The following is a 115,343-nucleotide window of genomic DNA, read 5'->3' on the forward strand; positions in this document are numbered from 1 at the left end:
GCGCCGGAGCCGCCCTGCATGGACATGGTTGCCCCCACCGGAATCGAGTCGCGCAGCCCGATGGGACGCTCGGCGTTGGCCACGCACACGCGCACGTCCCCCTGGCGCCGGTACAGCTGTGCGGACTCGTGCGTCTTGTCCCGCAGGGCCGCCAGCACCGGGCCGGCGGCGGCCAGCAGGTGGTCCTCCCCGGCGGCGGAGGCGAGCTCGTTCAGGCGCGGCCCCAGAATGAACCGGCCCTGGGCGTCGCGAGCCAGCAGGCGGTGGAACTCCAGTGCCACGGCGATGCGATGCGCCGTCGGGCGGGCGAGGTGGGTGGTGGTGACCAGCTGCGCCAGCGTGGCCGGGCCCGCCTCGAGGGCGCTCATGACCAGCGCGGCCTTGTCGATGACGCCAACCCCGCTGCCGCTTTCGATGTCACCCAGAGTGTCCATAATCTGATACTGCCATTCCGAGTGGTGAGACTTCAAGTAGCGTGGAGTCAGAAAAACGGCCCGGAGTTTGCCGGTTCCGCAAATGCGGGCGGCTCCGGGCCGAACGGCCCCTTTAGGAAAGGAAGTGCAGCGATGGGAATGACCCTGGCACAGAAGGTGTGGCGCGACCACGTCGTCGCCCCCGGCACCGACGGAGCCCCGGATCTGCTCTACATTGACCTGCACCTCGTCCACGAGGTCACCAGCCCGCAGGCCTTCGAGGGACTGCGCCTGGCCGGCCGCAAGGTCCGCCGCCCCGACCTGACCCTGGCCACCGAGGACCACAACACCCCCACCCTCGACATCGACCTGCCCATCGCGGACGTCACCTCCCGCACCCAGATCGAGACCCTGCGCGCCAACTGCGCCGAGTTCGGGGTGCGGCTGCACTCCCTCGGCGATGCCGACCAGGGCATCGTCCACGCCGTCGGCCCGCAGCTGGGCCTGACCCAGCCGGGCATGACCGTCGTATGCGGCGACTCCCACACCTCCACCCACGGCGCCTTCGGGGCGCTCGCCTTCGGCATCGGCACCAGCCAGGTCGAGCACGTGCTGGCCACCCAGACCCTGCCCGTGGCCCCCTTCAAGACCATGAGCGTGCTCATCGACGGCGACCTGCCCGCAGGCAGCGGCGCCAAGGACATCATCCTGGCCATCATCGCCAAGATCGGCACCAATGGCGCCCAGGGGCACGTCATCGAGTACCGCGGCCGCGCCATCGAGCAGCTGTCGATGGAGGCCCGCATGACCATCTGCAACATGAGCATCGAGGCCGGCGCCCGCGCCGGCATGATCGCCCCCGACGAGACCACCTTCGCCTACCTGGAGGGTCGCCCGCACGCCCCCCAGGGCGAGGACTGGGATGACGCCGTCGCCTACTGGCGCTCGCTGCGCACCGACGACGACGCCGTCTTCGACACCGAGGTCGTCCTGCAGGCCGCCGACATCGAGCCCTACGTCACCTGGGGCACCAACCCGGGACAGGGCCTGCCCATCTCCGGCGCCGTCCCCAACCCCGAGGACATCGCGGACGAGACCGGCCGCCGCGCCGCCGAGCGCGCCCTGGAGTACATGGATCTCAAGCCCGGCACCCCGCTGCGCGACATCAAGGTCGACACCGTCTTCCTGGGTTCGTGCACCAACGGTCGCATCGAGGACCTGCGCGCCGCCGCCGCCGTCATCAAGGGGCGCACCAAGGCGCCCGGCCTGCGCATGCTGGTGGTGCCGGCCTCCGCCCGTATTCGGTTGCAGGCCGAGGCCGAGGGCCTGGACCAGGTGTTCAAGAACTTCGGCGCCGAGTGGCGCAACGCCGGCTGCTCCATGTGCCTGGGCATGAACCCCGACCAGCTCTCGCCCGGGGAGCGCTCCGCCTCCACCTCCAACCGCAACTTCGAGGGCCGCCAGGGCAAGGGCGGGCGCACCCACCTGGTCTCGCCTGTGGTGGCCGCCGCCACCGCCGTGCGCGGCACCCTGTCCACCCCCGCGGACCTGCCGGTGCTCGCCGCCTGAGTCGCCCGCGCCGTCCGCCGCCAGTCCGAGAAGGAAGCCACCCATGGAAAAGTTCATCCGCCACACCGGCATCGGCGCCCCGCTGCGCCGCAGCGCCGTCGACACCGACCAGATCATCCCCGCCGTCTACCTCAAGCGCATCACCCGCACCGGCTTCGAGGACGCCCTGTTCGCCTCCTGGCGGGCGAATGAGGCCGACTTCATCCTCAACCAGGACGCCTACAAGCACGCCAGCGTGCTGGTGGCCGGCCCCGACTTCGGCACCGGCTCCTCCCGCGAGCACGCGGTGTGGGCGCTGAAGGACTACGGCTTCAAGGTGGTGCTCGCCCCCCGCTTCGCCGACATCTTCCGCGGCAACGCCGGCAAGCAGGGGCTGGTGGCCGGTGTCATCAGCCAGGAGGATGCCGAGCAGCTGTGGAAGATCCTGGAGACCGAGCCCGGCACCGAGATCACCGTGGACCTGGAGCAGCGCACCGTCGAGGCGGGCTCCTTCCGCACCGTCTTCCAGATCGACGACTACGTGCGCTGGACTCTCATGGAGGGCCTGGACGACATCTCGCTGACCCTCACCCACGAGGACGCCATCAGCGCCTATGAGGACGCCCGGCCCGCCTACAAGCCGCGGACCCTGCCCGCCCGCCACGAGCCGCCCGCCACGGTCGTGCCCGCCCACTCCGCGGACATGCCCCGCCCCTGACTTCTCGGACGACGCTGGGCCCGCCTGCCGCCTCCCGCGGCGGGGCGGCCCCGTCGTCGCCGCCCCGGCCCGGTGGGAACCGGGCCGTCGGCCGGGCTCGCGCCCGTCGTCGTCGGGCCGCATACGGTCCGCCACACCGGTGAGTTGAAGGACACGTCACCGTTCGCTGTGAGCGGGCCGCGGCATCTTCCGTTCCTGCCGGGTCCGCCTATGCTGAGGTCACCCGCGTCCGGCGTGGGTGACGCCGTGTCTCCGCGGCGCCCGATCTTCACGCGAACACTCGGAGGTACGCATGGTCGACGGTCTGCTTCAGGTCGAGGGCGGGCGCCCGCTTAACGGTGAAATCACCGTCCGGGGCGCCAAGAACCTCGTCCCCAAGGCGATGGTCGCCGCCCTCCTGGGCACCACGCCGTCGGTGCTGCACAACGTGCCGCTCATCCGCGACGTCGACGTCGTCTCCGGGCTGCTGTCCCTGCACGGGGTGAGCGTCGACTACGACCAGGCCGAGGGCATCCTGCGCCTGGACCCCTCCAGCGTCGAGAGCGCCCACATGGCCGACATCGACGCCCATGCCGGCTCCTCCCGCATCCCGATCCTGTTCTGCGGGCCGCTGCTGCACCGACTCGGTGAGGCCTTCATCCCCGACCTGGGCGGCTGCCGCATCGGTGACCGCCCCATCGACTTCCACCTGGACATCCTGCGCGGCTTCGGCGCGATCGTGGACAAGCAGCCCCAGGGCATCCGTCTGACCGCCCCCGATGGGCTGCACGGCACCGTCATCGAGCTGCCCTACCCCTCCGTTGGCGCCACCGAGCAGACGCTGCTCACGGCCGTGCGCGCCGAGGGCCTGACGGAGCTGCGTGGTGCCGCCGTCGAGCCGGAGATCATGGACCTGGTTGACGTGCTGCAGAAGATGGGCGCCATCATCTCCGTGGACACCGACCGCACGATCCACGTCGAGGGCGTGGACGAGCTGGTCGGTTACAACCACCGCGCCCTGCCCGACCGCATCGAGACGGCCTCCTGGGCTGCGGCCGCCCTGGCCACCCACGGCGACGTGTTCGTCCACGGCGCCCGCCAGAGCGACATGACCACCTTCCTGAACATCTTCCGCAAGGTCGGTGGCGCCTTCGACGTGCGCGACGACGGCATCCGCTTCTACCACCCGGGCGGCGACCTGAAGAGCATCGTGGTGGAGACCAACGTTCACCCCGGCTTCATGACCGACTGGCAGCAGCCGCTCGTCGTCGCCCTGACCCAGGCGGAGGGGCTGTCCATCGTGCACGAGACCGTGTACGAGAACCGCTTCGGCTTCACCGGCGCCCTGCGCAAGATGGGCGCCACCATCCAGGTGTACCGCGAGTGCCTGGGCGGCACCGCCTGCCGCTTCGGACAGCGCAACTTCTACCACTCCGCCGTCATCTCCGGGCCCACCCCCCTGCACGGGGCCGACATCGTGGTGCCCGACCTGCGCGGTGGTTTCTCCCACTTGATCGCCGCACTCGCCGCGGAGGGCACCAGCCGCGTGGAGGGCGTGAATCTCATCGACCGCGGGTACGAGCACTTCATGAGCAAGCTCACCGCGCTCGACGCCAACGTCACCCGCCTGGCCTGACCCGGTCCGGCGCCGGTCGCCCCGCGGTGCCGGAGCGTCCCGGCGGGCCGCCCGCGGACCCGCGCCCGGCTCGGCCCGTGGTCATTTCGCGCCCGGGTCGGCCCGCGGTCATTTCGCGCCCGCGGCGCACGCCAGTGGGTAGAGTGCCGATGTGGCGACCACACGACGCATGACCCCGTTCTACCGGTTCGCGGCCAGGGGGGCGATCATTCCGTTCCTCAAGGCGGTCTCCAAGCAGCATGTGACCGGCGTGGAGAACATTCCCCGCGAGGGCGGCTTCATCGCCGTCGCCAACCACCTGTCCAACCTGGACCCGCTCACCGCCATGCGCGCGCTCGTGGATGCGGACGTGCCCATCTACTCGCTGGCAAAGTCCCAGCTGTTCGAAATCCCCATCCTCGGCCACGTCTTCAGCGCCGGTGGTCAGATCCCCGTCTACCGCGGCTCCACCCACGCCGGCGATTCCCTGGTGGAGGCCGAGCGGCGTCTGCGCGCGGGCGACCCGATCATGATCTTCCCCGAGGGCACGCTGTCCCGCGACCCGCTGCAGTGGCCTATGACCGGCAAGACCGGCGCCGCCCGCCTGGCCATGCGCACCGGCGCGCCCCTGCTGCCCATCGGCCAGTGGGGCGCACAGAACGTGCTGGGTGCCTACGGCAGCGGTTTCCGCCCCTTTCCCCGCAAGGACGTGGACGTCCTGATCGGGAAGCCCTTCGACCTGGCCGAATTCGGCACGGACACCTCCGATCACGCTGTCGTGCGCGCCGCCACCGCCGAGATCATGCGGCACATCACGGAGCTGGTGGAGCAACTGCGCGGCGAGAAGGCGCCCCGCCCCTTCGATATGAAGTACGACGGCGATCCGGGCAAGGGCAACATCGGCGTGCGTCGGCCCGACCCGTCGGCGCCGTCGGAGCACGAGCACCCCTCCGTGCCGGGCACGCCGCCCGACAACCCGGGTGACGACGAGCCCGAAACCGCCCCGGAGCAGCAGTCATGAGCCCGGCAGTCGTCGGCAAGGCCGCCGTCATCGGCGCCGGTGCCTGGGGCACCACCTTCGCTCGCCTGCTCGCCCAGGCCGGCACCCCCGCCGTCATCTGGGCGCGCCGCCCGGAGATCGCCGCCGAGATCAACGCCGGCACCAACAACCGCTACCTGCCCGGCATCACCCTGCCCGAGACCGTCACCGCCACCACGGACATCCGGGAGGCCGTCGCCGGGGCGGGGCTCGTCGTCGTGGTGGTGCCCGCCCAGACCGCACGCGGCGTGCTCGCCCCGCTGCGCGGCGCCCTCGACGACGACGCCATCGTCGTCTCCCTGATGAAGGGGGTGGAGGCCGGCACGGGCTTGCGCATGAGTCAGGTCATCGCCGAGGCGCTCGACCTGCCCGCCCGGCGCATCGCCGTGGTCTCCGGCCCGAACCTGGCCGATGAGATCGCCGCCGGCCAGCCCACCGCCACCGTGGTGGCGGCGCAGGACGAGGCGGTGGCCGCGCGCGTGGCCGCCCTGTGCGCGACCGGCACCTTCCGTCCCTACACCAACACCGATGTGCTCGGTGTGGAGCTGTGCGGCGCGGTCAAGAACGTGATCGCCCTGGCGGTCGGCATCACCGCCGGACGCGGCTTCGGGGACAACTCCAAGGCCACCATCATCACCCGCGGACTGGTGGAGATCACCCGGCTGGGGCTGGCGCTCGGGGCGAACCCCGAGACCTTCGCCGGGCTGGCCGGCATGGGTGACCTGGTGGCCACCTGCTCCTCGCCACTGTCGCGCAACCAGACCTTCGGACGGCGCCTGGGTGAGGGCATGAGCGTGGCGGAGGCCGCCGCCGCCTCGCGTGGTGTCGCCGAGGGCGCCAAGTCCGCGCGCGCCGTGCTCGACCTGGCCGCCGCGCACGGAGTGGACATGCCCATCACCGCGGGGGTGGTCGCCGTCGTCGAGGGGACCGCCACCGTGGAGGAGATCAACGACGCCCTGCTGTCCCGGCCCCGCAAGGCCGAGGGCGTTAACGCGGCACCGTTGACCTGAGCCGCCCCTCTCGCCGAGTTCGGTTGAAGTTACGTGCTGAGATCGGTCGTAATGGCGTGACCGGGTTTAGGGCTCCGTCTGCCCAGTTTCGCAAAAACATAGTTCCCGTGTCCGGGCTTGTCCGGTCGATGACGACGGTTCGTGCCTTCCGGTAGAAGCTCGCCATTTCCGACGACGGTTCGTCACCAACGACGACGGTTCGTCACTTGGCACCAACGCTTCGGCACTTCCGACGACGGTTCGTACCCCTACCCCACTGTGTTGTCTCATGACTTCTGGGACTGTTGGATCTCATGACATCTGGGAGTGTCAGAAGTCGTGAGATTCTGGGGCGGTGCGGGTGGGGTTGGGTTGGGGGATGGGTTATGCAGTTTCGCCGTTCAAGCGTCAGCGCATCATTGAGTTTGACTCGCGGGTTGCGGGTGTGAGCGTGGAGGAGTTCTGCCGGCAGGTGGGGGTCTCGAAGTCCTCGTTCTACCGGATCCGTAAGCGGGCCAAGCAGGAGGGACCGGGGGCGGCGCTGGTCGCCCGTTCCAGGGCGCCGCTGCACCCGGCGCGCCGTTGGGATGAGCGGGTTGATGAGCGTATCGCCCAGGTACGCCGGGAGCTGGTTGCCGACGGGAAGGATGCGGGTGCGTGGTCGGTGTGGTGGGTGCTGTCCGGGGCGGGGGCCAACCCGGCCCCGTCGCGGGCGACTATTGCCAGGCGCATGCGGGCCATGGGGCTGGTGGTTCCGGCGCCACGCAAGCGCCCGCGGGTGTCTTTCAAGCGGTTCACGCGTACCAGTGCTAACGAGCTGTGGCAGCTAGACGGTATCGAGTGGCGCATCCAGGGGCGTGTGGTGACCATCTACCAGGTCATCGATGACTGCTCCAGGGTGCTGGTGGCGCTCAAGGCGGCCTGGGGCGGGGAGACGCATGAGGCCACCCGCCAAATCCTGTCCGAGGCGTTCGACTGTCAAGCCCCGGGTTTTGTGGAGGCTGTTTTATCTGGCGCCGGCGGTCGCCGGCTGGGGTTGGCTGGTGGTCTGCTCGCCGACGTCCTGGGCGTCGGCGGTGTCGGTGGTATCTGGTGGTGGTGGGGTGTATGCCTGCTCGTGCTGGACGGGGCTGTGCATGTCGATGGCGGAGTGAGGCCGGACGGTGTTGAACCAGTGCACCCACTCGGCGGTAGCGAGCTCGACATCGTCGATGCCCTCCCAGGGCCCGTGGGAGTCGAGGTACTTGTGGTTGCGGATGAGCTCGGCCTTGTAGAGCGAGTTCAGGGCCTCGGCCAGCGCGTTGTCATAGGAGTCTCCCTTGGAGCCCACCGAGGCCACAGCGTCGCAGTCGGACAGGGTCTGCCCGTAGCGGATCGCCCGGTACTGCACCCCGCGGTCGGAGTGGTGGATCAGGCCGGTAAGGTCGGCTCCTTCGCGCTGGCGCTGCCAGATACCCATCTTCAGAGCGTCCAGCGCCAGATCGGTGTACAAGCTCGTTGACGTCTGCCAGCCGACGATCCGACGGGAGTACACGTCAGTGACAAAGGCCACATACACCCAGCCCGACAGGGTGCGCACGTAGGTGGGGGTACCTCCCACGTAGTGGGGGAATGTCCGCCACCCACAGCTCGTTCGGCCTGAAGGCGCTGAAGTGTCTTTTGACCAGGTCCGCCGGGCATGCGTCCTTCGGTACGGACCGGGTCGTCCTGGGCGACTTGGCGCGGCGGATGCCGTGCAGGCCCATGTCCCGCATCAGACGCTCCACGGTGCAGCGGGCCACATGCCCCAGGCCGTGCCGGGCGGATTCCTCGGGACGGCCCCGCATCGCATGCATCTTCCTTGCGCCCAGTACGCAGTAGTTGTTCTCATGCACCCGCCCGATCTCGGCCTTCAGAGCCTGGTCGCGCACCGTCCTTGCCGATGGGGGACGACTCCTGGCTGCGTAGTAGGTGCTCGGGGCGATCTTGACATCGGCGCTGGCCAGCGCCTGACAGAACCGGCACAGGCCCCGCAGCTCCTCCCTGTGGGAGTCGATGCATCTCGCAGATCAGCGGGACGGGCGGCCTGGCTCCGCCGCGAAGAAAGCCGACGCGCTCCTCAGGATCGCGTTTGCCCTGCGCAGTTCGCGGTTCTCGGCCTCCAGCTGCCTGATCCGCTGGGCGTCCTCGCTCGTGGTTCCCGGCCGGGCGCCTGCGTCAATCTCGGCCTTCTTGACCCAGGTACGCAGCGCCTCGGGGTGGACGCCCAACTCCTCGGCGATCCTGCGGATCGCCCCCTTAGACCTCTCGGGGTCCCGGCGGGCCTCCACAGCCATCCGGGTAGCCCGCTCCCGCAACTCCTCAGGGTACTTCCTCGGTGCACTCATGACAGTGATCCTTCCGTGCATTCACTGCCTCCATCAAACCCGGTGCAGTTCAGACTCCTGGGGGCGGCCCGCAGCCATCCTGACCGACAACGGCAGGGCTTTCAACACTCACCGCACCACCGGATTCGGGCGGACAGAGAGGTGGCTGGCCAGCCTGGGGATCCGTCCGATCAGCGGCGCCATCGGTCACCCACAGACCCAGGGCAAGGTCGAAAGCTCCCACAAGCCCCTCCAGCTGTGGCTGGAAGCGCACCCCTACACCACCCTGGAGGACCTCAACACCGGCCTGGAGTGTTTCACCGCCTACTACAACACCGAGCGCCAGCACCAGGGGCTGGGGATAGCCATAACCCCCATACGCGTGTGGCACCAGGTCCCCCGGGCCCTGCCCAATCCCTCCCCGATCAACCTTGACGCGCTATCCGGGCCGGTGCCGCTGAGCCTGCCGCAGGCAGCCAGCACCGACCCGGCCATCACCAGCAGACAGGCCCTGAGCAACGGGAGCGTGACCTACAAGGGCCGGATCATCTACGTCGGTTCCTTCATGGCCGGCCAGAGAATCGAGTTCCGCCAGTACCCCACCCGCCTGGACCTTTACGACCAGGCCGGAACACACTTCGCCGCGATTCCCTGGCCCCAGCCCACCCAGGCACAGACCCACAGCCGGGCCACCATCAACGCTTCCAAACCACCCAACAGAATCATCAGCAGGCCACCCCGCTCACCCCGCTCCCAACCGTCCCAAAACCCATGAGACTCAACCGTCCCAGAAGTCATGAGACTCAACCGTCCCAGAAGTGTGGAGACAGCACAGTACCCCCACCGTACGAACCGTCACAAGAAGGTGCGAATCGCTGACCAGAACATACGAACCCTGATGCGAAGATACGAACCGTCGTTCGCCGCGAACCAGGGGGAGTGGCGCCTGAACACGCTCGTGCTATATGCCCTCATTGCCGACCACGAGCCGGCCGATCGGGCCTCGCTGTTGCGGCACCTCGGCGACGCGACGGAGCCGCCGTCAGTCGTCGTTGGTGTCATCGTCGGCGACGTCGATCACCAGACGGGTGGGGTTGGTGAGCGCGAAGATCCGGTAGGTCTGCGAGTCGGTGCCGAGCACCACCTGGAACTGGTCTTCGAAGGCGAGATCCAGGTAGGCCTCCTCAATGCCCTCGTCGTCGTCGCGCCCGACGGCGTCGAAGTCGAAGCGTACCGGCTCGGTGTAGGCCACGGCCTGCTGCTCCTCGCTGATCGGCATGGTCACGCCGGTGCCGATGACTACCAGGGTGAAGTCGCCCTTCACGGTGATGGGGTCGCCCTTGCCCTGGGTGTGAGCCTGATCGGTCCACTGTACCGACCAGCCCGGCGTGCCTTCACCGGAGAACTCGACCACGAAGCGGGAGTAGTCCTCATCGTCGTGGGAGCCGATGCGCACGTCGGAGATGACCAGTGCCGAGTCGTCGGACGCCGCCTGGCCGTCGGCGCCGGTGCCCCAGGCGGGCGCCCCGGACGGGTTGGTCTCCTCCTGGGTGAGCGAGCCGGTACTGGTGGGTGCCTGCGAGGCATCGGAAGACTCTGGTGCCGAGGCGTCATCGGTGGACGCGGCGGAGGCAGTGCTGTCGGCCGACTCGGCGGATGTGGCCGGCGCAGACGCCTCCTCGGATGCGGCGCCGCCGCCGGAGCCCGAGCCGCAGGCGCCCAGTGTGAGCGTGCCGGTCAGCAGCAGGGCCAGGGCGGGGACGAGTGTGCGGGGGAGTGGGCTTGGGCGTGTCATGACGGCTCCTGACCTTGAGTGAACCATGCGTGTGACGTCAATCATACGGGGGAGGGGCTGGTGGTGCATAGGAACAGATACTTCGGTACTGGCCGACGGCGCGCCCGACGCCGAGCGGTGACTTGATACTCGATCCGCCCGGGTAGCGGTAGCGTTGCCACCATGTCGGCCCCTCATGCCTCAAACGCAGTAAGCACCGGCGCAAGCACGGATTCCAGCCTCTTCACCTCGTCGGCCCCGGCCGCCTCAACGCAGACCCCGGCCGCCACGCGGCCGCACAAGCCCAGGGTCGCTGTCGTCTTCGGGGGCCGCAGCGGCGAGCACACCATTTCCTGTGCCACCGCCGCCGGCGTGCTGGACGCCATTGACCGGGACCGCTACGACGTCGTTCCCATCGGCATCACCCGCCAGGGCCAGTGGGTGCTGGTGGACGACGATCCCGACGCCCTGCGCCTGGACGACGCCCGTCCCCCGGTGGAAATCACCACCGACGGGCTCGGTCGCGGCGAACTGGCCATGCGGCTGGGGGCGGGAATCTGACCGCGATCACCCCCGCCGGCCCCGAGGTTCTCGGCACCGTCGACGTGGTTCTGCCGCTGCTGCACGGGCCCTACGGCGAGGACGGCACCATCCAAGGGATGCTGGAGATGCTGGGCCTGCCCTACGTAGGCTGCGGCGTGCTCGCCTCCGCCGCCGGCATGGACAAGCAGGTCACCAAGGTGCTGCTGCAGGCCGCCGGCATTCCCACCGCCCCGCATGTGCTCGTCGAGCCGCACCGTTGGCGCCGTGACAAGGCCGCCATCCTCGCCCAGTGCGCCGACCTGGCCCGCCCCCTGTTCGTCAAGCCCGCCCGCGCCGGCTCCTCCCTGGGCATCAGCCGGGTCGAGGATCTTTCCCACCTGGACGCGGCCATTGAGGCTGCCCGCGAGGTGGATCCGAAGGTGCTGGTCGAGTCCGGCGTCGTCGGCCGCGAGATCGAGGTGGCGGTGCTCGCCGGACACGGCGATGACGCCCCCCGCGTGGCCGAGCCCGGCGAGATCGTCATGGACGCCGCAAACGGTGCCGGCGAGTTCTACGACTACGAGACCAAGTACCTGGCCCACGACGCCGTCGCCATGGTCTGCCCCGCCCACATCGCCCCGGCCGAACGCGATCTGCTCATGCGCCGGGCCGCGGAGGCCTTCATCGCCATCGGCGGGGAGGGCCTGACCCGCGTCGACTTCTTCCTCACCCCGGACGGCGAGGCGATCGTCAACGAGGTCAATACCATGCCCGGCTTCACGCCCTTCTCCATGTACCCCTACATGTGGCAGGTATCCGGGCTGGCCTACTGCGATCTGGTCACCGAGCTGATCGAGCTGGCGCTCGAGCGCCCCAGAGATGTCAACCGCTGAGGCCGACGACGTCGGGACGCCCCCGGCGGGCCGCGGCGCCGAAACCGTCGATTCCGATGGTGCTGCCGCCGTCGACTCCGTTGCCGGTGGTGGTGCCGCAACCACCGTCGCCGACCTGGGGGAGGAGGCGCTGCTGGCCGCCTTCACCCCGCTGCTGCCGCAGGCGGCCCGCGTGCTGGTGCCCAGTGGGGACGACAGCGCCGTGGTCGCCGCCCCGGACGGGCGTTACTGCGTGAGCACCGACGTGCTCGTCCAGGGCGAGCACTTCCGCACCGACTGGTCCACCGCCCGCGACGTCGGGGCCCGCGCCGCCGCCCAGAACCTCGCCGACATCGCCGCCATGGGGGCGCGCCCGACGGCGCTGGTGGTCAGCCTGGTGCTGCCGCGCACCACCTCGGTCGCCTGGGTGCAGGACCTGGCTCGCGGCTTCGCCGACGCATGTGCGGGCACGGACGCGGGCGTGGTCGGCGGTGATCTGAGTGTCGGGGATCGGGTGGTCATCGCCGTCACCGTCCACGGCGACCTGGATGGCCGCCGCCCGGTGCGGCGCTCGGGCGCGCGTCCCGGCGACATCGTCGTCCACTGCGGCACGCTGGGACGCTCGGCGGCCGGGCTCGCACTGCTGCAGGCCGGTCTGGATGGCCGCTCGGACGGGTGGGATGACGCCGTCGCTGGCGCCCACGCCGGTGCGCGGGGCGACGCGGGCGGAGACGGTGTGACGATCAACGACGACGGTGCCGCGGCCGCCGCGCAATGCCTGCGCATCTACCGGGCGCCGGAGCCTCCCCTGGCGGCTGGACCCGCGCTCGCTGACGCCGGAGCCACCGCCATGATGGACGTCTCCGACGGGCTGCTGCGCGACGCGGACCGGATCGCCCGGGCCAGCGGCGTCGTCGTCGAGATCGCCGACCCGGACGGCGACCCGGAGGCCGGGCTGACGCATGACCTCGCCGCGTTGGCGCCGGTCGCCGGCTTGCTTCGCCCCGACGCCGTGGCCGCGCGTGACCTGGCGCGGGCCTGGGTGTTGACCGGGGGAGAGGACCACGGCCTGCTGGCCACGCTGCCGCCGTCGGCGGTCGAACGGCTGCCGGAGGGCGCCCGGGTGATCGGAGCCGTGCGCGCCCGGCGCGTGGGCGAGTCGGCGGCCGTACTGATCGGCGGGCGCGTACCCGAGCGTCTCGGCTGGGACCACTTCAAAGAGTGATTGGCTCCCGGACCTGGATCGAGCCGCCTGCAATCAGCGGCATCGGGACCAGCAGTTCGCCGGCTTCCAGCGAATCCTCGCCCAGCAGGGTGTCAATAGCCGTGCGTCCCATCTGCTCGTGCGGAAGGGCGAAAGAGGTGAGAGGCGGAATGAACCACTGGCCCATCTGCGTACCGTCGAAGGAGACGATCGCGACATCCTCGGGAACTCGCAGGCCGAGTGCCGCCAGGGCCTGATAAACGCCTAGCGCGAGCGCATCGTTAGCGCACACTACGGCGGTGGGCGGACCATCCTGACGTAGCAGGCGCGCCATTGTGGTCCGGCCGGTGGGAGCATCCCAGAGCGGTGCGTCGAGCTCGGGCGCATGGAGACTTCCCTTTGCGGCGAGCACCCCTTGCAGTCCGGATAGGCGACGTTGAAGTGCGAGCGGACGGGTGTTCGGCCAGTTTGCGGTCGCCGAGGCGTTGCCGGGGAGACGTCCGAGGAAGACTACGTGCCCTTCGCTGCCCGCCTTGAGGATCAGTCTTCCCGCGTCGGCTCCCGCGGCGTGGTCGTCGGGAAGGATGCTCGTGGTTGTCCTGGATGGATCCTTGCAGTTGAGTAACACAACGCGCTCACCGGTGAGAGAAGGAGGAAGTGACACCTCACGACTGAACATCGTGGCATAGACGATGCCATCGGCACGACGGTCTAGGAGGTTGGTAATGAGCTGCTCCTCGAGCTCGGGCTCACCCAGAGTCTCCGCGGTGAATAGCAGCATTCCGTGTGATCGGGCTCCCTCAAGCACGCCGCGCACCATCGCGTGTGCGGCGGCCGTTGTTGTGACCAGGTCGGAGACGAGCGCGATGGTGCCGGACTCGCCTGTGCGCAGGATGTCGGCAATCTTGTTGGGACGATAGCCGAGTTCCTCAGCGGCCTGTTTCACGCGTTGCGCAGTCCGTGCGGCAACGCGCTGATCTGTGCGTCCGTTGAGGACGAACGACGCAACGGTTCGCGAGACCCCGGCACGGGCGGCAACCTGCGCCTGGGTGACACGCGCCGGGTGTGTCGCTTTCGGCTCTGTTTGGCGCGATGCGTCGTTCGACTTCGGGTGTGTTGATGCACGGGGGGATCCAGCGGTCTCCGCTGATGCTGCCGGTTTCGCCACGTTATGCCCCGATCCTGCGCCTGATCTTCGTGCCAACAGGTGTTGACATGCCTCGTTCGCCAGTCTAACGTAGAGGCTGCTAACAGCAGTTAGCTACTTCTGGCCCGCGGGCCTCTATCGCAAGGAAGCGAGAATTCATGAGTACTTGGCGTGGTCATGCCAGCAGTCCGTGGTGGGTCGCCTTCGCTGCCGGTATGGCAACCTTTGTTGACCAGGTTGCCATCGTTGGTTTCGGTACGGCGCTCGTCCTCTATCAGACGTCGGGCGCCCTCAGTCCCGAGCACGTGGGTGTGCTTACCTCTCTGTCGACGATTTCTCTGGCTGTGGGCGCCCTGAGTGGCGGGCGCCTGGGTGACCGATACGGCCGGCGCCGCGTCTTCCTCGTGACGATGGTGCTCATCGTCATCGGGACCGGGCTCTCGGCGGCCTTCACTAGTTTCCCCGTGCTGCTCGTAGCCTTCGTTCTCTTCGGCGTCGGAACCGGGGCGGATATTCCAGTCTCGCTTGCCACGATTTCGGAGTCCGCCGACGACTCGAACCGTGCCAAGCTCGTCATCTTCTCCAACCTCATGGGCACCGCGGGCATCACCACGGCCATGCTGTGCGGAATCGGCTTCGGCGGAATGGGTGTCGCCGGAGGGCGGCTGATCTTCATGGTTGCATGCGCCTCGGGTGTAGTCGGGTTCCTGCTGCGGTTGACAGTTCCGGAGTCACGGTCCTGGCAGGAGGCTCGCGCTGAGGTGGAGCAGGGGGCGGCGACTGTACGTGCGACTCGCCGCAATATCGGTGATCTGCTCACCGGTGCCTATGCCAGGCCCCTGTGGACGCTTCTGGCGTACTACACGCTCACCACCGTGGCGGTGCTCGTTTCCGGCCAGTTCGGCACCTACACGGCCGTAAACGTGGCCGGGATGACCGTGAGTTCGTACTCGGCGATCTCAATGCTGGCGCTACCGGCTGCTCTCATCGGAGGTCTGTGGTTCATGAAGGTCGCGGACACACCCAGAAGAATGCCCTACTACGTCGTCGGTGCCATTGGTGTGGTGCTCTCCTACCTCATTCCCGCCGTGTTCGGCTTCACTCCGTTCACCGTCATCCTCGCGCTCGTTGTTGTTACGATCGCGGGCGCATTCTGCTATGAGACGATGATGAAGGTGTGGACACAGGAGTCCTTCCCGGTGCTCCTGCGATCTACGGCTCAGGGCACGGTCTACGCCGTCTCCCGTGTTGCCGCGGCATTGTTGGCCGTTTTCACGCCCTCTCTCCTCGGGGTCAACCCCCGCGGCCTGTACGGTGTGCTCGGGGCTGTTGCCGCTACGGGTCTCGTTATCGGGTACCTGGGTTTCCACCGGACGAGTTCGACGGCCTTCGACGTCGAACGGGATGAGGTCTCCGAGGTGGCTCATGCATGACAACGTTTCGTTCGCTGCTGGAAGCGAACAAGAAGTGGCTCGAGACGTGGTGTTGGAGTCCGTGGAGTTTACGGGGGCGCGGGGAGTCTTGCGAGGGACCCTCTACCGCCCGGACTGCGTAGCGCTCGATGCAAAAGGGATTCCGGCGGTCCTGTTGTCGCACGGATTCGGCTCGAATCGGCTTGAGTCGGGGATTTTCGTCTCGCTGGGGCGCGCCTTAGCCTCTTCTGGAGTTGCTGCGTTCGCCGTCGACCGGACTGGTCAGGGTGAGTCCGATGGCTCGTTCTTCGACGACACTGTCGAGCGCGACGTCGATGATGTCGAGCGCGTCCTCGCAGGTGTGCGTAACCGCGAGGATGTAGATGCCGATGACGTCCACCTCGTTGGGGTAAGCCTGGGCGCCGTTGTGACGACTATTGTCGCGGCGCGGAACCCTTCCGCGATAGCGAGCATAAGCCTGCTGTCGACAGCCTGCTCATTCGCCGACGAGATCCGTTCCGGGTACCTCCAGGGCAAGCCGCTCAGCGTCATCGATGAGCAGGGTTACCTCGACTTCTACGGATGCCGGTTGGGGTCTGCAATCATAGATTCCGCCAACCGCATCGACCCCTTCGGTGCCGCCCGGGGCTACGCCGGGCCAGTGCGGATACTTCATGGCGGGCGAGATTTCATTCCCGTGGAGTATGTCCGCCGGTACGAGTCGGTATACGGGCGGCAGGCTCAATTGACGATCAGACCGACCGCCGACCACGGATGGGCGAACGTGACGGATCGTGAGTTCGCCATCGCCGAAGTCGTCCGCTTCATTGTCGAGCGCAGCAGGAGGAGCGCGTGAGCACCTGGCGTCGTTCCGTCACTGCCGAAGCCTGGTTTGATGAACGGCTCAATCCTGACTATGCCGATGCGCTGACGGCCTTTGAAGAGGGCATGCCTGATAACTACCTCGACCTCGACGCGGCATCCAGGCGTGCGATTCAGGAGCGGTCGCCCGTTCCGGAGCCAGACTGGGTGGCCAGGTATGTCAATTGGCATGAGGTATTCGTTCCTGTGGAAGGTACGGATCGGCAGGTGCGTGTGCGCGTGTATACGCCGCGAACCGGAGAGCATATGCGTCCGTGTGTGCTGTGTATACACGGTGGTGGAATGTGGGCGGGCACCCTGGACTCCGAGCACCACGTCTTCGCGAGAATCGCGGCCATCCAGGACGCGGTCTGTGTCTCGGTCGACTACCGGCTTGCGCCCGAGCATCCGTTCCCCGCGGGGCTGGATGACGTTATGGTCGCGCTGCGTTGGGCGGCGAGTTGCGAGGACTTGGGCGCAGACCGATCAAGGATCGCTTTGTATGGCGGCAGTGCCGGCGGAGGAATCGCCCTCGGTGCCGCGCTGCGTGCTCGTGATGAAGGAGGTCCGGCTTTGTGCTTCGTTCAGGCAATATACCCGATGGTCGATCCATGGTCGGATACTCCGTCGGCGTACCAGCTTGTTCGCTCTGGGTGCGGCACCTGGAACCGAGACAACAACATCGAGGGCTGGCGCTGGTACTTGGCGGGGCAGCCGCCGACGATCTACTCTGCTCCGGGCACCGCTTCTGTCGAAGAGCTTCGGGGACTGCCTCCGGTTTACATGGATGTAGGCGAACTTGACCTGTTCCGCGATGAGAATCTGGTCCTGGCGGCGCGTCTGTGTGCGGCCGGTGTGTCGACAGAGCTCCACTTGACTCCGGGGCTATTCCACGGCGCTGAAAACGTCGTTCCGGAGGCGTCTGCGAGCAGGAGGCTGTTGTCGAGTCGGGAGGCCGCAATGCGGCGACATATTCACCCTGAGCTTCGTCCGCAGTGGTGACTTGCTGCGCTGCATGCTGCGGATAGATAGTCTGAGGGCCGCCCCCTAGGGGGCGGCCCTCAACCGCCAGCGCCCTCAACTAAGGGTCGTGGGTCACGCCGACGGCAAACGAACGCGCTCAGATGTTGCGCGTCACCTTGCCGGCCTTGAGGCAGGACGTGCACACGTTGAGGCGCTTGGGGGTGCCGTTCACGAGAGCACGTACACGCTGAATGTTCGGGTTCCACCGGCGGCTGGTCCGCACATGGGAGTGCGAGACGCTCTTGCCGAAGACGGGGCCCTTGCCGCAGACGTCGCACACAGCAGCCACGGTTCCACTCCTGAATCTTCTTGGTGTAAGCGCGCGGGCCTTTTGCCCGGCGCCGGGTCTACCGCCCGGCGACACGGGTCGCGGGCAACCCCAGCACCTTATCGGAAACGGCCCGCCACCCCAAGTGGAGCGGGTATGGGCTCGCGCACACGCCGCACCGTCCGCGGCAGCACAAAACCCCGTAAACCACTAGTCTGAGGTTAAGTTCGCAGTCGCCGGTGCGCCAGCCCCGGCGGGCGGCCCGCCGACGCGATTCGGCATCGCGTGAGCACAGGCAACGAGCACAGGAAGGGAGCGGCGTGGCAGATCGCACAGACGCCCCCGGCGTCCCCGTCATCACCGCCCCGCTGCTGCACGCCTGGCTGAATGCGGCCCGGGCGGTCTCCGAGTCCACCCGCGAGCTGGTCAACTTCCTCAACGTCTTCCCGGTCCCCGACGCCGACACCGGCACCAACGTCCTGCTTACCGTCCGCTCCGCCTGCGACGCCCTGGCTCTCCTCCCTCCCGGCGCGGACCTCGCCCAGACCGCCCGTGCCGCCGCCGACGGGGCCGTCCGCGGCGCCCGCGGCAACTCCGGACTGCTCATCTCCCAGGTGTTGGCCGCCCTGGCGGACGTGTGCGCCGAGGCTCCCGACCCCACGGCGCTGCGGCCGGTCGAACTGGTCCACGCCTACGAGCGGATCGCCACCACCACCTGGGCCGCAGTCTCCCGGCCGGTTGCGGGCACCCTGCTCACCGTCGCCCAGGACGCCGCCACCGGCGCGCGCACCGCCTTCGAGGAATCCACCGCCTCCGCACCGCCGAGTGTCTCCACCGTCGCCGCCTCCGCCGCCTTCGGCGCCCAGGAGTCCGTGGTGGAGACCGCGGGGCTGGGCCATGGCGCCGTCGACGCCGGCGGGGCCGCCCTCATGCTCATGTACACCAGCCTGTCCGACACCATCGACGCCGGTCATGCAGACGCCGCCCCGGGGGCACTGCCCGCCTCCCCGAGCGCGACCGCCACGTCGATGCCGTCCACCCTGCCCTGCACGGACGTCGCGCGGCAGATGCTCGACGATCTGGTCGCCGCCGCCACCCACGGCGCCGGCGCGCGCGAGAACGCCGGACCCTTCTCCACCGGTGAGTTCGAGGTCATGTACCTGCTGGAGGCCACCGCCGCCCAGGCCGCCGCCCTGCGCCGCGATCTGGAGGCGATCGGCGACTCCGTGGGTGTGGTCGGCACCCCCGACGCGCTCGGCGTGGGCATGTTCCAGGTCCACGTCCACACCGACACCCCGCGCGCCGCCCTGCCCCGCAGCGGCCGCGCCCGCCAGGTATGCATCCACCATCTGCACCCGACGGCGCTCGCGCTCGCTCCCGCATGGGAGGCCGACGAGCCGCCGCTGCCCACCTCCGCCCCCGCCGACGGCCGCGTCGTCTCCTTTGAGCGCCTCGCCGCCCGCCGCGCCCAGCACGACTCGCAGGCCGCCCCTGCGGCCGCCGGCAACGGTTCGCACGCCGCCGCGAACTCCGCCCCCCGCCGCGTCGGCGTCATCGCCTGCACCCGCGCTCCCGGCCTGATCGAGCAGTTCGCCCGCACCGGCGCCGTCGTGGTGCTGGACCCCGAACGCGACGGCATCGTCCGCGCCGCCGGCGACCTCGGCGCCGCCCAGGCCGTCGTCCTGCCCTGTGACCCGCAGGCCGCCGCCAGCGCCCACGCGGCGGCCCGCTTCCTCGCCGCCCGTTCCGCCGTCTCCTCCGTGCGCGGCGCCGGGACCGGCGAGGCCGCGCGCACCATCCCCGAGGGGGTACGCCTGCTCGTATGCGACACCGATGACGAGGCCGGCGTCCTGGCGGCCGCCGTCGCCGTGGCCGGGCAGGGCGAGCACGCCGAACTCGGCGAGCTGGCCACCCGGGCGGGCAGTGTCGCCGCGGCCGTGCGCACCACCGCCCTGACCGGCCCGGACGCCGAAACCGACGCCGTCGCCGCCGCCCTGACCGCCGCGCTGCGCCCCGACGACGAACTCGTCACCGTCATCCTCGGCCGCGACGCCCTGCCCGACGTCGGCGCCGTCGCGGCCGCCACCGTCGCCCGCTACGCCGAGCAGCAACTCGATAGCCCCGACGCCATCGAGGTCGTCATTCACGCGGGCGCCCAGCCGACCCCCGACGTCCTGCTCGCCATCGGGTGAGCCCCCATGACCACCCCCAGTAGTGCCCGCCGCCCGCGCGGAGCCGTGCCCCTACTCGACCGGCCCCTGGACCGGCTGATCGGCAAGACCACCGCCACCCAGCTCGCCAAGCAGGGCATCACCACCCCACGCGGGCTGCTGCGCCTGTTCCCGCGTCGCTACGACACCTGGGGGGACCTGACCGACCTGCGCACCCTCAAGGACGGCGAGCAGGCCACCATCCAGGCGCAGGTGGTGCGCGCCGCCGCCCGCCGTACCCGCTCCGGCCGGCCACCGGCCCTGATGGAGGCGACCGTCACCGACGGGGCGACCACCATGGGCCTGGTGATGTTCGGCAATCCCGGCCAGATGCACCACCACGCCGAACAGCTCGCCCCCGGCACCACCGTGCTGCTGTACGGCAAGGTCGGGCTGCGCCACGGCCGCCTGCAGCTGGCCAGCACCCGCTTCCAGGTGCTCGACGAACTCGACGACGCCGAGCGCGAGGCGCTCCTGGCCCGCCCCATGCCCATCTACCCGGGCACCGAGTCCTTGCCCTCCTGGCTGGTGGGGCGAGCCGTGCGCACCATCCTGGACCAGATCGGCCCCGCGGACGTCCCCGAGCCGCTGCCAGAGCCGGTGCGCACCACCGAGCACCTGGTGGACGCCTACACCGCCTACCGGTGGGTACACACCCCCGAGGACGCTACCCAGTGGCGCGAGGCCCGCCGTCGCCTGCGTCACGAGGAGGCCTTCGTACTGCAGGCCGCCCTGGTGCAGCGGCGCGTCCAGCACGCCGCCGAGCACACCGCCGTCGCCTGGCCCATCCCCGGCGAGGAGTCCCTCCTGGCGGACCTGGACGCCGCCCTGCCGTACCCCCTCACCGCCGGGCAGGTGCGCGTGGGCGGCCAGATCGCCGACGCGCTGAACTCCACCGTCCCCATGCAGCTGCTGCTCCAAGGCGACGTCGGTTCCGGCAAGACCCTGGTCGCCCTGCGCGCCATGCTGCAGGTGGTCGATGCCGGTGGACAGGCCGCCCTGCTCGCGCCCACCGAGATCCTGGCGGCCCAGCACCGCGCCTCACTAGAGGCCCTGCTGGGTCCGCTCGCGCACGCGGGCATGCTCGGCGGCGCCCAGCGCGCCACCCGCGTGCGGCTGCTGACTGGCTCCACCCCGCCCGCGCAGCGCCGCCAACTGCTGGCCGACCTGGCCGCCGGGGAGCCGACCATCGTGGTGGGCACCCACGCCCTGCTGTCCCAGACCGTGCAGATCCCCTTCCTCGGGCTGGTCGTGGTGGACGAGCAACACCGCTTCGGCGTCGCCCAGCGCGACGCTCTGCGCGAGCGCGGTGGCGTCACCGACCCGGCCACCGGCGCCCAGCGCACCCCACACCTGCTGGTCATGACCGCCACCCCCATCCCGCGCACCATTGCCATGACCGTCTTCGGGGACCTGGACACGGCCGTGCTCGACGAGCTGCCCGGCGGTCGCCGCCCGGTCGCCACCAGCCTGGTGCCCTGGGCGCGCGAGCCCTGGGTGGAGCGCATCTGGAAGCGCGCCGCCGAGGAGGTGGCCGCCGGCGGACGTGTGTACGTGGTATGCCCGCGCATTGACGCCGATGACGCCGCCGGAGCCGATCAGGAGGAGCCGGAGCTGCCGGGCGCGCTCCTCGACGAGGGCGGGGAACTGCCCCAGGAGGCGGCCCCGACCCGGCCGCCGGCCGCCGTCGTCGACTGGGCGCAGCAGCTGGCCGCCGAGCCGGCGCTCGCGGGCGTGGGGGTCGGCACCCTGACCGGCCGGATGAGCGCCGCGGAGAAGGACGCCGCCATGGTGGACTTCATCTCCGGGCGCACCCCCGTGCTGGTGTGCACCACCGTGGTGGAGGTGGGCGTGGACGTGCCGTCCGCTTCCATGATGGTGATCCTGGACGCCGACCGCTTCGGCCTGTCCCAGCTGCATCAGCTGCGCGGACGCGTCGGGCGCGGTGAGCGGGAGTCGGTGTGCGTGGCGGTGACCGGCGTGGAGGTCGGGTCGCCCGCCTACCACCGGCTCAAGGCCTTCGGGGATATCAGCGACGGCTTTAAACTGGCGGAGGCCGACCTGGAACTGCGCAGCGAGGGCAATGTGCTCGGCGCCGCCCAGTCGGGTCGGCGCAGCGACCTGGATCTGCTGCGCGTGAGCCGTGACGGCGCGCTCATCGCCCGGGCGCGGAAGCAGGCGGAGACGGTCATTGCCGCCGACCCGACCCTGGCCGAGCACCGGGACCTGGCCGCCGCCATCGCCGACCGTCTGGATGAGGAGGCCGGCGCCTACCTGGAGCGGTCATGACGCGTCGGGCGCGCACCGATGCGGGTCGGGCGGGCCGGATCCGCCAGGCCCACGGCTCGGGAGGGCCGATTCAGTGCGCGGCGGGTTCTGCGTCGGCCGCAGCGCCGTCGTTGGAGGGCGCGCCGTCGTCGGGCTCGGCGAACCAGAGCGTGGTCTCCCCGTACTTGCGCATGGAGAACCGGCGCAGGCCCGCGGGCCAGGACGGCTCGGGGGAGCGCGAGGAGCGCTCGACCACGACCACCGCGCCCGGCGCCAGCCACGGGTCTTGGCGGCGGGGGAGCGGGGCCAGCATGGCCGCCAGGGTGGTCTCGTCGACGTCGTAGGGCGGATCGAGCATGACCAGGTCCACGGGCGCACCCGCCGGCCCGGCCAGGAAGGCTTCCACCTTCGCGGTGGCGCTGCGCACCCCGCGCAGACCGAGGGCGCGAATGTTGGCATCGCACACGCGGGTGGCGCGGCGGGAGGCGTCCACCAGGGTCACGTCGGTGGCGCCGCGGCTGGCCGCCTCCAGACCGAGTGCGCCCGAGCCCGCGCACAGGTCCAGCACGCGCGCGTCGGCGATGACGCCGTAGTGCTCGAGCCGGCCGAACAGGGCTTCACGCACCCGCTCGGAGGTGGGGCGGGTGCCGGCCGCGGGCACGTCGATCCGGCGCCCGCCGGCGCTCCCGGCCACGATCCTGGTCATGGGACGAGCCTACAGGGGCGAGGAATGTCCATCGGTGACCACTTTGGCGGAAAGGAGTGGTTAGTATCTAGAAGAAACTTCCTCAAACCCTTGCAACTACGCCAACGTCGATTCGGACAATACGCGGGTGAAGGTCAAAGTGGTCACCGATGGACACTTCTCCGCTGAAATTTGGCTGGCGAACACGGTCTTCCACTCCTGGGCCGAGGAACTGGACTGCTGGGCGGCCTCAGGTGAGTGGTGGGTGCCCCGGCCGCACTGGACCTCGTTGGCGGCCGGTAGGTGGCCTGAAGGACGTCGTGGCATGTTGCCTCCAGCAGTGGCAGGTACTCTTCTGATTCCAGTCCGTGCGTTAGTGCGTAGAAGCCGGCTTGACGGCCATCGGTACTCCGTCGATCTGATGTGGTTGAGGTTGCGGGACTCCGCATCCAGAATCAGCACCAACAGACCTGCCGTGCCAAGACAAGTCCCGACAGTCGTTGGAATCACGCGGTTGTGCTGTCGGGCCGGAGCGCCGACTCCGGTGTTTGTGCCGATTCCGGACATGCGTCGAATCGGCCCTGTCTGAATGGTGACGACCGACCTCGAAGCGTTACTGGTGCCCGCCTCGATGAGGGGCGGCGGGCAGCTACGCCACTGCATGACGCTGCCAGTAGGCTTGGCGCTACGCCAGGGAGCAACGAGTGACCGGCGGCGCGGCACCGCGGCCGCCAGCCGAGGTCGGGAGGGACACACACATGCCGAATACGTCAGCGACCACTGCCGGGGCGTCAGGAGCGCAATCAGATGCTGTGTCGGACTCACGGCCGGATGGAGCGCCTCGCGGCCCACTGCCCGGCCCCAACCCCGCGCAGAGTCGGCAGTCAACCAGTACGCGCGAACCCTCCTACGAGTGGCTGCTCCCCACCGCGCCCGGACCCGGCCGTGGGCGCCACCTGCCACCGCGCGCCTGGGTCGCCCCCGAAAACACCAGCGCCCCCAGCCTGAGCCTGAACGGCACCTGGGCCTTCCGCCTGTATCCGCAGGCGCACCCCGAAGGGCTTGATGAGCGCGGCGAACCCATTGCCCCGGTCTTCGACACCGCCGACGCCTCCCTCGGCCCCTGGGGCGAGATCGACCTGCCCGCCCACTGGGTGCTCACCGGCGACGGCCGGCGCGGCCTGCCCTGGTACACCAACGTCCAGTACCCCATCCCGGTGGACCCGCCGTACGTGCCCGACGAGAACCCCACCGCGGACCACGTGCGCACCTTCACCCTCCCGGCCGACTGGCCGCTGGACCAGGCCGGTGCCCGCCAGGTGCTGCGCCTGGACGGGGTGGAGTCCTTCGCCTCCGTGTGGGTGAACGGCACCTGGATCGGCACCACCCAGGGCTCGCGCCTGCCCTCCGAGCTGGACGTGACCGGCCTGCTGCGAGTGGGGGAGAACACCGTGGCCGTGCGCGTGTCCCAGTGGTCGCCCGGCACCTACGTGGAGGACCAGGACCAGTGGTGGCTGCCCGGTATCTTCCGTGACATCACCCTGCTGCAGCGGCCCGCCGGCCGGATCGGCGACGTGTTCGTCCGCACCGACTACGACCCCGCCACCGGCGCGGGCGCCCTCGAGGTCGACCTGGACGCACCGGCCGCCGCCTTCCCGGTGCGGGTCGAACTGCCCGAACTGGGCCTGAGCGCCGAGCTGGCCGGCCCCGGCACGGCCCGCCTGGTCGCGCCCGCGGTCGAGCCCTGGAGTGCGGAGGTGCCGCGCTTGTACGAACTCGTGGTCACCGCCAGGGAGGAGACCGTGCGCCTGCGCACCGGCTTCCGCCGCCTGGAGGTCGTCGACGGTCAGGTGCGCGTCAACGGCACCCGCCTGATCATCGCCGGCGTCAACCGCCACGAGGTCAACGCCCACCGCGGCCGCGTATTCGACGCGGACTGGGCCCGCGCCGACCTGGCCGCCATGAAGGCCCACAACGTCAATGCCATCCGCACCTCCCACTACCCACCCCACCCGCGCCTGTTGGACCTGGCCGACGAGATCGGCCTGTGGGTCATGGACGAGTGCGACCTGGAGACCCACGGCTTCGAGGCCCACGGCTGGCGGGGCAACCCCACCGAGGACCCCGCCTGGCGCGACGCCCTGGTGGATCGTGCCCGCCGCATGGTCGAGCGCGACAAGAACCACCCGGCGATCCTCTTCTGGTCCCTGGGCAACGAGTCCGGCACCGGCCGCAACCTGGCCGCCATGAGCCAGTGGATCAAGCACCGCGACCCCGGCCGCCTGATCCACTATGAGGCCGACTTCGCCGGCGCCTACACCGACGTCCACTCACGCATGTACCCGACCCTGGAGGAGGTCGAGGCCGTCGTCGGGCGCGGCGCGGAAGCCACCGCCGTCGACGGCGCTGCCGCCGCCGCTCCCGTCAGCACGCCGGTGGCGGTGCCCGGGCACGCCGCCGCCCGGCTCACCCCCGCCCAGAACGCGCATGTGCGCACCCTGCCGTTCATCATGTGCGAGTACCTGCACGCCATGGGCACCGGCCCCGGCGGCATCGAGGACTACACCGCGCAGGTCGAGCACAATCCCCGCCACCTGGGCGGATTCGTCTGGGAGTGGCGCGACCATGCCCTGGTCGACCCCCGCCCCGAGGCGGCCGGCGCCCTGCGCTACGGCGGCGACTTCGGCGAGAGCGTTCACGACGGCAACTTCGTGTGCGACGGGCTCGTCTCCGCCGACACCACCCCCAGCGCCGGCACCACCGCCTGGGCCAACGCGGTCGCCCCGGTCCTGGCCACCTGGGTCGGCGACGCCGCGAGCCCCGGCCGGGGCGACGGCACGGTGCGGGTGCGCAACCGCTTCCACACGCGCACCACCGCCGGACTCACGCTCGCCTGGCAGGTGACTCTGGAAGCCTCCACCGCCGACGGCGATACGGCCACCGCCGGGACCGACCCCGCCGCAGCCGCTGGCGCCGCTACCTCGCCCGGGATCACGCGCCTGGGTGCCGCCGACTCCGGCGAGTACCCGCTGCCCGAGCTCGCCGCGGGGGAGGAGAGCCTGCTCGACGTGCCCGGACTGGCCGACGCCGTCGCCCGCGCCCGCGCCGCCGGCCGCGCCGTCCACGTGCTCACCGCCGTGCTGGACCCGCTCATCCCCGGACTGGCCGACGCCGGCCCCCGCCAGATCAACCCGGCCGACGGCGCCCCGCTGCTGCCCCAGGTCGCCTGCGCCGACGCCTCCGGGCGCCGGGTCATGTCCACCCGGGAGGTGGCGGCTGCGGCCCCATGGGTTATGCCCACTCCGACCGGGCCGGCACTCGGGAATGCGCCTGCGGGCGGCCACGCCGAGGCCGCGAGCGCCGCGGGCCGGGAAACGGCCACTCATGGCGGGGCGCCGGTGCGCGTGCGCGGCGGCATCCAACTGGGTCCCGCCCGGCTGTACGAGCGGGGCCGGCTCGTCGACCTGGGCGGGATCCGCGTCGTCGGCCCGCTGACCACGATCTGGCGTGCCCCCACCGACAACGACGAGGGGCACGGGCCCATCGACTACTGGCACGTGCCCCCGAGCCGCGCCAACCTCGGTGCGGGCGCCGGACGTCCCGGCCCCTCCGCGGCCGACCGCTGGCGCGAGGCCCGCCTGCACCTGATGAGCGAGCGCCATGTGGCCACCGCCGTCACGGGTGATGCCGTCGTGGTGCGCACCCATTGCGGCGCGTCGGAGATGGCCTGGGCGCTGGAGACCACCACCACGCTGACCGCCGAAGCCGGCGGGCTGCGGCTGCGCACCGAGATCATCCCCACCGGGGACCTGCCCGCCGTCCTGCCCCGGCTGGGCGTACGGCTGGGACTGCCCACGGGGCTGACCCGTGCGGTCTGGGCCGGCACCGGCCCCGCCCCCGCCTACGCGGACCTGTCCGGGGCCATGCGTCACGGCGTCTTCACCGGCGACGTGCCCGCGCTGTGGCAACAGCCGGTCCGGCCCCAGGAGGGCGGTACCCGCCCCGGCCTGCGCCGGCTGCACCTCGACGGCGACGCCGGCCGTCTGAGCGTCGTGATCCCGCCCGCGGTCCCGGCGGCCTTCTCACTGAGCCCATGGAGCCTGGAGAATCTCACCGCCGCCGAGCACGTGGAGGAACTGCGCCCGGACACCCGCCTGTGGCTGCACCTGGACGCCCTGCACCACGGCATCGGCACGCGCTCCTGCGGCCCGGACGTGCGCCCGGAGGCCGCCGCCGCACCCCGGCCGGTCGTCGTGGAGGCCTGGCTGGGCGTGCAGCCCGCCTGATGTCGGTTCCCGGTCGCCGGCCGAGCGCTGCGGCGTCCCGGCTGCCGACGCTTCGGCTGCGGTCTCCGGCTGTCGGCGGCGCGCTCGTGTCGGCGTCCCGGCCGCGGCGCGCGTCCCCACCCGCCGGGGTCGTTCCGCTAGCCTCACAGCGTGACGCTCGCCGTATACCCCGGAACCTTCGACCCGATTACCCTCGGGCACGTCGACGTCGTGCGCCGCGCCGCCACCCTGTTCGACCGCGTCATCCTCGGCGTCGCCCACAACGCCGCCAAGGACTCCTCCCGCCTGTTCACCATTGACGAGCGGGTCGCGCTGGCCCGCGCCGCACTGGCGCACATCCCGGGGGCGGAGGTCGCCGTCGTCCCCGGTCTGCTCGCCGACTTCTGCGCTCAGCGGGGCGCCGACGCCATCGTCAAGGGCCTGCGCAACGGCACCGACTTTGACGCCGAGGTCCCCATGGCGCTGCTCAACCGGGAGTTGGGCGCCCCCGAGACCTTCTTCCTGGCCGCCGCCCCCACGCACGCACACGTATCCTCCTCGCTGGTCAAGGACGTCGCCCGCCACGGCGGGGACGTCTCCGCGCTCGTGCCCGCGAGCGTCGCGGCCGCGCTCGCCCGCGTCTTCGCCACCCCGGCACCCGGCACGGCGAGCGCCCCGGCCCCCGCGGCGACCACCGCGCCGGCGGCCGACCCCAGCACCGCAACCCCTTACCCGCAGAACCGAAGGACGAACCCGTGACCACCCGCGCCGACGCTGGAGACGACCTGCTACGCATCCTCGATGAGCTGGACGAACTCGTCTCCACCGCCCGTTCCCTGCCCATGAGCTCCTCCGCGATCGTGGGCCGTCAGGAGGCCCTCGACCTGATCGACCGCGCCCGCGAGGCGGTCCCCACCGCCGTGCACCGGGCCGAGGAGATCGTCGCCGACGCCGACGCCGTCCTCGCTCAGGGCCGGGAGGAGTCTCAGCGCATCCTCAACCATGCGCAGGAGGAGGCCGAGCGGCTCGTCGCCGGGGAGAACATCGTGCGCATGGCCAACGATCGCGCCGACGCCATCATCTCCACCGCCGAGGAGCGCGCCGCCCGGCTGCGCCACGGGGCCGACGACTACTCCGACCGCTCCCTGGCCGCCCTGCAGGCCGAGATCGACAAGCTCGCCGAGCAGGTGCAGGCCGGCCGCGACGCGCTGGCCGCCCGTCTGGAGACCGCTGCCAACGATGCCGCGGCCGCGGAGCGGGAGCAGCAGGAGGCCAACCGCCACTTCGCCGGCTGGTCCGTGGACCCGGCCGCCACGCGCAACTGGTCCAAGGGCGGCCGGTAGGGCCGACGGTTGAGCTCCGTACACTCCCCATGAGTGGGTGGTGGGCCCTTCTCATAGCGGCCGGGTGGGCCGGTCGCCGGGGCCGCCGCTAGGCTGAAGTGCCCGCCCGCGAGTAGATTCGCCTGCGCTGCGCCGCTTCGGGTGCGCGGCTCTGCGACTTCAGACCATCCAGGAGGAATGCCATGGCTCCCACGGCCGGACTCGTCGTCGACATCATCGACCTGCCCCAGCAGGTCGGGTCGATCAAGAACATCCATCTGGAGACCCCCGCCCCCGCCGACCTCGGCGCCGAAATGATCGGCGCCCGCGAGGGCAGCCCGCTGGTGCTGGACGCCGAGCTGACCAGTCTGGACAACGGCGTCCTGGTGCGCGGACACGCCGACGTCCACCTGACCGGCCAGTGCGTGCGCTGCCTGCGCGACCTCGAGGATGACACCACCATCTCCTTCGACGAGCTCTACTTCACCCCCGAGGCCGCCCGCGCCCAGGCCGCCGAGGGCGATGAAGAGGCCGACGAACTGTTCATCCTCGGCGAGTCCACCCTCGACCTCGAGCCCGCCCTGCGCGACGCCCTCGTGCTCGCCCTGCCATTCCAGCCGCTGTGCCGCGAGGACTGCGCGGGGCTGTGCCCGCAGTGCGGCGAGCGCCTGGACGATCTTCCCGCCGACCACCACCACGAGCAGCTCGACCCGCGCTGGTCCGCCCTGGCGAGCCTGCTGCCCGACGGCGCGGACACCGATGCGGCCGACTCCGAGGCCCCCGGATCCGCCGTCGACGACGAGGAGGCGCAGCGCTGATGAGCTCGCGGCGCAAGCACAAGCAGAAGCGTGCCGTATCCGCGGCGCGCGAGGACGTGGACACGCTCGTCTTCCGCTGGGGCGAACGCATCGACGCCGACCTGCTCGATCTGGCGCTGACCCACCGCTCCTGGGCGCACGAGCACGGCGGCCTGCCCACCAATGAGCGCCTGGAGTTCCTGGGCGACTCGGTGCTCGGCATCATCGTCACCGAGAACCTGTACCGCACCCACCCGGACCTGCCCGAGGGGCAGCTGGCCAAGATGCGTGCCGCCACCGTCTCCGAGCCGGCCCTGGCCGCCGTCGCCCGCGACTTGGGGCTGGGCGAGTTCATCAAACTCGGTCGCGGCGAGTCGCTGTACGGCGGCCGCGACAAGGACTCCATCCTGTCTGACACCGTTGAGGCCCTCATCGGCGCCACCTACCTGACCACTGGCCTGGAGCCGGTGCGCGTGGTGGTGGAGCGCCTGGTGTCCCGGTTCCTCAACGACGCCTCCATGCGCGGGGCGGGCCTGGACTGGAAGACCAGCCTGCAGGAGCTGACCGCCGTGCACGGCCTGGGCAACCCCGGCTACGAGGTGGAGGGCACGGGCCCCGACCACCAGCGCGTGTTCTCCGCGCGCGCCCACGTGGACGGCCGCGTGTACGGGGAGGGCTCCGGCTCCTCCAAGAAGATCGCCGAACACGCCGCGGCCGAGGCCGCCTACGCCGCCATCCTGGCCGAGCGCGGCGACGGCGGACTGAGCCTGCCCGGGGTCAACGACGCCCTGCGCGCCGACCTCGGCGCCGCCGCCGGTGTCCCCGGAGCGGAGGCCGCCGGGGACACCGCGGACTCCGCGGCGACCGGTTCCGCCGACGCCGCGACGAGGGCCTGAAACCTTGCCGGAACTGCCCGAGGTCGAGACCGTCCGCGCCGGCCTGGCCCGCCACCTGACCGGCCGCATGGTGGAGCGTGTGGAGATTTTCGATCCGCGGCCGCTGCGTCGGCAGGAGGGCGGCGCGGACGCCTTCGTGCAGCGGCTGACCGGCCACACCTTCACCGCCGCGGTGCGCCGCGGCAAGTTCTTGTGGCTGCCGCTCGACGACGGGGCCGCCCTGGTTGCCCACCTGGGCATGAGTGGGCAGCTGCTGGTGCACGGCACCCCCGGCGCGCTCGCCGCGCGTGAGTCCGGCGACGCCCACGCCTTTCTGGGCGACCCCGACGCGCCCCGCGTGGACCTGACCGCCACGCGCGCCCCGCTCCCGGCGGAGGACCCCGACGCCCGCCCACGGCACCTGCGCGTGCGCCTGCACCTGAGTCCCATCGCCGGTGACGCGCCCGGCGGCGCGGTCCTGGACCTGGTGGACCAGCGCATGTTCGGCGGCCTGCGCGTGACCGACATGGTGCCCACCGCCGACGGCGCCCCCGGGGGCGCCGGCAGCCTCGCGCCACTGATACCGGCCGACGTCACCCACATCGCCCGCGACCTGCTCGACCCGCACCTGGACCGTCCCGCCGTCATTGCCAAAATGCGCCACTCCAACCGGGCGGTCAAGACCCTGCTCCTGGACCAGGGCATCGTCTCCGGCGTCGGCAACATCTACGCCGACGAGGGGCTGTGGGCAGCCCGCGTCCACGGCCTGCGCCGCGGCAGTGCGCTGGGACCGCGGGTGACCGCCCGCCTGCTGGATGCCACCGGGGAGGTCATGGAGCGGGCCCTGGCCGCGGGCGGCACCAGCTTCGACGCCCTGTACGTGGACGCCGACGGCGCCGCCGGCTTCTTCGCCCGCTCCCTGGCGGTCTACGGGCGGGCCGGACAGGAGTGCCGACGCTGCGGCGCGCTCCTGCGCGCCGAGACGATCGGGGGCCGCAGTCACGTGTTTTGCCCGCGCTGCCAGACCCGGCCGCGGTCGGCGCACGCCTGAAGTCCCGACCTCGCCGTCCACTCGTAGAGCGCGATTTCCGTTGCGAGTCGATGGGGTCGGCGCCACTCGGCCGAACCCCCGACCCTTGCCAGGCGCGAGACATTCACATATTCTGAACGTGTTCAGAAGTGAACGTGTTCAGAAGTGGGTTGGAGGATCCGAGGGATGCAACGACGTATCGCCACTGAAGCCGCAGTCCGCCGCCATGCGCGGCGTCTGTTCCTCAAACAGGGGTATGCCGACACCTCGGTGCGGCAGATCGCCGCCGCCGCACGAGTCTCCGCGGGTACCGTCGTCTCAGTGGGGACTAAGGATCAGTTGTTCGTTACCTGCATGGAGGAGGTGGCGACCGAGGCGGCGCTGAGCGCGCTCGCCGCTGAACAGGATCCTCGCGCGGCGCTGCGCGCTTTCGTCGTCGCCACCCCCGGCCTGACCGCCGAGGGTACGGAGCTATCGCGCGACTATCTGCGCGCCCTCATCGCAATTGGCTCAGAGCCCGGCAATGAGGAGCGCCTGGGACGTGTCCTAGCGCTCATCACCTCACGCTGGGCGGAGCTGCTAGGCCTACCGGACGAGCATTCCCGGGTGGTCCTGTGCGCCGGAAACTTCTACATGAGCCTAATCGGCTGCGTTTACGCCGTCGCCGCGGGACAACTACGGGCGGATGATGCGGTCGAGCTTCTGCACGGCATGATCGACGGCGCCACGGCGGAGAACGCCGTGAACGCCCCGAGCGGGTGCGACCAATGAGATTCGTGCATATCGCCATCGGATCCATGGGGGATCTGCGGCCTCAGCTGACACTCGCCGCCGCCCTGAAGGAGCGGGGCGACGACGTGCTCGTGGTGGGACTGGAGGAGTACGCGGACACCGCCACCGAGGCGGATGTACCCTTCCGTGGCCTGGGCGCCCACACCATCGGACCAATACGGCCGGCGCCGCTGGGACGCCTGGTGGCGGGCAGCCAGACGGCCGGAGCGCTGCTCATACGCCGGTGGATGGCCCGATCCGCCGAACCGATCGCACGCACCCTCCTTGACGTCGTCCGGCCGGGGGACCGGATCGTGACCGGCGTGCTCGGGCTGGCCGCAAGCCGACTCCTGGCGGCGCAGCGCGGCTGCAAGACCTTCGAACTCATGCTGGCGCCCACCCTGCCCACCGCCTACGGGCAGTGCCTGGTCGGTGCCGTGCGGCCCGACCGCTCCGCACTCAACCTGTGGGCATCGACCCTGGTGCGCCGGGGCTCGGTTTCCATGGGACGCCCTATCGCCCGGGCGATGCACCGCCTGAACACGGCCTCCTCCGCCACCTGCGCGCCGTCCACGTCGGAACACGTCATTCTGGCCTGCTCATCGCGTCTGGTCCCACAGGCCCCCGACTGGCCGGAAACCGTTGCCTGTACCGGACATTTGGCGGCGGCGTCGCCGCAGTGGGAGCCTCCCGCCCGCCTGCAACGCTTCCTGGACGCCGGCGCGCCGCCGGTGTACATCGGCTTCGGCTCGGTCCCCTTGCGCGATCCCGTCGGCGCGGTCGCCATACAGGCGGAGGCGGCGCGGCGCGCCAAGGTACGCGCAGTCCTGCACCCGGCCGCGGGTTTCCAGGAATGGGACCGCGACTTCGGTCCACACGTACACCTCATACGGGACACCCCCTTCGACTGGCTGCTGCCCCGCATGGCCGCCGCGGTCCACCACGGCGGAGCCGGCACCACCCAGGCGGCCCTAGCGGCGGGCGTGCCGCAGGGCATCATCCCCTACACCCTCGATCAGCCCTACTTCGCGCGCCGCGTGGCCGCGCTCGGCCTGGGGCCGGAGGCCCTCAGCACGCGTGACCTGACGCCGCAGCGCCTGGCCCGCGTTATACGCCGGCTCACAGCGGGGGAATCCGCCGACGCGTATCGCGCCCGGGCCGCACAGCTGGCCGAGTCCTATCACGATCGTGGAGGCCTCACCGAGACCGTTGAGTTCGTCCACGGTTGGTGAGTGAGGTGTTCCCGAACGGCCGGCACCTAACTGTGACGTAGGTCCCCGCTGCTGATAGTCTCCGGTCTATGCAGAGTGCTCCCGCGCCCGAAACGGTCCGCGTCATGATCGTGGACGACCATGAGATCGTCCGCCGCGGCATCGCCGAGATCATTGAGCGCGCCGACGGGCTCGATGTGGTCGCCGAGGCCGGCTCCAAGGCGGAGGCCATCCGCCGGGCAGAGCTCATGCGCCCCGACGTGGTACTCGTAGACCTGCAGTTGCCCGACGGCACCGGTATCGAGCTCATGCAGGCACTGCGCGAGTCCGTGCCCGAGGCACTGCCGATCGTGCTGACCTCCTTCGACGACGACGAGGCACTGGCCGAGTCCCTCGACGCCGGCGCCAGGGCATACCTGCTCAAGACCGTTCACGGCGCCGAGATCAGTGACGTGGTGCGGGCGGTCGCCTCCGGGCGGGTGCTGCTGGACGAGCGCACCGTCACACGCCGTCGCGCGGATCACGACGATCCCACCGCAGACCTGACCAATGCCGAACGCAAGGTGCTCGAACTCATCGGCGACGGCCTGTCCAACCGGGAGATCGGCGAGCGGCTCGGGGTCGCTGAGAAGACCGTCAAGAACCACATCACCTCCCTGCTGGCCAAGATGGGCCTGCAGCGGCGCACCCAGGTTGCCGCCTGGGTGGCCGGCCAGCGCGCCTCCGGCTGGCGACGCTCCTGAGGCGTGGCTGTCACAGCAAGCCTGTGGCCTTGGGATATACGTCTCTTTTCGGGATGTACTCTTTCTCTAACGCTCTGGTGGCGGTTAAGTTACGGAAGTTGTGGTCAAGGCGTAACTGAAGGGAGTCACGCTGACGCAGGTAGACTACGAGGATCTGTCCCTCGCGGGAGCTACGCTGTCCAGGCAGGGCACAGAGCACCTGTCCACCATGGAGCAGTTCATTGAGCAGTGGGCGCGGATAGATTCTGCCGACTTGGGAGACCTCCTCAAAGCGCTCAAGCCGATCAACGACGCGGTGGTGGAGTTGGGCAAGCTCACCGTGCGCCAGCTGGGCGAGGCCCACGAATGGACGGGCAAGAAGCTAGACGCCACTCTGGACACCTACGTCGAGACCGACCGGCAGGTCTATGAAGAGGCCGCCCGCATCCTCCGGGAGCGCGGCCACACCGTCCCTCCTTTCACGGACCCGAGAATATATCTTCCCGGGCTGGGCACGGCGGCGCGGGCGGCAGGCCCCGACTACGGTGGGGAAAACCATCGGTCATCGAGCAGGTCTACGGTTCTGGTGAAGCCTTGCGAAGGTATGACGAGGACCAGTTCTATCGAGCCGAGAACCGTTACGCCCAGGCGAAGTCGGCCAACCGGGGGATTGAGGAGGCCCAGGACGCGAGTTCCTACCTCGTGCCGCCGGAGCCTCCTACCTCTGAGATTGACAATATGCGCTGGAGCGCTGGCGTCCTGCTCGGCTCTGTGGACTGGGTGTTTGAGCAGCTCTTCGGCTGGTCGCTGCTCAATGACCTCATCTATTAGCCGTTCGCCGGTGATTGGCGGGTCGTCGATGGCGCCTCGACCGCCTGGTCCTATGTGGACAAGGCGCTTGTTGCTATCGGCGAGAACGACTCCGCAGTGCTGCCCGCCCTCTCGGAGTGGACGGGGGATGGCTCCGAGGCCTGCAACGCCTTCATCACCGCCCTCAGTGGAGCCACGACGGCGCTCAGCTACGCGGCAGGCTACGTGAGCGGGATCGTTGGCAAGGTGGCCACGGTGGCGAAGCTCGCTGCTTGGGCGGTAGGTGAAGCGCTTAAGTTCATCAGCGAACTATTATGTGAATTAGCTCTTGATGCTACCGTCCCGGTGGCCGGCTGGATTAAGGCAGGCGCTGCGATAGCGCTAAAGCTTGACAAAGTCCTCGCGCTCGTCCGAGCAATCAACCTCGTCCTCAATCTGATATATGAGGCGATCGCCGGGGCGGTGCAGGCCAAGGCCAAGATTGTCGAGGTCTCCTACACCGTAATCAACATTGGCGAAGCTGCTGTGCGCGGGACGAGGGCGCGGGTATGAGTTATGAATTCGGCTCGGAGCCGCAGCGTCGGGCCGGGCAGGACGTCGATCTGGACGCGATCATCGGCAGGCTTCGTTCATTAGGAAAAGACTTTGAGCGCCAGCGGGAGACCGAACAGGAACGGTTCGACCAGCAGGAGGAGGAGCGTGCGCGGATGGCGCGCTCGGGCGAGCTGGGCGAGGACTGGCGCAGGATCCAGAACCGGATTGATGCCGGCCAGACGACCGTCATGGACGTCCTCTCCGGTGCCGACCGCTCCCCGGAGGCCCGCCGTCTGCGCGAACAAGCGGAACGCAACATGCGGTCCCTACGCTCCCAATGGCGCGAGCAACAGCGCTCGGGGAGAGGCGATACACCCCTTGACCAGATGGACGAGATTCGTGACAGCCAAGGAAGATAAGGAGTAAGAGTAATGAGCGACCTGGTGGTGAAGGAAGGTGTGCTGGACTGGCTGGCCCAGGATCTTTCCCGTGCGCAGGGGGAGTGGGAGTACTCCTGGAGCCAGCTCGATGGAGGCATGGGTTCGGCACAGGCCGAGTGGAGCGGCCAGGCTGCCAGTGCGGCGGACTCGACTTATCGCTCAGCGTCCCAGTCGGGGCAGGATTTGAGCTTGATGCTGATGGAGCTCATCGCCGCCGTACGCTATGCCGATGATCTCTATGCGGCGGCGGAGCGGCAGGTCGCCAGCATGTGGTCGCTGTGAGGAGCTGCGGGAGTCATCGGTGGGCTCGCTGCCTGTGATACGGGACGGCTACGCGGTCAACGGGTGGGGAGGAGTGGGCTGTGAGTTTGATTGGTAGCACGTATCCGGCTCGCCGGTTTGTTGTGGCACTGCCTGCTCGGGAGGCGGTGCGGGTGGCGGTTGATGTGCTGGGGCGGGAGGGCTTCTCCCTGGAGGCGTGGGATGTTGATCCCTTCTTGCGCGAGTACGGTCCCTGGACCGGGGCCGCGCTGCGGCGGGGGCATGCGATCAAACTCATTCTGCTCACCCCCGTCGTGTATATGGTTGCTCCACTGGCTCTGCTGTTCCCATGGGTCAGGCGGAGCCTCGGCGTGGTGAAGATGGTGGCAATGGCGCGGGATATCGGCCAGGGCAGGTCCGAGTTGCTGGTTGGAGCCTATCGCATCGAAAGCGAATGGATTAGTTCTGGAGCCGTGGCCGCTGCCAAGATGCTGATTGCGACCAGAGAGCGCATGGGCGATCTGGGCGTGCTGTTGGTGGCGGACCCGGAACAAGTTGACAGGTATGAAGGTCTTCCTGACGACCACCCGTTCCAGATGCAGCAGTGGTGGCGTATCAGGAGGGCGGCGCAGAAGGCTGCCCGGTCACGCCACTGAGCATGAAATCAGGCAGCCCGCTTCGGCTACCCCGATGGAGCGGCACCCGCCAGGTGAAGCAGGTGCCCCGCCGCTCGCCGTCGGAACGGGCCCGCGGGCCGATCACGAAGCTGCCGGCGTGGCGGCGGGCCCGCTCGGCCATGTTCGCGGTCCCCGAGCGGCGTGTCACCCGCGGGTCCACACCCACGCCGTCGTCCCGGCACACCACCTCCACCACCGGCGCGCCCCGGAAGGGCTCGGCATCCCCGGACGCCGCCCCGTCCTGCCCGGCGGGCGGCTGGGAGGTGAGCAGCCCCTCCACCTTCACGTCCACCGTCACCGAGGAGGCCTTGGCGTGGCGGGCAACATTCGACAGGCCCTCCCGCACCACGGCCACGATGTCGTCGGCCAGGTCCGGCTCCACCGCCGCGTCGATGACGCCGATCAGCTCGTCCTCCCGGTCCCGTTCCGCCTGCGCCAGGCCGTGGCCGTCGACGGTGAGGATCAGGGACGGCGCGAAGCCGAGCGAGGTGCGGGCCAGAGAGGCCTCCCGCCGCAGCCGCTCCACCAGGCTGACGTCCTCATCCCGGTCGCGCAGCGAACGCACGATCGAGCGGATCTGCCGCACCGAGTCGTCCACCGCCGCCAGGGAGGCGTCCAGCGCCTGGCAGGCCACGGACATGTCGGTGCCGGAGGCGGTGCCCTCGGCCTGCAGCCGGTCGCGGGCGGCGGACAGCTGCATCCCGGTGGCGAACAGCTGCTGGATCGCCAGGTCGTGCAGGTCGCGGCCGATGCGGGCCCGCTCATCCAGGAGCGTGGCCATCTCCTCGGCGTGCTGGGCGTCGGCCAGCTCGAAGGCCATGGTCGCCTGCCCGGCCACCAGCTCCGCGATCTCCAGATCCTGCTGGGTGAAGCGCTCCGCCCCCTGTTCACGCAGCAGCAGCATCACGCCGACGCCACGGCCGCGGTGAATCATGGGGGCGTACAGGGCCGGGCCGAACTGGGACAGCTCCTCAACCAGCAGGTCGGAGGCACCCCAGGCGTCGGCCAGCGAGTCCTCAATCAGCCCGGTGCGGCGCGCCAGCGTCTTCAGGGCGCGGCCCTCGGGCGGGAAGAACGTGCCGATCAGCTCGTCGGCGTGCTCCCCGTCCGCAATCTCGCAGATCCAGGTGTCGCCCACGCTGGGCAGCACCAGGGCGGAGGTGTCCGCGTGGGCGACCTCGCGCACGCGGCGGGCGATCAGGGTCAGCGCGTCGCCCTCGTCGGCCCCGGACAGCAGCATGGTGGTCAACTCCTGGGACACCGCCATCCACTGCTCACGGTCGCGGGCCTCCCGGTACAGGCGGGCATTCTCCAGCGCGACGGCGGCGGCCTCCGCGAGCGTGAGCACGGCGGTGACGTCCGCGTCGGTGAACCCGCCCTGCTTGTCGCACAGGAACAGCCGGCCGTAGACCTGCCCGTGCACCCGCAGCGGGGCGGACAGGATCGAGCCGCAGCGCTGCCCATCGCCGGCGGGCGTGTTGCGGACGACGACGCCGCAGTCCTCCGGTCCGGCCTCCGGCGCGCCGGCGACCATGGTGGCCAGCTCGTCGGTGGAGACGGTGGCGGTGCCGGTGGTCAGCGCGGCGGCGGTGGCGGGGTCGGCGGCCCCGGGGGCGGCGATCGTCCCCCAGGCCGCCCCGGTCAGGGCGCAGGCGGAGTCGACCAACCGGTTCAGTGCCTCCGGGACCTTCAGCGAGCTCGTCAGCCGCAGGGCGGCGCGGAACAGCCCGACGGTGCTTCCCGTCGGCGCGGAGACGGCACTGTGGCCGGGGCTGCCGGGGTAGGACGGCGTGTTAGACATGAGTCTCCTGCTCCTGCTGAAGGGACCAGCGGTAATCGGGGTCGACGGCGGTCAGGTGCGCGTGGGTGCCGCGCCGGGTCACGACGGCGGTGGTGCCGGCCGGGGAATCGTCGGTGCCGTCGAAGCCGCCCGTTTCGTCTGGGCGCGCGGCGGCGTGCGGGCGGCCCAGGATGAGTACTTCGTCGGCGTCGGCCAGGGCCGACAGGCGGTGAGTCACCAGCAGTACGCCGCGGGCCTCGGCGGCCGGGCCGGTCGCGTCAGCGTTCGAGGCTTCCGGACCGGCGGCGGGCGCGGGCGCGGTGCCGGCGTGCAACAGGTCCCCGACCAGGCGATCGGCGGTAGCGGCGTCCAAGTGCTCGCCGGGCTCGTCCAGCAGCATCAGCGGTGCGGGCGCGGCCAGGGCGCGGGCCAGCAGCAGGCGGCGCCGCTCCCCGCCGGACACGGCCGTCGCACCCGCCCCCAGGCGCGTGTCCAGTCCGTCGGGCAGTCGGGCCAGCCAGTCGCCCAGGCCGGCACGTGCCAGCAGGGCGGCGGCCCGCTCGCGGGTGAGCGCGCCGTCGGCCACGCGCAGGTTCTCCAGCACGGTGGTGTCGAAGACGTGGGCGTCCTCCGCGGTCAGGCTCACCCGCGCGGCAGTCTCCGCCCGTTCGGCCCCCCATGGCGGCGCCCCATCCAGGGTGAGTTCACCGGCGCGCGGCTCCAACAGTCCGGCCAGGGTCAGCAGCAGCGTGGTCTTGCCGATGCCGGAGGGACCCACCACGGCCAGGCGCCGCCCCGGCGCCAGGTCCAGGTCCACGCCGTCGACCAGGACCGGTCCGCCCGGCCAGCCCACCGCCAGCCCCCGGGCGCGCAACCGCGGCCCGGAGGCGCTCGCGGCCGGCAGCGGACGCGGCGTGGGCACGCGGGCGGCGGAGGCGGCGGCGTCGTCGAGCAGGTCCACGATGCGCACGGCCGCGCCGGCCGACGTGACCAGCTGGACGGAGGCCGGCCCCAGGGCGGCGGAGGCCTCGAAGGCGCTCAGCGGCACCAACACGATCACCGCCAGCCACACCGGCGCCAGGCGCCCATCCGCCACGGCCGGGGCACCCACGAGTATGTTGCCGAGTACGGCCAGTCCCATGGCGGTGGTGTCGATGACGGCGGCCAGTGCGGCGGGCCGGGCCGCCCGGTCGCGGGTGGCGGCCAGGTGCGCCTCCAAGCCCGCCAGGTCGCTCATGGCGCGCGGCATGCGGCCGGACACGCGCAGCTCGTCGGCGCCGTCGAGCAGGTTCATGACGGCGGCCGACAGGTCGGTGGCCTGCTCCTGACGGGCCAGCTCGGCGGCACGGGCCGAGCGGATCGTCACCAGCGGGCCGGCCACGCCCGAGAGCAGCAGGCAGACCGCCAGGATCACGCCGGCCGGGGGAAACACGAGGGCCACCCCCAGGCTGGTGGACAGCCCCAGCACGGCCGCCACCGCGATCGGCAGCAGTGAGCGCACCACCAGGTCGCCGACCGCATCCACGTCGGCCCCCACCCGCGCCAGGACGTCGCCGCGCCGCAGTCCGGCGACCGTGTCGGTGCGGGCGGCGGCCAGGATTTCGTACAGGCGGGTGCGCAGGGAAGTCATGCCGCGCAGCGCTGTGTCGTGGGACAGCAGACGCTCGCAGTAACGCATCACGGAGCGGGAGATGCCGAACAGGCGCACCGCGACGGGGGCCACGCCGAGTGCGGCCACCTCCGAGGCCTGGGCGGCGCGGGCGATCATCCAGGCGGCCACGGCGGACAGGCCGACCGCGCTGGCCAGTCCCAGGGAGCCGACGATCACGGAGGCGGCGAAGCGGGTGCCGTCCAGGTCGAGCAGGGTCACGGCGCGGCGCAGGGCGCGGCGTTCGGCGGTGGTAAGCGCGGCGCTCATCGGTTGTCCTCGGAGAATACGAGCGCGTCCATGGCTTCGGCGGGGCTCGCAGCGGGGGTGGCGCCGCTCGAGTCCGCCGCGGGGGTGGGGCGCGAGGCCACCTCGACGACGTCGTCCGCCAGGGCCACCAGTGCCGCCCGGTGAGCGATTACCACGACCGTGCGGCCGGCCGCGCGGAGGGCGTTCACGGCGTTCAGCACCCGCGCCTGGCTGGCCGCGTCCAGGTGGGCGGTGGGCTCGTCCAACAGCACCAGGGGCGCGTCGGTGACCAGGGCGCGGGTCAGGGCCAGGCGCTGACGCTGCCCGACCGACAGACCCACGCCGCCCTGACCCACGCGCGTGCGCCAACCGTCCGGCAGGGCGGCGACCACGGCGTCGAAGCCGGTGGCCGCCGCGGCATCCGCCAGGGCGGGCGGGACCTGGGCGGTGGCGTCGGTAGGGGTCTGGCCGATGGTGTTCTCCAGCAGCGTGCCGGGCACGATCACGGGGCGCTGCGGCACCCAGGCGATCTGCTCCCACCAGGAGGCGGGGTCGACGTCGGCCAGGTCCATTGGCGGCCCGTCGGCGGCGATGACCCGCACCCGACCCCGGTCGGGGGGTAGCAGGCCGAGCAGCAGCTGCGCGGCGGTGGTCTTGCCGGTGCCGGACGCGCCGGTCAGTGCCACCACCCGGCCCGGGCGAATCGTGGCCGTAAGGTCGGCGGGCGCCCAGGCGCCACGGGCGGACACGGACACCTGCGCGAACTCGATGCGGGCCGTGCGCAGGTCTGGGGCGGGGGCGGTACCCGGCGTCGGCGCGGGCTCCTGAAGCACCGCGAAGACGGCCTCGGCGGCGGCCACCCCGTTGGCGGAGGCGTGGAACTGGAGGCCGACCTGGCGCAGCGGCTGGTAGACCTCCGGGGTGATCATGATGACCAGCAGGCCGGTGGCCAGGTCCATGCGGCCGTACAGCAGCCGGAAGCCCACCTCGACGGCGACGATCGCCACCGACAGGGTGGTGATGAACTCCAGCACCGCCCCGGACAGGAAGGCCACTCGCAGCGTGGACATGGTCGTGGCGTTGTAGGCGCGGCCGAGCTCGCGCACCCGCCGGGCGGGGCCGGCCTGGCGTCCCAGCGCCTTGAGGGTGGGCAGGCCCGCCAGCAGGTCCAGCAGTTGACTGCCCAGGCGTTCCATGGTGCGCAGTCGGGCCTCGGAGTGGGCCTGGGTGAGGCGGCCGATCAGGATCATGAAGATCGGGATCAGCGGGATCGTGCAGGCCACCGCGATCGCGGACGGCAGGTCCTGGGTGAGCAGAACCAGACCGGTGGCGGGGGTGACGGTGGCGGCCAGCAGCAGCTGTGGCAGGTAGCGGGTGAAGTAGGGCTCGAGGTCGTCCAGGCCGCGGGTGAGCAGGGTGGCGGTGTCGGCGCCGTGGACGGCCCGCCAGCGTGGCCCCAGGGCGGCGGCGCGCTGCAGTACTTGGCGGCGCAGGTCGATGGTGACGTCGGTGGCGGCCCGGTGGGCGCGCGACTCCTGCACGTACAGCACCAGCGCCCGGGCCGTCACCACTCCGGCCAACGCCGCGATCGCGGGCCGCACGGTGCTGGGGGCGGCGCCCCCGGTGATGACCGGGGAGATGGCCCGGGAGATCAGCCAGGCCTGGGCGACGACGAGCAGCGCGGTGAGCGCGCCCGTGACCGCCGTCGTGGCGATGTAGCGCCGGGCCGCGGCTGCGTAGCGCATGAGTCGGGGGTCCAACGGCTTCACCCAAACAGCATAGTGCCGGATTGGGACCGTAGTCCCGGGAGCGGGCTCTCGGCGGGGTGGCAGGCATCCACAAGGACACCAATGGGCCGGATCAGATGAGCGGTCGACTCAATCACTTCGCTCACCTGCCGGGCCATTCCCTTGCCCTTGCGGACTTTGGCATGTCGGCCCTTAGAGGGTTATCGGCGTGAACGTGGGTTATCGGCGTGAACGTGTGTGCGTGATCGGGGCTATTCGTTGAGATAGTGGGGGAAAGTCAGGGGTTATCAGGGGTGGGCATGATTCAACGCGCCTCCCCGCGACGCGCTGGTCTAGTGCATGACGTTCGTGTCGGTAACCCGTTACGCGTGGGGTGGCGATGATGCTCACCCCACCCCGTGTATGTACTGCACGACCCCGGGCCGCGTTCCACGACCCCGGGCCGCGTTCCACGACCCTGGTGTGCGTTGCACGACCACCCCGGGGTCGTGGAATGTGCACCAAGGTCGTGCAGTGTCGCCCAGGGTCGTGCAACAACACCGCCCCCGCACGCCGCCGGGCCAAAACACACGTTCGCGCCGATAGTGCGGCCTAAAACAACGCGTTCTAGCTGCGTGCAGACACTCTCGACTTCGACATGTACGACGAGCTCATGGAGGCCCAGGAGGAGGCCACAGGGCTGCGGGCCCGCCAACGTCGGAGGGGTGAGCGCGCCTTCAGTGATCGACGGGCGCGGGCTGGGCGTTGTCGCGCACTCGCGTGGGGTGCAGCCCACCGGCGGCGGGGTCGATCCGCTCGGCGCTGATGCGCGCGGAGAAGGTCCGGTAACCCCAGATCGTGTAGAAGAGCACGACCGGCAGGAAGACGACGGCGGCAACCGTCATGATCGCCAGGGTGGCGTCGGCGGAGGTGGCCTGCGCGATGGTCAGGGAATACGCGGGATCGATCGAGGAACGCATGACGTCGGGCGTCATGGCCGTGAAGATGAGCGCCCCGACTCCGGCGATACCGGCGAAGTGCAGGCCGAAGGCGAGCCCCTGCCGGCCGCGGAACGAGGCCACCAGGGAACCGACGAGCGCCAACGCCGCCACCACCAGTGGCAACCAGACCCAGGCGGTGGCCGAGTAACTGGTCGCCCACAAGCCCCAGACGGCGGCAATCGCCGTCGAGGCGACCCCGCAGCGACGGGCGAAGGTTCCCGCCCGCACGGACAGATCGCCGGCCGTCTTCAACGCGGTGAACAGGGCCCCGTGCGTGAGGAACAGCAGGCAGGTGGCCGCGCCGCCCAGCAGCGTGAAGGGCGTAAGCAGACTGAAGAACCCTCCGGTGAGCAGGTGGGAAGCACCTACGACAAGCGCGTCTGCGGGTACTTCGGCGGCCGGCACGGGCGCGCCGCTGGCGGTGTCTACCACCTCGATCTCCATGCCCTGCACCATGTTCGCGAAGGCCGCCCCCCACAGGATCGAGGGCACCCAGGCGGCGATGGTGTGTGCCCAGTCCCACCGGTCGCGCCAGGCCTGGTCGTTGATCCGGCCACGCCACTCGATGGCGCATACGCGCACGATCAGGCACAGCAGGATGAGGAACAGCACCAGGTAGGCGCCGGAGAACAGGGTGCCGTACCACTCGGGGAAGGCGGCGAAGGTGGCGCCGCCGGCGGTCAGCAGCCACACCTCGTTGCCGTCCCAGTGGGGGCCGATGGTGCGCACCATGGCGCGCCGCTCCCGCTCGTCCCGGCCGAGGATCTTCAGCAGCATGCCCACGCCGAAGTCGAAGCCCTCCAGGGTCAGATAACCGACCCAGAGAATCGCAATGAGGATGAACCAGAGGACGGAGAGTGTCACGGCGGGCTCCACGGGCTAGTCGAGTTGGGCGGTGGTTGGTGGCAGTGTCGGCGGGCGACGGCGTCGGCCGGTGTGGGCCTCGGCGGCTGCTTCGGTGGGCATCGGGTGCGGCTAGTACTGGAAGGACAGCGGCGCCTCGGCGTCGTCACTCGGGCGCCGGGCAGCGTCGACGACGTCGGGCACCTGGGCGCGCACGCCCTCGCGGACGTAGCGGCGCAGCAGCAGGAACCACACGACGCCGAGGGCGGCGTACAGCAGCGTGAAGCCGATCAGCGACGCCAGTACGGTGCCGGAGGCGACGGTGGGGGAGACGCCGTCGGCGGTGAGCATGTAGACCTGGGAGACGGGGTCGGCGAGGTTGGGCACCACCACCCAGGGCTGGCGGCCGATCTCGGTCATGATCCAGCCGAAGGAGCAGGCCACGAAGGGCAGCCACATGCTCCACAGGGCGATCTTGCCCAGCAACGGGGAGTCGACCAGGCGGCCGCGGCGCGTCAGCCACAGGGCGACGACGCCGATGCCTATGGCGAGCATGCCCAGGCCGATCATCAGGCGGAAGGACCAGAAGGTGACCATCTCGTTGGGGGTGTAGTCCACGCCGTCGCCGTAGCGCTCCGCGTAGAGCTCTTGGGCGTCGTTCAGGCCCATGATCTCGGCGGTGGGATCGTTGGTGGCCATGAAGGAGTACACGTAGGGGACGGTGATTAGGTGCTTGGCGGTGCCGTCGGCGCAGGAGCCGAAGGCGGCCACGGTGAAGCCCGCGCCCGACTCGGTCTCGCACAGCATCTCGGCGGCCGCCATCTTGGCGGGCTGCTCCTCGGCGACAAGCTGCCCCTGGATGTGGCCGGAGCCGGCGGTGAAGATACCGGCGATGATCATCGTGACCGCGCCGAAGCGAGTCATGCGGCGCCACAGTCGGCGCGCCTCGAAGTCCTGCCCGGCGCGGGCGGCCTTGATCATCCACCACGCGGACACCCCCAGGATGAGCGTGCCCGCCACCAGGAAGGCGGAGGCGATCACGTGGGCCACGGTGACCCACAGGATCTTGTTGCCGAGCACATCGAAGAATCCGCCGACCCCGTCCAGCTCCGCCCGGCCGGTGTCCGGGTTGACGACGGCGCCGACCGGGTGCTGCATCCAGGAGTTGGCGGCGAGGATGAAGAAGGCGGAGAGGTTGGTACCCAGGGCGACCATCCAGATGCACAGGTTGTGCAACTTGGGGGACAGGCGGTCGCGCCCGAAGATCCACAGGCCCAGGAAGGTGGACTCCATGAAGAAGGCCAGCAGGGCCTCGAAGGCCAGTGGCGCCCCGAAGATGTTGCCGACGAACCGGGAGTACTCCGACCAGTTCATGCCGAACTGGAACTCCTGCACGATGCCGGTGGCGACGCCGAGCGCGAAGTTGATCAGCAGAAGGTTGCCGAAGAACCTGGTGGCCGTCCGCCACTGCTCGTTGCCGGTGCGCAGGTGAAGGGTCTCCATCAGTGCGACCAGTGGGGACAGGCCGATCGTGAGCGGTACCAGGATGAAGTGGTAGACCGTGGTGATGCCGAACTGCCATCGAGCCACGTCGAGGGAGTCGAGCGCCATGGGTGCGAGGCTCATCTGCGCCGCCTTTCGCGAGGGCCACGGGAAATATAAGAGGAACCTTATAGGGGCTCCCCGGGAGATAGGCCAAGTATAGGCGGCGGGTGACGGTGTGTCGTGAAAAGGTGTGACTTGTTATGCGGCTGTGTGGGGCTGTGGGGGCGGTTGGTTGTCAGAATTGGTGACAAACGCGCCTCCCGACGTCCCGGCTCGATTCTGAAATCGCGTGATTTCAACGTTTTGGTGATGGCAGGTTGGTGTCGCGGGCGCGTTTGTCACCATTTGTGACAGTACTGGTCGGCGGGCCGCCGGTCGGCCTGTCCGCCGTTGGCGAGACGACGGCGCCACCAGCCCGACTGCCACCCGGTGGGGCTACACCTGTGGGATACTGCCCCTGGCACCGGCGGTCCCGTACCGGCAGTCGGTGTCCGACCCTCGGCCGAGACCGCCCGGAAGAATTGCGCCGCCCAGAGCGCCGCCGCACTTCCGCAACGTGCGAGTTCCGCCGCAGGCCGGCGCCGCAAGGCGCACACGTAGGCTTTTAGCTCCCCGCCAGGGGAGCGCGACCGCGCCATGGCGCCGCGGGTACGGCGGAGCTATAGCGTCCGAAAGTGCAGATAGACCCATGTCCCCTCGTCATCGCGCTCACACGACTCCCACGCTCAGGGCTCCGAGGAGACAGGCGTCCCCAAGCGGCCTGCCCGTCGGCACCGCCGAGTCACCGCCGCTGTAACTACGCCCGAGTCCGCTCCCGACGCGCCGAGCAAGGTTCCCGACGCCGCAGACGCCGAGGCACAAGAGGCTGCGGCCCAGGCCGAGGGCATCGCCGCGCCTGACAGTGCCGCTTCCGCGGAAACGCCCGAGGAAACCGACGCCGCGGCGGTCGACGCCGCCGACGACGCTGCGCAGGCTGAAGCCTCCGATGCTGCGGAGAGCGAAGACGCCGAGGACGCAGCTGATGCGGAGACCTTGGAGGCCGAGGACGTCGAGGACGCAGAAGCCGCCGACGCCGAGGCCGGCGAGTCTGAGGCCGGTGAGCCGGAGGCTGCCGAGGCTCAAGATGGCGACGCCGAGGCCGACGCCACGGCAGACGCTGAACCCGAGCCCGAGTCAGGCGCCGACGCCGACGCCGACGCGTCCACGCCGGAGCTGGAGGAGGACCTGCCGGAGCCGGAGGAGCCGCAGCTGCCCGCCGCGTCGCTCCTGTTCCAGGCCCCCGATCCGGCGTTGGCCCGGCGGCGGCGCCGCAAGGTGAAGGTCGCCGCCACCACCCCCGCCCAGGCCCAGCCGGCCGAGTCGAGCCCCGAGTCCGCCTCACGCCGGGACCGGGATGCCCCGGCCGCCAAGCCCGATGCGGCTGTGTCCGTTGGCACCGGCTCCGGCGGTACCGACGCCTCCACCGACTCCGACGAGGCCGCTACCGGCACCCGCGGTGGTCGCCGGCGCCGTCGTCGCGCGACCGCCGCCTCCACCGCGCCCGAGCACGTGGAGGAGGCCGCCCCCGCCAAGCGCCGCGGCCGCAACGCCGCCCCGGCCCGGGACGCCGACGAGACCGCCTCCGCCCAGTCGGCCCCGACGGAGGACGCTGAGGGAGCAGAAGACGCCGAGGGCACTGAGACCAACAAGGAGGCCGCCACCGGCCGCCGCAAGCGCCGCCGCGGCGGACGCGGGCGGCGTGCCCGCTCCCGCGCCGAGGGCCGTGGCGCCACGGTCGAGAGCGCCGACGACGCCGACGAGGCCAACGAGACGCCCGCCGACGCCGCGGACAGTGTGCAGACGGACCGGACCTCCGCCGAGACGCCGGAGGAGAGCGCCGGCAGTTCTCGTCGTCGCCGTCGTCGTTCTCGCAGCCGCTCCGACGCCTCCCGGGACGAGATCACCGCGCTCAAGGGCTCCACCCGCCTGGAGGCCAAGCGCCAGCGCCGTCGCGAGGGGCGCGCCGCGGGTCGACGCCGGCCCATCATCACCGAGGCCGAGTTCCTGGCCCGCCGCGAGAGCGTCGACCGGCAGATGGTGGTGCGCGAGCAGGACGGCCTGAACCAGATCGCCGTCCTGGAGGACGGGCTGCTGGTGGAGCACTACGTCGCTCGGCACACCCAGACCTCACTGGTCGGCAACGTGTACGTCGGCCGTGTGCAGAACGTGCTGCCGTCCATGGAGGCGGCCTTCGTGGACATCGGCAAGGGACGCAACGCCGTCCTGTACGCCGGCGAGGTCAATTGGGACGCCGCCGGCATGGAGGGCAAGCCGCGCCGCATCGAGGACGCCCTGGCCAGCGGCGACACCGTGCTGGTGCAGGTCACCAAGGACCCCATCGGTCACAAGGGCGCCCGCCTGACCAGCCAGATCACCCTGGCGGGCCGCTACCTGGTGCTGGTGCCCGGCGGCACCATGACCGGCATCTCCCGCAAGCTCCCGGACACCGAGCGCAACCGGCTGAAGAAGATCCTCAAGCGGATCGTCCCCGACGACGCCGGCGTGATCGTGCGCACGGCCGCGGAGGGCGCCGGCGAGGAGCAGCTCGCCGACGACATCAAGCGGCTGGTGGCGCAGTGGGAGTCCATCGAGAAGAAGTCCTCCCAGGTGCTCAAGGGCTCCGGGAAGGCGCCAGTGCTGCTGAAGGAGGAGCCCGAGCTGGCCGTGCGCGTGGTGCGCGACGTGTTCAACGAGGACTTCCGCAAGCTCATCGTGCAGGGCCCCGACGCCTGGAAGACCATCTCCAACTACGTGTCCGACCTCAGCCCCGAGCTGACCGACCGGCTGGAGCACTGGGTCAGCCCCGAGGACGTGTTCACCGCCCACCGCATCGACGAGCAACTCGCCAAGGGCTTCGACCGCAAGGTCTGGCTGCCCAGCGGCGGCACGCTCATCATCGACCGCACCGAGGCCATGACCGTCATCGACGTCAACACCGGGCGCTTCACCGGCGGCGCGGACGGCACCCTGGAGGAGACCATCACCCGCAACAACCTCGAGGCCGCCGAGGAGATCGTCCGCCAGCTGCGGCTGCGCGACATCGGCGGCATGGTGGTGATCGACTTCGTGGACATGGTGCTGGAATCCAACCGCGACCTCGTGCTGCGCCGTCTGGTGGAGTGCCTGGGCCGCGACCGCACCCGCCACCAGGTCACGGAGGTCACCTCGCTGGGCCTGGTGCAGATGACCCGCAAGCGCGTCGGTCAGGGGCTGGTGGAGGCCTTCTCCACGCCCTGCGAGTGCTGCGGCGGGCGCGGCTTCATCGTTCACGAGCACCCGGTGGAGAACCAGGCGGTGGACATGTCTGCCTCCGCCGCGCGCAGCGCCGGCTCCGGCCGGGGTCGCCGCGGTCGCGACGATGACGGCGCCAAGGCCGAGGGGAAGTCCGCCAAGGGTTCGGGCAGGTCGGGCAAGTCCTCCGGCAGGTCCGGTCGCTCCGGCGGGCGCGGCAAGTCCGCCCAGGGGGACGAGGACCGGGACGACGCCGCCCGCTCGGCCGTGCGCGGAGCCCTGGCACAGATTGCGGCGGCCGCCGAGCACGCTCACGAGCACGCCCAGGCCGAGGAGAGCAGCACGGCCGCCCCGGCGGGCGCCGTCACCGAGGAGTAAGCGGCCCCGGCGGGCGCCACCGCCCCGACGTGGGCGCCCGCCGTCGCCCCGGAGCATCCCCTCCGAGCGGTGGGGTGCGGAAGAACACAGGTCCGGTGGGCCTTCACAGGTTGGTGTCGCCCGCCGGATCGCATAAAGTAATCCGGCGGTGCCTTCCGCACCATTGCCCAAGTAGTCGCCCGCCAGCGGTGGAGCAGCGCTCCCGGGAACGAGCGACTAGAAGATACGACAGAGATGAGCAGTCAAGTGGTCTACGCGATCGTCAAGGCCGGCGGCCGTCAGGAGAAGGTCTCCGTCGGTGACGTCGTGGTTGTCGACAAGCTTGCCGGTGAGGTCGGCGACGAGGTAACTCTCGCCCCCGTCATGCTGGTGGATGGAGACAAGGTGACCGCTTCCGCCGCGGACCTGGCCAAGTCCTCCGTCAAGGCCGAGATCGTCGGCGACGAGAAGGGCCCCAAGATCAACATCCTCAAGTTCAAGAACAAGACGGGCTACCGCAAGCGCCAGGGTCACCGCGCCAAGCTCACCGCCATCAAGGTCACCGCGATCGGCTGAGCGGGCCGCCCCGCCGCAGTATCCTTTCAGGCAACAGCGAAACAGAAAGAAGCCCCGACATGGCACACAAGAAGGGTCTTGGTTCCTCCCGCAACGGCCGCGACTCCAACGCCCAGCGCCTCGGCGTGAAGCGCTTCGGCGGCCAGTTCGTCAAGGCCGGCGAGATCATCGTCCGCCAGCGCGGCACCCACTTCCACCCCGGCAACAACGTTGGCCGCGGCAAGGACGACACACTGTTCGCCCTGACCGCCGGCAACGTCGACTTCGGCACCTTCCGCGACCGCAAGGTCGTCAACGTCGTCGCATCCGAAGGCTGACACAGCCTCCATCACCATGACGGTATCCGCGAGGGCGGGCGGCTTCGGCCGTCCGCCCTTGCGCATGCCGGCCCCCGGGGCCACCGCCCCGCAGCGCCCGAGGAGACGCCCATGCCCAGCTTCATCGACCGGGTGGTCCTGCACGTCGCCGGCGGCGACGGCGGCCACGGCTGCACGTCGATCCACCGTGAGAAGTACAAGCCGCTGGCCGGCCCCGACGGCGGCGACGGCGGCCACGGCGGCAGCGTCATCCTGACCGCCGACCCGCGCGTGACCACCCTGCTGACCTACCACCGCTCCCCGCACCGCACCGCCGGCTCCGGCGCCCCCGGTGAGGGTGGCTGGCGCCGCGGCGCCGACGGTGAGGACATGGTGCTGCCGGTGCCGCTGGGCACCGTGGTAAAGGACTCCGACGGCGGCGTGCTGGCGGACCTGACCGCAGCCGGTGAGCGCGTCGTCGTCGCCGAGGGCGGAAGCGGCGGCCGCGGCAACTTCTCCCTGGCGTCCCCCAAGCGCAAGGCCCCGGGCTTCCACCTGCTGGGCGAGCCCGGCGAAGCCCGTGACGTCACCCTGGAACTGAAGACCGTCGCCGACGTCGCCCTGGTCGGCTACCCCAGCGCCGGCAAGTCCTCCCTGATCGCCGCCATGAGCGCTGCCCGCCCCAAGATCGCCGACTACCCCTTCACCACACTCACCCCCAACCTGGGCGTGGTGGAGGCCGGGGAGACGCGCTTCACCATGGCGGACGTGCCCGGGCTGATCCCGGGGGCGAGCGAGGGCAAGGGCCTGGGCCTGGAGTTCCTGCGCCACATCGAGCGCTGCGCCGTGGTGGTGCACGTGCTGGACTGCGCCACCCTGGAGCCGGGCCGCGACCCGCTCAGCGACTTCGACACCATTGAGGCCGAGCTGGCCGCCTACGCCGACCGGCTGGGCGCCGACGAGGCCGACCCGGCGCTGACCGGGCTGGCGCCGCTGATGGAGCGCCCGCGCGTGGTGGTACTCAACAAGGTCGACGTCCCCGAGGCGGCCGAACTGGCCGAACTGGTGGAGGCGGACCTGAAGGCCCGCGGCCTGCCCACCTTCACCGTCTCCGCCGTCTCCCATGCGGGACTGTCCCGGCTGGCCTTCGCCCTGGCGGAGCTGGTGCAGCAGGCCCGCGCCCAGGCCCCGGCCCTCGCCGAGCCCGCGCGGCCCATCATCCGCCCCGCCGCCGTGGGCCGCCGCGGCGGGCAGGCGACCGCCACCGTGGCCGTCATCCAGCACCCCGCCGAGGGCACCGTCTACCAGGTGCGCGGGGACAAGCCGGAGCGCTGGGTGCGTCAGACCGACTTCTCCAACGACGAGGCGGTCGGCTACCTGGCCGACCGCCTGGCCGCCGGCGGCGTCGAGGACGAGCTGGCCAAGGCCGGCGCCCACGCGGGAGACACCGTGCTGATCGGCGATGTCAAGGGCGGCGTCATCTTCACCTGGGAGCCGGCCATGACCACCGGTGCGGAGCTGCTGGGCGCCCGCGGCACCGACGCCCGCCTGGAGGACCACCACCGCCGCACCAACGCCGAGCGGCGCGCGCAGTACCACGACTGGATGGACGCCAAGGAGGCGGCCCGCCAGCAGCTGCGCGACGAGGCCGCCGAGGGACTGTGGACCGACGCCGCCGACTGGGAGGACGCATGAGCGCCGCAGATGCCGTGGGCCTGCGCCCCGACGCCCTGCCGGAGGGGGCGCGCGTCGTGCTCAAGGTCGGCTCCTCCTCGCTGACCCGCCCCGACGGCGGACTGGACCTGAACCGCATCGACATCATCTCCGGGCTGCTGGCAGGCATGCGCCGCCGCGGCCACGACGTCGTGCTGGTCTCCTCCGGCGCGGTGGCCGCCGGCCTGGTCCCGCTGGGCCTGGAGTCGCGTCCCGGAGAGCTGCGCCTGCTGCAGGCCGCCGCCTCCGTGGGGCAGGGGCGCCTGGTCTCCCGCTGGCAGACCGCGTTGAGCGCCTACGGGGCGGTCACCGCGCAGGTGCTGCTGACCGCCCAGGACGTGGCCGTGCGCAGCCACTACCGGACCGTGCGCGCCACCTTCGACACGCTGCTGTCCATGGGGGCGGTGCCGGTGGTCAACGAGAACGACGCCGTGGCCACCACCGAGTTCAACCTGGGCGACAACGACCACCTGGCCGCCCTGGTGTCCCACCTGGTCACCGCCGATGTGCTCATCTTGTTCACCGACGTGGACGGCATGTGGACGGCCCGCCCGGGTACGCCCGGCGCCCGCCCGGTGCGCTACGTCGGCGGCACCGGCGAGCTGGCCGGGGTCCGGGTCGACGGCGACGCCGGCGCCTTGGGCACCGGTGGCATGGCCACCAAGGTGCAGGCCGCCACGATCGCCTGCGCGTCCGGCACGGCCACCATCATCGCCGACGCCGACGATGCCCCCCGGCTGCTGGGCGGGCGCACGATTCCCGCCGACCTGGGCACCTGGTTCGCCCCCACCGGGCCGCACCGCTCCAGCCGGCGGCTGTGGATGGCGCACGCCTCCATGCCGGAGGGCCGGGTACTGGTCGACGCCGGGGCGGCCCGGGCGGTCACCGAGGGCAAGAAGTCGCTGCTGCTGCCCGGCGTGGTCGGCGTGGACGGGGACTTCGAGTCCGGCTCCGTGGTGGAGATCGTGGGGCCGCAGCGGGTGCTGGCCCGCGGCATCTGCCGCTATGCGGCCGCCGAGATCGAGGAGGTGCTGGAGGCCCGCGGCCGCGGCGCCCCCGCCCCCGGAGACCACGTGGCCCCGGTGGTGCACCGCGACGACCTGGCCGAGCTGCCCCGCACCGCCGGCGACTGACGCCTACCCCTCCTCGCGCTCCGCTTAACGAGACCGAGGGGAGACCAGCACCCGCGTGGGAGTGACGCCGAGTACCGCATCACGCCTACCCGCACGGCGCGGCGGGGACTACAGTCTGGTGTCATGACGACTTCACCCGTAGATGCCGCCAACGATTCCGTCAACGATGCCGAAGCCCTGGTCGCCACCACCGCCGGAGCCGCCCGCCAGGCCCAGCGCGCCCTGGCCGGCGTCAACCGGGAGCGCAAGGACGCCGCCCTGCACGCCCTGGCCGACGCCCTGACCGCCCGCGCCGAGTTCATTCTCGCCGCCAATGCCCGGGACCTCGAACGCGCCCGCGCCGCCGGCATGAAGCCGGGACTGATAGACCGCCTCGCCCTGGACGGCGACCGCATCGCCGCCATTGCCGACTCACTGCGCGAGATCGCCGCCCTGCCCGACCCGGTGGGTCAGATCGTCGACGGGCAGACCCTGCCCAACGGGCTGCGGGTGCGGCGCGTGCGCGTGCCGCTCGGCGTGGTCGGCATGATCTACGAGGCCCGCCCCAACGTCACCGTGGACGTGGCCGCCCTGACCCTGAAATCCGGTAACGCCGTCGTACTGCGTGGCGGCAGCGCGGCCGCGGACACCAACGCCGCCATCATCACCGTGCTGCGCGACGCCCTGACGGCGGCGGGCCTGCCCGCCGACCTGGTCACCACCATCGACCCGGCCGGCCGCGCCGGAGCCACCGCCCTCATGCATGCGCGCGGCCTGATCGACGTGCTCGTGCCGCGCGGCGGGGCGGGATTGATCCGCACCGTGGTGGAGGAGTCGAGCGTGCCCGTGATCGAGACCGGCTCGGGCAACTGCCACGTGTACGTGGATGCCGCCGCCGACCTGGCCGCCGCCGTCGACATCATCGTCAACGCCAAGACCCAGCGGGTCGGGGTGTGCAACGCCGCCGAGACGCTGCTCGTGCACCGCTCCGCCGCCTCCGCCTACCTGCCGGCCGCCGCGGACGCCCTGTGGGAGCGCGGCGTCACCCTCCACGCCGACGCCGCCGCCCGCGCCTGCGTGGAGGAGCAGGCCTCCGCCCAGGGCCGTGCGGAGCTGCTGGTGGACGCCACCGAGGCGGACTGGGAGACCGAATACGGTAGCCTGGACCTGGCGGTGCGAGTGGTCGACACCATCGACGACGCGATCGCCCACATCACCGCATACTCGACCGGACACACCGAGGCGATCCTGACGCAGGACGTGGCCGCCATGAACCAGTTCGTCAGCCAGGTCGACTCGGCGGCCATCATGGTTAACGCCTCCACCCGCTTCACCGACGGCGGGCAACTGGGACTGGGCGCTGAACTGGGCATCTCCACCCAGAAGCTCCACGCCCGCGGCCCCATGGGCCTGGCGGCGCTGACCACCACCAAGTGGGTCGTCGAGGGGGCGGGGCACGTGCGCCCCTGACCCGATATTCACCCCGCCGCTTCCCGGCGCCGGGGGGCAAGCACCAGGAGGCAATAGCCATGAACCCCGACCGAGGCAGACCGCTGGCGGTGCTCGTCGCCGCCGCGGCCACCGTTCTGCTCGTATGCGTGGCCATCCTGATTCTGCGTCGTCCCGCCGGCCTCGACGACGAACCCGGCATCGCCATGACCCCGGCAGCCACCACGACCGCCCAGGTCGGCCGCAGCGCCGGACCCCTGATGACGCCGCCTCCGGACTCCGACGACGACGCCAATGACAGCGGCTCGGACGGCGTTGACGATGGCACCCCCGAGGTGGTGCAGCAGGCGCCGCCCCAGAACGTCTCGCCCCAGGGAGGCTCCGGATCTGGCTACGGCACTGGCACCACGAGCAACAGCGGCAGCTCGAACAGCAGCTCTGACACCGACTCCGACGACGATGACAGAGACGACGATGACGGCGACGAGGACGACGACTGACCGGTCGGCCTCCGATCGCGCCTACTGCCGGGGCGGGGCGGCGGCCCGACGCAGGGCCGCGGGCTTCAGGTGAGCCGGTAGCCGACGCCGCGCACTGTCTCCAGCCGGCCCTTACCGAGCTTGCCGCGCAGGTAGGAGACGTACACGTCCACCACGTTGGAGCCCGGATCGAAATCCAATCCCCACACATTCGCCAGCAGTTGCTCCCGGCTGAGCACCTGCCCGGGGTGCCGCATGAACATCTCGGCGAGCGCGAACTCCCGGGCCGACAGGTCCACCCACTCCCCGTCCACCCGCACCCGGCGCGTGTGAATGTCCAGTGCCAGGTCCTTGTGCTCCAGCACCCCCCGCTCGGTCGGTGCCGCCTCGCGGGGGCGCAGCCGCAGCCGGATCCGGGCGACGAGCTCGTCGAAGGAGAAGGGCTTGGGCAGGTAGTCGTCGGCGCCGCCCTCGAGCCCGGCCACCCGGTCGGCCACGGAGGAGCGGGCGGTGAGCATGATGACCGGAGTGGTCACTCCCTGGCCGCGCAGCTGCTCGAGCACCTCGAAGCCGTCGATGTCCGGAAGACCCACATCCAACAGGATTATGTCCACGTCGCCCAGCAGAGCCATCTCGACGGCGTCCGCACCGTTGTTGACGGCTTTGGGGACGAAGCCGGCGGCCTTGAGCCCCTTGGTCAGGAACGAGGTGATGCGCTCCTCGTCCTCCACAATCAGTACAGTGGCCATGTCTTAATCCGACTCCTTCTGCTGCGCCGACCGTGTCTCGCCAACGGTTGTCAGGGGAATGCGCAGCGTAAACACAGATCCTCTCCCAACCTCGGAGGAGATTGCGAGTCGGCCGTCGTGCGCGTCAACGATGCTCTCCACGATGCTCAGGCCGAGGCCGGCCCCGGAGGCGTGGCGCGTGGCCTCAGCGGTCCGGGCGAACCTGAGCCGGATGCGCTCCACATCCTCCGGGGCTATCCCGATGCCCTCGTCCTCGACCCAAAGGAACAGCTCACTCCCATTGATCTCCGAGCCGATGGCGACCCGCGAATCCTCCTCGGAGTACTTCACCGCATTCGCCGCGAGCTGCAACCAGGCCTGGGTGATGCGCGCCGGGTCGAGCACGGCCGTCCCGGAGGCACACCCTCCCAGCTGCCAATCCCGGTCTCCCAGAGCGCAGGCCTTGTCGAATACTTGCAGCGTCAGTGCCTCGATGTCGGTGGGCTCGGGGGTGACGAAGTCGCTCTGCGAACTGCGTGCCAGATCCAGTAGATCGTCGATCAGCGTGCCCATCCGGTCCAGCTCGTCCAGGGCCAGCTCGGAGGTCTGCCGCACGTCATCCGGATCGTCGGGGTCGATGAGTTCAAGGTGACCGCGCACCACCGTTATCGGGGTGCGCAGTTCATGGCCGACGTCGTCGAGCAGCTCCCGCTGGGCCTCCACCGCGCGCTGCACCCGGTCCAGCATGCGGTTGACCGCGGCCGCCAGCGCCGACAGGTCGTCATGACCGCGCACCCGCACCCGGGTGGTCAGATCGCGTTCGTCGATCGACTCGGTGGCGTTGCGCAGCTCCCAGATGGGACGCAGCAGCCGTCCGATGCCCAACCAAGCCAGCGCCGCCACCAGCATCATGGTCACGGCCGCCGCGGAGGCGTACATGCGCATGGTGCGCCACAGGCCGGCCTCCGCGGCGTTCAGGTCGACGACGCGTGCCAGGACGGCCGTTGTGTTTCCGTCCGTCACCGGCACGGTGAGCACCTGGTAGCGTCCGTCGGCGGTCTCGATGGTGAAGATTGAGGAGACGTCCGCGTCCGCTCCGGCCAGTAGCCGATCCACCAGTTCGGGATCGTCCTCCGGGCGCAGCCGGACGCCCTCGGCCGACACCCACTGCACGGCGCCGTCGACAATGCCGAGCTGCCCCTCCCCGGAGCCCAGGACGGAGCGCTCCATGTAGACGCGCAGCGTCTGGGCCGGGTCGCTCAGCGGCTCCCCGCTGGTCGGGTCGATGCCATCATCCGCCAGGCGTCGCAGTTCCTGGCGGGTGAGCACGAGCCGGTCGTCGATGTCCGCATGGGTGGAGCGCAGATCCAGCATCCACACGGCGGCGCCGGAGGTCGCCAGAGCGACCGAGGCGACCAGGATGATCGTCCAGATGATCCGGGTGCGTATGGTCGCCCGGGAGAACGGGGCGGTGACCTTCACGCGTCCATTGTGCCCGCCGCGGCCCTGTTCGCGCTCCTCGTTCGGCTCCCGCCCATGCTCTGCGCCGCCGGTGTGGCCGCGCCCGCCGTCGGCGAACGGGGCATACATTCATCCTCCCGGGGTGCGGGCCGCCCAGGCCCGGTCGGGTGCGGCGGCCAGGCACAGGGACTCGCGCGTCCAGGCAGGCAGCCACGACTGTGCGCCGGGGCGGAAGGCGTGTACGAAGCTCAACCGCAGTCGCGAAGCCAGGTAGTAGACCGACAGCCTGGATGCAGATGCGAGGTCTCGCCCCAGGTGTTCCAGGAGCCGACGGATGTGCGTGTGCGCCACCGTGCCGAGGCGCCCCTGGGCGCGGGCGAGGTCCACGTGCGCGGCCAGGTTTCCCAGGTCGAGGGCGGGTTCCGCCAGAGCGGCGGTGTCCAGGTCGAGCAGTGACAGGGTGGTACCGTCCCACAGCAGCTGACCGTCGTGCAAGTCCCGGTGGGAGGCGGCCGGCGGGTCTCCCGGCTGCCGCAGCAGGGCGGAGATCCGGTCGACAGCCGCGCCGACTCCATCAGGGGCTCCGATGACGTCGATCACGCCCAGGTTGCGCGCGTGGCGGTGCCAGCGTTGCAGCACCGCCGCCTCATCGGTTCCGGTGTGCTCCGGCAGCGTCTCGGGACGGATGACCCCGGGCCACAGCTGTGCCAGCCGCTCCCACCCGGGCGACCCGGCGTCTGCCAAGTCATGGAGGGAACGGCCAGGCAACAGTTCCAGGTCCACGCTGGAGGCGGAGCGGTCCAGAACTTCGGCGGTGCGCAGGCCGGCCCGCAGGAACGGACGCGCGGAACGCGGGTCGGCCAGTCTCGCGGCCTTCCCGGCGCGCACCAGTTTGTGCACCCGGTCAGCGCCCATGACGACGGCGCGGCGCCCCGCACGGTGGACCACCAGGCGCCCTTCGGCGTGCGGGGCCACCAGCAGTGGGGACAGGCTTGGCAGGGCCGGATCCTGGGCGTAGGCGAGTGTCTCCACTTCTCCGGTCACATGGATCCTTCCGGCCCGCAAACGCCCCGAGGAGTCCCGGCATTCGAAAACCAGGCCCCGGTCCTTGTCCGGCCAGGCGCGCTCCCACCCGGCGAGCCCGCGGAGCGCGGCAATGGCGGGCTGCGGGTTCTCCTGGGCGGGTGTGGTACGGGTTTCCCCACCGGTGCTCATGATGCCTCCTGCGATTGCCGGCAGTGCAGGTTCTTCCCGAACCCCCACCCGGCGCGACCGGGCGACGCGTCGAGCAGAGCCTCGATACGGTCGATTTCTGCGGCGATTCGGCGGCGCCAGTGGGGGTCGCCATGGCGCAGCGGATCCTGGAGGCGCTCCAACCGGGCTCGGGCGACGGCCTGCCGCAGCTGGTCGTCGCCAGGGACCCGGCCGCCGGCGTCGGCGTAGCCCTCAAGCAGGGCGAGGGCGGTGGAGGAGTCGGCCATGGCCAGGTAGGAGCCCAGGTCGACGACGGCCGGCGCCAGCCGGGCCCGGTCGAAGTCGGTGAGCCAGATCCGGCCGGTGCTCCGGTCCAGGAGCACCTGATCGGGAGAGGCATCCCCATGGATGAACACCGGTTCTTCCCACGGCTGCCGGGGCATGACCTCGCCCAGGCGGTGTACCCGGGCGGCGAGCGTCGGGTCCAGGTGGTTCAGTATGCGGGTATGCACCAGCGCCGGGTTCTCGGCGTCCGGGACCAGACTCTCCAGGTTCCGCCGCAGTGCCTCGGGTAGCGCGGTGGTGGCCGCGTGCAAGGCGGCTAGGGCGGCGCCGGCGCGGGCGGTGGCCGTCTGATCGTGGTGGCGGCTCAGGTCGGTATCGCCGACGAAGCGTTGAATACTCACGTGCCCGGTGCCCGGTGGATCCGGGACGGGCAACTGCGGGGGGACCGGCACATGCCGGGACGCGAAGTCCTGCAGGGCGTTGACCCGTCGCTGGGAGGCCGCGGTGACCCGCACCACCCCACCGGGTGTGCGGACCACCAGGCGGCGCAGCGGGTTGTAACGCAGCAGATTCCCCTCCAGGGCTCCCAGGAGATCGGCGTCGCGGGCCGCGGCGGTGTGCTTCACCAGTGCCGGGTCGGCGGCCACTTCTCCGCTTTGGAACAGCAGGCCGTCGCCGGTGTCCCGCTGCGTTGTGCGCATTCCCAGCCGGTCGGCGCGGCGGGCGGCCTTGGCCGCCTTCACCCGGCTGCCCGGCCACAGCAGTCGGGCCCAGCCCGCGCTGCGCCCGGTGTCGGCCCGAAGCAGGGACACCGTCACCGATACTCCCGGTTTAATGCGCATTCGTGCGGCCCGTACCGGTGCTCCGACGAGCTCGCTGAGCCGGTCAGGGGCGAGCACCATGTCGACGGCGCTGCGCGTGCTACTGACGTACATGAGTCCTCCCGTTCAGGTCGTCGGCCCGGTTGTTGTCCCGGGCTGTTTCCCGTTTGACGCTGGTGAGCAGTTCCTGCTGGGCGGCGCCGGCGGCGGCCCACGCCTTGAATAGCGGCGACTCGTCGAGCAGCTGCTGCGGGGTGCCGTCGAGCCGGACCCGGCCGTCCTCGATCCAAATGACCCGGTCGGAGCGCATGGCCACCTCGGTCTCGTGGGTGACCGCCAACAGGGTGCGGCCGCGGGAGAGCCGGTCGACGGCGTCCAGTACGGCCGCCGATGACGTCGGGTCCAGGCCGGTGGTCGCCTCGTCCAGGATCACGACGGGCGCGTCGCGCAGCAGCGCCCGCACGATGGCGACGCGTTGGCGCTGGCCGCCGGATAGCGTGCCGCCGCGTTCGCCGACGATGGTGTCGTAGCCGTCGGGCAGGGAGGTGATGAACTCGTGCGCCCCGGCCGCCACCGCGGCGGCCTCCACCTCGACGTCGGTGGCCTCGGGACGGCCCATGCGGATGTTCTCCCGGATGGTGTCGGCGAACAGGACCGCCTCCTGATGCAGCACCGATATATGCGAGCGCAGCTCGGTCAGGTCCAGACTGGTCAGGTCGTGTCCGTCCAGGCGCACTCTGCCGTTCACCGGGTCGATCGCTCGTACAACCAGGGAGGTCAGGGTGGACTTGCCGGAGCCGGACGGACCGATGATGGCCACATGTTCGCCCGCCTTGATCTGCAGGTTGATGCCGTGCAGGATCTCGTGGCCGTCGTACTCGGTGACCACGTCCTCAAAGGTCAAGGAGCCGCGCACGTGCCCGAGCGGCACCGGGTCAATCGGGGAGACGATGTCCGGGCTCACGTCCATGAGGTTGGCCACCCGCTCCCCGGAGGCAGCGGCGCGGGCGATGCGGCCGGTGTACTTGGCCATGTCGCGCAGCGGCTTCATGGTGGTGCGCAGGTAGGTGTTGAACAGGACCAGGTCGCCGGGGGTCATTGCCCCGGCCAGCACCCGCAGACCACCGCCCACCAGCACCACTGCGGAGGCCAGGCCCACGATCACGTCGGTGGTCCGCTCCAGGCGCGCCGCCAGGCGCAGTGAGCGCACACCGGCGTGCAGGGAGGTCTGGTTGGCGTTGACGAAGCGGTCCTCCACGATCGGCTCCAGGCCATATGCCTGCACCACCTTGATGGTGCTCAGCGCCTCCTGGGCGGTGTTGGCCAGGTGCCCCTCGGACTTGCGGGTGCGGCGGGCCGCGGAGGTGATCTTCTTCGAACTGCCCGAGGAGGTCAGGAAGAACAGGACGATCGCGCCCACCACCACCAGCGACAGCAGCGGGTCCAGCCACACCATCACCCCCAGCATGACCGTCAGGGTGAGCACGTTGGCGGCCAGCGGCAGCCCCGCAGTCACCGCCACGTCCTGCATGCGGGCCACGTCCGAGACGAGGCGCTGCACCGTGTCCGCGGAGCGATTGCGGGAGTGGAACTGCTGGGAGAGGGTCTGCACGTGGTGGAAGGCGCGGCGTCGCAGCGCGATCGCGGTGCGGGAGCCGGCCAGTGCGAAGGAGACGGTGGCCAGGTAGTTGCACAGCGCCCGCATGGCGACGATCGCGATGAGCGCCGCCCCCAGCCCGAGCAGGCGGGCGAGGTTGGCGGGCGCATAGCCGGTTTCGGCACCCAGCGAGGACAGCACCGAGTCGATGACGATCTTCATGGGCCACGGCTCGGCCACCCGGAAGACCACCTCGGCCAGCAGCGCCACCGTGCCGCCGGCCACCAGCCGGACCTGCGGGCGCAGGTCCGGGGCGACCAGGCGCAGGGTGCGGCTCAGCGCGGAGCGGGAGATCTGGGGTTCAGACATGCTGCACCTCCGCCTGGTTGAGGATCTGGGCGACGACGGCGTCCCAGCCGTGGTGCTTCTCCGCCCGGCGCCGTCCCAGCTCGCCGCGGCGGGCACGCAGCTGCGGGGTGATCGCGAGCGCGTCCAGGGCGGCGGCCAGGGCGGCCGGGTCCGACGGCGGCACCAGGACGCCGATGCCGTCGAGCAGCCGCGGCAGCTGGCCGACGGCGGAGGCGACCACCGGCAGTCCGGCCGCCAGGTACTCCAGCACCTTCAGTGGGGAGAAGTACTGCTCATCCTCCCCGCCCAGGTCCGGGTAGGGGGCCACGCCGATGGCGCTGCCCGCCAGTGCCGCGGGTACGTCGTCCGGCGCCAGCGCCCCCCGGAAGTCAACCTCCAGGCCGAGTTCCTCCGCCTGGGCGTGCAGGGCCTCGCGCTCGGGGCCGTCCCCGATGATGCGCAGACGCCAGTCCTCCCGGGCCAGGGCGGCGGCCCGCAGCAGGTCCGCCACGCCGTGCCACGGTTTGAGCGTGCCCACGAAGGTGACGATCACGGCGTCCGGGTCCTCCGGGGAGGGGCGCAGCCGGTTCAGGTTGACGCCGTTGGGAATGGTGACGGCGCGCGGGGCGTCCACGAGCCCGCACACCCAGCGGCGCACCGGTTCCGAGACGCATACGGTGGTGCGGGCGGCACGCACCTGGGCGCGCAGGGCGGACCGGGCCCGCGCCTCATCCACCAGGGTGCGGTGGTGGCGCTGTTCGTCGATCAGTGGTGAGTTGACCTCCAGGACTCCGGGAATGCCGTCGCCGGCCAGGTCGGCCAGGGCGGTGGAGAACAGGGAGTAGCGCTCGTAGACCAGGTCCGCGCCGTCCTCGCGCACCTGCTGGGCGAGCAGGGCGGCGGCCTCGGCCTGGGCGCGCTCGCGGGCGGCGGCGTCGGCCGCATCGATCCGGACGATGCGCACGGGCAGGTCGGCCAGCTCAGCGGGCACCAGGTTGCCGCGGCGCACCGCGTAGACGGTCACCTCGTGGCCGGCGCGGCGCAGGGCGCGCACCACCTCCTGAATGTGGACGGAGGCGCCCTTGGCGCCGAAGATCGGCACGCCCGGGTCGGTGCAGATGTAGGCGATACGCATCAGTGAACCTCCTGAAGTTCGGGGGTGGACTCCCAGGCGGACAGCACGGCCGCCTGGGCGCGGGAGTCGAAGTCCCGCTCGATCAGGGCGCGGGCATTGCGGGCCAGCGGGGCGGCGTCGACGGTGCCCTCGGCCAACTCGCGCAGAGCCCGGGCGAGTGCTTGCGGGTCGCTGTGCGGCAGCAGGATTCCGGTGTCGCCGTCGCGGATGACCTCTGGTAGGCCGGTGACGTCGGTGGCGATCACGGGCGTGCCGCAGGCCATCGCCTCCAGCACCACCGTGGGCAGGCCGTCGATGTTGCCGTCCTCGGCGGGCTTGCTCGGCGCGGCAAACACCTGGGCGCGGCCCAGCAGGGCGCGCACCTCCGCCTGGGTGAGCGGCCCGAGCAGGTTGACTCGGTCTTCCAGCCCCAGAGCGGTGATTTGCCCGGCCAGGCAGTCGCGTTCCTCGCCCTCGCCGGCGATGTCAGCCACGACCGGAATGCCGGCCTTGGTGAGGATGCCGACGGCGTCGATGAGGTCGTCGAAGCCCTTCTTGGCCACCAGCCGGCCGACCGCTACGACGTGCAGCGGGCCGTCGGCGGGGGCGGGCGGGCGGAATGGGAAGCGATCTAGTTCGAGGGCGTTGTAGCGCAACTCGATGCGCGCCCCGGTGCCGGCGAGCACCGAGTACAGGTAGCGCTCGTTGTAGCGGCTGATGGCGATCACCCGGTCGGCGTCGGCGCAGATGCGGCGCAGCCACAGCGGGTCCACCGACTCGTGGTAGATGTCCTTGGCGTGGGTGGTGACCGTGTAGGGGATGCCGCTCAGCTGGGAGGCGATCCAGGCGGTGCGGCCAGCCAGGGAGGCGAAGTGGGCGTGCAGGTGGGTGATGCCGGCGTCGCGGGCGGCGCGGGCCAGGGCCGCCCCCTGCGCGACCTCGTCGCCCGGCAGGTCGGCCACGGCGGGCAGGATCTCCGCCAGGTGCGTGCGCATGTCCGGCTCGTTCACCGAGTTCGCGAGCAGCTCCCACATGTCGATGGCTCGACGTGGGCGCGGCACCCAGTTGACTTGGGCGCGGATGCGGGCGATCTCCGGGTGGAAGCGGGAGTCGGTGGTGGGGCGCAGGGCGTAGATGGTCAGGTCGTCGCCCAGCGCCTCGCGGGCGAGCATTTCGGTGACCACGAAGGTCTCCGAGAAGCGGGGGTAGACCTTGAGCACGTATCCGATGCGAGTCATGAGGCTATCTCCTGTAGTGCGTGGGTGGTGGCCAGTTGTGCGCGCAGCAGGGCGGCGGCGCGGCGGGCGGTGGCGGGCAGCCCGTCGGTGTTCAAGTCGGTGCGGGGCATGCGCCGGGTGACGGCCCCGGCGGCCCAGGCGGTGAGTCCCTCGGGGGTGAGCTCGGTGGTACGCATGACGTCCACGGCGTCGACCGCCTGGAGGGCGCGGGCGCGGATGAGCTGCTCCAGGCGCGGTTGCTCACGCGGGACGATCAGGGCCGGGGTGGAGGTGGCCAGGATCTCGCAGGCGGTGTTGTAGCCGCCCATGGCGATCACCGCCGCGGCCCGTTCGATCCACCGGGTCAGCCCGGGTAGGGAGCGGTGCACCTCGGTGGTCGGGCCGGCGGCCGCCTGCACGGCGTCGAAACCGGCGTCATCCAACTGTGGGCCGGTGACCAGTACGTGCCGGTGGCCGGTGGGCGGGGTCATACGGACGGCGCTGCGCAGCAGCTCGAGGCCGTCGGAGCCGCCGCCGACCGTGGTCAGGACGAACGGGTCCTCCGGCGCCCGGACGCCCCGCTCCAGCAGGCTGCGGCCCTTGGCCAGGTAGCCGGTGAACACGGCGCGGTCGCGCAGGCACATGGGGACCTCGCCGGTGGTGACGGGGTTGTGCACGGTGGGGTCGCCGTACACCCAGACCTCGTCGATCAGGCGCCGCAGGTTGGCGGGGGTGTCCAGATTGCGCCATTCGGCTGCGGCGACCTCGGGGGCGTCCAGCACCTCGCGCAGGCCCAGCACGATCCGGGTCTGGGGTGAGGTGGCGCGCAGGTGCTTCAGTGGTGCGCGCAACTCCTTGCGCACCCCGTAGATGTGGCGGTCGACGATCACCAGGTGCGGGGCGAAGCGCTGGAGTGTGCTGGCGACGAGCCCGGAGCGGAGCGTGGCCAGGGAATCGGGGGTGCCGCGCAGGCCGCGGGGGCGGTATCCGTTGCCACCCTTGGTGAAGCCCGGCAGCACCAGCCAGTCGAAGCCGGCGGGCAGGGGGAAGCCGGGGGAGGGAGACACTCCGGCCACCAGCAGGCCGGTGACCGACGCGCCGGTGAGCGCGGGCAGCTCGTTGGCGAGTTGGTGGGCGAGTGCGAGGTTGCGGCGAAGGTGACCCAGGCCTTGGGCGTCGTGGCTGTAGAGCACGACACGGATGTTGCGGGGCACCGACCGGCGGGCCAGGGCCCGTGTAGAAGTGGGGATGGCCGGGCTCGGCGGCTCCGGGGCCGGCCGTGGTGGCGGCACCGTCAGGGTCGGGGTCAGATGCTGTGGGCGGATCATGGGAGTATTCCTTCCGGTCGCCCGATGGCGACTTCATAAAGAAGACTCCCGCCCGCCCAGAAGGCGACGGTGAGACAACGATGAGAGTTTTCTAAGGTGGCCTTGCGTGCTCTGTGACCCGCGGCCTGCTCCGCGGCCGAAGGCCCGGTGAGGTGCGGGTTGCGGCAGGCGTGGGGCGGCCGGCGGCTAATCGTCTAGGCTGTACGCAACCCGCAGGCCAGTGCGCCGCCGGCCGCGGCACTCGTGGATGCGAAGGACGCGCATGAGCGACTTGGTTAGTACGGCTCGCAAGACGCTGTGGCACGCCCGCCACGGCGGAATCACCGGGGTCAAGGAGTTCCGGCGCCGCCAGCGTGTAGCAGCACAAGCACGTGCCGGTAAACGGTCTCGTGTACGGGCGGACGAGAACAACTTCCCGGCGTGGAACGTGCAACGCGTAGACGCTACCGGGCTCGCACCGGGCATGCCACGGATTGACGCCCGCGGGTGAGCACCCTCTCAGAGCGCGGCGGTCGCGGGAGCAGACAACGTGTCGGAATGTGACAGACTCTCCGGTGAACAGCCACCGCGGAAGGGGACCACATATGCCCGCAGGCACGCTCAACGTCGCCGCCTATGACACCACCCTGCGCGACGGGGCCCAGCAGCAGTCCATCGCCTTCACCGTCGCCGACAAGCTGGCCGTCGCCCGGCTGCTGGACAACCTCGGGGTGGCATACATCGAAGCCGGCTGGCCCGGCGCCATCCCCAAGGACACCGAGTTCTTCGCCCGCGCCCGCACCGAACTGGAGTTGCAGAACGCCCGGCTGGTCGCCTTCGGCTCCACCTGCAAGGCGGGCGTCTCCGCGGCCGACGACCCGCAGGTGCAGGCCCTGTTGGACTCCGGCGCGCCCGTGGTCACGGTGGTCGCCAAGTCCGATCCGGTGCACGTCGAGCGGGCCCTGCGCACCAGCCTGGGGGAGAACCTGCGCATGGTGCGGGACACGGTCACGGTCCTGGCCGCGGCCGGCCGCGAGGTCATGGTCGATCTGGAGCACTTCTTCGACGGCATCGACCACGCCGAGGCGGGCGCGGCCGGTTCCACCGCCGCGTCCTCCGCGACCGGTCCGGCGGAAGGTGCCGTGGGCGGCGAGGCCACGGGCGTCGTCGGCGACCCGGAACTGCCCTACCCGATCGCCGTCGCCCTCGCCGCGGCGCGCTCCGGCGCCACCGCCGTCATCCCCTGCGACACCAACGGTGGCACCCTGCCCAATCGCGTCGGCGAGCGGGTGACCCGCCTGCGGGCGGCACTGCGCCGGGCCGGGTACGCCGACTGCACCATCGGTATCCACACCCACGACGACGCCGGCGTGGCCGTCGCCGGAGCGCTGGCCGCCGTCGAGGCCGGCGCCCGCCAGGTGCAGGGCTGCGTGAACGGGCTGGGCGAGCGCACCGGCAACGCCAACCTGCTCACTCTCATCGCCGATCTGGAGCTGAAGACCGACTTTGCGGTACTGCCCGGCGACCCCGCCGAGCGCGCCCGCCGCCTGGCCGAACTGTCCGCCGTCTCCCGGCACGTCGGTGAGATCGTCAACCGGCCGCCGTCGAGCCGCCTGCCGTATGTGGGCACGAAGGCCTTCGCCCACAAGGCCGGGCTGCACGCCTCCGCGATCCGTGTGGATCCGAACCTGTACCAGCACATTGATCCCGAGCGCGTGGGCAACACCATGACCATGCTGGTCTCGGAGATGGCCGGGCGCGCCTCGATCGAACTCAAGGCCCGCGAGTTCGGCATCGACACCGCCGGCGACCGGGAACTGCTCACCCGGGTGACAGAGACCGTCAAGGCGCGCGAGGCCGCCGGCTACACCTACGACGCCGCCGACGGCTCCTTCGAACTGCTGCTGCGCACCGCCCGCGGCGACCTGCCGGAGTACTTCCGGGTGGAGTCCTGGCGCGCCTCCATCCAGGCCCGCCCCCTGCCCGGGCAGCGGCTGCTGTCCACCGAGGGCGACACGGTCACCGAGACCGAGGCCACCGTGCGCCTGTGGGCCGGCGGGCGGCGCTTCGCGGTCCTGGGGGAGGGCAACGGGCCCGTCAACGCCCTGGACCACGCGCTGTGCGCGGCACTGGAGCAGGTCTACCCCGAGACCGCCGACTTCGAGCTGACCGACTACAAGGTGCGCATCCTGGACACCGAGCGCGGTACCCGCTCGGTGGTGCGCGTGCTCATCGACATCACCGATGGGGAGGAGACCTGGTCAACCGTCGGCGTGGGCACGGACGTGGTCGAGGCCTCTTGGGAGGCGTTGACCGACGGGCACATCGTGGGCCTGCTGCGCCGCGGCGTTGAACCGCGGTAGGTGCAGCGTCGGCTCACAGGCCGCCTTCGGCTCACAGCCCGCCCAGGAACTGGGCGATGAAGATCTTCACGATCATGGCCACCGGATAGACCATCGCGTAGCCGAGCGCCACGCGCGGGTCGGAGCCGGTGCGCTCGTTGGCGAAGGCCAGCACCGCGGGCTGCGTCTGCAGGCCGCCGAGCAGGCCGGACAGGCGCGTACCGCCCATCTTCACGATCCAGCGCATGGACGCGTACATTCCGAAGCCCACGATCGTGGTGATCACGAAGCCGGTGATCAGGATCTTCCACCAGTCGCCGCCGGTGAAGGCATTGGCGATCTGGCCGCCTGCGCGCGTACCGGCCTGCGCCAGGAAGATCAACAGGCCCAGCTCGGAGAGCACCGCCGTCGCCGTGAACGGCATGGCCGTGACGAAGCTCTTGATGCGGCCGATGCGGCCGAAGATCAGGCCGATGATGAGCGTGCCCGCGGCGGAGCCGATGGAGAAGGTGGAGCCGCCCGGTAGCGGGATCGCCCACTCACCGATGATGATGCCGACGGCCATGCCCAGCCCCATCGCCACCGGGTTGATGGAGGAAAGGCCGTGGGCGGAGTCGCCGAAGAACTTGGACAGCTCGGCCATGCGGCCGGTCGGCGCTACGACGCGCACGCGGTCGCCCTGCTGGAGCACCAGGTCGGGGGTGCCCACCATGTCCACGTCGCCGCGGCGCACGCGGGAGATGGTGGCGCCGAACTTGTGGTCGATGTCGAGGTCGCTCAGGGCGTGCCCGGCAAGCTTCGGGTCGGAGACGGTAATACGGCGGAAGTCGAGGTAGCGGCGGTCCTCGATCAGGGAGTGGGAGGAGGAGTGGCCGATCTCCGCGATGACCTGGTTGACGGCGTCCTGTGTGCCGACGACGGTGATCAGGTCGTCCTTGTAGATCCGGTCGGTGGGGGTCGGCCGGGTGATGGGGCCGGTCTCGCCGCGGCGCAGGCGGGAGAACTTCATCTCCCCGCTCACGCGTTCGGCAATGTCACCCAGCTGCGGGGCGTCGTCGCGCTCCACGCGCACCGTGCGGTTGATCAGGGGGGAGGGGGCGTCCTTGTCGGAGCGGCGGTAGCGCAGCGCGAGCAGGCAGAAGAACAGCATGCCGATGACGCCGTACAGGTAGGCGACGGCGTAGCCGACCGTGGCGATCGCCATGCCGTCGGCGTTGCCGGCCGCGGTGGCGGCCCCGCCGGCGGCGGCCAGGGCGGGCGTGTTGGTCAGCGCACCGGCGAAGGCGCCGGCGATCATGGCGGAGTTCATTCCCAGGGCTCGGCCCACGGCCAGGCCGGCCCCGGCGCCGACCACCAGCACCACCAGCATGATGGCCAGCGGCCCGGCGGCCGTGCGCAGCACGTGGAAGAAGTTCGGCCCGGACTGGATGCCGATCGCGAAGGTGAAGATCGCCAGCCCAAGCGTGCCGATCTGGGCGGGCACCTCAATGGTGATGCCCTCGGCGGTGCCCCAGGCGGCCAGGACGATCCCGGCGAAGAGGACGGCCGCCGCCCCCAGGCTGACGCCGCCGACCCTGATGCGTCCGACCAGCATGCCGATGCCGATAAGCAGGAATAGGACCAGAACCGGGTTCTCGGCCAAGGCATTGAGTAGTCCGGTGACCACGTGCTGATGCCGCCTTCCTCTTGCACGGGCCGACGGCGTTGCCCACACCGTGGCCGCATAGCTGCGTGTTTAACGGCAGTATTCTGGCATCCCGCTTTAGCTCATCGGGCGGACCAAAGACCGCGCCGACGCGAGACGTCTGACATATGTGGCTGAATGCAGCAATATGCGGCAGCTGCCCCACCGCAGGCTGCCCGCTGCCCCGTCGTCGCCCGGCAGTCTGCGAGCCCACATCCGCGGTCCGTGATTCCAATATGTGAGACAACGGACGGTGAAATCGACGTTGCGGCGCGCGGCATCATACGGTTCCACCTGAGTCGGCCCCGGCCGACCAGGCAAGTAACTCAAGCACGCTGAGCTCACGGATAGGAGGGCGGACGATGGTTCGTGACAGTGGTTCCCCGGACCAGAACCAACAGATGACAGGTGCCCAGGCGCTCGTGCGTTCCCTGGAGGAGATCGGCGTTACCGACATCTTCGGCATGCCCGGCGGCGCGATCCTGCCCTTCTACGATCCGCTGCTGGCCAGCGAGAAGATCCGCCACGTGCTGGTACGACACGAGCAGGGCGCCGGTCACGCCGCCGAGGGCTACGCCATGGCCACCGGGAGGGTCGGCGTATGCGTGGCCACCTCCGGCCCCGGCGCCACCAACCTGGTCACCGCCATCGGCGACGCCCACATGGACTCCGTGCCCATGGTCGCCATCACCGGCCAGGTCGGCTCCACCGCGATCGGTACCGACGCCTTCCAGGAGGCGGACATCGTCGGCTCCACCATGCCGTTCGTCAAGCACTCCTTCCTGGTCACCTCCCCCGACGAGGTCCCCAGCCGCGTCGCCGAGGCCTTCCACCTGGCCTCCACCGGCCGCCCCGGCCCGGTGCTCATCGACTTCACCAAGGACGCCCAGGTCGGCGAGACCGAGTTCCACTGGCCGCCGCGCATGGACCTGCCCGGTTACAGCCTGCCCGGCAAGCCCAACCAGCGGCGCATCGCCCAGGCCGCCGAGGCCATCGCCTCTGCCGAGCGCCCCGTCTTCTACCTCGGCGGCGGCCTGAGCCGCGCCGGCGTGCCGGTCGAGCAGCTGAACGAGCTGGTCCAGCTGGTCGGCGCCCCCTTCACGACGACGCTGACCGCCCTGGACGTGCTGCCCACCGACCACCCGCTTAACCTGGGCATGCCCGGTATGCACGGCACCGTCGCCGCCGTCGGCGCCCTGCAGCGCGCCGACCTGATCATCACGCTGGGGGCCCGCTTCGACGACCGCGTCACCGGCAAGCCGGACACCTTCGCCCGCCACGCCGCCGTCATCCACGTGGACATCGACCCCGCCGAGATCTCCAAGATCCGCACCGCCGACATCCCCATCGTGGGCGACCTGAAGGACGTGGTGCCGGCCCTGACCGCGGCCTGCCGCGAACAGTTCGCGGCCGAGCCGCGCACCGAGATCGACCAGTGGCTCACCGAGGTCGCTCACATCCGAGCCACCTACCCCACCGACTGGACCGACACCGACGACGGCCTGCTCCAGCCCCAGGAGGTCATCACCCACCTGGACAAGGCGGCGCCCGAGGACACCATCTGGGTGACCGGCGTCGGCCAGCACCAGATGTGGGCGGCCCACTATCTGCACTTCAACCAGCCCCGCTCCTGGCTCACCTCCGCCGGCGCCGGCACCATGGGCTACGGCATTCCGGCGGCCATGGGCGCGAAGGAGGCCTGCCCGGACCGGCCGGTCTGGCTGATCGACGGCGACGGCTGCTTCCAGATGACCAATCAGGAGCTTGCCACCTGCTCGCTGAACAACATCCCCATCAAGGTCGCCATCATCAACAACTCCTCCCTGGGGATGGTGCGTCAGTGGCAGACCCTGTTCTACGGGGAGCGATACTCCAACACCGACCTGCACACCGGTGCCGGCACCGAGCGCATCCCCGACTTCGCCAAGCTGGCCGAGGCCTACGGAGCGGTCGGACTGCGCTGCGAGCGGCTTGAGGACGTTGACGACGTCATTGCGCAGGCAAACGCCATCAACGACCGGCCCGTCGTCATCGACTTTATCGTGTCCGCCGATGCCCAGGTGTGGCCCATGGTCGCCGCGGGCGTGTCCAACGACGAGATCCAGCACGCGCGGGGCATGAGCCCGGCGTGGGAGGAGGACTGAGACCATGAGTGAGAAGCACACGCTGTCCGTCCTGGTGGAGAACAAGCCCGGCGTGCTCACACGCGTGTCGGCCCTGTTCACCCGCCGCGGCTTCAACATCCATTCCCTGGCTGTCGGCCCCACCGAGCACGAGGACGTCTCGCGCATCACGGTGATCGCCGACGCCGAGGGGCCCGCCATGGAGCAGGTGACCAAGCAGCTGAACAAGCTGGTCAACGTCATCAAGATCGTCGAACTGGATCCGGACACCTCGGTGGGCCGCGAGCTGTACCTCATTAAGGTCCGTGCCGACGACTCCAACCGGACCGCCGTACTCCAGATCGTCGACCTGTTCCGGGCGCACGTCGTGGACGTGTCCCCGACCTCGGTCGTCATCGAGTCCGTAGGCTCGGAGTCCAAGGTCAAGGCCCTTCTGGACGCCCTGGCCCCCCACGGGGTCAAGGAGATCGTCCAATCCGGTGCGGTCGCGATTTCGCGCGGTCCCCGTTCCATCACCGATCAACTCAAGGAGAAGTGAGAACTCACCATGGCAGCTGAGAAGTTCTACGACGACGCCGCCGACCTGTCGGTCATCCAGTCCAAGAAGGTGGCCGTCATCGGCTACGGCTCGCAGGGCCACGCCCACGCGCTGAACCTGCGCGACTCCGGCGTGGAGGTCGTCGTCGGCCTGCGCGAGGGGTCCAGCTCCGTCGCCAAGGCGCAGGAGGCCGGGCTGACCGTCGAGCCGATCGCCGAGGCCGTCGCCTGGGCCGACGTCACCGTCGTGCTGGCCCCCGACCAGGTGCAGGCCGAGCTGTACAAGCAGGAGATCGAGCCCAACCTCAAGTCCGGCTCCGCCCTGCTGTTCTCCCACGGCTTCAACATCCACTTCGGCTACATCACCCCCGCCAAGGACATCGACGTGGTGATGGTCGCCCCCAAGGGGCCCGGCCACACCGTGCGCCGCGAGTTCGAGGCCGGCCGGGGCGTGCCCGTGCTGGTCTGCGTGGAGCAGGACGCCTCCGGCCAGGCCTGGCCGCTGGTGCTCTCCTACGCCAAGGCGATCGGCGGCACCCGCGCCGGCGCCATCAAGACCACCTTCCGCGAGGAGACCGAGACGGACCTGTTCGGTGAGCAGACCGTCCTGTGCGGTGGCGTCTCCAAGCTGATCGAGTACGGCTTCGAGACGCTGGTCGAGGCCGGCTACCAGCCCGAGATGGCCTACTTCGAGGTCTGCCACGAGCTCAAGCTCATCGTCGACCTGATCAACGAGGGTGGCATCTCCAAGCAGCGCTGGTCCTGCTCCGACACCGCCGAGTACGGCGACTACGTCTCCGGTCCGCGTGTGATCACCCCCGACGTCAAGGAGCACATGAAGGAGGTCCTCGCGGACATCCAGGACGGTTCCTTCGCCAAGCGCTTCATGGACGACCAGGCGGCCGGCGCCCCGGAGTTCAAGCGGCTGCGCGCCGAGGGCGAGGCCCATCCGATCGAGGCCGTTGGCCGTGAGGTGCGCTCCATGTTCGCCTGGCGCGCCGATCGCGACAAAGACTACACCGAGGGCTCGGCCGCGCGCTGACCCGGTGGTAGGCCGCATCCGTCCGGAAGAGAATGTGCGGGCATAGTGCTCGACCGTTTATAACGGATTTTGCGGTGCTAATACATCCCGGTGGGGGTGGCGGGCTTCGGTCCGTCGCCCCCACGCATTTTCCGGATTTAATCGTTACAGAACGCGGTCAATGTCGCGTTTTGAGCACGTTGGTGCTTTCTCGTGTATTGGTACTTACCTGAGGATAAACTGAGAGGCGTATCGACGGGAGGCGAGGGGGGCAGAGGCGTGCTTACTCGTTTTGAGGTAACGGGATTCAAGAACCTCGTTGACGTGAGGGTGGACTTCGGGCTATTCACCTGCATCGCCGGCCCCAACGCGGTGGGAAAATCCAACCTGTTCAATGCCATCGAGTTCCTGTCCCTGCTCAGCTCCAACTCATTCCACGACGCCTGCCTCCAGGTGCGCCCGACCGCTCAGCAGCATCTCGACGTCGCCTCCCTGCTGTCCGCCGGCGTGCTGGACGGCGCTGCCAACTTGGGATTCGCCGCGGAGATGATCCTGCCGCCGCGGGCGGAGGATGAATTCGGGCAGACGGTGGCGCCGTCGTGCGGTTACGTGCGCTACGAGGTGGAGATTGCCGTGCAGCAGGATCCGACCGTCCCGGGAGGTCTGCGCCTGCGGTTGGCGCGGGAGCAACTGCGCGCACTGGACGATGCCGCCGGCGGCCTGCGTTTCCCGGAGGCGGAGGCGTGTCGGCGGTTCATCGCCTGCGGGCCCTCAGATTCGGAGGGCCGTTTCCTCGACTATCAGGCTTCTCACGGTCAAGGTGCGGTGATTGTTCACCGGGAAGCCAACGGCAGGCCGCGGCGGGTGCTCGCCGATGGTGCCCAGCGCACCGTGCTTTCCGCCGTCGCCAGTGCCGAATACCCGACTATTCTGGCGGCGCGCACAGAAATGTCGTCGTGGAGATTCTTGGCCCTGGAGCCCTGCGCCATGCGTGCCCCCGATGATTTAATGGAGCGGAGCACCATTTCCGCTTCCGGGGCGCATGTGCCGGCGGCGCTTTACCGGCAGAACCTGGCCGCCGGGCGTGACGGCGCGGTGCTGCACCGCGTGTGCGACGCCGTCGCCCCGTTGGTCGACGTGCGCAGTCTGACGATCACGGAGGACCCGGTGCGTCAGGCCCTGGAGTTGCGGGCCCAGGTCGGGGACGCCCCGGAGCTGCCGGCGCGGGCGCTGTCGGACGGGACGCTGCGCCTGCTCACGCTGGCCGCGATCGGGGTGGCGGAGGACTACTCGGGGATGCTGTGCCTGGAGGAGCCCGAGAACGGGATTCACCCCGCCAAGCTCCCGGAGCTGTACCGGCTGCTGCACGGCCTGTCGGCGCCGGCCTCCCAGCACCTGCGACAGGTCGTCGTCAACACGCACTCGCCCAACCTGTTCCAGTGCGCCGAGGACGCCGAAGTGCTGTGCGCCGTCGGGCGCAAGACGCGCAGTGGGGACGGCACGCGCGGCGAGGCGGTGGACTTCCACCCGCTGGCCGGCACCTGGCGTGCCCGGGGCTGGGGCGGCCAGGGCATGCGGCCGGTTCCCCGCAGCACCGTGCAGGCCTATCTGGGCGGCTCCGCAGCGGCCGCGGACTGAGCCGGCGCGGAGGTGCCCGGCTCTTGCCAGTGTTGGAGCGGCACGGCTGTTAGCCTGGTCGGGGACTTGTGCAAACGCTGCGGGAAGGAGTCGAGGCCGTGCTGACCAGGATCGAGGTCTCGGGGTTCAAGAACCTCCGGGACGTCGCCGTTGACTTCGGCCCGATGACGGTGATCGCCGGGCCGAATGGCGTTGGGAAGTCGAACCTGTTCGACGCGATCGAGCTGCTCAGCCTCCTCGTGCAGTACCCGTACCGCGAGGCATTCCGGCGACTGCGTTCCGATGGCGGCCAGAAGACGCCGCTGCGCGTGCTCTTCCCGCCCGAGTCGCTCGCCGACGGACACACGGTCCGGCTCGCCGCGGAGGTCACGGCCGACGTCGACGTGACGCCGCCCTGGCAGATGGCGCTGCGCGATCCTCGGTCGGGGCTGCCAGCGGCCCCCACGCGTACGGAGAGGTTTCGCTACGAGGTCGAGTTCCGCGTCAATGAACGCGATGGCGACACCGACCTCACGTTGGTTCGGGAGCACCTCGTCTCCGACACTCGCGGGACGCACATCTGGACGAGCGAAGAGTCATTGGATAGCGATGATGCGTCAAATGACGACTCTTTTGACGTTGTCTTTGTTGGCCGCGATGATGTTGAGCCTCCACCAGGATATGGCCAGCAAGCTCTGCCGCTGCTTTCGGTCGAAGACAGTGTAAGTACCCTGCTCGGCCATCCGGCCGGTGCGGGCTCCTCACGAGCCGTCGCCGCCGTCGCTGCGCAGATGCGCTCGTGGCGCTTCCTGTCCCTTGAGCCCTCCGCTTTGCGGCGCTCGGATGACCGTGACGAGGAGGCGGACATCACGGCGTCGGGAGAGCACTTAGCCTCGACTCTCTACCGACGTGCCGCTCGGGACGGCGACCAGGTCTACGAGGACATCATCGATGCTCTGGCCCCGTTCCTTGAGATGCGCACGCTGCGAGTGGTCCCCAACGGCGACTACCTGGAGCTGCGCGCCAGGATCGGGGACGGGCCCGAGCTGTCCGCGCGCAGCCTCTCCGACGGCACCCTGCGTCTCATCGCACTCGCCGCTCTCGCGGTGCTGAATTCCGGCCCGAGCCTCGTCGCAATCGAGGAGCCGGAGAACGGCCTCCACCCCGCCAAGATCGCTGACATACTCGAACTGCTGCGCTCCATGACCGAAGCCCGTGACGGCCACGCCGGGCAGGTCCTCGTCAACACGCACTCGCCCTACTTGGTCCAGGACGCCATGCAAGACCACGCCGACGACGTGCTGTGCGCGGTGCCATGGCGACGCCGGGACGCCGACGGCCGCATCACGGAGTCCGTGACCTTCAATCCGTTGCCGGGCACTTGGCGGTCGGAGCAGTGGGAGCGCTCGGATGACCGCCCGCGGAGCTCGGCGCCGGTGTCGCGCTCTAAGCTCTTCGCATTCCTGTACAACCCCTCGGAGCCGGAGGAGACCGATGAGTGAGTACTGGCGGTGCGCCTTCATCGGTGAGGGAACCTCCGACAACAGGCTCGCTAAGGTACTCGAGCGGCTGCTCATGAGCATGCGTCCCGGTGCCGACGTGAACCTCGAACCCGAACCGCACGAGTGGAATGGGAAGCGTCCGAACAACGTTGAGGAGAAGATCAAGGCGCTGGCAGAAGAGCCGTATGACCTGATCTTCGTGCACCGCGACGCCGACAACGCAGGCATAGAGGCTCGGATCAAGGAGTGCCGCGAGCCGGGCGACGACCGCGTCGTGCCGGTGATCCCGGTGACGATGACCGAGGCCTGGGTGCTGGCGGACCTGTGGTCTAACGAGAAGGAGAAGGAGACCTTCCGAGCCTGGGCGTCGGGAAAGGGGCTCAGTCGTAAAGTGATCGAGGGGCTGGCCGACCCCAAGCGAACGCTGGAGGAGTACCTCAACCGGGATCGTTCTAGCTTCATGAAGGCGACCGCGTTTGCTCGAAAGCGCTCGCAACTCGTCGGCCAAATCCAGATAGGCGGTGACGTCAATCATCTGGAGGCCTGGAAGAGGCTCGAAGACGAGCTCAATGCCGCTCTGATCAGGGTGAGGCCATACCTGCGTAACGAGTAACGCGGGTGCCCCGGTTCGCGGTGGCTGCGTCTTCGCGTTGCACGACCTTGGTGCGCGTTCCACGACCACCCCGGGGTCGTGCAACACGCACAAAGGTCGTGGAACATCGCCCGGGGTCGTGCAACTACGCCGTGGTGACGGCGCGCAATGTCTGGGCGGTGCCGGGAAGTCGGCAGGTGGTGGGCAGGAGCGGCACAGTGCCTGCTGGCGGGTCCCGGGTCCGCCAACCGCCCGCCGGTATCTGAGATGCCCGCCCGGAGCGACAGCCGATCCGCTTAGGGTCGCCGCATGACGCAGACCATCAAGCTTGCAGTGATCCCCGGCGACGGCATCGGCAAGGAGGTGGTGCCCGAGGGCCTGAAGGTACTTGAGGCGGCCCTTGAAGGCAGCGGCGTCACCCTGGAGACCACCGACTTCGACCTGGGCGCCGAGCGCTGGCACCGCACCGGCGAGACCATCACGGACGCCGAGCTGGAGGACATCAAGACCCACGACGCCATCCTGCTGGGCGCCGTCGGCGACCCGTCGGTCCCCTCCGGCGTGCTCGAACGCGGCCTGCTGCTGCGCCTGCGCTTCGCCCTGGACCACTACGTCAACCTGCGCCCCTCCAAGTACTACCCGGGCGTGGCCACGCCCCTGGCCGACCCCGGGGACATCGACTTCGTGGTGGTGCGCGAGGGCACCGAGGGCCTGTACTGCGGCAACGGCGGCACCGTGCGCACTGGCACCCCGCAGGAGATCGCCACCGAGGTCAGCGTCAACACCGCCTACGGGGTCGAGCGCGTGGTGCGCTACGCCTTCGAGACCGCCCAGGCCCGCCCCGCCCACCACCTCACCCTGGTGCACAAGCACAATGTGCTCGTAAACGCCGGCCACCTGTGGCGCCGCGTGGTCGAGGAGGTCGGCACCGAGTACCCGGAGGTGAAGGTGGACTACTCCCACGTGGACGCCGCCACCATCTACCTGGTCACCGACCCGGGCCGCTTCGACGTGATCGTCACCGACAACCTCTTCGGCGACATCCTCACCGACGAGGCCGGCGCCATCACCGGCGGCATCGGCCTGTCGGCCTCGGGCAACCTCAACCCGGTCGGCGAGTTCCCCTCCATGTTCGAGCCGGTCCACGGCTCCGCCCCGGACATCGCAGGCCAGGGCAAGGCCGACCCGGTGGCCACCATCTCCGCCGTCGCCATGATGCTCAGCCACCTGGGTCTGGGCACCGCCGCCGCCCGCGTCCAGGCCGCCGTCGACGCCGACATGGCGGCCCGGGCCGCGGCCGAGGCTGTCGGCGCTCCGCTGGTGCGCACCACCAGCGAGATCGGGGATGCCATCACCGCCGCCGTGCGCGGCTGACACCGACGCGGACCCCGGCCCGGAGGCGGGCGCTGGAGGGTCCACGTGGGCGACGCCGTCGGCTCGCTTCGCCAGGGCATGCGCGCCCGGGCGAGGTCGACGGCGCGGATGGAGTCAGTATGTGAGAGACGCCCGTCCGCTGCGTGAAGCGGCGGTACAGTGCCGGTATGTCTGCCCCAGCCGTCGCACCCACACCCGATTCACTCGACACGCCCCTGGCCCGCGCCGCCGCCGTCCCGGTCCCTCCCGCCGACGCGCTCGCCGGGCGCTTCCCCCTGTCCGCCAATCCGCACCCGGCCACCGACGCCGAGCGCGCCCAGGCGCTGACGGACCTGCACTTCGGCCGGGTGTTCACCGACCACATGGCTCACGCCCGCTGGACGCGCGCGGACGGCTGGGGCGACTACGGCATCGTCCCCTTCGACGACCTGACGCTGTCGCCCGCCGCTGCCGTCCTGCACTACGCGCAGGAGATCTTCGAGGGCATCAAGGCCTATCGGCACGACGACGGCTCGATCTGGACCTTCCGGCCCCGCTACAACGCGGCCCGGCTCAACCTGTCCGCTCGGCGTATGGCCATCCCCGAACTGCCGGAGGACGACTTCATCGCCTCCCTGGTGGACCTGGTGCGCACCGACGCCGACTGGGTGCCCTCCGGTGAGGGGGAGTCCCTGTACCTGCGCCCCTTCGCCTTCGCATCCGAGGCCTTCCTGGGCGTGCACGCCGCCAGCACCATCGACTACTACGTGATCGCCTCCCCGTCGGGCGCCTACTTCACCCACGGCCTGCAGCCCATCTCCATCTGGGTCGCCCAGGACTACCACCGGGCCGGCCGCGGCGGCACCGGCTTCGCCAAGACCGGCGGCAACTACGCCTCGTCCCTGCTGCCGCAGGAGGAGGCCGACGCTCGGGGCTGCGACCAGGTGTGCTTCCTCGACGACGTCACCGAGAAGAACCTCGAGGAGCTCGGCGGCATGAACGTGATGGTGGTGGACGCCGACGGCACCGTGCGCACCCCGCGGCTGACCGGCACCATCCTGGAGGGCAACACGCGCAGCGCCATCATTCGCCTGCTGCAGGACTCCGGCCGGCGCGTCGTGGAGGAGACCATTCCACTGGAGGGCCTGCTGGAGGACATCTCCTCCGGCAAGGTCCGCGAGGTGTTCGCCTGCGGTACCGCCGCCGTCGTCGTACCGCTGGGGCGGCTGAAGGGCGAGGGCTTCGACGTGTCCATCGAGGGCAGTGAGGTCACCCACGAGATCTACGAGCGGCTCACCGGCATCCAGTACGGGCGCTTGGAGGACCCTTACAACTGGATGTACCGCCTGGCGTGACGTCGCAATCGGCTTGTGATCGGAACCCTGCGTCGGCGCGGTTTCTCGCGTCGGCGCGGTGTGATCAGATTGAACCATGAGCGATGACGAGCAGCGCGCGGGCGATGGCGCCTCCGGCAACTTCAGCGACGACGTGCTGGGCGGTGTCGGTCGGCCCGAAACCGGGCGCAGGCGGCGGCGCAGGCAACGCAGTGGGAGGCGCTGGCGCATAGCACTGGTGTCCGTGCTCGCCGTCGTGCTGGTGATTGTGGCCGGCACGGCGGTCGGCGGACTGTGGCTGCGCAACCACCTGTCGGGCAATATCGAGACCATCGGCGACCCCTTCGCCGCGATCGACTCCGCCGACCGTGCCCCCGAGCAGGACGCCGAGGATCCGGCGACGAACATCCTCGTGCTCGGCTCCGACTCGCGTATCAGTGCCGGTGACCCCAACCAGTGGGAGGCCGGCGCGCAGCGCACCGACGCGATCATGGTGGTGCAGATCAGTGGTGACCGCGAGGACGTCTCCGTCATGTCCATCCCGCGCGACTCCTGGGTGGACATCCCCGGCTACGGGCAGAACAAGATCAACGCCGCCTTCTCCTACGGTGGGCCGAGCCTGACGATCCAGACCGTCGAGCAGCTCACGGGCGTGCGCATCGACCACTTCGTGGTGGCGGATTTCGAGTCCTTCAGCAAGATCACCGACGCGATCGGTGGGGTCACCATCAACCTCAAGAGTGACCAGACACTCGCCGGCACCGACTTCAACGCCGGCGCGCAGTTGCTCAACGGCGAGCAGGCCCTCGCCTACGCGCGCGAGCGCAAGAGCCTGCCGGGCGGCGACTTCGACCGGGTCAACCGCCAGCAGGCCTGGATGCGGGCCATGGTCGGAGCCGTGCTGAATAACGGCATCCTGACCAGCCCGACGAAGCTGTACTCCTTCCTCACCACGCTCACCGAGACCCTGGCGGTGGACGAAGACTTCACCATCGGCGAGATGCAGTCCCTGGCGACCGCTCTGCGCGGCATCCACTCCACGGACATCAACTTCATGACCGTGCCGACGACCGGTACCGGCACCAGCGCCGATGGACAGTCGATCGTCCTGCTGGACGGCGATGCGGATGCGCCGCTGTTCGAGGCCTTCCAGAACGACGCCGTGGGGGACTACCTGGAGGACAACCCCGACGCCATCGAGTTGCTGCCCGCGACCGTGAATTGACGCTCACCGCGGGGCAGCCTGCGCTCGGCCGCTGACCGTCGTCTCGTACACGAGTTCCCCGCAAAGACACGCGTTTTAGAGGTTTGCGGGCGCAGGGTACGTGCAAAGCTCTAAAACTCGTGTTCCTGACGCAAACTCGTGTTCCCGGCGCAGGGGCATCGGTGACTGGGCGAGGTTGACGGTTCGCGTGTTCCGGTGGCGGTTCGTCAACGCAAGGGGCGCTACCCCGCTCCCGTCTGCGGCCTACTCGGCGACCTCGACCTCGACGACGGCGGGCTGCTCGGAGGTGGCCTTGGAGGAGCCCAGCTTGCTGCGCACGGCGCTGATCAGCATCGGCAGCACCGATACGAACACGATGGCCAGGATCATCACGTCTATGTTCTTCTGGATCCAGGTGATGGACCCCAGGAAGTATCCGAGCCAGGTGATGGCGAAGGCCCAGAAGGTGGCACCGAGCATGTTGAAGCCGAGGAAGTGGGTGTAGCGCATCCGGCCGACGCCGGCCATAACCGGGGTGAAGGTGCGCACGATCGGCACGAACTGGGCCAGCGTGATCGCCTTGCCGCCGTGCTTCTCGAAGAAGGCGGAGGTGCGCTCGACGTACTCCTGCTTGAACAGGCGCGAGTCCTCCCGGTTGAAGATCGCCGGGCCCGCCTTGCGTCCGATGAGGTAGCCGGTCTGGTTGCCGACGATTGCGGCGACCCATAGCAGGGGTGCGGCCACCCAGATGGGCACGCCCACGGCACCGGTGGCCACGAACATTCCCAGGGTGAACAGCAGCGAGTCGCCGGGCAGGAAGAAGCCGACCAGCAGCCCGGTCTCGGCGAAGATGACGAGCATGACGCCCACGATCGCCCAGGGGCCGAACCACTCGACGATCTTGGTGATGATGTTGGCGGCGTCGAGCCATTCCGGGCCGAGCGCGGGTGCGGGCATGGCGGGCAGGGCCGACAGCGCCCCGGAGGACAATGCGGTTACCGGGATCAATGCAGTCACGTTTACAGGGTAGGAATAAACCCTGGATGGTCGCCGAGACGGGCATCGCATCTGGCCTGTGGAATTGGGCACGCCGGTGTGAGCCGTGCGGCTTGCGGTCCCGACGGGCGGCCGGCTCAGCGGTCGCGGGAGGCGGCGTCGCCGGTGAACACCACGTAGTGGTAGAAGAGGAAACGGAAGGCGGTCCCCAGGGCGAAGCCCACGAAGTATGCGGCGATGTTGTCCGCCAGGGGGCCGCTCAGGCCCAGGATGTGGTGGGTGAACAGAAGACAGAACTGGGTGATCAGGATCCCGCCGGCGTTGGCGAAGGCGAACAGGAACGCCTCCCGGGCGGTGTTCTCCTGGGTGCGACCGCGGTAGGTCCAGGAGCGGTTGGCCACCCAGGAGAAACAGGTGGCTACGCAGGCGGAGATCACGTTGGCGGTGTTCGGGTGCCCGGCGAGCACGCCCAGCGGACCGTGCTGGAGCAGGTTGAACAGGCCGGAGTCGATGACGAAGGCGAGTGCGCCGACCAGCCCGAACTGGGTCAGCTCCTGCAACCAGGCCAGCAGTCGTGCCCCCAGGGCCGTGGGGGGCTCGGCAGTTGCGGCCACGGCGTCGTCGGAGAATGCCGCGGGGCTATCGGGTGCGGTGCTCGCGGCCTTGACGCGAGGGGGCACCGGGTCGGCAGCGGTGGTTCTGGCCAACGCCTCGGGTCTCGCTTTCGTCACGGACACGATCATAGGAGCGTGCGATGTGCGCGCGCTGAGAACGTGTTCGGCGTCACCCATGGGGTGACGTGCTACGGCACCCAGGTGATGGCGCCGAAGCCGTCCCACACCCAACTGACCCAAAACACCTGTCCCACCATCCCGAGGGCGAGCAGAGTCGCCCGCACGCGCGGCGTCGTCCGGGCGGCCAGCGCCCACCCGGCCGGAGCGAGCGGCAGCAGCAGGCGCAGCACCGACGTGGTCGGGTCGAAGAAGACCAGCAGGTACAGGCAGTAGCCCACGCACCACAGCCACGCCGGCCTGCCCAGCCGCCGCAGCGATGGCGCCGACAACGCCAGGGCACCGACCATCACGAACCCGGCCAGCAGCAGTGGACCCAGATGGTCGCCCACCCACCAGCCACTTCGCGTCAGCCAGGGCAGCAGGGGCGTCAGCTCGCCGCCACGCCAGGACGTCTCCGTGGCGGTGTAGGCGTCGGCACGGCCGGTAACCGCCCAGGCGAGCAGCGGCCAGGCCAGGGCGCTCGCGGCCGCCACGCCGCTCAGGGCCAGCAGTCCTCGGCGCGCGCTGGGTCCCAGCGGCGCGTTCCCGGCTCCGCTGAGCTCCAGGGCGCCCCCGACCGACGGCGTCGTGGTGGACCGTCGCGCACACGCCGTCTCCCACAGCCACCACAGTCCCAACGCCGCCGTCAGTGGCACCCCGAGCGGCCGCGCGAAGGCCGCCGCGACCACGGCCGGCGCCGCCGCTAGGAAGCGACCCCGCTCGGCCAGGAGCAGTGCCAGCGCCACTGCCAGCAGGCCGAGCGACTCCGCGTACGGCAGTTGCAGTACCACGGCGCAGGGAGAACCCCACACCAGCGCCACCGCCCACAGGGAGGCGGCTGCCCCCACGCGGGGCGCCAGCCAGCGGTCCATCACCTGCGCCGCCAGCGCCGACGCCACCAGCGACACGATGGTGGCGCAGGCGTAGAAGGACCAGCCCGTCCAGGCCAGGGCCCGGGCCAGCAGGGGCAGCAGGGGCATGAAGGCCCACGCGTTCTGCTGCACCGTGCCGTTCGCGTCGGTCGGCAGCTGCGTCGGATAGCCCTCGCGCACGATGCGCTCGTACCAGCCGGAGTCCCAGAAGGAGGCGTGCTGCATCCACGACGGGCTCGCCGGGGCCCACACGGTGGGCCCGGTGTCCTGTGCGCCCAGCCGCAGGATCAGCAGTGAGAGCGCGCTCGTTGCCGCCCACACCCCCAGCACCGCCGCCCAGTGCGGCAGTGAAGCCAGGGAAGGCCGGGAGGTTGGGGAAGACTCCGGGGCCGGTCGGGCGCCGGGTGCGCCGCCGGCGGGGGAGCCGTTGTCGACGCGCGCGGTGAAGGCGGCCGACGCAAGCGGTTCGTTGCCGACGTGCGCGGGTGAGTTGGGCTTGGGGGAGTCCGGGGGCGTGGAATCAGACACGGCGCCAGCGTACGGGGCGCCGGCGCTAGGCTGACGCCGTGAGCGCACCCATTCTCGCCGTGATCGGCGGCGGTCAGTTGGCCCGCATGATGCAGGAGGAGGCCTCCGCCCTCGGCATCCACCTGCGCACGCTCGTGGAGACGCCGGACGGCTCGGCCGCCCAGGTGACCGTCGACGCCCCGGTGGGCCGGGCCGACGACGCCGACGCCGTGCGCGCCCTGGTGACCGGCGCCGCCGCGCTCACCTTCGAGCACGAGCACCAGGACTCGGCCCTGCTGACCCAGTTGCAGGCGGAGGGTGTGCCGGTGCGCCCGGCCCCCGAGGCGCTGCTGCTGGCGCGCGACAAGCTCGCCATGCGCCGCGCCGTCGACGCCGCCGGACTACCACAGCCGGCCTGGGCGGAGATCGCCGGGAACGCGCAGGAGATGCGCGCCCAGATCGGCGCCTTCGCCGCCGACCACGGCTGGCCGGTGGTGCTCAAGACCCCGCGCGGCGGTTACGACGGGCATGGCGTGCTCATGGTCGACTCCGCCACCGCCCTCGACGACGGCGAGGCCGCCACCTGGCTGGAGGCCACCGCGGCCGCCCGCGCCGGGCATGCCACCAACGGCACGGGCGGGGGCGGCTCCCTGGGCGGCGGCGCCGTCACCAGCCTGCTGGTGGAGGCGGCCGTCCCCTTCACCCGCGAACTGGCGGTGCTGCTCGCCCGTCGCCCCTCCGGGCAGATCGCGGTCTGGCCGGTGATTGAATCCGTACAGTCCGACGGCATTTGTGTGGAGACGGTGGCGCCGGCCCCCGGGCTCGATCCGGCCGCCGCCCGCCAGGCCGAGCACATTGGTCGCACCATCGCCGAGCGGGCCGACGTCACCGGCGTGCTGGCCGTGGAACTGTTCGCCGTCGAAGCCCCGGAGGGCACTCGCCTGTACATCAACGAGTTGGCCATGCGCCCGCACAACTCCGGGCACTGGACCCAGGACGGGGCCCTCACCAGCCAGTTCGCCCAGCACCTGCGCGCCGTCCTCGACCTCCCCCTGGGGGCGACGACGCCGACCGCCCCCACCACCGTCATGGTCAACTACCTGGGCGGGGACAGCCTCCCGCCCGCCGACGTCCTGGCCCGCGCCCTGGAGTGCGAGCCCCGGGCGCACATCCACCTGTACGGCAAGCAGTGGCGCCCCGGCCGCAAGCTCGGACACGTCAACCTGACCACCTCGGCCACCGACCCGGCGGAGATCGACGCCGTACGCGAGCGTGCCCGCGCCGTCGTCGCGATCCTGCGCGGCGAGGCCTGAGCGGGCCGCCGAGGCCCGCCCGGCGCCGGTTGGGCATAGGCTTGCTGAGCATGCTCGTGCCTTGGCGGCGCTGTTCCGATGCCGCGCCGCGGTCGGTGCGGGTGATGCGCGGCAAACGGCAGATTCGGTGAATTCAGCGTAGGAGCGCCCCGTGAGCAACCAGCAGGACCAGCAGCCAGTCGTCGGCATCGTCATGGGGTCGGATTCCGACTGGCCCACCATGCGGGCCGCCGCCGACGCCCTCGACGCCCTCGGCGTCCCCTACGAGGCCGACGTGGTCTCCGCCCATCGCATGCCCGACGAGATGCTCGCCTACGGGCGCGAGGCCGCCGGGCGCGGGCTGCGCGTGATCATCGCCGGTGCGGGCGGTGCCGCCCACCTGCCGGGGATGCTCGCCGCCGTCACCGAACTGCCCGTGATCGGCGTGCCCGTGCCGCTGAAGTACCTGGACGGCATGGATTCACTGCTGTCGATCGTGCAGATGCCCGCCGGGGTGCCGGTCGCCACCGTGTCCATCGGCGGCGCCCGCAACGCGGGCCTGCTCGCCGCCCGCATTCTGGGCGCGGGACAGGGGCCCGAGGCCGAGCGGCTGCGTGCGGCCATGCGAGCCTTCCAGGCGGAGCTGGCCGAGACCGCGCACGCCAAGGGGGAGGCGCTGCGCCGGGAAGTCGCCGCCCGCTCCTGACTCGACACTGCGGTCCGGTCCGCCGAACCGGACTTTAGATGCACGCGGGGTCACGGCGCGCCCGGTACGATTTGCCCATGAGCATCCTCGTCGCGGGAGGTGCCGGCTACATCGGCGCCCATGTTGTTCGTCTGCTGCTGGAACGTGGGGATGAGGTCGTCGTCGTAGACGACCTGTCCTACGGAACCCCCGGGCGCGTGGAGGGCGCCGAGCTGGTTGAGCTCGACGTCGCCGCCGGCAACGCCACCGAGGTCCTGACCGACCTGATGGAGCGTAAGAACGTCACGGCGGTCATCCACTTCGCCGCCCGCAAGCAGGTGGGGAGTCCGTGGCCCGCCCCGCCTGGTACTACCAGCAGAACGTGGGCGGTCTGGCCAACATGCTGGCCGCCATGGAGCAGGCCCGTGTGGAGCAGATGATCTTCTCCTCCTCCGCCGCGGTCTACGGCATGCCGCCGGTGGAGGTCGTGCCCGAGGACATCGACTGCCACCCGATCAACCCCTATGGGGAGACCAAGCTGATCGGCGAGTGGATGATGGCCGACTGCGAGCGCGCCTGGGGGCTGCGCTGGGCGGGACTGCGCTACTTCAACGTCGCCGGCGCCGGCTGGGACGACCTGGGCGACATGGCGACCCTCAACCTCATCCCCATGGTGCTGGATCGCCTGGCCCGCGGTGAGTCCCCGAAGATCTTCGGCACCGACTACCCCACCCCGGACGGCACCTGCATCCGCGACTACATCCACGTGCGCGACCTGGCCAGCGCCCACATCGCCGCGCTGGACCGCCTGGCCGGCAACGAGGAGCTGGACCAGCACGTCTTCAACGTGGGCACCGGGAAGGGCGCGTCGGTTCGTGAGGTGGTCTCCAAGGTGATCGACGCCGTCGCCGCCGCCACCGGCCAGCGGGTGGAGCCGGAGGAGCTGGGCCGTCGTGCCGGCGACCCGCCGCAGCTGATCGGCGACGCGACCCGCATCCGTGAGGTGCTCGGCTGGGAGGCCGAGCACGATCTGGACGACATCGTCTCCTCGTCCTTCTCCGCCTGGCAGGCCGACCCCGACCGGCCCCACTTCGGCTGAGGTCTACCCCCACTACCTCCAACCTGGCATTCGCCCCGCGCGGTTCCCCTTTCGGGGAGCGCGCGGGGCGCTCGTGTCGGCCTGGGAGTTGACGGTTTGCCGCAGCCCCCGATTGGCCGGCGCACCAGGTGCTCAGGACTGGTTGAAATCGCTGGTCTGCAGCGTGCCCTCGCGCAGCTTGCCGAAGAAGCCAGGGGCAGTGGTGTCCTCCAGCAGGACGGCGGCGCCGATTCCTCCCGGCTCGTAGTCCAGGCTGGCGATCGGCGGTGCCCCGGTCAGGCCGGCGTTGGAGGCGGAGCGGAAGGCCAGCAGCATTTGTCCCAGGTCGACCATGGAGGCGTCTTGATCGACCACAAGCGCCTGAGTGCCGGCGTTCACCAGCGTGTCCTGCTGCGAGAAGCTCGTCAGGGTGGAGGTGGAGACCGCCTTGGAGACCACTGCGGAGATGACCGCACGCTGCCGCAGGCCGCGCCCGATGTCACCGGTCGGGTCGGACTTGCGCATACGGGAATAGGCCAGCGCCTTCTCCCCGTCGACGTCCTGACACTCGCCCTGGGAAGTGTCCCAAACCAGGCCGGAGTCGGCGTCGTTGACGTCGTAGTCCAGGCAGACGTTGATGCCGCCGACGGCGTCCACCATGGAGGACACTCCGCCCATACTGACCTCGACGTAGTGGTCAACGGTCAGTCCGGTCAGCTGTTCGACGGTGGCTACCAGCAGGGTGGGGCCGCCGTAGGAGTAGGCGGCGTTGATCTTGTTGCCGCCGTAACCGGGGATCTCCACAAAGGTGTCGCGGGGCAGCGAGGTCAGTGAGGCCTGTCCTCCGGGCGCCTTGTGCAGCAGCATGATCGAGTCGGAGCGGGCGCCCTCGGTGTTGTCGACGACGGCGCCGTCGGCACGGGAGTCGGAGCCGACGATCAGCCAGGTCTCCCCGGGGGTGTCGTCCGCGCCGGACAGCGCTTCGACGCGCTGCAGCTTGGAGTTCACGTCGTGGGCCAGCCAGGCGACGCGCGCACCGACCAGCGCCAGCAGGAGCACCAACACCGCGGCGACCCACCGCAGCGGGTGGTGTCGCCTCTTGCGGGTGGGGGGTGACGGCGGTTCGGGCTGAGTGTGATCGTTCAGTGCGGACGTGGGCGCCAGCGTGCCCGGGCGTGCCGCGGCGGGTGGGCGGGGCACATTGCGACTGCGTTCCGAGGGGGCGGCACCGGCCGGCAGCACCCGGGTGCCCTCGGGGGCACGCGCCGAGCGGGAGCTTGTGGAACTCAGAGGTACCGCCGACGATCCGGCTCGCGCCCGACTCCTGGGGGCGGCGCCGCTGCGCCCGGTTTCACTCGCCCGGACGGGAGCGCCGCCAGACGACGACGTCGAGGCTCGTCGCTGGAGCGGGCGGCGGGGGGCGGCACCGCTGTGAGCGGCGGCGTCGCCGTCGGCACTGCGTCCGTTGGGCCGTGGCTCGAAACTGGCGGGTGTCGTGGCCGGGCGGCGGGCCTGCTGGCCGGAGGGCCGGGCCGGACGGCCAGGGTTGCTGGTCCGGCGGCTGGGCTTGCCGTTTCCGGGGGTGAATGACGGGGGAAGATCGCCGTCGTCGGTGGAACTCACCGGTGCCTGGCCTCCTGTCCCTTGGGCTCGGTTGCGGTGTCGTGGGCCTGTTTCAGTAGCACTGGGCGGCGGGGTCCTCCGGGGTGGCGTCGGCGGTGGGGGTCGTCTCATTCGCGGTGGTGCCGGACTGGTCGGAACTGGAGCTTGGCTGCGTCGCCTGGTCATCCTGCGCCGCGTCGGGGGAGGTGGCGTCAGCCGAGGAATCCGTGGGCTCCTGAGCAGCCGTATCACTCAGGGCCTCGGAGATGGGGGTGTCGGCCTTCATCGCCGCCCATACGGCGTCGGCCTCATCCGTGGGCAGTGCGCGGTTGCGATCCCAGGGCGCCTCCTCATTGGGCATGGTGATCAGGGTCACCTGGTCCATGCCGACGTCGCCGATGGACAGGGCCAGCCCGGCCAGGTTGGTCAGGGAGCCGAAGCCCGGCGAGGCCGTCAGCGAGCCCAGGGCGGCGCGGGCGAAGCTGTACAGGGCGTCGGCGTCGGTGAGGTAGTTCTTGGACTTGGCGGTTCGCAGCATCGCTGCCACCAGGTTCTGCTGGCGGGGCATGCGTTGGCGGTCCGAGCCGTCGCCGACGCCGTGGCGCACGCGCGCGTATTGCAGGGCGGTGGCGCCGTCCAGGTGCTGGCAGCCGCTTTCCAGGACCAGCTTGGTGTATTCGGTGTCGTTGATGTCCTCGTCCACGTACAGGTTGACACCGCCGAGCGCGTCGACCGTGGTGATCAGGCCGTTGAAGTCCACGACCAGGTATTCGTCGATGTACAGGCCCGTCAGCTCTTCGACGGTAGCGAGGGTGCAGGCCACCCCGGCGGCGACGGCGTCATCATCGGCGCTGGCGCCGGCTCCGTTGGCGAAGGCGGTGTTGAACGCGGTGTAGGACATGGGCTCTGTGGAGCCGCCGTCGGCGGTCTTGCAAGCGGGGATGTCCACCAGTAGATCGCGCGGGATGGAGACGAGCTCGATGCGGGAACGATCTGCAGGGAGGTGGAGGATCATGGCGGTGTCCGAGCGGGCCACCGCCACCTCCTCGCTGCCCTCGGAGCCGTCGACGTTATTGGCCCCCGCGCGTGAGTCGGTTCCCAGAATGAGGATGTTGACAGCCTGGCCCTCATAGCTGTCCGCCACCTGCCGCGTGTCGCGGTTGTCGTCCAGCAGATCGTTGATGTCGATGGTGTTCACCTGCGACTGGAGGTCGTGGTAGGCGATACCGACGCCGGAGACCACGAACAGCACCACGGCGAACCCGGCTAGCAGGAACCGGCGCGCGGTGCGTCGCGTCAGATCCTTGGCGGAATGCCTCGCGTGTGGTTTGGGCTTGGCGTGGGAGGGCACGTCCATGATCATAAGGAACCCGTCTGTGAGAAGCTGTGATTCCGCGCTCTTTACGCGGAGGAATCTCAGACGATTGTCGTCATTTCCTGTTCATTCCACCCTAAGGTATGCGGCTTCTCACGGGTGCGCACACGCGGGCGGATGCGCGTGTAGTCTCCCACGCGTGACTGACGCAACGCCTACCTCGCCCCACGCCTCGGCCGGGCCGCCGCCGGAGACGATTCGCGTGGTCACGGTCGCCTACAACCCGGGCGAGGAGCTTGAGCGCTTCCTTGAAACCCTGTGCGCCGCCACCAGGCGGACCCCGAACGTGGTCATTGCCGACAACGGCACCGAGCATGAGTACGTCAACCGTGCCGCCGAGCACTTCGGGGCGCGCGTGGTCGGCGACGGCACCAACCGCGGATACGGGGCGGGAGCCAACCTCGCGGCCCGCGATCTGACCGAGGACTGGCTGGTGGTCGCCAATCCGGACATCCAGTGGCGCCCGGGCAGCCTGGACACGCTGATCGAGGCGGGGCACGCCGAGCCTCGGGCCGGTTGCCTGGGGCCGCGGCTGCTGAACCCGGACGGGAGCGTCTACCCGTCCGGTCGGGCCCTGCCGTCCCTGGTGGGTGGGGCAGGCCACGCCATCCTGGGGAAGGTGTGGCCGGGGAACCCTTTCTCCTCCGCCTATCACGGCACGAATGAGGATGCTACGCACGCCGTCGGCTGGCTGTCCGGGGCCTGCCTGCTGTTGCCCGCTGCCGCCTGGAAACGGCTGGGCGGGTTCGACGAGGACTACTTCATGTTCTTCGAAGACGTCGACCTGGGCGCGCGCGTGGGGAGGGCCGGCTGGCTCAACCTGCAGGTGCCGGACGCCGTCGTCGTACACGCGCAGGGCGCCAGCTGGAAGAGCCGGCCCGAGCGCATGATCCGCGCTCACCACGCCTCCGCGCGCCGCTACATCAACGCCAGTCACCCGGCCGTCTGGCAGGCGCCCGTGCGCTGGGCGGTGTCCGCGGGGTTGAAGGCCCGCGAGGAGATCGCCGTGCGCGCAGCCCGCCGCGGCTGAGACTGCCCGGAAGGACGATCGTCCCCATCGCTACGACCCCGCCGAGGTCCAGGTGGCCCTCAAGGCGGTGCGCGCGGGAGACTGACTTGCCATGGCCTTCTCTGCTTTCTTGATGCGTGCGTGCTTGTTCCCAGCACACTGCGGGACGTCCTGTTAGAGATCGGGTGCACCGACGCCTTTAGACCGTTGTGGAGCAAGCAGGTAGAGGACGAAGTAGAGGCAACGGTGATGCGACTTCCCTGACGAGTTTCTGCTCGACTTGCTCGGTCTAAGTCCGAGTAGCGTGTGCCGGGCGCTTGCTGAAGTTCTTGGCAGGACGGGACGCAAGGGACCGAGATGGGACCTGGACGATCTCCTGAGGCGGTTCGAGCGTGAAAGACTCAACACGTTTGCCGATGCTGTTCGTCAGGCCTGGCCCGGGGCTGAAGGAAGTTCCGACGAGTAGGTTTCGCGATGGCGGACTCCGTCACGTGCGGCACGTCTTAGGGCCTTAGGTCCTGTTGTGTAAGTGCTTGGGTGGCGGTGTGTGGATGTTTAGCCTGTCGGTTGGACCGCTGTTCCCCGGTTGGACCGCTGTTCCCCGGTTGGACCCCTGTTCCCCCGTTGGACCGCCGTAGCCGCCGGTTACAGCGGTCCAACGGGGCGTGGGCGGTCCAACGGGGCGTGGGCGGTCCAACCGGGGCGGTGCAAGACCCACTCGCCCCCTTCGACGGGCGCACACCAAGCCCACTCAAGCTGGGGCCCCGTAGCCACCAGGTACGACGAACTCGCCGCCCGCTATCAGACCACCATCCACATCGCCAGCACCACCCCACCAGCACAAACGACTCACACAACACGACCTAGGGCAGCGAGGGCGGCGGCGGGGCGTCGTCGAGTGCGACACGCCGGGCCAGCCGGGTGATCTGCCGTTCGCGGGCGGCGTTGCGCCGGAACGAGGACAGGATCTGGAACAGGAAGGCCACGACCAGCGCATACAGCAGCAGGTCGGTGCCGCGGCCGACCCCCACCAGGTGCGCCAACCGGGTCAGCAGCGATGGCGCCACGATCGCGGCGATGGCGAAAATGACGAAGGCCAGGGTCAGGAGTCGGCGGCCGGCCTGATGGCGCGCCCCGCCCGGTGAGCGCAGCATCATCCACCCCATGGCGGCGACCGCGGCGATGAGGAAGACCTGAATGATGATCTGTGAGCTCATGACATCAAGTATGGGGGTGGGTTACGAGAACAGCAGGTCAACGAGGATGTTGATCGAGTTCCACAGTGACTGCCCCTTGCCCTTGGAGTAGTCGGTGTAGGCGATGTGTACCGGGAACTCCCGCCACGGCAGCCCGGTGGCGCCTAGCTGGCGGATGATCTCGGAGGCGTGCGCCATCCGGTTTTGGCGCAGGTCGAGCCGGGCGGCGGCGTCGCGGCGGATTACTCGCAGGCCGTTGTGCGCGTCGGTCAGGTGCATGCCGGTGGTGTGCGAGGCCGCCACCGCGGCAGTCTTCAGCACGAGTCGTTTGAGCCAGCCGACGGGGGAGGGACCCTGGAGGAACCGCGACCCCAGCACGAACGCCAGGTCCTCATCCCGGGCAGCCTGCACCATGGCGGCGGCGTCGGCCACCGAGTGTTGCCCGTCGGCGTCGAAGGTCACCACGAAGTTGGCGTCGGTACGCTCCAGCACATAGGTGATGCCGGTCTGCAGCGCCGCCCCCTGACCCAGGTTGAGCGGATGCCGGACGACGACGGCGCCGCCCGCCGCGGCCTGTGCTGCCGAGTCGTCCCGCGAGCCGTCGTCGACGGCGACGACCAGCGGGAAGACGCGCCGCGCCTCCTCAATGACGCCGCGCACCACCTGAGCCTCGTTGAACAGGGGAATCACCAGCCAGGCGTCGGTGAGCGGGACAACCGGAGCGGGTGGCGGCGACTGCTGGCCATCGGTGGACGTCACCGCCGCATTCTCGCACACGATTGTCCTAAGATGGCCACGCAGTGCCGCCCGGTTGAGGTCGGTGCTCCGATGTACGCCCAGTGCCCAGCTTCAGGCCAGTGAGGAGCCGCCATGAGCCCGGCCAGTCCCGCCCGGATCGCCCCATCCGCCGACGTCTCACCCGACGCGACCATCGGGGAGGGCTCATCCATCTGGCATCTGGCCCAGGTTCGCGAGCACGCGGTGCTCGGTGAGGGCTGCATCGTGGGCCGCGGCGCCTACATCGGCGAGGGCGTGCGCATGGGGCGCAATTGCAAGGTGCAGAACTACGCCCTGATCTACGAGCCCGCCCGGCTGGCGGACGGCGTGTTCGTCGGCCCCGCCGTCACCTTCACCAACGACCACTTCCCCCGCGCCGTCAACCCCGACGGCTCCCTGAAGTCGGCCTCTGATTGGGAACCGGTCGGCGTAACCGTGGAGGAGGGTGCCTCCATCGGGGCGCGCGCTGTGTGTGTCGCCCCCGTGCGCATCGGCGCATGGGCCACCGTCGCCGCCGGCGCCGTCGTCACCAAGGACGTGCCCGCACACGCGCTGGTGGCCGGGGTTCCCGCCCGCCGCATCGGCTGGGTGGGCCGCGCCGGCGAGCCGCTCGTCCCCGTGCAGGAAGACGCCGCGAACGCGACCTCGCGCAATGACGCCGCCCCCGCCGATGTCGCCGGCGAGCCGGCCCCCGCAGGCACGCGCCGGTGGCGCTGCCCCGCAACCGGCACCCTGTACGAAGAAACACTTGCCCCCAACAGTTCCGAAAACACGATCCGGGAGGTCACCCACTGATGTCACGCGAGTTCATTCCCGCCGCCAAGCCGATCATCGGGGACGAGGAGCGCGCCGCCGTCGACGCCGTCCTGGCCTCTGGCATGGTCGTCCAGGGGCCGCAGGTCGCCGCCTTCGAGGAGGAGTTCTCCACCCAGGTGGTCGCCGGCGCCCACTGCGTCGCCGTCAACTCCGGTACCTCCGCCCAGCACCTGGCCACCCTGGCCAGCAACCTCAAGGCCGAGGGCGGTGCCCCGGAGGTGATCGTCCCCTCCTTCACCTTCGCGGCCACCGGCAACTCCGTGGCCATCACCGGTGCCAAGCCCGTCTTCGCCGACATTGACCCGGTCACCTTCACCCTGGACCCGGCCTCGGTGGAGGCCGCCATCACCGACAACACGGTCGCCATTGAGGTGGTGCACCTGTACGGCCTGCCGGCGAACATGGACGCCATCATGGAGCTCGCCGCCCGCCACCACCTGGCGGTCTTCGAGGACTGCGCCCAGGCGCACGGCGCCGCCATCAACGGCAAGCCCGTGGGCACCTTCGGGGCATGGGGGTCCTTCTCCTTCTACCCGACCAAGAACATGACCACCCTGGAGGGCGGCATCGTCTCCACCTCCGACGCCGAACTGGCGCGCCGCGTGCGTCTGCTGCGCAACCAGGGCATGGAGAAGCAGTACGCCAACGAGCTGGTGGGCCTGAACAACCGCATGACGGACGTGGCCGCCGCCGTCGGCCGGGTGCAGCTGAAGAAGCTGGACGGCTGGACCGAGGCGCGCCGTGCCAATGCCGCCGCCCTGGACGCCGGACTCGCCGACGTCCCCGGCGTGATCACCCCGGCCGTCCCCGACGGCTACCGGCACGTCTACCACCAGTACACGATCCGCCTGGAGGGGGCCACCGCCGCCGAGCGCGACGCCGCCCAGAGCGCCCTGCGCGAGGAGTGGCAGGTCGGCTCCGGCGTCTACTACCCGATCCCCAACCACCGCCTGGACTCCCTGGCCCCCTACGCACCCGACCTCGAACTGCCGAACACCGAACTGGTCGCCCGCGAGTGCCTCTCCCTGCCGGTCCACCCCTCCCTGTCGCAGGCCGACCTGGATCGCATCGTGCAGGCCGTGGACGCCGTCGTGAAGGCGGGTGTCTGAGATGAGCGAGAACGCCACCACCGCCGCTCCGCTGCGCCTGGGCCTGATCGGCCTGGGCTCCATGGGCCGCCACCACGCCCGGGTCATCCGCGCCACCGAGGGCGTGGATCTGGTGGCCGTGGCCGACCCGGGCGGCGACCGCTTCGGCGTCGCCGGGGACCTGGAAGTGCTGCCGGATGTGCACGCCCTCATCGACGCCGGCCTGGATGCCGCCATGGTCGCCGTCCCCACCGTCTTCCACGAGGAGGTCGCCCTGGCCCTCGCGGAGGCGGGCGTTCCCACCATGGTGGAGAAGCCCATCGCCCACTCCGTCGAGGCCGGCGAGCGGGTGCGCGACGCCTTCGTGTCCCGCGGCCTGGTGGGTGCCGTCGGCTATGTGGAGCGCTGCAACCCGGCCCTGCGGGCGCTGCGGGAGCGGCTCGACGCCGGCGAGCTGGGCCAGGTCTACCAGGTGCTCACCCGCCGCCAGGGCCCCTTCCCGGCGCGCATCAGCGACGTGGGCGTGGTCAAGGACCTGGCCACCCACGACGTCGACCTGACCGCCTGGGTGGCGGGCTCGCCGTACGTGTCCATCAGCGCCCAGGTGGCCCACCGCTCCGGCCGGGAGAACGAGGACATGGTGGTCGCCTCCGGACGGTTGGCCAGCGGCGTGATCGTCTCCCACGTGGTCAACTGGCTGACCCCCTTCAAGGAGCGCGTCACCATCGTCACCGGGGAGAAAGGCGCCTTCGTGGCGGATACCCTTACCGGCGACCTGACCTTCTACGCCAACGGGACCGTCACCTCAGACTGGGACCAGGTCGCCAACTTCCGCGGTGTCACCGAGGGCGACGTCATCCGCTACGCCATCCCCAAGCGTGAGCCGCTGGCCCTGGAACAGGAGCGCTTCCGCGACGCCGTGCGCGGCGTGGGCAGTGAACACGTCACCATGGCCGAGGGCGTCAACACACTGCGGGTGGTTGAGGCGGTGCTCACCTCCGCGGCCGAGGGCCGCACCGTGCAGCTGTGAACCGCCGCCTGCTCGCCCTGGCCGCCGCGGGTGCGGGCACCGCCCTCGCGGCCGCCGCACTGCGCGCCCGCCCGCGCGGTGGCCGCCCCCGGGTGGTGCTGGCCACCCGCCTGTACGCCCCCGAACCGGCCGCCGCCGCGCTGCGACTGAGCGGACTGGCCCGCGCCCTGGCCGACGTCGGCGCGCAGGTGACCGTGCTGACCTCCACCCCGCCGGGCATGGACACGCCCGCCGACCCCGGCGTGACGGTGCGCTCCGCCCCGGCCCTGCGCGACAAGAGTGGCTACATCCGCGGCTACGCCCAGTACCTCAGCTTCGACATCCCGCTCGCGGCGCGGCTGCTGGCCGGGCCCGCGCCGAACCTGATCGTCGCCGAGCCACCGCCAACAACCGGGGCGGTGGTGCGCGTGGCCGCCGCCCTGCGCGGTGCCCCCTACGCCTACTACGCCGCCGACGTGTGGTCCGACGCCGCCGCCTCCACCGGCGCCCCCGGCTGGGTGGTCGGTGCCCTGCGGTGCGTGGAGGGCCTGGTGCTGCGTGGCGCCCGCACCGTGCTGGCCGTCAACGACGGCGTGGCCGAGCGGGTGCGGGAACTGGGCGCCCGCGCGGTGACCGTGGTGCCCAACGGCATCGACACCGACGTGTTCACCCCGGCTGGGCCGCGCGCCGCCGACGCACCAGCGGCGCCGTACTTCCTGTACGCCGGCACCGCCTCGGAGTGGCAGGGGGCGGGCGTATTCATCGAGGCGTTGCGCCTGGTGCACCGGGAGGAGCCCGAGGCCAGGCTGGTGTTCCTGGGGCAGGGCAGCGACTGGCAGGCGTTGAAGGACCTGGCGGGCGGGGACGCGCGCGTGGAGTTTCACGACCTGGTGCCGGCCGCGCAGGCCGCCACCTGGCAGCGCGGGGCGGTGGCCTCGGTGGTGTCCATTCGCCCGGGGCTTGGCTACGACTTCGCCTACCCGACCAAGATCTTCGCCGCCCTGGCCTGCGGCACGCCGGTGGTCTACGCCGGACCCGGGCCGGCGCGCACGGACCTGCCCGCCAACGCCCTGGGCTGGGCGAGCGACTACGACGTCGAGCAGGTCGCCGGCGCCATGCTGGCCGCCCTGGAAGCGGCCCGTGCGGGTGACTCGCAGCGGGCCGAGGCGGTGCAGCGCCGTCGGGAGTGGGTCATGCGGCACCGCTCCATGCAGGCCGCCCTGCGCGACGCCGCCGAGGTGTTGCTGGCCGAGGCGTCGGTGGCGGACTGACACACGACTTTGTGCTCTGATACGAGCTTTTGCACCCTGGTGTACGCCTATTTGCCGCACACCAGGGTGCAAAAGCTCGCAGTGGGCTGTGGCGTCAGATCTCGCAGACCCTTCGTGACATGTGAGAATGGCCCGGTGAAGGTCCTCCACGTCAACGACGTCGCTCGCATCGGAAGTGCCTTGGTGCGCCAGGCCCGCAGCATTGGCCTTGACTGGAGCCTGTACGACACTGCTCGGGTGGATCCGCAATGGTCTGCGCGTACCCGCACACTGCGTCGCGCCCTGCGAGGTGCCGCCTGGGAGGCCGGACTGCTTCGTCGGGCGCTACCCGCTGACCTCCTGGACGTGCACGGCGCCACCGTGACCGCACACACGCGGTGGTTGCGGCGTCCCTACGTGCTGCACCTGCACGGCACGGATATCCGTGTGCGTCGCTACGAATCGTCGTACACCGCGCTGGTTGAGCGTGCCGTGCGGGAAGCCAGAGACGTGTACTACACCACTCCGGACCTGGCCGAGCACGTCCTCGATCTCGCTCCTGCCGCCACGCTGCAGCCGGTCATCGTGGATATCCGTGAGCTTCCCGTCGTCACCGAGAAAGCTGGGAATCGGCCCCGGGTCTTGTTCCCCTCACGCTGGGACGTTGCCAAGGGTGGCGCCACGCAGCTGAACTTGCTGGCATCACTGCGCGAGGAATTTGGGGATAACGTCGAGCTGGAGGGCCTGGACTGGGGTGAGAACGCGTCAACCGCTGCGCAGGACTACGGGGTGGTGCTACGCCCCCGCATGAGCCACCGCGATTACGCGCGGTGGCTGGGCACCGGCACTCTCGCCGTGGGACAGATGACCGGGTACATGAGCATTTCCGAGCTCGAAGTGATCGCCACGGGGACGACGACGGTCATGGCATTGAACTCGCGCTGGTACGACGGCGCCCATCCGACGACGCGTGACGTGCCGGTTCTGGGCGGGCCCACAGAACCTGAACGGCTGCTAGAGACCACTGTGGAGGGCGTACGGCAGGCACTCGACGGCGCGCGCGTGAATGGAGGCCGCGAATGGGTCGCGGCCAACCATTCGCCTGCTCGCGCCGTCGAACGGCTCCAGGAGCGTTTATTAACTCGGTTAGGGGGCGGATGACAAACAAAACGGTGTTCATTTGGTCGACCAGCGTACGAAACGCTGTGGGGACTGCAGCCCCGTAGTGCAGAAAGTGGAAGTCTGTACGACACTTCTAGCGGATTGCCCCATCGTCATCGTAGATCGGGGAGATGCCGTCTGCAGTAACTGCTTTTCTGGATGGGTAGAACCAGTTTCTGTACACTCCGTCTCTAGTTCCACTGCCGCTATGGATCCCGTAGGCGCTGTTACCATAGAACCAGGGTCCGCCGCTATCGCCGTCTTTAGAGCCGGTGTGACTATCGGTCATTGCAAGCTTGCAGTATTCGCCCTCGTCGGAGTAAGTAATGCAGGCTGAAACGTAGACAACCGTAGTGCAACCCGTTCCGTTGCCGGTGGTGGCCCCGAAGCGGCAGACCTTGGTTCCAACCTTTAGTACCGGATGTGCCTTTACGGCACGGTAGGTGCCCCACTGGTAGCGGAACCTGCCGTTGACGGCCTCACGTGCGCGGTGCCATTGCATATCCCCGTTTAGATGACGCTTTTCCTTGGTAGCTGAGTAGAGCCGGTTGCCCTGATCAACAGTGAGGTCATTCTGACAGTGTCCGGCAGTCAACAGCCCGCTGTGTCCTCCAGACTTCGCGGGGAAAGCGGCAGTGCAATGGTGTGTAGTGGTATTGGTAATCGTTAGCTTATCTCCCCCGTTGACAGCCTGGTCTTCGGCCTCGAGTGTCGTGTCTACCTCGAACGAGATCTGTGGACTAGAGTTTGTCGTCGGGTCGAGAGTATCCCCTGGGGCTCCTGGGCTTGCGACTGTGTCGCGGGGCTGTGATTCCTCTACTATTCTTTGGACCTCGGACGTTGCTTCGGATTGAACGGTGTCCGATGCAGCGATGGTCGTTTCTCCACTGACGGGTGAAACCTGAACCAAGAATGCTGCGTCTTCAGGGAGGCCGTCTTCAACTGCGTCCGATATCTCCTCCATGAGCTCGTCGGCTTCGTGTGCGGTGTACACGCCGTCTTCGCTGAGCGTCACCCCCTCGACTGCGCGGATTCGTGACGCATCCTCTTCCGGAATAGGTTCGGTGAAGACTACATAGGCGGTGCCGTCGCCATTGAAGCCGGCTTCCGCGAAAATATCCTCATGCTTTAATATCACAGGGTCTACGGTCTCGTTGACAAGATCTTGAAATGCGATATCTTCGAGAATCTCGTTTTCTGACTGCTCGCTGGTCTGAGCGTCGAAAGCCGCGTCCTCAGCTGCTGCTTCAGATACTGACCCGCGGTCGCTGTTGTCGCTCGGCTGACCGAGAGCAGGTGCCCCTATCCCTATCGAAAGGGAAAGCGTCAGCAATGCGAGTGATGCTCGGCGCGAGGTGAATTGCCGTATGGGACGTGACATTGCGCTCTCCTTATCGAGGGCGTTGCAGGGTTTGTCTGTTGGGGCGTTCAGTGACACCCCGGTGTGAGGAGCGTAACTCGACTATGACAGATGTGGTCGCGATGCGACGCGAAAGTGATGCATGTCACACGTATGGGTGGTGAGTAGCCGTTCGGGCTGATCTCATGCCTCGGACATGTTTTCAGCTTTCCCTTGCAGTCCAGTTGGTCATGGGGCCGGCACTAGGTCAGCGCCCCACTGGTTGTCCAGGAACAGACGGGTCCAGATCCCCAGTGTGGTGTTGCCCGCAGCGAAGCGTCGTGCCTGTTCGATGCGCGGAATACTCGCCGAGAAGGCCTCGAACGCCATGGGATGATCCAGCATCGTGCGTACCGAGCGGCTGCGGGAGAGCAGGCGATCTCCGCCTGTGGCACGCATGGCGGACTGCAATACGCGCTTGGGCGTTGCCGGAAGGGATATGCTCGCGGCCAGGTAGAGTTCCTGGTCTTGACCCGTCATAGTCGCGTAGTGCTGGGCGATGTATCGCGCATACCAGTCGCGAGTCGCGGTCAACTCCTCTGAACCACGTAGCCAGCAGTCCCAGACCTCGGAGTCGAGCATGGGCAGCGCCCAGTCGTAGCCGAAGAACTCGTAAGACTTTGTGGAGTTGTTGATGTACTTGGCTTGACGCTCCCTGGCGTTGAACCAGCTCATCAGTCCCTGTACGCCGCGCTCGCCGGTCAGTGGAGTCTCCTTCTCGCAGCGCAGAATCTCCTCACGCAGCAGTGGCAGGTGCCGCCAGGCGGTGGAGCTGCCTTGGACTGCGGCGTGGTTGCGGGCGATCGCGGTGAGCACCTCAGACCGGGAGGGTGTGGAGGTCAACAGGTCGCGGGCTCCGCCGAACCGTCTGGGAAGTGCGTAACCGGGGCGTAGGACCGCAGCGAAGCCGGGGAGCAGCACGGCGTCGTCGGCGATAAGGGATCGTTCACGGATTGAGGTCAGGGCGTACCAGTCCTGCACGTGGGGGAGGGACGTCATCCCCCACGTGGCAGCCTGAAAAACCGCAGCCTGAGTGGTTGCCCACCGGCGTGCGACCTCCCCGGGGTCAAGATCGATGGAGAACCAGTCGATCCCCAGGGCATCGGCGACATTGCGGGAGATTCCGGTCTCGCGCGCGCCCGGCTTGCCGTAGGTGAAAGCGACGACACGTGGTGCCTTCAGCCGCTTGAGCCAGATGGCGAGCAGGCGCGAATCCAGACCACCGGACAGAGGTATTACCAGTTGGCGATCACCCGCGTACTCGAGTAAACGGCCTACCGTCCGATCCATGGCCTCGTCGTATGCGGCGGCGTAGTCGGCCTCCGAGGTGATCGGGTCGTTGCTGTAACGGTAGGAGTCCCACAGCGTGCTCTCCCAGGTTCCGTCCGGATGCAGGTGCACGGTCGATGCGGCCGGGGTGGCATGCACGCCGCGTACCAAGGTGCGGTTGCCGACGACGAAACCGGTGTGGAGGAACACATCCGCCGCCTCATCATCACGCCTCCACGAGGCTAGGTGCCGACGGAGTCGCTCAGGATCGTCGCTGACGATCCAGGTGTCGCCCGCACGCGCGAACAGCAGGTGGTGGGAGCGGGTGTGGTCGGTATCGATGCGCAGATCGTCTCCCTGTCGGGAGACAACGGTCCACTGGCCGCGCCGGTCCGCGGGCGCCGCGGTGACAAGCGCATCCACAGACGTCACATCGGCGTACCAGTTCCTCAATGGGCGCCAAAGCCACGCATCCCCAGAAGCCGCATGCGACCACCGGGTGGAGACGAGATCAAGATGGACGCCGTCCATGGGACTCCTAACGAGATTCGTGTAAAGAGACGGGGAGGGGGCGGCATGAGTACCCGGGGCCCTGCGCGTTCGCCGCCATGCGGGCCGCGTGGTTCAATACCCGTATGGTACAGCGGCTGAGGGATCGGTGGGCGTCATTGAAGGCTGGGAGCCCCGTGCTCGGCGCCATTCTGACGCTGGTCTCTGGGACGGCGACCGCTCAGGGCGTCACCTTTCTCCTGCAGATCTTCATCGCCAGGGTGTACTCGGACACGGACAAGGGTCTGTTCGGGATTTACGGCTCCATCACTGGATTCGTCATCACCTTTGCCGCCCTGCGCTTCGACCTGACCGTCATCCTTCCCAAGGATGACCGGTCGGCGAAGGTCCTGGCGCGGCTTTCGCGGCGCTGCATCGTCATCAGCTCACTGCTGACTTCCCTGGCCTGCATGATCGGGGCGAGGCTCTTGCGGGATCACTACCACCATTCCGGCCAGCTCATGTGGTGGCTGATCGCTTCCGGCATCACGGTGTTCTTCGTTGCCCAGATCGCCAACGTACAGTACTGGCTGACCCGTAAAGGACGCTTCGGGGACATTGCACGCAACCGGGTGTTCCAGTCGACGGCCGTTGCCGGCTGCCAGTTGCTGGTCGGTGTCGTGTTGCACGGGGGACTGTCCGCGATCATCATTGGCACGATCGCTGGTCAGTTGCTTACCTTGATCTCGTTGGAGCGCCGGGTGCCCGAGCTACATGGCCCGAAGGACCCGCAGGCACCGTCCATGCGCCAGATGATGCGACGCTACTGGAAGATGCCACTGCTGAACGGCCCCAACGTCTTCGTCGACTCGGTACGAAACAACGGCATTAACCTTATTATCGGTGCGGCTTCGGTGGCTGCACTCGGTCAATTCCAACTGGCCTGGAACATCATGCAGGTGCCGGTCGCCCTGATCGCCGGCTCGGTGTCCCAGGTATTCTTGAAGAAACTCTCCGATGCGCCTCCCGGAACCATGCTGCCGCTGGTGCGGTCGGTATTGTGGCGCGCCTTCTTGGCCGCGATCGTGCCCTTCGCCTTGTTGTACGTACTGGCTCCCTGGCTGTTCCCACTGCTGTTCGGAGCCACATGGGATGATGCCGGGTACTACGCTCGAGCGCTCACGCCCTGGCTGTTCATGAACGTGCTCACCTCGCCGATCTCGAACATCTTCGTGGTCACCGAGCAGCAGAGCCGCCTGCTGCTCTTCGCCGTCGTATACTGCGCCGTGCCGCTGACATGGTTGTGGCTCAGCCCACTGCCGATCATGCGGACCGTGTTCGTGCTGGGGATGCTGATGGCCTTGATGCTGGTCGGCATGCTATGTATGGCGTTGCTGACAGCCCGCCAGTACGACCGCAGCGGCCGACGCGACGATGGTCAATGATGGATCTACCGACTCGCTCTCGTGGCATATGCGAGAATGCAGCCGCGGCCCACGGTCGCACCACGCCGTCGCACGGAGAGGGAATAGCGTGAAGAAGTCGCCCGTTCCACTGGTCGTCTTCACCGACAACTACCCCTTCGACGTCGGTGAGGAGTTCTTCGAGCAGGAGATCGGCTACCTGGCTGAGTGTTTCGAAGAGATCTGGGTCGTGCCGATGCGCAGCGGTGTCGGTGTGGCGAAGACCCGCCGGATGCCCCGGAACGTTTCTGCGGTGTTGCTGCCCCTGGATGAGGAACGCCCCTGGAAACAACGCGTAGCCGGCTATCTGCCCCGGCTACTGGCGGGACCCGGACGTATCGAGCTTGGAAACACTCGCCGATCTGCCGCCTGTGTGGTGCGCGAGCTCCACTTCGCCGTGGACGTGCTGCACCGCTTCGACCGGTTTACCCGTACGCGACTGTACCGGGAACGGCTTGCGGGGCGGCCGCTGCTTGCATACGGCTACTGGCTGTACTACGGAGCCGGGCTGGCACAGCTGCTACGCGCCACTCATGACGCGCCTGTCATCGCCGTCTCCCGTGCCCACGCATACGACGTTAACGAGGCATACAAGCCTCAGGGCCATCTGCCTGGGCGCCGGCGGCTGGTCGGAGGGTTGGACGAGATCTACCCAATCTCCCGTTATGCCGCCTCGTTCCTGGCCCCCTACCATCATGAAGACAGCGCCCACATCGAGATCCGTCACTTGGGGGTGCCTGCCAGCGCTGGTGGTGAGTGTGTGCGTGAGCCTGTTCACCTCGTCAGTTGCTCGCACCTGGCCCCGTACAAGCGGATAGACCGACTCGCTGACGCTGTGGGGGTACTCAGCGGGGCGGATAGGCACGTGCGATGGACCCATATCGGCGAGCGGAACGAGGGCAGGCTCGCTGACATGCGTGAGTACGCCGCTCGCGTCGCGCCCCGGGCTCAGATCGAGTTCCTGGGCTACCAGCCCAACGATCGCACGCGCGCACTGCTCGAGACGGCCGGCTACACGATGTTGGTGAACACCTCCTCCGGGGAGGGGGTGCCGGTGTCGGTCATGGAAGCGATGGCGGCTGGACTACCGGTCGTCGCCACCGATGTGGGCGGCACCAATGAGATCGTGCACGACGGCGTCAATGGGCGGCTCGTAGCAGGTGACGCGACCGGTGCCGATGTTGCCCGTGCGATAGCCGAGGTCGCGGACGCTCCGGCCGAGGAATTCAGTCGGATGCGGGAACAGGCGCGGCGCACTTGGGACCAGGAGTTCAATGCCGACCGGCAGTACACCGGTATGGCGCAGCGACTGGTCGAGCTTGCCAGCGGGCTCGAACGGGAGACGGCCGCATGAGTGTGGATGGGCGAGGACAGTGGATGGTTTTTCATGCTCCCTACCCGCTTGACCCCGACCCGACTTCGGCGTCCCGACTGCGTCCGCTGCGCATGCGGGAAGCGTTTGCACAGATTGGCTATGAGGTTTTTGACCTCTCTGGCTCGGTACGACAGCGGGGCGGGGCGTTCGCCGCTCTGCGCAAGCGAATCGCCGCCGGTAACCGACCTGCCTTCCTGTACAGCGAGAACTCCACCCAGCCCAACGTGTTGGCCACAAGTGTACGCACCGGGTTAGCCCCACTGCTTGACTACCGAATCATGCGCACCATGCACCGTGCGGGTGTGCCCGTAGGAGTGTTCTACCGGGATGTGTACTGGCGCGTACCGACCGCTGAGACACGCACACCCTACGGCCGGATCGCGAACGCCCTCCAACGCGGTGACCTGTACGGCTACCGCCGTAATCGGGTGCACTTTTTCCTGCCGTCTGTGCCAATGTCTGAGCTGGTCGGCCTGGGGCCCGGTGACTCCTTCTCATCGCTCCCGCCTGGCGGGGAAGCCGGGCGTGCCCTCCCACTGCCGGACGCGGCAGGCGGCCTACGCCTCGTGTACGTGGGTGGCTTGGGCTCGCACTACGATCTGACGGCGTTCGTCGCTGCCGTGGCCGCAACCCCGAACGTTGGCCTTGAACTAGTGACGCGTGCCTCACAGTGGCAGGCAGCTGTGGCCCAGAACCCAGTTCTCCTGGGCGACTCGATTACTGTGCGGCATCTGTCTTCGTCGGAGCTTGAGCCGGTGTACGCCCGCTCGCACGTCGGCGTACTCGCAGTCAAGCCCTCCAAATACCGGGATATTGCGGTACCCGTCAAACTCTTCGAGTACCTTTCGTTTGGCAGACCAGTCATAGCCACGTGTGGAACCGAGGCCGGCAGGATCATTGATGCTAACGGCGCGGGGTGGGTGGTCGATTACAACCCCGATGCCTTCGCCGCACTGCTGCTCCACTTGACGCACGCACCCGAGGAAGTCGAGGAGAAAGCGGCAGCGGCCCGCGCAGTCGCGCGAGAGAGCACCTGGGCGGATCGCGCGCGGGCGGTGGCGTTGACCTTAACCGGGCAAAGCCCGGAGGTACTGACCTGATTCGGTCGCGAACACTCCCGTGGCTGTCGGAATCCCGAGAGAGAGTTATTGATGTCACTTCTTGTGCCGTGGCTACACTGTGCGGGATACGCGCTGGAACTACTCGCGCTGGTGTTCATCCCCGGCCTCGCCATGCTTAGCGTATTGGGATACCGAGGATTGCTGCCAGTCGCGGCAGCACCACCAGTGACCTTCGCCGTGGTGGCGTTATTGGGTCAGGTGTATGCCTGGATAGGGCTGCGCTACTCGCTTGGGTCTCTGTCCGTGGGACTTGTCGTCTGCCTGGTGCTTACCTGGTGTATCTCGCGTCTTGTACTGGGAAGGCTCCCGGCTCCTTTACCGAGAGAACTGTCCCGGCGACGGCGAGGCACCGTCTTCCTGTCATTCTTTGTTGCCGTCGGAGCAGGCGTCCTAATCGCGCTGCCGATCCTCAGGCAGTGGGATCCCGAGTTGCCGGCTCAGCAGATCGACTCGGTATTTCACTACAACCTGGCCTGGACGATTACGCAGACCGGCGACGCTTCATTGCTCACCGGAGCTTCCTGGTCGTTCTCGCTGCGCGCTATCCCCGCGTACTACCCACTTGTGTGGCACGCCATCGTGGCGGCTATCGCTGGCCCTGCGCGCATAGTTGCCGTGACGAACACCCTGGTGTCTTTAACTCCAATCATCTGGGTCCTCGGAATCGCGGCACTCGCGCATGAGGCGTTCCCGACCTCTAGATGGGCCCCCGCGGTCGCGTCGCTGACCGTGACGCTGTTGCCTGCCTACCCGGTCTACATGCTTGCCTACCGGCAGCTGTGGCCCAACGCACTGGGGTACGCGGTGCTGCCGGCGATGTTGGCGTTGCTGTGCCGCGCGATGCGACTGCTCAGCGTAACCGGCGTTGCGGGACGTCGCCGGGCCACGATTGCGTTAGGCGTCTTCGCTGCCGCCCTCCTGGGTGCGATTGCCACGTACCCCTCGGCAGTTTTCTCGGTTCTGCTCACGGGGCTGCCACTGCTGTACGGCATAGTGAAGGCGACTGTGGCGTTCGTGTCGCGTCGCCTTGGACGCGAGCGAACGGCGGCGTTGGTAGCGGGTACAGGCGCAGTGGTGTTGCTACTCGCGGCCGCCATGCTCGTCCTCGAGCCTGGGGTAATTGCGCGCCTGGGCCGTGACGGCTATGCGGGCTTGACGAATGTACCTCGACGCCTGCGTGCTTTGCTCACGCTTTGGCCTCTGGGTGGTGCTGGACTTGGGTACAAGACGGCACTGTCGCTCCAGCTGGTGCTGATCGTCTCGGGCCTGGTGGTTACCGTGCGTCGTCAGCAATGGCGATGGATCACCTGGGCCTGGTTACTGCCAATGATCCTGCTGACGGCGTCCTACCTGCCGTTAGGCCCACTCACAGCAGCGACGGGACTGTGGTACAACGACCCGTACCGCATCATTCCTCTTGTCATGCCGGCGATCTCGCTGCTGGCGGCGGCAAGTGTGGATTGGCTGCTGAGTGTGGTCAGGGTGTGCGCGCCTGCTTGGCATGTCCGTCCGGCTCAAGAGGCGACTGCGGCTGCCTGCGTGTTGATTCTGTTCGCGGGAGGTATTGGCGCTGACTCAGCCCGTAGCAATGCGGCCGTGTCCTCCTATGTCTCGGGAAGCATTACACCGGTGCACACGTTGGAGGTGGATGAGGTGGAGATGATCCGTTCATTGCGCGATCACACGGACGCTTCCCTCATGGTGCTTGGCGACCCCGCCGCAGGGGCGGCCTATGTAGAGGTCCTGGCCGGTCTGCGCTCGGTGTTCCCCCACTTGACCTTCCGTTCATTGGACTGGGACGCCCAGTATCTGGCCCAGCACTTCTCGGCTATTGACAAGGACCCGAAGGTCTGCGAACTCGTGCGGCACTACCGAGTGGGGTACTACTACTCGGACGACGCCGGCACGGTGGCGGGGATTGATGTGACCGAGCGCGCACCCGGGCTGTACGGGGTGGATACGTCCGGTGGGTTTGAACTAGTCGCTAGCGCGGGAACTGCCTCCGTATGGCGTATCACCGCCTGCGGAGATCTGGCACCTGCCTCCGCTCGTGATCCTTGGGGGCTCAGTACCCCTTACGAACCCCTGTATGGCCCCGACGGTGCGGCAAACACTTTCGATGAGAATGGCGAACTCATACCGGAGAATTAGACGCCTGTCATGTGGTTTTCCAAGGCCTGCACAACGTTGGCTGCGGCGTGTCCGTCGCCGTACGGGGCCGCGTCGGTATCTTGTGGCCGACGGCGCTGGGCGGCGGCCACAAGTTCCGGACCAGGTTCCACAAGTACGTTCCAACCAAGTTTCACGGTCTCGACCCATTCGGTCTGTGGGCGCACGGTGGTTGTTGGGATTCTGAGGAGGAATGCCTCCTTCTGAAGGCCGCCGGAGTCCGTAATCACGCCACGCGCGTGCATCACCGAGGCGATGAGGTCCGGATAGGCAAGTGGGCGGTGAGAACGCAGCGAGCCACGGTCGATCGAGATCCCAGCGGCCTCGCATTTTGCGACTAGCCTGGGGTGCGCGAGCAACACAACCGGATGATCAACCGCTCCCAGCGAGTCGAGTACCGTGTTGAGAATCGCTGGATCGTCGGTGTTGTCCGGACGGTGGATTGTCGCCACGGAGTACCCTCCCTCGGCCAGCCCCAACTCATCCATGATGACGCAGCCGGGCCGTGCGGCGACCTCGTCGCGCACTCGGTAGAGCACATCGGTCATGACATCTCCCACCAGCACCGCCCGGGATGCCAGCCCCTCCTCGGCAAGGTGATCCATGCCCACCTGAGTTGGGGCGAGCAGGAGATCGGATGCGTGATCGGTGAGAACTCGGTTGATCTCCTCGGGCATGCGCCGGTTGAAGGAACGCAGCCCGGCTTCAAGGTGCGCGACCGGTATGTGCATCTTGACCGCGGCAAGTGCCGCAGCGAGAGTCGAGTTGGTGTCACCGTAGACGAGCACCCAGTCGGGGTGGTCATCCTCCAGCACTCCGTCGAGGGCGGCCAGCATCGCACCGGTCTGGCGTCCGTGAGTGCCTGAGCCCACGCCCAAATGATGGTCCGGGGTCGAGATGCCCAGGTCGGAGAAGAAGACGTCGGAGAGCATCGGGTCGTAGTGCTGACCCGTGTGGACGATGACGTGCTCGATGTCAGCCGCCTTGAAGGCGCGGTCTATCGGCGCGAGTTTAACGAACTGCGGACGGGCACCAACTACGGACATGACTCGCATGGCATGATCTCCTGTGACTATTAGGCGACGGGGCTGGTGAGTTCGCGAACGATTGTATGGACGACCTGTTTCTCATGCTCGAAGCTCAGTTCTTGAGCGGCCAGGTCGGTTGCCTGCTTGTAGCGGGAAACTGCATCCGGTGTCAGAGTGCTCAGCGTAGCCACGATGTCTGACAGGTCGTTTCCTCCTGAGATTACTCCGATCCCGTAACTGTCGACCACGCGTGCCATTTCGACTGCGGGGCCGACTGCCACGGCAAGACGTGCCTGAATGAAATCAAAGATCTTGTTAGGCAGTGCCAGGCGCGCATTGGTATTGAACGGAGGGATCCAGTAGACGCCGACGTCGTACTGATTCAGGGTTGCCGGCAATTCGTTGGGGGTCACCGGCTCGTGGAAGATGACCCGGTCGCATCCTGACGCCCGTTTCTTGAGCGCGGACAGGTAAGCACCGTTGTCTCCTCCGGGAACGAGGTAAAGATCGAGAGTGAATCGATCCCCAAGCTGCTTGACGGCGTCAATCATCGCCTCGATGTTGCGGCCCGCGACGGCTCCGCCGGAGTGCACCAGCCGAAGTGAGCCGTCCGAACTCATGGGGGAGGGGGACAGGTCTGCGTAGGGCGCAGCGTTGCGCACCAGCCTAGGGCTAACGCCATAGTGCTGTTGATATAGGTCCGCGATCTCGGCACCGACGGTCGTCACGGCCGCACAGCGCGGAAGATATGTCCGGCAGATGTGGTCCATGAGAGGGGCTACGAGCAGACGCCAACTGGTCACATGGGTGCGTTCCTCGGGTGCCCATTCGTGCATGTCCGCCCAGATCGGTGCGCCGTGGGCCACGGCGAAGGCGGTGGGGATTGCGCGTGCGTCGTTGGCGACGACCATGTCGAAGCGGGCGTCGCCCAACAGTCGTATCGCCGCGCGCGCCGCGGGGGCGGCCGTTTCGGCGGAGCGCAGGCGGCGGGTGGCCAGTTTCAGCACGCCGGACGGGGTCTGTGGCAGGGAGGGCGCGGAATCTGGAATCTGCAAGTGATTGGTTACATGCGGTGGTGTGGGACCGTATCCCACACTTGTGACCTGGCCGATCTCGGCCAGCGCGCTGATTTCGCGCAGAACCCGCGCATCGCGGGCGATCGGGGAGAAGGAGATCACGAGGATAGCGGGATGGCGTCTCACAGGGGCATCCTAAATCAGCTGTCTTGCGCTTGATGGTCGATGGGCCGACGTCGATGGCCTACGATGGCGTGACCGAAGGTTTGTTGAGGAAGGAATCTGCATGCGCATCGCCGTCGTCGCCCTGGGAAAGATCGGTCTGCCCCTGGCGGTCCAGTACGCCGGAAAGGGCCACGAGGTCATCGGCGTGGACGTCAACCCCGCCACCGTAGAAGCCGTAAACGCCGCCCGCGAGCCCTTCCCCGGTGAGGCCGAGCTCGCCGACCGGCTGGCCCGGCTGGTGCCCGCCGGGGCGCTGCGCGCCACCACCGACTACGCCGAGGCCATCCCGGGCGCCGACGCCGTGGTGCTGGTGGTGCCGCTGTTCGTCAACGATGAGACCTGGGAGCCGGACTTCGAGTGGATGGACGCCGCCACGCGTTCCCTCGCCGAGCACCTGACCCCCGGCACCCTGGTCTCCTACGAGACCACCCTGCCGGTCGGCACCACCCGCGGGCGCTGGAAGCCGCTGATGGAGGAGATCAGCGGGCTGAAGGAGGGGGAGGACTTCCACCTGGTCTTCAGCCCCGAGCGTGTGCTCACCGGGCGGGTCTTCGCCGACCTGCGCCGCTACCCCAAGCTGGTGGGCGGCCTGAACCAGGCCGGCACCGAGGCCGGTATCCGCTTCTACGAGCAGGTTCTCGACTTCGATGAGCGCACCGACCTGCCCCACCCCAACGGCGTGTGGGACATGGGTACTGCCGAGGCCGCCGAGATGGCCAAGCTCGCCGAGACCACCTACCGGGACGTCAACATCGGTCTGGCCAACCAGTTCGCCGTCTACGCCGACAAGGCCGGCTTCGACATCCAGCGCGTCATCGACGCCTGCAACTCCCAGCCCTACTCCCACATCCACCGGCCCGGCATCGCCGTGGGCGGCCACTGCATCCCCGTCTACCCGCGCCTGTACCTGTCCACCGACCCGGACGCCTCGATCGTGCGCACCGCCCGCTCCTTCAACGCCACCATGCCGCAGTACGTGGTCGACCGCGCGGTGGAGGTGCTCGGCAGCCTCGAGGGGATGCGCGTGGTGGTGCTGGGCGCCTCCTACCGCGGCAAGGTGAAGGAGACCGCCTTCTCCGGCGTGTTTCCCACGGTCGAGGCGCTGCGCGCCAAGGGCGCGCAGGTGCTGGTCCACGACCCCATGTACACCGACGCCGAGCTGGCCGGCTTCGGCTGGGACGCCTACCACCTCGGCGACGCCGTCGACGTCGCCATCGTCCAGGCCGACCACCCCGAGTACGCCACCCTGGCCCCCGCGGACCTGCCCGGCGTGCGGCTGCTGCTCGACGGCCGCCGCGTCACCGACCCCGCCCTCTGGGCGGGCACCCCCCGCCTGACCATCGGCGGGGGCAAGTGACCTGGCTCCAGGCACTGCCCGCAGCCGCCTTCCTTCTAGCTTTCCTGCTCGCCCCCGGCTACCTGGTGGGGCGGGCCTTCGGCCTGGCACGACTGCAGTCCCTCGGGGCGGCCCCGGCCATGGCCGCCGCCGCCGTCGGAGCCCTGACCGTCCTGTACCGCTGGGGCGGGGTGCCCTGGCGTACGGGCACCGCTCTCGCCGGCACGCTGGCGCTGCTGGCGGCCTGCCTGGCCGGGGCCGCCGCGGCCCGCGCGTGGGCGCGCCGCCGCCACGGCCATCCGCCGGCGGCGGGTTCCGGCTGGGAGCGCCTGCGCGCCCGGCTGCGGCCACCCGCCGTGGGGCCGGGGCCGTGGTGGCCGCTGGGCGGGGCCCTGGGACTGGCTGCCGCCCTGTCCGGGCGGGCGGTGGTCACCGGCATCGGACCGGCGGATCAACCCATGCAGGCCTCCGACGGCGTCTGGCACCTGAACGCGGCCGCCTACGTGCGTGACCTCGCCGATGCCTACCCGATCGGTGCGCTCGCCCCCATGTACTGGGGGGAGGTCCACTACTACCCGACCGGTTGGCACGCCCTGAACGCGATCGTGCCCGCGCCCGTTGCGGTGTCCGCCAACCTCACCGTGCTGGTCGGGCTCGCCGTGGTCTGGCCGCTGGGCTGCGCCTCCCTGCTGTCGGCCCTGTTCAGCGCGCCCTCGCGGCGCATCCGAGACGCCCTGCCGCTGCTGACCGGCATCGTCGCCTCCACCATCGCCACCGGCCCCTTCGTGCTCATGTCGATCCTGTGGCCCTACGGGTGGGCGGTGTGCCTGCTGCCCGGGGCGGTGTCGCTGGTGATGGTGGCCCGGCCGCGCCGGGGAGAGCGCCGCGCGGCCGCCTCCCGGGTCGGTGGCTGGCTGGCCGCCGGCTTCGCCTGCCTGGGACTGGTGGCGGTGCACGGCGCCTCCGCGTTCAACCTGGCGGTCATCGGCGTGCCCGCGCTGCTGGTGGTGGGGCTGGTGGCGATCACGCAGCGCTGGCGCGCCGGAAACCGCCAGCGGATGATCATCATGGCCCTGGCCGGCCTGGTTGTGCTGGCGGTGGCCCTGGGCGTGATTGGCTTCTGGGACCAGCTGCGGATGCTGTTCACCTACCACCGGCCGAGTGCGAATGCGGTGGCGGTGCTGCGTGAGGCCTTCCACGACTCGGCCATGACCCGGGCCATCCGCGACGGCGGCTGGGGCGGGGCCAGCCTGACCGTGGTCGCGGCCGTCGGAGTGGTCGTCTCCGTGGTTCGACGCCGGCATCGCTGGGCGATCCTCACCGCTGTGCTCGCCGTGCTGCTGATGGTCGCCTCCGTGTACACGGATGGTCCGCTGCGCGTGTTCGCCTCGCCCTGGTATTTGCAGCGCGCCCGGATCATGCCGCTGTTCGAGATCGCCGTCCTGGTGCTGGCGGTGACCGCGCTGGAGGGGTTAGGGGACTCGGCGCGGGGGCGCCGCGCGGCGCTGCTCGCCTCCCCGCAGCCGAACCGTGCCGACTGGGGATTGCGCGCGGCGGCGGCGCTGCTCGCCGTGAGTACGGTCGCCCTTGGCGGCGCCGCGGTCGCCCGCTCGGGCTTTCACCACTACGTAATCGCCTTCTCCTACCAGCCGACGATCAGCCGCTGGCCGATGATGCTGTCCGAGGAGGAGATCGACTTCATCCGCGCGTCCGCGGACCTGCTACCCGAGGACGCGGTGGTGCTCGGTCAGCCCACCAATGGTTCGGCCTACTACTGGTCACTGACCGGCACCGACGTGGTTTACCCGACCCTGCGCCGCTATGCCGAAGCGGACCGCCGCATCGTGGCTCGGCACGCGGACGAGATCTTTGACGATCCGCAGGTGTGCGCCGCCCTGGACCGGCTGGGTGCCCACTACTACTACACCGACGACGACCCCACCGAGGGCGGCGCCCCCGGCGGTGCGGAGACGCCACGCTGGCCCAACCAGCTCGACGAGCTGCCGCGCGAGGCGTTGATGCGGGTGGCGACCGACGGCGACCACACACTGTGGTTGATCAGTGCCTGTGGCTGGGACCAGTAAGTCGGCGTGGCACTCGGTGCATCTGGTTTCATGGTGCCGATGTATGCGAGCTTGAGCATGACGGCGAGCGCGGCGTCCAGTTCCCCGGCCCTTCTGCCCGGGGTGGCCGTCGTCGCGCTCATCCTGCTGCTGCCCGGCTGGGTCGTGGCCCGGGCCGCCCGGCTGAATGCGTCGGCGGCCCTGGCACTCGCCCCGGCACTCGGCTGTGCGATCGCCGGGACGGCAGAGATCCTTGCCCAGGTTGTAGGCGCGCCCTGGTGCCCGTGGGGGTGGGGATTCATCGCCGCCCTGACTGCGCTGGTCGCCGTGGTGGCGCGCCTGCTCGCCGGCCGCGGTGAGGCTGTGGGCCGACGGCTTGGCGCTTCCCGGGCGGACCGCATGATCCTGGGGAGCGGCCTGGCTGTGGCCGTGGCCGTACCGGCGCTGGTATTTCTCACTACCCTGCCTGGTGCGGACTACCCGGCCCAGGCCTTCGACGCCGTCTTCCACCTGAGTGCCGTGGCCACAATTCGGGAAGGCGGCAATGCCTCCATGCTCGGCGGCCTCGCCGACCTGTATGGCGGCCGGGCGGTCTACTACCCGACGGTCTGGCACGGAGTCGTCGCCCTTGCTCCCGGCGGTGCAGTGGCCGCAACCAACGCTGCTGTTCTGGCGGTACTGTCTCTAGTCTGGCCGCTGGCTGCCTTCGGGATGCTGGCACAGCTAACTGGGCCGGGCACAGCAACTGACATCGAGGCCGGGCCCGACGGGGATTGTCTCCGGGCGGTTGCCATAGCCGTAACGGTGGCCCTGTCAGCGGGGCTGGTGGCTTTCGCGCTACTGCCCATGACCGCGCTGGCGGTGTGGCCCTATGCACTCAGCGTGCTGGGCCTGCCGGGGGTGATGGTGGTCATGGAGGTGCTGCGCATCGATACCGCCCAGTCGCCGCGCCGGCGGGCGGTGGCTTGGCTGCTGCTCGTAGGCGCCTGCGGTGGCGTGATGGCCGCACACGGCACCGGATTGTTCAATCTGATGGTGCTAGGACTTCCGTTCGCAGCGGGTGCGCTTGGCAGGCTGCGTCACCTACACGGACGGGCACGGGCGTGGTTGCTCGGCGGGGGAGCGGTCGGCGTGCTGATACTGGCGGCCGCTGCCTGGCTGCTGCGCAGTTCGCTGGCCTCCGTCATGGGCTACCGGCGCCCGGCCGGCGGGCCGGCGGGCGCTGCGGGCACGCTGTTGCAGGCGCTGGCAGACCTACCCATGTACGGCTCCTACGCCGGCGCCCTGATCCCCACGGGCGCGGTCTTCGGTGCACTCGTGATCGTGGGTGCCTGGAAGGGACGGCGCGATCGGCGGCTGCGCCCCTGGCTGGCGGCGTGGCTACTGGCGCTGGCACTCGTCGTGATGGTCGGGGGACCGCAGTGGGCGGGTCGTCAGCTCGGTTCACCCTGGTACCTGCAGAAGGCACGTATCGCCCCATTGGTGCTGCTGCCGGCACTGGTCCTGGCCAGTGGCGCGGTGCAGGCCCTGGCGGCCCGGTTGCTCCAACAGCGCACAGCGCAGTGGCGACGGGCGGGCGCGGTCGCACTGGTGCTGCTGGCGACGGTGCCGGTGTTGACGCGGATACCGTTGGAGCGTGCACTCGTCGCCTCGATCTACGATCCGAAACGCATCCAGTACGGCACCCTGGTCACCCCCGACGAGATCTCCCTGTTTGAACGGGCGACAGCGGTGCTGCCGGACGACGCCGTCGTGGTTGGCGCACCGTCATTGGGCGGCGCCTACCTGTGGTCGCTGGGAGGTGTGCACGTGGCCTACCCGATGCGGGCGGCCCCCACGAAGAACACGCCCCAAGCGGAATTGCTTGAGGCTTGGCCCGAGTTGGACCACCACACATGCGAGGTGCTTGACGAACTTGGCGCCGAGTTCTTCTTCATCAATACCGACGCGACGGCTTCCGGATCCGTGACCGGTGCGGCCCCGCTTCGCTGGGACGCCCCGCTGGCGCAGGTTCCTGACACCGGGCTCGAACTGGTGGACTCGGAGGGCGCGGCGCAGATCTGGCGCATCACCGGCTGTGAAGGTGATGCGCCAGGAAGTGATACCGCCACGTCATCGGCCTCTCGTGTCTCGTCGTTCAAAAGGTCGTGACGCGTCGTGGGAACATCCTGGACAGTGGCCGTGCTGCTCGCGGCCCTTATGTTTATCACCGTGGTGGCGCCAGGTGCTCTGCTTCTAAGAGCTGTCGGAGCACCTGGCAGGGTTGCTCTCCCGGCAGGGCCGGCAGCCACTGTGTTCATTGTTGGGACAGTGAGCACGGTAATGAAACCGTTGGGGATCCCCTGGACTCCGATCAGCGGGTGGACTGTGCTCATTGGATGTGCCGTAACCGGCTGCCTCGTCCAGTACGGACGCAGACGTCTATTGGGACGACGGCACGCGGCCGTTGATCCGTCCATCCGCAGTAGCTGGGTCCCGGCGCTGTTTGCCGTCGGTGGGATCGCCATGGCGGCAACGCTCCAGTTGATCGTGCTGACCAGCGTGTCTAGATCAGCGGATGCTCTGCTCCAAAACCACGACGCAATGTTCCATCTCAACCTCATTGAGGAGACTTACCGGAGTGGGAACGCGTCGATGTTCTCGGCGGCGAAGTCACTTAACGGTGGCCAGTACTACCCAAATACGTGGCACACATTGGCGTCGCTGCTGCGCCCGGTGGTGTCAACCCCGGCCGCTTTCAACATCATGCTGGTTCTGGTATGCGCAATGGTCGTGCCTTTCGCCCTCGTGTGCCTGACGCGCGCAGCCGGAGGCGGAGGTATTGCAACTCTAGTCGCCCCGGCACTGGGGTGTGCCAGTATTTGGCTCCCG

General features: G+C 69.6%; 90 protein-coding genes and 4 pseudogenes (2 of these 94 cut by a window edge). 63 read left to right on the forward strand and 31 right to left on the reverse strand.

What is annotated here, in order from left to right; translation table 11 throughout:
- Nucleotides 1-434, reverse strand: partial view of an IclR family transcriptional regulator gene (locus C3B71_RS04775; protein WP_073327279.1) — the 5' portion only. It extends 307 nt beyond the left edge of the window; 434 of the gene's 741 nt are visible here — the first part of the coding sequence; the start codon lies at nucleotides 432-434; the stop codon falls past the left edge of the window.
- Between the two features lie 132 nt (nucleotides 435-566).
- Here C3B71_RS04775 and leuC point away from each other — a divergent pair, with 132 nt between their 5' ends.
- The 6 genes and pseudogenes from leuC to C3B71_RS16915 all read left to right on the forward strand — a co-directional run.
- Nucleotides 567-1,982, forward strand: a complete 1,416-nt coding sequence (gene leuC, locus C3B71_RS04780; RefSeq protein ID WP_108966467.1) for a 3-isopropylmalate dehydratase large subunit — start codon at nucleotides 567-569, stop codon at nucleotides 1,980-1,982.
- A gap of 43 nt (nucleotides 1,983-2,025) precedes the next feature.
- On the forward strand, nucleotides 2,026-2,679 hold the full coding sequence (gene leuD / locus C3B71_RS04785; protein WP_073327276.1) for a 3-isopropylmalate dehydratase small subunit: 654 nt from the start codon (nucleotides 2,026-2,028) through the stop codon (nucleotides 2,677-2,679).
- Between the two features lie 292 nt (nucleotides 2,680-2,971).
- Nucleotides 2,972-4,294, forward strand: coding sequence for a UDP-N-acetylglucosamine 1-carboxyvinyltransferase (gene murA / locus C3B71_RS04790; protein WP_108966469.1), 1,323 nt, complete (start codon nucleotides 2,972-2,974; stop codon nucleotides 4,292-4,294).
- A 169-nt stretch (nucleotides 4,295-4,463) separates the two neighbouring features.
- Nucleotides 4,464-5,294, forward strand: a complete 831-nt coding sequence (locus C3B71_RS04795) for a lysophospholipid acyltransferase family protein (RefSeq protein WP_108966470.1) — start codon at nucleotides 4,464-4,466, stop codon at nucleotides 5,292-5,294.
- The gene (locus C3B71_RS04800) at nucleotides 5,291-6,322 is read left to right on the forward strand and encodes an NAD(P)H-dependent glycerol-3-phosphate dehydrogenase (RefSeq protein WP_073327271.1); all 1,032 of its coding nucleotides are present in this window, start codon (nucleotides 5,291-5,293) and stop codon (nucleotides 6,320-6,322) included. Before C3B71_RS04795 ends, C3B71_RS04800 begins: the two co-directional genes overlap by 4 nt.
- A 358-nt stretch (nucleotides 6,323-6,680) precedes the next feature.
- Nucleotides 6,681-6,860 (forward strand): annotated as a pseudogene (locus tag C3B71_RS16915) (helix-turn-helix domain-containing protein); the annotation flags it as partial.
- 546 nt (nucleotides 6,861-7,406) lie between these two features.
- Here C3B71_RS16915 and C3B71_RS04810 read toward each other — a convergent pair.
- Nucleotides 7,407-8,667: pseudogene (locus tag C3B71_RS04810) on the reverse strand (IS3 family transposase); the annotation flags it as partial.
- Here C3B71_RS04810 and C3B71_RS04815 point away from each other — a divergent pair.
- Entirely contained in the window at nucleotides 8,666-9,421 is a 756-nt protein-coding gene (locus C3B71_RS04815; protein WP_108965259.1) for an integrase core domain-containing protein, read from the forward strand. The pseudogene C3B71_RS04810 and the gene C3B71_RS04815 sit on opposite strands and share 2 nt — an antisense overlap.
- Before the next feature lie 267 nt (nucleotides 9,422-9,688).
- Here the strand turns inward: C3B71_RS04815 and C3B71_RS04820 are convergent, their stop codons facing one another.
- Entirely contained in the window at nucleotides 9,689-10,441 is a 753-nt protein-coding gene (locus C3B71_RS04820; protein WP_108966472.1) for an AMIN-like domain-containing (lipo)protein, read from the reverse strand.
- 162 nt (nucleotides 10,442-10,603) lie between these two features.
- Between C3B71_RS04820 and C3B71_RS04825 the strand changes: the two are divergent.
- Together C3B71_RS04825 and C3B71_RS04830 are read left to right on the forward strand one after the other, a co-directional pair.
- Nucleotides 10,604-11,835: pseudogene (locus C3B71_RS04825) on the forward strand (D-alanine--D-alanine ligase family protein).
- The gene (locus C3B71_RS04830; RefSeq protein WP_108966474.1) at nucleotides 11,822-13,039 is read left to right on the forward strand and encodes a thiamine-phosphate kinase; all 1,218 of its coding nucleotides are present in this window, start codon (nucleotides 11,822-11,824) and stop codon (nucleotides 13,037-13,039) included. Before C3B71_RS04825 ends, C3B71_RS04830 begins: the two are co-directional and overlap by 14 nt.
- On the opposite strand, the gene C3B71_RS04835 is transcribed toward C3B71_RS04830, so the two are convergent.
- Nucleotides 13,029-14,186 carry a LacI family DNA-binding transcriptional regulator gene (locus tag C3B71_RS04835; RefSeq protein ID WP_159097644.1) on the reverse strand — a complete coding sequence of 386 codons (1,158 nt, stop codon included), beginning with the start codon at nucleotides 14,184-14,186 and terminating at the stop codon, nucleotides 13,029-13,031. The two genes, C3B71_RS04830 and C3B71_RS04835, sit on opposite strands and share 11 nt — an antisense overlap.
- A 194-nt stretch (nucleotides 14,187-14,380) precedes the next feature.
- Here C3B71_RS04835 and C3B71_RS04840 point away from each other — a divergent pair, with 194 nt between their 5' ends.
- From C3B71_RS04840 to C3B71_RS04850, 3 genes are read left to right on the forward strand one after another with little or no spacing between them, the layout of a single operon-like run.
- Nucleotides 14,381-15,598: an MFS transporter gene (locus C3B71_RS04840; protein WP_108969566.1), complete on the forward strand. Its 1,218-nt coding sequence runs from the start codon at nucleotides 14,381-14,383 to the stop codon at nucleotides 15,596-15,598.
- On the forward strand, nucleotides 15,591-16,433 hold the full coding sequence (locus C3B71_RS04845; protein WP_159097645.1) for an alpha/beta hydrolase family protein: 843 nt from the start codon (nucleotides 15,591-15,593) through the stop codon (nucleotides 16,431-16,433). The genes C3B71_RS04840 and C3B71_RS04845 overlap by 8 nt, the downstream gene beginning before the upstream one ends.
- A complete protein-coding gene (locus C3B71_RS04850; RefSeq protein WP_108966479.1) occupies nucleotides 16,430-17,440 on the forward strand; it encodes an alpha/beta hydrolase in 1,011 nt (336 codons plus the stop codon). The genes C3B71_RS04845 and C3B71_RS04850 overlap by 4 nt, the downstream gene beginning before the upstream one ends.
- A gap of 118 nt (nucleotides 17,441-17,558) precedes the next feature.
- Here the strand turns inward: C3B71_RS04850 and rpmB are convergent, their stop codons facing one another.
- A complete protein-coding gene (gene rpmB, locus C3B71_RS04855; protein WP_073327266.1) occupies nucleotides 17,559-17,750 on the reverse strand; it encodes a 50S ribosomal protein L28 in 192 nt (63 codons plus the stop codon).
- A gap of 299 nt (nucleotides 17,751-18,049) precedes the next feature.
- Here rpmB and C3B71_RS04860 point away from each other — a divergent pair, with 299 nt between their 5' ends.
- The gene (locus tag C3B71_RS04860; protein ID WP_108966481.1) at nucleotides 18,050-19,921 is read left to right on the forward strand and encodes a DAK2 domain-containing protein; all 1,872 of its coding nucleotides are present in this window, start codon (nucleotides 18,050-18,052) and stop codon (nucleotides 19,919-19,921) included.
- A gap of 66 nt (nucleotides 19,922-19,987) precedes the next feature.
- A complete protein-coding gene (locus C3B71_RS04865; protein ID WP_108969568.1) occupies nucleotides 19,988-22,228 on the forward strand; it encodes an ATP-dependent DNA helicase RecG in 2,241 nt (746 codons plus the stop codon).
- A 70-nt stretch (nucleotides 22,229-22,298) separates the two neighbouring features.
- Here C3B71_RS04865 and rsmD read toward each other — a convergent pair whose 3' ends face one another.
- Nucleotides 22,299-22,913 (reverse strand): 16S rRNA (guanine(966)-N(2))-methyltransferase RsmD, encoded by a 615-nt coding sequence (rsmD, locus tag C3B71_RS04870; RefSeq protein ID WP_108966483.1) that lies wholly within the window; start codon nucleotides 22,911-22,913, stop codon nucleotides 22,299-22,301.
- A gap of 791 nt (nucleotides 22,914-23,704) precedes the next feature.
- Between rsmD and C3B71_RS04880 the strand changes: the two genes are divergently transcribed.
- From C3B71_RS04880 to C3B71_RS04945, 14 genes are all read left to right on the forward strand, one after another.
- Entirely contained in the window at nucleotides 23,705-27,178 is a 3,474-nt protein-coding gene (locus C3B71_RS04880) for a glycoside hydrolase family 2 TIM barrel-domain containing protein (RefSeq protein ID WP_159097646.1), read from the forward strand.
- Nucleotides 27,179-27,328: 150 nt separating this feature from the next.
- Complete coding sequence (gene coaD, locus C3B71_RS04885; protein WP_108966487.1) at nucleotides 27,329-27,916, forward strand: pantetheine-phosphate adenylyltransferase; 588 nt, start codon at nucleotides 27,329-27,331, stop codon at nucleotides 27,914-27,916.
- A complete protein-coding gene (locus tag C3B71_RS04890; protein ID WP_108966489.1) occupies nucleotides 27,913-28,500 on the forward strand; it encodes an ATPase in 588 nt (195 codons plus the stop codon). The genes coaD and C3B71_RS04890 overlap by 4 nt, the downstream gene beginning before the upstream one ends.
- Before the next feature lie 182 nt (nucleotides 28,501-28,682).
- Nucleotides 28,683-29,297, forward strand: coding sequence for a YceD family protein (locus tag C3B71_RS04895; protein WP_108966491.1), 615 nt, complete (start codon nucleotides 28,683-28,685; stop codon nucleotides 29,295-29,297).
- A complete protein-coding gene (gene rnc, locus C3B71_RS04900) occupies nucleotides 29,297-30,172 on the forward strand; it encodes a ribonuclease III (protein ID WP_083565287.1) in 876 nt (291 codons plus the stop codon). The genes C3B71_RS04895 and rnc overlap by 1 nt, the downstream gene beginning before the upstream one ends.
- A 4-nt stretch (nucleotides 30,173-30,176) precedes the next feature.
- Complete coding sequence (gene mutM / locus C3B71_RS04905) at nucleotides 30,177-31,202, forward strand: bifunctional DNA-formamidopyrimidine glycosylase/DNA-(apurinic or apyrimidinic site) lyase (RefSeq protein ID WP_108966493.1); 1,026 nt, start codon at nucleotides 30,177-30,179, stop codon at nucleotides 31,200-31,202.
- Nucleotides 31,203-31,367: 165 nt separating this feature from the next.
- Nucleotides 31,368-31,952: a TetR/AcrR family transcriptional regulator gene (locus tag C3B71_RS04910; RefSeq protein WP_108966495.1), complete on the forward strand. Its 585-nt coding sequence runs from the start codon at nucleotides 31,368-31,370 to the stop codon at nucleotides 31,950-31,952.
- Between the two features lie 5 nt (nucleotides 31,953-31,957).
- On the forward strand, nucleotides 31,958-33,184 hold the full coding sequence (locus tag C3B71_RS04915) for a glycosyltransferase (protein WP_108966497.1): 1,227 nt from the start codon (nucleotides 31,958-31,960) through the stop codon (nucleotides 33,182-33,184).
- Between the two features lie 68 nt (nucleotides 33,185-33,252).
- The gene (locus C3B71_RS04920; RefSeq protein WP_073327252.1) at nucleotides 33,253-33,906 is read left to right on the forward strand and encodes a response regulator; all 654 of its coding nucleotides are present in this window, start codon (nucleotides 33,253-33,255) and stop codon (nucleotides 33,904-33,906) included.
- Nucleotides 33,907-34,479: 573 nt separating this feature from the next.
- The gene (locus tag C3B71_RS04925; RefSeq protein WP_108966499.1) at nucleotides 34,480-34,716 is read left to right on the forward strand and encodes a hypothetical protein; all 237 of its coding nucleotides are present in this window, start codon (nucleotides 34,480-34,482) and stop codon (nucleotides 34,714-34,716) included.
- A gap of 54 nt (nucleotides 34,717-34,770) precedes the next feature.
- On the forward strand, nucleotides 34,771-35,247 hold the full coding sequence (locus C3B71_RS04930) for a hypothetical protein (protein ID WP_108966502.1): 477 nt from the start codon (nucleotides 34,771-34,773) through the stop codon (nucleotides 35,245-35,247).
- Entirely contained in the window at nucleotides 35,244-35,648 is a 405-nt protein-coding gene (locus C3B71_RS04935; RefSeq protein ID WP_108966505.1) for a hypothetical protein, read from the forward strand. Before C3B71_RS04930 ends, C3B71_RS04935 begins: the two co-directional genes overlap by 4 nt.
- 12 nt (nucleotides 35,649-35,660) lie before the next feature.
- Nucleotides 35,661-35,951, forward strand: coding sequence for a WXG100 family type VII secretion target (locus tag C3B71_RS04940; protein ID WP_108966507.1), 291 nt, complete (start codon nucleotides 35,661-35,663; stop codon nucleotides 35,949-35,951).
- 80 nt (nucleotides 35,952-36,031) lie between these two features.
- Complete coding sequence (locus C3B71_RS04945; protein WP_108966509.1) at nucleotides 36,032-36,586, forward strand: hypothetical protein; 555 nt, start codon at nucleotides 36,032-36,034, stop codon at nucleotides 36,584-36,586.
- Here C3B71_RS04945 and C3B71_RS04950 read toward each other — a convergent pair.
- The 5 genes from C3B71_RS04950 to C3B71_RS04970 all read right to left on the reverse strand — a co-directional run bounded on the left by C3B71_RS04950 (nucleotide 36,546) and on the right by C3B71_RS04970 (nucleotide 45,481).
- Nucleotides 36,546-38,408 (reverse strand): GAF domain-containing sensor histidine kinase, encoded by a 1,863-nt coding sequence (locus C3B71_RS04950; RefSeq protein ID WP_108966512.1) that lies wholly within the window; start codon nucleotides 38,406-38,408, stop codon nucleotides 36,546-36,548. The genes C3B71_RS04945 and C3B71_RS04950 overlap by 41 nt on opposite strands.
- Entirely contained in the window at nucleotides 38,401-40,305 is a 1,905-nt protein-coding gene (gene cydC, locus C3B71_RS04955; RefSeq protein WP_108966514.1) for a thiol reductant ABC exporter subunit CydC, read from the reverse strand. Before cydC ends, C3B71_RS04950 begins: the two co-directional genes overlap by 8 nt.
- On the reverse strand, nucleotides 40,302-42,053 hold the full coding sequence (cydD, locus tag C3B71_RS04960) for a thiol reductant ABC exporter subunit CydD (protein ID WP_181574841.1): 1,752 nt from the start codon (nucleotides 42,051-42,053) through the stop codon (nucleotides 40,302-40,304). Before cydD ends, cydC begins: the two co-directional genes overlap by 4 nt.
- Before the next feature lie 695 nt (nucleotides 42,054-42,748).
- On the reverse strand, nucleotides 42,749-43,876 hold the full coding sequence (gene cydB, locus C3B71_RS04965) for a cytochrome d ubiquinol oxidase subunit II (RefSeq protein WP_108966516.1): 1,128 nt from the start codon (nucleotides 43,874-43,876) through the stop codon (nucleotides 42,749-42,751).
- 111 nt (nucleotides 43,877-43,987) lie between these two features.
- Complete coding sequence (locus C3B71_RS04970; RefSeq protein ID WP_108966518.1) at nucleotides 43,988-45,481, reverse strand: cytochrome ubiquinol oxidase subunit I; 1,494 nt, start codon at nucleotides 45,479-45,481, stop codon at nucleotides 43,988-43,990.
- A gap of 951 nt (nucleotides 45,482-46,432) precedes the next feature.
- On the opposite strand from C3B71_RS04970, the gene C3B71_RS04975 reads away from it, so the two are divergent.
- The 7 genes from C3B71_RS04975 to C3B71_RS05005 all read left to right on the forward strand — a co-directional run bounded on the left by C3B71_RS04975 (nucleotide 46,433) and on the right by C3B71_RS05005 (nucleotide 54,673).
- The gene (locus tag C3B71_RS04975; RefSeq protein ID WP_199912581.1) at nucleotides 46,433-49,048 is read left to right on the forward strand and encodes an Rne/Rng family ribonuclease; all 2,616 of its coding nucleotides are present in this window, start codon (nucleotides 46,433-46,435) and stop codon (nucleotides 49,046-49,048) included.
- A gap of 234 nt (nucleotides 49,049-49,282) precedes the next feature.
- Nucleotides 49,283-49,603, forward strand: a complete 321-nt coding sequence (gene rplU, locus C3B71_RS04980; RefSeq protein ID WP_073327243.1) for a 50S ribosomal protein L21 — start codon at nucleotides 49,283-49,285, stop codon at nucleotides 49,601-49,603.
- 59 nt (nucleotides 49,604-49,662) lie between these two features.
- On the forward strand, nucleotides 49,663-49,920 hold the full coding sequence (gene rpmA, locus C3B71_RS04985) for a 50S ribosomal protein L27 (protein WP_073327242.1): 258 nt from the start codon (nucleotides 49,663-49,665) through the stop codon (nucleotides 49,918-49,920).
- A 111-nt stretch (nucleotides 49,921-50,031) separates the two neighbouring features.
- A complete protein-coding gene (obgE, locus tag C3B71_RS04990) occupies nucleotides 50,032-51,594 on the forward strand; it encodes a GTPase ObgE (RefSeq protein ID WP_108966523.1) in 1,563 nt (520 codons plus the stop codon).
- Nucleotides 51,591-52,745: a glutamate 5-kinase gene (gene proB / locus C3B71_RS04995; protein WP_073327239.1), complete on the forward strand. Its 1,155-nt coding sequence runs from the start codon at nucleotides 51,591-51,593 to the stop codon at nucleotides 52,743-52,745. The genes obgE and proB overlap by 4 nt, the downstream gene beginning before the upstream one ends.
- Before the next feature lie 123 nt (nucleotides 52,746-52,868).
- Nucleotides 52,869-54,194, forward strand: coding sequence for a glutamate-5-semialdehyde dehydrogenase (locus C3B71_RS05000; RefSeq protein WP_073327237.1), 1,326 nt, complete (start codon nucleotides 52,869-52,871; stop codon nucleotides 54,192-54,194).
- A gap of 59 nt (nucleotides 54,195-54,253) precedes the next feature.
- On the forward strand, nucleotides 54,254-54,673 hold the full coding sequence (locus C3B71_RS05005; protein ID WP_073327236.1) for a hypothetical protein: 420 nt from the start codon (nucleotides 54,254-54,256) through the stop codon (nucleotides 54,671-54,673).
- Between the two features lie 65 nt (nucleotides 54,674-54,738).
- Here C3B71_RS05005 and C3B71_RS05010 read toward each other — a convergent pair whose 3' ends face one another.
- The 8 genes from C3B71_RS05010 to C3B71_RS05045 are packed head-to-tail and all read right to left on the reverse strand — an operon-like array spanning nucleotide 54,739 to nucleotide 64,745.
- Nucleotides 54,739-55,401 (reverse strand): response regulator transcription factor, encoded by a 663-nt coding sequence (locus C3B71_RS05010; RefSeq protein ID WP_073327234.1) that lies wholly within the window; start codon nucleotides 55,399-55,401, stop codon nucleotides 54,739-54,741.
- 3 nt (nucleotides 55,402-55,404) lie between these two features.
- A complete protein-coding gene (locus tag C3B71_RS05015; RefSeq protein ID WP_108966525.1) occupies nucleotides 55,405-56,970 on the reverse strand; it encodes a sensor histidine kinase in 1,566 nt (521 codons plus the stop codon).
- Nucleotides 56,971-58,056 carry a phosphotransferase family protein gene (locus C3B71_RS05020; RefSeq protein ID WP_108966528.1) on the reverse strand — a complete coding sequence of 362 codons (1,086 nt, stop codon included), beginning with the start codon at nucleotides 58,054-58,056 and terminating at the stop codon, nucleotides 56,971-56,973. It abuts the gene before it with no gap.
- Nucleotides 58,053-59,255, reverse strand: a complete 1,203-nt coding sequence (locus C3B71_RS05025) for a phosphotransferase family protein (RefSeq protein ID WP_073327231.1) — start codon at nucleotides 59,253-59,255, stop codon at nucleotides 58,053-58,055. The genes C3B71_RS05020 and C3B71_RS05025 overlap by 4 nt, the downstream gene beginning before the upstream one ends.
- Nucleotides 59,242-61,107: an ABC transporter ATP-binding protein gene (locus tag C3B71_RS05030; RefSeq protein ID WP_181574840.1), complete on the reverse strand. Its 1,866-nt coding sequence runs from the start codon at nucleotides 61,105-61,107 to the stop codon at nucleotides 59,242-59,244. The genes C3B71_RS05025 and C3B71_RS05030 overlap by 14 nt, the downstream gene beginning before the upstream one ends.
- On the reverse strand, nucleotides 61,100-62,221 hold the full coding sequence (locus tag C3B71_RS05035; protein WP_108966530.1) for a glycosyltransferase family 4 protein: 1,122 nt from the start codon (nucleotides 62,219-62,221) through the stop codon (nucleotides 61,100-61,102). Before C3B71_RS05035 ends, C3B71_RS05030 begins: the two co-directional genes overlap by 8 nt.
- Complete coding sequence (locus tag C3B71_RS05040) at nucleotides 62,221-63,438, reverse strand: glycosyltransferase (protein ID WP_108966532.1); 1,218 nt, start codon at nucleotides 63,436-63,438, stop codon at nucleotides 62,221-62,223. The genes C3B71_RS05035 and C3B71_RS05040 overlap by 1 nt, the downstream gene beginning before the upstream one ends.
- Nucleotides 63,435-64,745, reverse strand: coding sequence for a glycosyltransferase family protein (locus C3B71_RS05045; protein ID WP_108966534.1), 1,311 nt, complete (start codon nucleotides 64,743-64,745; stop codon nucleotides 63,435-63,437). Before C3B71_RS05045 ends, C3B71_RS05040 begins: the two co-directional genes overlap by 4 nt.
- A 262-nt stretch (nucleotides 64,746-65,007) precedes the next feature.
- Between C3B71_RS05045 and C3B71_RS15850 the strand changes: the two genes are divergently transcribed.
- Nucleotides 65,008-65,235, forward strand: coding sequence for a hypothetical protein (locus C3B71_RS15850; protein WP_146752365.1), 228 nt, complete (start codon nucleotides 65,008-65,010; stop codon nucleotides 65,233-65,235).
- Nucleotides 65,236-65,329: 94 nt separating this feature from the next.
- Nucleotides 65,330-67,087, forward strand: a complete 1,758-nt coding sequence (locus C3B71_RS05050) for an alpha-isopropylmalate synthase regulatory domain-containing protein (protein ID WP_108966537.1) — start codon at nucleotides 65,330-65,332, stop codon at nucleotides 67,085-67,087.
- Nucleotides 67,088-67,118: 31 nt separating this feature from the next.
- Here C3B71_RS05050 and C3B71_RS05055 read toward each other — a convergent pair whose 3' ends face one another.
- The gene (locus C3B71_RS05055; RefSeq protein WP_073327224.1) at nucleotides 67,119-68,732 is read right to left on the reverse strand and encodes an aspartate:alanine exchanger family transporter; all 1,614 of its coding nucleotides are present in this window, start codon (nucleotides 68,730-68,732) and stop codon (nucleotides 67,119-67,121) included.
- Between the two features lie 380 nt (nucleotides 68,733-69,112).
- Here C3B71_RS05055 and C3B71_RS05060 point away from each other — a divergent pair, with 380 nt between their 5' ends.
- The 9 genes from C3B71_RS05060 (at nucleotide 69,113) to C3B71_RS05100 (ending at nucleotide 80,054) form a co-directional block, all read left to right on the forward strand.
- Nucleotides 69,113-70,894: an acetolactate synthase large subunit gene (locus tag C3B71_RS05060; protein ID WP_108966539.1), complete on the forward strand. Its 1,782-nt coding sequence runs from the start codon at nucleotides 69,113-69,115 to the stop codon at nucleotides 70,892-70,894.
- 4 nt (nucleotides 70,895-70,898) lie between these two features.
- Entirely contained in the window at nucleotides 70,899-71,411 is a 513-nt protein-coding gene (ilvN, locus tag C3B71_RS05065) for an acetolactate synthase small subunit (RefSeq protein WP_108966541.1), read from the forward strand.
- Nucleotides 71,412-71,420: 9 nt separating this feature from the next.
- Nucleotides 71,421-72,452 carry a ketol-acid reductoisomerase gene (gene ilvC / locus C3B71_RS05070; protein WP_108966543.1) on the forward strand — a complete coding sequence of 344 codons (1,032 nt, stop codon included), beginning with the start codon at nucleotides 71,421-71,423 and terminating at the stop codon, nucleotides 72,450-72,452.
- A gap of 258 nt (nucleotides 72,453-72,710) precedes the next feature.
- Nucleotides 72,711-74,069, forward strand: a complete 1,359-nt coding sequence (locus tag C3B71_RS05075; protein WP_146752364.1) for an AAA family ATPase — start codon at nucleotides 72,711-72,713, stop codon at nucleotides 74,067-74,069.
- A gap of 98 nt (nucleotides 74,070-74,167) precedes the next feature.
- Nucleotides 74,168-75,550, forward strand: coding sequence for an AAA family ATPase (locus C3B71_RS05080; protein ID WP_108966547.1), 1,383 nt, complete (start codon nucleotides 74,168-74,170; stop codon nucleotides 75,548-75,550).
- Nucleotides 75,543-76,163, forward strand: coding sequence for a hypothetical protein (locus tag C3B71_RS05085; RefSeq protein WP_108966549.1), 621 nt, complete (start codon nucleotides 75,543-75,545; stop codon nucleotides 76,161-76,163). The genes C3B71_RS05080 and C3B71_RS05085 overlap by 8 nt, the downstream gene beginning before the upstream one ends.
- 288 nt (nucleotides 76,164-76,451) lie before the next feature.
- Entirely contained in the window at nucleotides 76,452-77,516 is a 1,065-nt protein-coding gene (locus tag C3B71_RS05090; RefSeq protein WP_108966551.1) for a 3-isopropylmalate dehydrogenase, read from the forward strand.
- A gap of 167 nt (nucleotides 77,517-77,683) precedes the next feature.
- Complete coding sequence (locus C3B71_RS05095) at nucleotides 77,684-78,850, forward strand: branched-chain amino acid aminotransferase (protein ID WP_073327798.1); 1,167 nt, start codon at nucleotides 77,684-77,686, stop codon at nucleotides 78,848-78,850.
- Nucleotides 78,851-78,926: 76 nt separating this feature from the next.
- On the forward strand, nucleotides 78,927-80,054 hold the full coding sequence (locus C3B71_RS05100) for an LCP family protein (RefSeq protein WP_108966553.1): 1,128 nt from the start codon (nucleotides 78,927-78,929) through the stop codon (nucleotides 80,052-80,054).
- A 243-nt stretch (nucleotides 80,055-80,297) separates the two neighbouring features.
- Here the strand turns inward: C3B71_RS05100 and C3B71_RS05105 are convergent, their stop codons facing one another.
- The 3 genes from C3B71_RS05105 to C3B71_RS05115 all read right to left on the reverse strand — a co-directional run bounded on the left by C3B71_RS05105 (nucleotide 80,298) and on the right by C3B71_RS05115 (nucleotide 83,031).
- Nucleotides 80,298-80,990, reverse strand: a complete 693-nt coding sequence (locus C3B71_RS05105; protein WP_234416205.1) for a VTT domain-containing protein — start codon at nucleotides 80,988-80,990, stop codon at nucleotides 80,298-80,300.
- 176 nt (nucleotides 80,991-81,166) lie between these two features.
- Nucleotides 81,167-81,643 (reverse strand): GtrA family protein, encoded by a 477-nt coding sequence (locus C3B71_RS05110; protein ID WP_073327793.1) that lies wholly within the window; start codon nucleotides 81,641-81,643, stop codon nucleotides 81,167-81,169.
- A gap of 188 nt (nucleotides 81,644-81,831) precedes the next feature.
- A complete protein-coding gene (locus tag C3B71_RS05115; RefSeq protein ID WP_199912616.1) occupies nucleotides 81,832-83,031 on the reverse strand; it encodes a hypothetical protein in 1,200 nt (399 codons plus the stop codon).
- A 209-nt stretch (nucleotides 83,032-83,240) separates the two neighbouring features.
- Between C3B71_RS05115 and C3B71_RS05120 the strand changes: the two genes are divergently transcribed.
- From C3B71_RS05120 to galE, 3 genes and pseudogenes are all read left to right on the forward strand, one after another.
- A complete protein-coding gene (locus C3B71_RS05120) occupies nucleotides 83,241-84,494 on the forward strand; it encodes a 5-(carboxyamino)imidazole ribonucleotide synthase (RefSeq protein ID WP_108966557.1) in 1,254 nt (417 codons plus the stop codon).
- Nucleotides 84,495-84,687: 193 nt separating this feature from the next.
- Complete coding sequence (purE, locus tag C3B71_RS05125; RefSeq protein WP_073327790.1) at nucleotides 84,688-85,179, forward strand: 5-(carboxyamino)imidazole ribonucleotide mutase; 492 nt, start codon at nucleotides 84,688-84,690, stop codon at nucleotides 85,177-85,179.
- 77 nt (nucleotides 85,180-85,256) lie between these two features.
- A pseudogene (gene galE / locus C3B71_RS05130) lies at nucleotides 85,257-86,257 on the forward strand (UDP-glucose 4-epimerase GalE).
- Nucleotides 86,258-86,389: 132 nt separating this feature from the next.
- Here galE and C3B71_RS05135 read toward each other — a convergent pair.
- Together C3B71_RS05135 and C3B71_RS05140 are read right to left on the reverse strand one after the other, a co-directional pair.
- Entirely contained in the window at nucleotides 86,390-87,859 is a 1,470-nt protein-coding gene (locus C3B71_RS05135; RefSeq protein ID WP_234416108.1) for an LCP family protein, read from the reverse strand.
- A gap of 52 nt (nucleotides 87,860-87,911) precedes the next feature.
- The gene (locus C3B71_RS05140; RefSeq protein WP_108969576.1) at nucleotides 87,912-89,195 is read right to left on the reverse strand and encodes an LCP family protein; all 1,284 of its coding nucleotides are present in this window, start codon (nucleotides 89,193-89,195) and stop codon (nucleotides 87,912-87,914) included.
- 157 nt (nucleotides 89,196-89,352) lie between these two features.
- Here C3B71_RS05140 and C3B71_RS05145 point away from each other — a divergent pair, with 157 nt between their 5' ends.
- On the forward strand, nucleotides 89,353-90,243 hold the full coding sequence (locus C3B71_RS05145) for a glycosyltransferase family 2 protein (RefSeq protein WP_234416109.1): 891 nt from the start codon (nucleotides 89,353-89,355) through the stop codon (nucleotides 90,241-90,243).
- 842 nt (nucleotides 90,244-91,085) lie between these two features.
- On the opposite strand, the gene C3B71_RS05155 is transcribed toward C3B71_RS05145, so the two are convergent.
- Nucleotides 91,086-91,439, reverse strand: coding sequence for a DUF2304 domain-containing protein (locus tag C3B71_RS05155; RefSeq protein WP_073327206.1), 354 nt, complete (start codon nucleotides 91,437-91,439; stop codon nucleotides 91,086-91,088).
- A gap of 21 nt (nucleotides 91,440-91,460) precedes the next feature.
- Complete coding sequence (locus C3B71_RS05160) at nucleotides 91,461-92,177, reverse strand: glycosyltransferase family 2 protein (RefSeq protein WP_073327205.1); 717 nt, start codon at nucleotides 92,175-92,177, stop codon at nucleotides 91,461-91,463.
- A 111-nt stretch (nucleotides 92,178-92,288) separates the two neighbouring features.
- Here C3B71_RS05160 and C3B71_RS05165 point away from each other — a divergent pair, with 111 nt between their 5' ends.
- The 5 genes from C3B71_RS05165 (at nucleotide 92,289) to C3B71_RS05185 (ending at nucleotide 97,519) form a co-directional block, all read left to right on the forward strand.
- Entirely contained in the window at nucleotides 92,289-92,990 is a 702-nt protein-coding gene (locus C3B71_RS05165; RefSeq protein ID WP_108966564.1) for an acyltransferase, read from the forward strand.
- The gene (locus C3B71_RS05170; RefSeq protein WP_108966566.1) at nucleotides 92,990-94,120 is read left to right on the forward strand and encodes a DegT/DnrJ/EryC1/StrS family aminotransferase; all 1,131 of its coding nucleotides are present in this window, start codon (nucleotides 92,990-92,992) and stop codon (nucleotides 94,118-94,120) included. Before C3B71_RS05165 ends, C3B71_RS05170 begins: the two co-directional genes overlap by 1 nt.
- Nucleotide 94,121: 1 nt before the next feature.
- The gene (locus tag C3B71_RS05175) at nucleotides 94,122-95,129 is read left to right on the forward strand and encodes a Gfo/Idh/MocA family protein (RefSeq protein WP_108966568.1); all 1,008 of its coding nucleotides are present in this window, start codon (nucleotides 94,122-94,124) and stop codon (nucleotides 95,127-95,129) included.
- Nucleotides 95,126-96,379 (forward strand): glycosyltransferase family 4 protein, encoded by a 1,254-nt coding sequence (locus C3B71_RS05180; RefSeq protein WP_108966570.1) that lies wholly within the window; start codon nucleotides 95,126-95,128, stop codon nucleotides 96,377-96,379. The genes C3B71_RS05175 and C3B71_RS05180 overlap by 4 nt, the downstream gene beginning before the upstream one ends.
- Nucleotides 96,380-96,514: 135 nt before the next feature.
- On the forward strand, nucleotides 96,515-97,519 hold the full coding sequence (locus tag C3B71_RS05185; RefSeq protein ID WP_108966572.1) for a hypothetical protein: 1,005 nt from the start codon (nucleotides 96,515-96,517) through the stop codon (nucleotides 97,517-97,519).
- Between the two features lie 94 nt (nucleotides 97,520-97,613).
- Here the strand turns inward: C3B71_RS05185 and C3B71_RS15855 are convergent, their stop codons facing one another.
- Both C3B71_RS15855 and C3B71_RS05190 read right to left on the reverse strand, forming a co-directional pair.
- Nucleotides 97,614-98,900, reverse strand: a complete 1,287-nt coding sequence (locus tag C3B71_RS15855) for a S1 family peptidase (protein ID WP_146752363.1) — start codon at nucleotides 98,898-98,900, stop codon at nucleotides 97,614-97,616.
- Between the two features lie 207 nt (nucleotides 98,901-99,107).
- Entirely contained in the window at nucleotides 99,108-100,610 is a 1,503-nt protein-coding gene (locus C3B71_RS05190; RefSeq protein ID WP_234416110.1) for an asparagine synthase-related protein, read from the reverse strand.
- A 263-nt stretch (nucleotides 100,611-100,873) separates the two neighbouring features.
- Between C3B71_RS05190 and C3B71_RS05195 the strand changes: the two genes are divergently transcribed.
- The 4 genes from C3B71_RS05195 to C3B71_RS05210 all read left to right on the forward strand — a co-directional run bounded on the left by C3B71_RS05195 (nucleotide 100,874) and on the right by C3B71_RS05210 (nucleotide 106,786).
- A complete protein-coding gene (locus C3B71_RS05195) occupies nucleotides 100,874-102,121 on the forward strand; it encodes a lipopolysaccharide biosynthesis protein (protein ID WP_108966576.1) in 1,248 nt (415 codons plus the stop codon).
- Nucleotides 102,122-102,209: 88 nt separating this feature from the next.
- A complete protein-coding gene (locus C3B71_RS05200) occupies nucleotides 102,210-103,493 on the forward strand; it encodes a glycosyltransferase (RefSeq protein WP_159097647.1) in 1,284 nt (427 codons plus the stop codon).
- 299 nt (nucleotides 103,494-103,792) lie between these two features.
- Nucleotides 103,793-104,614, forward strand: a complete 822-nt coding sequence (locus tag C3B71_RS05205) for a glycosyltransferase (protein ID WP_234416112.1) — start codon at nucleotides 103,793-103,795, stop codon at nucleotides 104,612-104,614.
- Nucleotides 104,615-104,725: 111 nt separating this feature from the next.
- Complete coding sequence (locus C3B71_RS05210) at nucleotides 104,726-106,786, forward strand: DUF6541 family protein (RefSeq protein WP_159097648.1); 2,061 nt, start codon at nucleotides 104,726-104,728, stop codon at nucleotides 106,784-106,786.
- On the opposite strand, the gene wecB is transcribed toward C3B71_RS05210, so the two are convergent.
- Together wecB and C3B71_RS05220 are read right to left on the reverse strand one after the other, a co-directional pair.
- Nucleotides 106,783-107,859: a non-hydrolyzing UDP-N-acetylglucosamine 2-epimerase gene (gene wecB, locus C3B71_RS05215; protein WP_108966584.1), complete on the reverse strand. Its 1,077-nt coding sequence runs from the start codon at nucleotides 107,857-107,859 to the stop codon at nucleotides 106,783-106,785. The genes C3B71_RS05210 and wecB overlap by 4 nt on opposite strands.
- Nucleotides 107,860-107,879: 20 nt before the next feature.
- Nucleotides 107,880-109,034, reverse strand: coding sequence for a glycosyltransferase (locus tag C3B71_RS05220; protein ID WP_108966586.1), 1,155 nt, complete (start codon nucleotides 109,032-109,034; stop codon nucleotides 107,880-107,882).
- 100 nt (nucleotides 109,035-109,134) lie between these two features.
- On the opposite strand from C3B71_RS05220, the gene C3B71_RS05225 reads away from it, so the two are divergent.
- The 4 genes in view from C3B71_RS05225 to C3B71_RS05240 are tightly spaced (at most 48 nt apart) and all read left to right on the forward strand, a layout consistent with a single transcriptional unit that may run on beyond the window.
- Nucleotides 109,135-110,430, forward strand: a complete 1,296-nt coding sequence (locus tag C3B71_RS05225) for a nucleotide sugar dehydrogenase (protein ID WP_108966588.1) — start codon at nucleotides 109,135-109,137, stop codon at nucleotides 110,428-110,430.
- Nucleotides 110,427-112,493 (forward strand): DUF6541 family protein, encoded by a 2,067-nt coding sequence (locus C3B71_RS05230; protein WP_108966591.1) that lies wholly within the window; start codon nucleotides 110,427-110,429, stop codon nucleotides 112,491-112,493. The genes C3B71_RS05225 and C3B71_RS05230 overlap by 4 nt, the downstream gene beginning before the upstream one ends.
- Before the next feature lie 6 nt (nucleotides 112,494-112,499).
- Nucleotides 112,500-114,623: a DUF6541 family protein gene (locus C3B71_RS05235; protein WP_146752409.1), complete on the forward strand. Its 2,124-nt coding sequence runs from the start codon at nucleotides 112,500-112,502 to the stop codon at nucleotides 114,621-114,623.
- A 48-nt stretch (nucleotides 114,624-114,671) separates the two neighbouring features.
- A protein-coding gene (locus C3B71_RS05240) for a DUF6541 family protein (RefSeq protein WP_309300312.1) crosses the window boundary here: on the forward strand, nucleotides 114,672-115,343 show its 5' portion. It continues 1,212 nt past the right edge of the window; 672 of the gene's 1,884 nt are visible here — the first part of the coding sequence; its start codon is at nucleotides 114,672-114,674; its stop codon lies beyond the right edge, outside the window.

This window comes from Actinomyces sp. Z16, assembly GCF_003111765.1.
Taxonomy (GTDB): domain Bacteria; phylum Actinomycetota; class Actinomycetes; order Actinomycetales; family Actinomycetaceae; genus Actinomyces; species Actinomyces glycerinitolerans.

Excerpts from the sequence above, each read along its gene's own strand:
- C3B71_RS05040 (WP_108966532.1), bottom strand. The coding sequence starts at position 63,438 with ATGACTCGCATCGGATACGTGCTCAAGGTCTACCCCCGCTTCTCGGAG.
- C3B71_RS04795 (WP_108966470.1), top strand. The coding sequence starts at position 4,464 with ATGACCCCGTTCTACCGGTTCGCGGCCAGGGGGGCGATCATTCCGTTC.
- C3B71_RS04940 (WP_108966507.1), top strand. The coding sequence starts at position 35,661 with ATGAGCGACCTGGTGGTGAAGGAAGGTGTGCTGGACTGGCTGGCCCAG.
- C3B71_RS05015 (WP_108966525.1), bottom strand. The coding sequence starts at position 56,970 with ATGTATGCCCCGTTCGCCGACGGCGGGCGCGGCCACACCGGCGGCGCA.
- C3B71_RS05010 (WP_073327234.1), bottom strand. The coding sequence starts at position 55,401 with ATGGCCACTGTACTGATTGTGGAGGACGAGGAGCGCATCACCTCGTTC.
- C3B71_RS04970 (WP_108966518.1), bottom strand. The coding sequence starts at position 45,481 with ATGAGCCTCGCACCCATGGCGCTCGACTCCCTCGACGTGGCTCGATGG.
- C3B71_RS05155 (WP_073327206.1), bottom strand. The coding sequence starts at position 91,439 with ATGAGCTCACAGATCATCATTCAGGTCTTCCTCATCGCCGCGGTCGCC.
- C3B71_RS05140 (WP_108969576.1), bottom strand. The coding sequence starts at position 89,195 with ATGGACGTGCCCTCCCACGCCAAGCCCAAACCACACGCGAGGCATTCC.
- C3B71_RS05005 (WP_073327236.1), top strand. The coding sequence starts at position 54,254 with ATGAACCCCGACCGAGGCAGACCGCTGGCGGTGCTCGTCGCCGCCGCG.
- ilvN (WP_108966541.1), top strand. The coding sequence starts at position 70,899 with ATGAGTGAGAAGCACACGCTGTCCGTCCTGGTGGAGAACAAGCCCGGC.
- C3B71_RS05045 (WP_108966534.1), bottom strand. The coding sequence starts at position 64,745 with ATGATCCGCCCACAGCATCTGACCCCGACCCTGACGGTGCCGCCACCA.
- C3B71_RS05085 (WP_108966549.1), top strand. The coding sequence starts at position 75,543 with ATGAGTGAGTACTGGCGGTGCGCCTTCATCGGTGAGGGAACCTCCGAC.
- C3B71_RS05060 (WP_108966539.1), top strand. The coding sequence starts at position 69,113 with ATGGTTCGTGACAGTGGTTCCCCGGACCAGAACCAACAGATGACAGGT.
- C3B71_RS04800 (WP_073327271.1), top strand. The coding sequence starts at position 5,291 with ATGAGCCCGGCAGTCGTCGGCAAGGCCGCCGTCATCGGCGCCGGTGCC.
- C3B71_RS05225 (WP_108966588.1), top strand. The coding sequence starts at position 109,135 with ATGCGCATCGCCGTCGTCGCCCTGGGAAAGATCGGTCTGCCCCTGGCG.
- purE (WP_073327790.1), top strand. The coding sequence starts at position 84,688 with ATGGGGTCGGATTCCGACTGGCCCACCATGCGGGCCGCCGCCGACGCC.
- C3B71_RS04840 (WP_108969566.1), top strand. The coding sequence starts at position 14,381 with ATGGCAACCTTTGTTGACCAGGTTGCCATCGTTGGTTTCGGTACGGCG.
- wecB (WP_108966584.1), bottom strand. The coding sequence starts at position 107,859 with ATGCGAGTCATGTCCGTAGTTGGTGCCCGTCCGCAGTTCGTTAAACTC.
- C3B71_RS05105 (WP_234416205.1), bottom strand. The coding sequence starts at position 80,990 with ATGCCCGCACCCGCGCTCGGCCCGGAATGGCTCGACGCCGCCAACATC.
- C3B71_RS04895 (WP_108966491.1), top strand. The coding sequence starts at position 28,683 with ATGGCTCCCACGGCCGGACTCGTCGTCGACATCATCGACCTGCCCCAG.
- C3B71_RS05025 (WP_073327231.1), bottom strand. The coding sequence starts at position 59,255 with ATGTACGTCAGTAGCACGCGCAGCGCCGTCGACATGGTGCTCGCCCCT.
- rpmA (WP_073327242.1), top strand. The coding sequence starts at position 49,663 with ATGGCACACAAGAAGGGTCTTGGTTCCTCCCGCAACGGCCGCGACTCC.
- C3B71_RS04950 (WP_108966512.1), bottom strand. The coding sequence starts at position 38,408 with ATGTCTAACACGCCGTCCTACCCCGGCAGCCCCGGCCACAGTGCCGTC.
- C3B71_RS05020 (WP_108966528.1), bottom strand. The coding sequence starts at position 58,056 with ATGAGCACCGGTGGGGAAACCCGTACCACACCCGCCCAGGAGAACCCG.
- C3B71_RS05175 (WP_108966568.1), top strand. The coding sequence starts at position 94,122 with ATGAGCGAGAACGCCACCACCGCCGCTCCGCTGCGCCTGGGCCTGATC.
- C3B71_RS05030 (WP_181574840.1), bottom strand. The coding sequence starts at position 61,107 with ATGTCTGAACCCCAGATCTCCCGCTCCGCGCTGAGCCGCACCCTGCGC.
- leuC (WP_108966467.1), top strand. The coding sequence starts at position 567 with ATGGGAATGACCCTGGCACAGAAGGTGTGGCGCGACCACGTCGTCGCC.
- C3B71_RS05165 (WP_108966564.1), top strand. The coding sequence starts at position 92,289 with ATGAGCCCGGCCAGTCCCGCCCGGATCGCCCCATCCGCCGACGTCTCA.
- C3B71_RS04820 (WP_108966472.1), bottom strand. The coding sequence starts at position 10,441 with ATGACACGCCCAAGCCCACTCCCCCGCACACTCGTCCCCGCCCTGGCC.
- C3B71_RS05095 (WP_073327798.1), top strand. The coding sequence starts at position 77,684 with ATGTCTGCCCCAGCCGTCGCACCCACACCCGATTCACTCGACACGCCC.
- rsmD (WP_108966483.1), bottom strand. The coding sequence starts at position 22,913 with ATGACCAGGATCGTGGCCGGGAGCGCCGGCGGGCGCCGGATCGACGTG.
- C3B71_RS05100 (WP_108966553.1), top strand. The coding sequence starts at position 78,927 with ATGAGCGATGACGAGCAGCGCGCGGGCGATGGCGCCTCCGGCAACTTC.
- C3B71_RS04910 (WP_108966495.1), top strand. The coding sequence starts at position 31,368 with ATGCAACGACGTATCGCCACTGAAGCCGCAGTCCGCCGCCATGCGCGG.
- C3B71_RS05090 (WP_108966551.1), top strand. The coding sequence starts at position 76,452 with ATGACGCAGACCATCAAGCTTGCAGTGATCCCCGGCGACGGCATCGGC.
- C3B71_RS05205 (WP_234416112.1), top strand. The coding sequence starts at position 103,793 with ATGCGCACCATGCACCGTGCGGGTGTGCCCGTAGGAGTGTTCTACCGG.
- leuD (WP_073327276.1), top strand. The coding sequence starts at position 2,026 with ATGGAAAAGTTCATCCGCCACACCGGCATCGGCGCCCCGCTGCGCCGC.
- rplU (WP_073327243.1), top strand. The coding sequence starts at position 49,283 with ATGAGCAGTCAAGTGGTCTACGCGATCGTCAAGGCCGGCGGCCGTCAG.
- obgE (WP_108966523.1), top strand. The coding sequence starts at position 50,032 with ATGCCCAGCTTCATCGACCGGGTGGTCCTGCACGTCGCCGGCGGCGAC.
- C3B71_RS05170 (WP_108966566.1), top strand. The coding sequence starts at position 92,990 with ATGTCACGCGAGTTCATTCCCGCCGCCAAGCCGATCATCGGGGACGAG.
- C3B71_RS05000 (WP_073327237.1), top strand. The coding sequence starts at position 52,869 with ATGACGACTTCACCCGTAGATGCCGCCAACGATTCCGTCAACGATGCC.
- proB (WP_073327239.1), top strand. The coding sequence starts at position 51,591 with ATGAGCGCCGCAGATGCCGTGGGCCTGCGCCCCGACGCCCTGCCGGAG.
- C3B71_RS04920 (WP_073327252.1), top strand. The coding sequence starts at position 33,253 with ATGCAGAGTGCTCCCGCGCCCGAAACGGTCCGCGTCATGATCGTGGAC.
- C3B71_RS04830 (WP_108966474.1), top strand. The coding sequence starts at position 11,822 with ATGTCAACCGCTGAGGCCGACGACGTCGGGACGCCCCCGGCGGGCCGC.
- C3B71_RS05050 (WP_108966537.1), top strand. The coding sequence starts at position 65,330 with ATGCCCGCAGGCACGCTCAACGTCGCCGCCTATGACACCACCCTGCGC.
- C3B71_RS15855 (WP_146752363.1), bottom strand. The coding sequence starts at position 98,900 with ATGTCACGTCCCATACGGCAATTCACCTCGCGCCGAGCATCACTCGCA.
- cydC (WP_108966514.1), bottom strand. The coding sequence starts at position 40,305 with ATGAGCGCCGCGCTTACCACCGCCGAACGCCGCGCCCTGCGCCGCGCC.
- murA (WP_108966469.1), top strand. The coding sequence starts at position 2,972 with ATGGTCGACGGTCTGCTTCAGGTCGAGGGCGGGCGCCCGCTTAACGGT.
- rnc (WP_083565287.1), top strand. The coding sequence starts at position 29,297 with ATGAGCTCGCGGCGCAAGCACAAGCAGAAGCGTGCCGTATCCGCGGCG.
- C3B71_RS05035 (WP_108966530.1), bottom strand. The coding sequence starts at position 62,221 with ATGCGTATCGCCTACATCTGCACCGACCCGGGCGTGCCGATCTTCGGC.
- C3B71_RS04815 (WP_108965259.1), top strand. The coding sequence starts at position 8,666 with ATGACAGTGATCCTTCCGTGCATTCACTGCCTCCATCAAACCCGGTGC.
- C3B71_RS04845 (WP_159097645.1), top strand. The coding sequence starts at position 15,591 with ATGCATGACAACGTTTCGTTCGCTGCTGGAAGCGAACAAGAAGTGGCT.
- C3B71_RS04935 (WP_108966505.1), top strand. The coding sequence starts at position 35,244 with ATGAGTTATGAATTCGGCTCGGAGCCGCAGCGTCGGGCCGGGCAGGAC.
- C3B71_RS15850 (WP_146752365.1), top strand. The coding sequence starts at position 65,008 with ATGAGCGACTTGGTTAGTACGGCTCGCAAGACGCTGTGGCACGCCCGC.
- ilvC (WP_108966543.1), top strand. The coding sequence starts at position 71,421 with ATGGCAGCTGAGAAGTTCTACGACGACGCCGCCGACCTGTCGGTCATC.